Genomic DNA, 115,085 nt, shown 5'->3' on the forward strand with positions numbered 1-115,085 from the left:
CGTCTATCCAGCAAAAGATGAGAATGATAAAGTACTCGTTTTCCGCATTCAAACGATGAATCCTCTAAAAGTGATTGATGCACTCGAAGCAGAGGGCTACCGCGTATTATGGCCAAACATAATGGGGATGCAAGCATGAGCAGCGCCTTCATTTATTCGGATGACTTTCGGGGCTATTCTTTTAGCCCTGATCATCCTTTTAACCAACTACGCGTCACACTCACGTATGATTTATTACAAAAGAGTGGTTTTATCTCCCCTTCTCAAGTCATCTCGCCAAGAATGGCTACAGATGAGGAAATTGCATTCATTCATACAGAGGAGTACATAAATGCGGTAAAACTTGCTGGAGAAGGAAAGCTAGAAAAATCAATTGCGATGACATATGGGCTTGGAACAGAAGATACACCAATGTTTCCAAATATGCATGAAGCAAGTGCATTACTCGTTGGCGGAACATTAACAGCTGTCGATGCTGTTATTTCTGGGAAAGTAAAGCACGCCCTCAATTTAGGCGGCGGCTTACATCATGGCTTTCGTGGTAAAGCATCTGGCTTTTGTATTTATAACGATAGCTCTATCGCAATGAAATATATTCAGAAGAAATACGGTTTACGCGTTTTATATATTGATACAGATGCTCATCACGGCGACGGGGTACAATGGTCTTTTTACGACGATCCTAACGTATGCACCATTTCATTACACGAAACTGGGCGTTATTTATTTCCTGGAACTGGCGCAGTAAATGAACGTGGACAAGGAAATGGATATAATTATTCTTTTAACGTTCCACTCGACGCTTTTACAGAAGACGAATCGTTTTTAGATTCATATCGAACAGTTGTAAAAGAAGTGGCAGCATACTTTAAACCGGATATTATTTTAACGCAAAATGGTGCTGATGCACATTATTACGATCCACTTACACACCTTTGCGCAACGATGAACATTTACCGTGAAATACCGAAGCTCGCTCGTGAAATCGCTAATGAATATTGCGACGGTCGCTGGATTGCTGTCGGCGGTGGTGGCTATGATCACTGGCGCGTCGTACCAAGAGCTTGGGCACTCATTTGGCTCGAAATGAACAACATCCAAAACATCTCAGGTTATCTCCCTCCAGAATGGATTGACGCTTGGAAAGGACAAGCAGAAACCGACCTTCCCCTTACATGGGAAGATCCAGACAACATGTATCAACCTATCCCTAGAAAACCAGAAATCGAAGAAAAAAATGCATTAACTGTAGCGAAATCTCTTGAAATTATTCGGAATAATATGACAAAATCTTTATATTAAACAGAGAGGAGGCTCGCTTTTTGAACAGCCTCCTTTTATTTATAGCTAGCTATTATTGTCGTTTTCTGTCGGTAAGTCGATATATTTTGAGATTCGCTGATATATTTTATTTAAGAATTAGCCGGTGCAACTTTTATGAGAAAAGGTCGTGATATTATGTGGACACAACAAATAATCAACACGAAACGTGGCACATTTGAAATCTTTACAAAAGGAAATGGCGAACCGCTTTGCATTACACATCACTATTCACAATTTAATGAAACTGGCGATTACTTTGCGGATGTTTTCACTGCTACGCATCGTGTATTGCTCATTAATTTACGAAACGCTGGTAACTCAGCAAAAGCCAATTCAGAAAAAGAATTAAGTATGATTGAAACCGTTCACGACTTAGAAGCAATACGAGAAACTTTACAACTCCCAACATGGCATTTCGCTGGCCACTCAACAGGCGGTATGCTTGGACTTTAATATGCGATTACATATCCAAATTCCTTACAATCATTAGTCATGGCCGGAGCCGCAGCAAGTAACTATACCGAAACACTATTTTGCATTTATCACCCAGCACATCCTCAGTTTCATTATATGCAACAACTCATCGAAAACTTGAAAAGCCCTCATCTTACAAATGCAGAACGAAAAGAATTATCTACTAAGAGAACAAAATTATCATTGTATAAACCAGAAAACTACAACTCTTATTTTTGTAAACCAATCCAAAAAACAATGTCCGCTAGCCGGATGAACACTTTCGCCAATGAATATCCGTCATTTGATTTAAGAGAGAATTTACCTTCCATCCAAACAAAGACCCTTATTATATGCGGAAGACATGATGTACAGTGCCCGATCCAATATTCTATCGAGATGCATGAGGGTATACGTAATTCTATCTTTGTGATATTTGAGGAGAGTAACCATTATCCTTTTTTAGAAGAAGCTGCTCAGTTTACTTCTACTACTCAAACATTTTATAAATCGTTACACTAGTACCGTTATTACTAAGGAAAGCTCACAGCCTCTATAAGAATATGAACTTTTTTCAAAAGAAATATTTCACACTAGAAACAACAAGAAGAACAAAAAAATCATTAAGCCTACATCAATGAATATCGACTTTTTATCTCCTGCTTTTATACTCATCATAAAATTAGAAATTATTTTAATTCCAAAAAAGACCATCATAAATAACCCACCGAAATGATCATTCGTAGAATCTTCATCATAAAACATTTGTATTGCACCGATAATTAGTAAGATAAGTATGATATTGGTTCCAATCTTTAAAGCCTTGTTTGATTTATTATCTTTTAATGTATCTCCCAAAATGTAGCACGCCCTCTCATGCTCTCCTATGTTTTATCTCTCTTTATATTTTAACATAAATTACCTATTATTCCCTTTTTGTTCGAATAACATAAAAAACCTACCAATTACTTGGCAGGTACATTACACATTAAAGCGATAACCAGCTCCCCACACTGTTTCAATATATTGCGGGTGAGCAGGATCTCTTTCAATTTTTTCACGTAGCTTTCTAATGTGAACAACGACAGTGGCTAAATCGCCAGCTGATTCTAGTCCCCAAATACGTTCAAATAACTGTTCTTTATTTAATACTTGGTTTGGATGCGTTACAAAGAATGTTAATAAATCAAATTCTTTCGTTGTAAACGCAATTTCTTCATTGTTTATAAAAACTTTTCTCGCTCGCTGATCGATAGAAATTCCATGAATATATAACGTATCGCGTTGCTTACTCACATTTCCTGATAATCTTTCATAACGAGAAATATGTGCTTTTACTCTTGCGACTAATTCACTTGGACTAAACGGCTTCGTTATATAATCATCCGCGCCTAAACCGAGTCCGCGAATTTTATCTATATCCTCCTTCTTTGCTGAAACAAGTAAAATCGGAATGTCTTTTATAGCACGTATTTGTTTACAAATTTCAAAACCATTCATTTTCGGAAGCATAATATCTAAAATAATTAAATCATAGTCTTCCTGAAGAGCCATTTGTAGACCTATTTCACCTGAATACTCTACATCGACTTGAAAATCACTAATTTCTAAATAATCTCGCTGTAATTCTGCAATACTTATTTCATCTTCTACTAGTAAAATTCTCTTCATTCTACTCACCACATTCCTGTACTTTTTTCAATGAGAAGAAAATACTTGTACCTTCCCAAAGCTTACTTTCCGCCCAAATTTCCCCGCCATGTTCTTCAACAATTTGCTTCGCTATCGCTAAGCCAAGTCCACTTCCACCTGTGCTAGAATTTCGCGATTGCTCTGCACGATAAAACCGCTCAAATATATACGGCAGCGTATCAGCTTCTATACCTGACCCATTGTCCATCACTTTCACAATAACTTTATTGTTATCACTCAATACTGTTACAGTAATTTTCTTCTCTTCTTTATCCATGTATTTCACACTATTATGAATTAAATTTGATATCACTCTATTTATCTTTTCGCAATCGGCCGTTACATATAGTGGTGATGAATGTAATTGTAAATAAACTTCTATACCTTCCTCACTTAAATCCATCTGCATCTCTTCTAATAATTCCTGCATAAACACGTTTAACTCTATCGTTTCAAACTGAAAGGGAACTCGATTCAAATCAAGCTTTGAAAACAAAAAGAGCTCATCAATGAGTGTATCCATATGTTTTGCCTTCGTATGAATGGTCGTTAAATACTTATCCATTTTTTCTGGCGTATTTGCGACTCCATCTTTTATGCCTTCTACATATCCAATAATAGATGTAATCGGTGTTTTTAAATCATGAGATATGTTTGAAATGAGTTCTTTTCGATTTTCTTCATACTGTGCTTGCATCTCTATCGACTCTTTTAATCTCTTCCTCATTTCCTCAAACCCTTGATTTAATCGCCCAATCTCATCATAGGATGTAACTGGAATTTGAAAATCTAAATCCCCTTCTTTAATTCTCCCAGTCGCATCTTTCAATACAAAAATTGGTTTTATCACACTTCTTGAGACGAAATAACTTAATAACCCTATGAGTAAAATGGCTAACAGTAAAAGCGCTCCGAACAAAATTGGAAATAATTTTTGTGTAAGATCGACAAATGAACTCTGCCTTTTTAGTACAAATATACTCCCTTCTTCATCTCCGGGAAAATAAAAATCAAATTTTACATATCGATAAAATGTATCGCCTAGTTCCGTTGTACCACGACTATTAATATTTGCTGATTCAAATTTCGGAATGGCTTCTTTTAAAGATACACCTTCAAATATTTTTGTAGCATAAGAAATCGTTTCTCCCTTTCTTACAACTATTTTCACACCTTCTTTTTCAAGTGATGAAACGAACGATTCATCTAATAGTTGTGATTGATTTTTCTTTGCCGCTAATTTCAATTCAATATACGTATTCTCTTCTTCTGGCGTAAGCGGCTTTTGAATATAGGAACTTTTATAGAAATTTTTCACTGATTCCAAGTCTCCTGTTATGGAAAAAACAATTAAAAATCCCGCGACTAATATGAGCGTGATGGAAACGAGAATAACAGCGATATAAGAAAATAAAAATCTTGTTTTAATAGACATATGTTACATCCTCACTTTATCCCGCATTAACGGGCAGTAAGACCCCCCACCTCAAAATTCAGAGAAAGCAACGAAGTTAGGTAGGGATCAACTGCACATAAAAGCCCGATTGGTTCAACTAATAATCAGTGGGGGGTACCCCCCACTGATTAAAGTTTCACTTTAACAAACCTTGTTATTCATAAGCATAAAAATATATGTTCAAATACTCAAGCGATTTTATAGTAATTTTAGCGTCAGTTTATAAAAATTTAATGTTCTTATTTTACAGTTGAAATGAGGAGGTTGGAATTCCATGTTCAAAAAAACATTAAGCATGATCTGTTGCGTAATTTTTTTGCAAGGATGCTCGCAAGAACAAGAAGTAAAAAAGGAGATGACAAACATGGAGACAGCACTACTAACAGCTACTGAGAAACAAGAAACGAATACTGTTATATCATTACTCAAAAAAGGGGCTGACATAAATATAACGGACAATAAAGGACGTACCCCTCTTATGATTTCTACATACAAAAATGATGTAAAAACTGCAAAAGCGCTTATTGAAGCAGGGGCTGACGTAAATATCCAAGACGATATGAAAAACAATCCCTTTCTATACGCCGGTGCAGAAGGTTACTTTGATATTTTAAAACTAACGATTGATGCCGGTGCAGATCCATCGCTTACAAATCGTTACGGCGGAACAGCTCTTATCCCCGCCTCAGAACATGGCTATATTGATGTTATTAAAGAACTCCTTACGCGAACAACTATTGATGTTAACCATGTAAATAATCTCGGGTGGACCGCTTTAATGGAAGCCATCGTACTAAGTAACGGAAACGAAACACAGCAACAAGTCATTCAGCTTCTTATTGAGCACGGTGCAGATGTAAATATTCCAGACAACGATGGTGTTACCCCGCTAGAGCATGCCCGTGTTCATAACTTTGAAGAGATAGAGAAGATTTTGTTAGCGACAAATAAATAAAAGCTCATTTCCTATAAAAAACGTATCATTTTCAAATCTATTTTTTGCCATTATCCCCAGTCTATGCTACAGTTATTTCGTCACATAGCTATACAGCTAGACAACTTATATATTTATAATAGGGTGGGAAAAAAACATGAGCAAACCTCGTATTGGAATGATTGGATTAGGTAGTATTGCACAAAAGGCTTACCTTCCAACACTGACAAAGGAAACTGATTGGACTTTTGTGGGAGCGTTTACACCTAATGTTAATAAAAGAAAACAAATTTGCGAGCAATATCGTATTCAAGATTTCGCTAACCTTCAGGCACTCGCTTCAGAATGTGATGCGGCTTTCGTTCATAGTTCAACTGCTACACATTATGAAATCGTTTCTGAACTTCTGAAAAAAGGAATCGATGTTTATGTTGATAAGCCGCTAGCTGCTACTACTGAGCAAGCAGAGAAGCTAGTTGAAATGAGTGAAAAGTATAATCGAAAGTTAATGGTGGGATTTAATCGCCGTTTCGTTCCTATGTACGTTACTGCCAAAGAGCAAGCTAATGATACTTCATGGATTCGAATTGAAAAGCACCGCACAAATAAGGTGGGGCCATATACGTATGACTTTACTATGTTAGATGATTACTTACATATTGTAGATACTGCTCGCTGGTTAGCTAATGATGATCTTAACGTCGTTCATAATATGATGCAAATTAATGAAAAGAATGAACTTCTTTACGGACACCATACATATACAACTCCAAGTGGACTGTTACTTTCTACCGCGATGCATCGCCATGCAGGTACAAACTTAGAACAAATTGAACTTGTAACGACAGGGAAAATTATTCGCGTAAAAAATATGAATACATTTGAAATTGAACAAGAAAACTCCGTTTCGCAAAGCGGTTCACCATCATGGGATACGACGTTAAAACAGCGCGGTTTTGAAGATGCTGTTCATCATTTTATCGAATGTGTTCACGGAGATACAAAACCTGTTGTAGATGGATTAGAAGGATTAAAAACGCAGCAACTGTTGCAATCTCTACTGGAGAATGCAACTAAAAATTAAAACGGATACATTTTTCAGAATTTACTTTCATTCCCATTTCCTCTTTATTTCTCTCGCAAATTTCTATAGAATATGTTGATAGGAATTATAAATTTCATATTGAATCGTGGAAAGGATGGGATTAACACATGTGGAATGAATTTAAAAAGTTCGCTTTAAAGGGAAACGTCATTGATCTAGCTGTCGGGGTTGTAATCGGTGCTGCATTCGGTAAAATCGTTAGTTCTTTAGTAAAAGATATCATTACACCATTAATAGGTTTATTAATGGGGGGAATTAACTTCACAGGATTAAAATTCACAGTAGGCGAGGCCTCTATTAAATATGGTAACTTTATCCAAACGATATTTGACTTCCTAATTGTTGCATTTGCAATCTTCATTTTCGTTAAAGTCTTTAACAAAATGACTTTAAAAAGAGAAGCTGAAAAGAAAGAAGAAAAAGCAACAAAAGAAGAAGTTCTTCTTAGCGAAATTCGCGACTTACTAAAACAACAAAACTCTTCTAAAGATAGAGCATAATTGAACGGATAAAAAGGCATGCCCCCTCGGGACATGCCTTTTCTATATGCTATAAAGTTTCCGAATTCATATGAATAAATAAAATAATACCAGCAACCATAAGTACCATAATACTACCTGCAAATAGTGTAATACCCATGAACATTAAACTTGTGCTCATGTCCACTGATACACTTTCAATAAAAATAGAAATTACATACGTGATAAGGGCGATTCCTGCAAGAATACTTCCTGGAACAAATCGCTTTAAGCCATTTTGTTTTAACGTCATATATGCAAAAATAGCAGTCATGCAAAGCGTAATTATCCAAAGAACGATCATCTCTTCTCCCCCCTCACAAGCCTTTTCTTTCTATTATACATGACATTGCCCTATAATAGTTAAATTTGCACTTGTGTGACATATAACAAGGAATAATCCAAACTGTAGCGAATGTCTTATGAAGAATCCCAAATACATTATCATTATCAAAGTAACGTATTTACAATACCCGCTTCACTTATCGCGAGTATTGTTTATAAAGTAAGACATTCAGCATAAGGAGACTGATCTCATGTGTATGCTGTAAAATTATTATTTGAATCTGTCCATTCAGGTAAACCTAATCCTAGTAAAATTGATGAACATTATGAAGAGAATCACGATACACTTTTTGAAGAAAATATCATTCTCGTTAAGGCGAACAGTTTAGAGGAAGCTCATGAGCTAGGTGAAAAGATAGCTCTACAGTCTGAAGATACGTACGATAATATGTACGGTGAGCAAGTAACATGGACGTTTAGAAAAGTGTTGCATGTTTTCGAATTAGATGACACACCATTTGAGACAGGAAAAGAATTATATGCACGCCTTTTACATGTTAAGAAAACTGAAAGTGTAGATACAGTAGTTAAACACCATTATCCTGAATATGAATAAAAGCTCACAGCTATCGCTGTGAGCTCTCTTATTCTTACTTCGTTGAATCTCTAAATTGGATACGGTGAGGTAAGATAACTGAGTGATCTTCTACTTTTTCTTTGTTCATATATTTCGTTAGTAGACGCATTGCTACTGCACCGATATCATACATTGGTTGTACAACTGTCGAAAGTTGCGGACGAACCATTAATGCAAGACGTGTGTTGTCAAAACCAAGCACTTCGATATCCGTTGGTACGTTTAATCCCGCGTCTTGTGCTGCGTGGATTACACCTAGTGCCATTTCATCAGAAGATACGAAGATTGCTGTTGGTTTTTCATCCATGCCCCAAAGTCTTTCAAACGCTTCTATACCTGAATCATATGTGTAATCTCCATCAATTATAAGATTTTCATCATATGAAATACCTGCTTCTTCTAAAGCTTTTTTATAACCTTGTAACTTCTTCGCGCTTCCTGCTTTATTAATGAAAGGACCAGAGACGAAACCGATACGTTTATGTCCTTGCTCAATAAAATGCTTCATTGCATCGTAAGCTGCTTGTGTATAATCAATATTTACTGATGACGTTTCATTTTGTTCATCAAATGACGCTGCTAATACAATTGGTACTGGAGATTTTTTGAACTCTTCAACGTGAATATCTGTAATATCTTCACCCATGAAAACAATCCCGTCCACTTGTTTCCCAAGCATCGTATTTAATAAGTGGAACTCTTTCTCTTTGTTCTGGTCAGAGTTACTTAAAATGATGTTATATTTGTACATTGTTGCGATATCTTCAATTCCACGAGCAAGTTCTGCATAAAACGTATTTGAGATATCAGGAATAATAACACCCACTGTAGTTGTCTTCTTACTTGCTAGTCCACGTGCTACCGCATTCGGGCGGTATCCTAAACGATCAATTGCTTCTAATACTTTCTTTCTTGTTGTAGGCTTTACATTTGGGTTACCATTCACAACGCGTGATACGGTAGCCATTGAAACATTTGCTTCACGCGCTACATCATAGATTGTTACGTTCATCTCTTCGTACACTCCTTCTATTTATGTTATCTATTTTTATGTATCGGTTCACTTGAATGAAAAAAAGACATCAACTCTATTTGCAGATGCCAACAATCGTCCCGAGTTCTTCCTTTTACTAATGATACGCTAAAAACACAGGGTCATACAATATTTTCCCGCAAAAGTTTCGAAAAAATTCGCTTCTTTTCTCGTATTTTCGTATTTTTTATGCAAAAAAGGTCAATTTTTGTAAAAAAGCTATGTAACAAGGGCTACATAGACTAAGAAATCTTTTTATAATTTACTTCCGAATGCTTTTAATTCTTTCATAAACTCATTGAATTCTGGAATGTCCATTTGCTGCGCTGCATCTGATAATGCAACTGCTGGGTCTGGATGTACTTCAGCCATAATAGCAAAAGCACCAATTGCCATAGCCGCTTTTGCAAACGGTAAGAGAAGGTCACGTCGCCCTGTAGGGTGTGTTACATCGACAACAACAGGGAAATGTGTTTCTTTCTTTTAAATTGGCACAGCGGAAATATCAAGCGTATTACGCGTTGCTGATTCATATGTGCGAATACCACGCTCACATAAAATGATAGTACCATTCCCCTCTGCCATACTATATTCTGCTACATTAATAAATTCTTCAATTGTTGCTGATAAACCACGCTTTAATAATATTGGTTTATTTACAGCACCAGCTGCCTTTAACAGTTCAAAGTTTTGCATATTGCGAGCGCCAATTTGAATAACATCAACATAATCTGACACTTTAAAGAAGGCACTGAAAGAGTCTATTTCATAAGAAAAAAGAGGTCATTCCCTACTATGTACAGGTAATGACCTCCTTTCTTCTTTCAACATCTTTAGGAAATTCGAAATGTTTTTCTCGAAGTATTCACTTTTTCAGTAGCCTCAGCTTAAAAACTGTCTTTTTTTATTATAGGAAAGAAACAAACGGTTTATCGCTGTTCTTCTCTTTTATAATAACAGCCTCGATTTTATTCTCGGACTTTATTTGTAATTGAACTTTAGCATCTTTAGGAAATTGTTCTAACATACTTTGAGCAGCCGTTTGAGAGAGTGCCATTAATTCTGACTTACCGTTATATTTAACGACAATATCCATCTTTAATTTATCCATCTTATTTTGCTTATAAGAAATCTTAGCATTAACAGGGATATAATCTCCTGGAGAAAATGCCTTCATTGCTTCAGAAAATTTCTTTAGCTTATCATTATCTTCTCCATGTGCCCCCCCAAATTCTTGAGAAGGATACGAATACGACTTTTCATCAATAGTATCCCAATTTCCAAGATTAGTCTCGTTCTTTTGAACAGTAGCGCTTGAAATATAAGTACCATTCTTTAAAGAACTTGTACTTTCTTGCTTGAATATAGCAAACGTAATTGGAGATTTGTTATATTTATCATTTTTATTAATAGCTTCTATAAGCCCCTTAGCGACTTCAGTACCTTTAGAAATAGCTTCCTCATTAGATACACTTGAAGACATAGATAAACCAATAACAACGCCAGATAAGCTTAGTTCATTTGAATTTTGTTTGCCGAAGTAGTCCTGTTCTATAATATTAGTCAAAACTGGTACTTCTTGTTTCGTAACTAATTCATCAATTGTTTTCTCTGGAATATATTGATTTAATTGTAATACGTAATTTTCTGTATCGAATTGTTTTGAAGCAATATCCATTAAACCATTTTCATATTCTGCTAAATCTAGTTTAGAATTAGTTTTAACATTAACTGTATTAATTACCTTTTGTTCTTTTAAAGGAATAACAGTTCTATAGTAATCCTTAGAAACAGCAGTTCTTGGAATCATACTTTTTTCTTTCGTATCCTTCTGTACAACTTCATCTTTCTTCTCAATAGTATTATTGCTGCAAGCCCCCAGTAATAAACTTAAACTTGCGATGCATAATGCCATTTTCTTCATTGCTTAAAACCCACTTTCAAAAGTCAATTTACTTAGTTTTAAAGTATCTCTAGTGTACCACTAAACATATTGCAACAAAATAAAAAAGAAGCAAGCCCTTTGCAGTGACCCCTGTCAAGTAGACAGTATTTAAAAAGCGCAACTAAGCAACCTGAGTTCTATATTTATATGGACTCAGGTTATTTAATTTCTTTTGAAATCTTTGATGATTATAAAAGTGCATATATTTACGCACGGCAAGTTTGACCTCATTCGCTTTACGGAAGGAGTATAAATGAAAACACTCTGCCTTAAAGTGACTGAAGAAGTTTTCCATACAAGCATTATCCCAACAGTTGCCTCTTCGAGACATACTTGCCTTCATCTGATATTTTTTAAGTAATTGATTATATTGACGAGATGTATACTGGGATCCTTGATCACTATGTAAGAGGATTCCCTTCACATTTCGTTTTTTCTTTGCCTTTTTAAGCGTATCTAACACAAGCTTTAAGTCGTTTCTACGACTGGTTTCATAGGCAACAATTTCATTATTGTATAAATCCTTAATAGCGGATAAGTACAAGCGCTGTCCATTGAAAATCAAATAGGTAATATCGGTTACCCATTTCTCATTCGGTTTTGAAGCCTGAAACTCCCTATTTAGATGGTTCTCTGAAATCACATAAGCTTCTTTTTTTCCGTAATAAGGTCGTTTTTTCCTAATTACGGCTTTGATACCTAGTTCACTCATCAATCTTTGGATGTGCTTATGGTTCAAATGAAGGTTATATGTGGCTTTCAGCCACACTTGTATTCTTCTATATCCATAAATTCCTCTTAATTTTTTATGACACTCCAATATCTTTTTCTTAATTTCGATATCCTCTGATTGTTTTTTAGAAGGCGTCGTATGCCGTTTTAGCCATTTGTAGTATCCACTTCTGGTTACACCAGCAATATCGCATAGAATGGTCACTGTATAACCTGTTTTTGTCATTTCATGGATGACTTCGAATTTTTTTATTTTGGATACGACTTTCATTCCTCCTTTTACATCCCTAAGAGCTTTTTTAACATTTCATTTTCCGCTTCTAATCGTCTGATCTTAGCTTCAGGATCTTCGGGTCTAACCCTTGGTCTACCTAAACCTGGTCCTTTCGCTTTACCGCGTTTTTCTTCTAGTCCTTTGATTCCTTCAGCTTCAAAGTGTTTCACCCAACGACTTACAACCGAGTGATGAATACCTAATTCTTTCGCAATGGTTTTATAGCTCATGCCTTCTTTTAAGTATAAATCTATAGCTTGTTTCTTAAATTCTACATCGTAAGTGACTCTAATTTTTCCCATGAAAAAATCCCCTCCATAGTAAACAGGTTAATGTGCTTTCTTTTTCCTGTCTACTATAAGGGGATCATATCACTTCGCTTGCCTCTCCCTATTTTACATTCTCTTCTAAAGCTTCTTTTTTAATATTCCAGTGCGATGTATGCCATACTACCATTCCATCTTTTATGTATAACACTTGCGGAGATTCATGCTTAATGCTGTACTGCTCTGCAACATGGTTCGAAACATCTCTCGCCTCTTGTACGTATAAGTAATATGCTGGCACTTCTCTTTCTTCACCGCAATACGCTTGAAACTCTGTATATGCCCCGTGACTAATTGGACATGTCGTACTATGTTTAAAAAGAACGTAAGGCTCGTTCTTTTCTACTAACGCTTCAAGTTCTTCAATCGTTTCAATCTTCATCATACTCATCATTACTCACCTCTCATGCGAAGTCTAGAGCGCTTCTCTCTCTTTTCAGCCTTCTGCTCAGCTTTCTCAAGTTTACGCTCTTCTTTTTCAATCTTTTTCTCTTGTCTCGTAGTACGGTAATGATTATACACTTCAATTGCTGCGCTGCTCCACTGTACAACTTGTGCCACTTTATCTGCATTATTTTCAATTTCGTCCGTAACAGACTCTGAAACGTTGCGAAGCTTCGTATTTAAAGAGTGAATCGTCGTTCCGATTCCATCCACACCTTCTACTACTTTATTTAGCGACTGTGACTTCTGTTGAATATCATCAGCTAACGCATTTGTCTTATGTAATAATTGCTCCGTCTCTACGCTTATTCCTTGCATTTGCTTTTCTAAACCTTCTAACGTGCTCGCAACGTTTTCTAACGTCTTCTGAACCGATAACAACGTTCTGCATACATACACTACTAATACTGCGAAAGCAACCGCGATAATAGCCGCACTTACATATAGAAGAACTTGCATTTCATCACTTCCTTTATCTTTTTCATACTTTCTCCCATTATACAATCATTTTCCGTTTCATTCTAATCCCTATCTTTTCATTAGAATTTTCATACTTATTCGTTAACTTTAACATAAATGATTCAACAAATTCCACTAAGTAGGTTACAATAAGAGAGGATACATAATTAGTAGGGAGGCTTTACATATGAAAGATCCACGCATTGAAAAGTTAGCATACAATTTAATTAACTACTCTATTCGTTTACAAAAAGGCGAAAAAGTATTAATTGAAAACTTTGGCTTACAAAAAGAACTTGTAACTGCACTTGTAAAAGAAGCATATGCAGCTGGTGGTTTCCCATTCGTTTCTTTAAAAGATCATCAAGTAGATCGCTCTTTATTAATGGGTGCTACTGAAGAACATTTCGAACAAATCGCTGCATATGAAGCTAGTGTAATGAAAGATATGGATGCTTACATTGGCCTTCGCTCTGGCGATAACATTAACGAACAAGCTGACGTTCCAAGTGAACGTATGAAAGTTCACGGCCAAACAGTTGGCAAAAAAGTTCATAGAGACATCCGTGTTCCGAAAACGCGCTGGGTTGTTCTTCGCTACCCAAATGCTTCTATGGCGCAGCTTGCTAAAATGAGCACAGAAGCTTTCGAAGACTTCTACTTCGAAGTTTGTAACTTAGACTACGGTAAAATGGATAAGGCGATGGATAGCCTTGTTACATTAATGAATAAAACAGATAAGGTTCGCTTAACTGGCCCTGGAACTGACTTAACATTCTCTATTAAAGACATTCCAGCTATTAAATGCTCGGGTCATTTAAACATTCCAGATGGTGAAGTATATTCTGCACCAGTTCGCGATTCTGTTAATGGTACAGTTTCTTACAACACACCATCTCCTTACAACGGTTATACATTTGAAAATGTACAACTTAAATTTGAGAATGGCCAAATCGTTGACGCAACTGCAAACGATTCAGAGCGCATTAACAAAATCTTCGATACAGACGAAGGCGCACGCTACGTTGGTGAGTTCGCAATCGGCGTAAACCCGTACATCTTACATCCAATGGGAGACATTCTATTCGATGAAAAAATCGATGGCAGCTTCCACTTCACTCCTGGACAAGCTTACGAAGATGCATGGAACGGCAACAACTCAAACATACACTGGGATTTAGTATGCATCCAGCGCCCTGAATACGGCGGCGGCGAAATTTACTTCGACGACGTACTAATCCGTAAAGACGGACGCTTCGTTGTAACTGAACTAGAAGCTTTAAACCCAGAGAACTTAAAATAATAATAAAAACGCTCGGAATTGTATCCGAGCGTTTTGTTATTATTTCCACTCTATATCGAACTACTTTCCTCGCTTTTTGTTTGCTGGAAATGAAAATAAAATAAAAGCGTCACTGCAATAGTACCTATTAATATTGGAACATATAAGGGCAGATCCCATTTCATATATACTCTAGTGCAACCAACAAGCACAAACAAAATTTCTAAACAGAATAAAGGTTTTACATATTTCATTTCTTACCTACCATTGCTATTTTTACATTTGGGTTCTCTTTCTCGATAAGCGCGAAAAATTCATTCATATCTTGCGGCATCGCAACCATATGTACTTTGTATGCATTCGTCGTAATTTCAAGAGATTTTCCCACTTGACGAATGATTCTTATCTCTTTCAATACGATATCGTCATTTAAAATGCCGTACTTTAATACACCATTTTCTACTTTATGCTTTTTAATAAATACTTCCCAAACGAGTGGTACATTTACAAGGAAACATAAACCCATTCCAATTAACGCTGACATCCACTGCTCTTTATTTGTGAGAATCATGACAAGTGGATATACAAACATAAAAGCTAATGTGAGACAAACGAAAATTACTACCGATTTACTTCTTTGAATCGGAATGTTCATACACGCACCCCCTACCCTAAATTATACCACTTTTTCCATTTTAGTTCATAAAAAAAGGCCATTTCTACATGACCTTCTTAAACAATATATCTATAGAATTTCTTATCCACCTGTAACACTGGAAAACTTTTTGGCAACTCGTCTATACTCACACTTTGGAAATTATTCTTTTCATAAAAGCGATGCGCTGCTAGAAATTTAACTGTTGTTCCTAAATAAATGTCTTCCAAGTTCTTTTCTTTCGCCCAAGAAATTGCCGTTTGAAGTAGCATATGTGATGCACCCCATTCTTTTCCGCGGAACTCTTTCTTCACGAACATTTTTCTTAGCGCTACTTGATGCTTTCCAATATCTAATAAAGCTACCGTTCCAACTACTTTCCCATCATAAGTTGCTACCCAAAAATTTCCGTTGTCCCTTTGATAGAACGTTTCTATTTCTAGTAAGTCCGGCTGCTCTTCTTTCGTAATAGGGACATTGTACTCTTTTTGCTGAATATGAACGATAAGATCTACTACTTCATCTTGAAACTTACTTTCATACGGAATAATACAAATCTTCTCGTTCATCGAATCTTCTTCCATTCTGAAGCTAGTAAACTATACACAGCGATATCGTGAAAATGATCATATAACCATTCTTCATCTCTTAAAATACCATCTAACTTAAAACCTAAACGCTCTGGAATAGCTCGGCTTTTCACGTTTTCAACACCGCATCTAATTTCTATTTTATTTAATTTTAAATTCTCAAATGCATAGTGAAGTACAGCTTTCACGCTACGCGTCATAATACCTGTCCCACCAGCATCTTCTGCAAGGTAATATCCGAGACTTGCCGCTTTCTTCCCCCAACTTACCGGATGAATGCCTACCATCCCAACGAGCTTTCCTTTATAACGTATGCCACTTTCAAAACCGTCTCCCTCTGCAAACTTCTTTAACCACATCGGACAAATTTCATCATACGCACCAGCAGATTTCGTCCCATCTACCCAAGGAAGCCATCTTCGTAAATGATTACGGTTTTGGTCTATTAATTCATATAGTTCCTCTTTATGATGCTTCTCTAATAACTGTAATTCGATTTCGTCATCTACTCGGAGTGTGAACATGTTTTTTTAGCCCCTTTTAATTTTCCTATTATTCTAACACTTATAGGTGAAAAAAAGTTAAACATTCGCACTTTTTCGGTTTTACATAAGAACAATCACTATATATGATTGATATCTAGATATGAATCATATATAGTTAAAGTATGGAAAAAAATGATAATTTTATAATTCAATTACGTAAAGGTGTTTTTGATCTTGCTATTTTGTCTTTAATAAGCAAACAACCTATGTATGGATACGAAATTACAAGTGCCTTACAAGATATCCCTGTGTTTCATATCCCGAACGGTTCGATTTACCCTATATTAAATCGAATCACGAAAAACAATTGGGCTGTTTCCTATTGGGAAGAGTCCGGTGATGGGCCAAAAAGAAAATACTATCGCATTACAGACGAAGGGAGAGAAATTTTAAATAGTCGCTTACATGATTATGATGCAGTATACCAAGCTCTAATGTTACTAGCTAAAGGAGAGGATAAAAAATGAACAAGGAACAATTCTTTTCAAATGAACTCATTGTTTCTTTCTTACACGATCTTCATAAAGGTTTAATGAACTTACCTACGTCAGCAAGAGAACAACATGTGCTAGAAATCAAATCCGATTTATATGAAAATGCATTAAGTAAAGAAAGTGAAGGGATACCATCAGCAAGCATTCCTTCACAAGTGATTGAAGAATTTCTTCCTCCAAAAGAATTAGCAAAGGAAATTACAGTAGAATATACAGATGTTATTCAAGATGCACAGCAATCTACAAATACATTTATTAAATACTTTACAGGGTTATCAATTGCTCCACTCGGTGCTCTATCAATGCCTATCGCATTAGGTTTTATCAATATTTCAGCTAATTTACCATTTTTATTAGCCTTTATCGCAAGCAACATTTGGTTCATCTGTAGAGAAAACCATTGGAATACAAATCAATTAAAATTTTTAAAAACAGTGATTTCATTTAGTACTAGCGTTTTAATCGCTCTTCCATTTGCATTTTTCGCGATTCGAATTATAATAACAAAACAATTCGATATTTTTTCATTCTATTATTTAATTGGATATGTACTTTTTAGTTCAATTTATATCGTTTTGTTAAAACAACTATACAAAAAGAATAAACAATACCAACATATCAACGCTTTTTAAATGTATCGAACACAACAAAAAAAGACGCACAGCCAAGCTATGCGTCTTTTCTATTACTTCTCTGCAACTTGAACTTCTTTTACGTAAGCTGCTTCGAATTTTTGGATGTCACCTGCGCCCATGAAAATAAGAACGCCGTTTTTATGTTTCTTTAATACATCCGTTGTTGTATCTGTAATTAGTTCTGCGCCATCGATACGTTTTTGCAGATCTTCAATTGTTAATTCACCTTTGTTTTCACGTGCTGATCCGAAAATATCACATAAGTATACTTGGTCAGCTTTACTTAAGCTTTCCGCGAACTCATCTAAAAATTTCTCTGTACGTGAGAATGTATGTGGTTGGAATACAGCGACAACTTCACGCTCTGGATGTTTTTGACGAGCTGCTTCAATCGTTGCATTAATTTCTGTCGGATGGTGTGCATAGTCATCAATGATAACTTGTTCTCCCATTGGCTTTTCATTAAAGCGACGTTTTACGCCTTCAAAAGTTGTTAGCTGATGCTTAACTGCTTCTACATCAACGTTTTCATAATGGCAAAGCGCGATTACTGCTAATGCATTTAATACGCTGTGATCGCCGTATCCTGTAATTTTGAACGTGTCATAATACGTATTACGAACGAATACATCGAATATAGTACCATCAGTTCTCTTTTGAATGTTACGTGCTTGGAAATCATTATCTTCTCCAAATCCATAGAAAATAACAGGTACTTTCGCTTGAACTTTTTGAAGTTCTTCATCATCACCACATGCAATAATACCTTTTTTCACTTGCAATGCCATCTCTTGGAATGCATTAAATACATCATTGATGTCTGCAAAGTAATCTGGGTGATCGAAATCGATATTTGTCATGATTGCATAGTCTGGATAGTAAGACAAGAAATGACGACGATACTCACAAGCTTCAAATACAAAATACTTACTATTTTCTACCCCATGCCCCGTTCCATCTCCAATAAGGTATGATGTTGGGTGTGCACCTTGCATTACATGGGCTAACAAACCAGTTGTTGATGTTTTTCCATGTGCACCAGTTACAGCAACACTTGTGTACTGATTCATAAGATCACCTAAGAAGTGATGGTAACGATGTACTGGGATATTTAATTCTTTTGCTGCTACGATTTCTTCATGCGTATCAGGAAATGCATTTCCTGCGATAATCACTTGTCCTTCTTTAATATTATTCTTATCAAAAGGAAGGATGGAAATACCACGCTTTTCCAATGCTGTTTGTGTAAAGAAACGCTTTTCATAATCAGACCCTTGAACAGTATGCTTCATGTCATGAAGAATTTGTGCTAATGAACTCATTCCTGTTCCTTTAATTCCTACAAAATGGTAAACTGTCATCTTAAAGAACCTCCAACATTTCGAACTAATACAACGGCCTATCTATAAGACAGTATATGAATCTTTTCTTATTTTGGTAATCATCATACATTTCTGATGCAGTGAATTTCTTTTTATATTCACTTATCAGTGATAAACTCGTACGTACTTCTTTTATGTCCATAACACATTTATTATAGCAAAAAACAAGCCGCTATACTATGATAACAGAAAAACTGATAGGGTCAATCACCTATCAGTTTTTCTCGCTTTTACATATCTTCTTTTGTTTCTAATTGAACACGCTCTAGACGTGAATTTGGACGGTATTTACGACCAGCTTTTGCTTCTGGTTTTCCATTTAATTCTACGTTATCACCAGTAAAACCAATATTCATTTTTAATAAGCTACTTCCTACTCCGTATATATCGACAGGAACATTTTGAGCTTCAAATTCACGAATACGCTTCTCATCAAACCCACCAGTTACAACGATATCTACATGTTGGAACCCTTCCTCATCAAGAGCCTTACGAAGTGCAAATACAAGTGATGGATTTACACCACGTGGATCGAATGTTCCAAGTACTTCTGGGTGACGAATGAAGTATTGATCAATCATTGTGCGAGACGTATCGACACGTACACCTTTTAATGTTGATCCAAATTCACGCGCTACGCGAAGTGCATCTGTAATGACATCATTGTTATAATCAATTAGTACGACTAATTCATCTTCTGGGAATTTTTTATGATATGCCTTTGCAGCTTCAACAACATCACCATTAAACATTTGAATTAAAGCGTGAGGCATCGTCCCCATACCACTTCTGCCCCACCATTCATTCATTGCATGCGTCGCTTGCGCGCTCATACCTCCGATGTATGCCGCATAGCCGTCACCAGCTTGTTGCGTATAATGATCGTCACGATCTCCCATGAAAATAACCGGTTTTTCTTTATCTACACTACGTGCAGCTTGGACAACGTTATATACGTTTGTCGCAACTGATGTACGACGAGCTAAAATCCCATCAATTACACCTTCTAAAAAGCCGAAGTATTCATAAGGACCATGAATTGTTAAAACTGTTTCAAACGGACTAATATTATCGCCATCCTTTAAAGAATGAATTTCTAATTCCTCAGGATTTTTGGCAAATGTTTGTAGCAATGCGATTACCTCATCTGCTCCGCAAAGAACTGCATGTTCTTTTTGAAAAAACTGCATTGTTACAACACTTTTCGGGCGAAATTCTTCAATGATTTCTCTAGTTTTTAAAAAGTAAACAGCAGAGAACCAGCCTTCTCCAACACGTTCATCAAATTTAAATGTTTTATTTGTTAGTCGATTTATTTCACCTTTTAATTTTAATTCAATTTCTTTCATGTCGCTTTACTCCCTACTTTACTATCCAACATTTTCTATTAGTATACAGCAAAACCGTTTCCTATACATTTGTTTCCTGCATAGCAGCGAATTCATCCTCAGAAATAAGGACATCTCTCGGTTTCGTTCCTCTTCCTTCAGAAATAATCCCTTGCGACTCCATCTCTTCAATTAGACGTGCCGCGCGATTATAACCTATGCGGAATTTTCTCTGTACAGAAGATGTGGACGCTCCCCCTTGCTCTACAACAAATTGACATGCATCAAAAAATAGTTCATCTTCAGACTCACTCTGCTCTGATTTTGCTAATAAATCCTCTTGCTTAAATAAGTAGTTTGGCTTCATTTGCTTTTTCACATGATCAACTGTTCTTTCAATCTCATCATCTGATACGTATACACCTTGTACACGAACTGGTTTAGATGTGCCGTTTCCTAAAAATAGCATATCACCACGACCAAGTAACTTCTCCGCGCCCCCAATATCGATAATCGTACGCGAATCAACTTGAGATGATACTGTAAACGCAATACGCGTTGGAATGTTTGATTTAATTAAACCTGTAATAACGTCTACAGATGGACGCTGCGTCGCAACTAATAAGTGAATACCACAAGCACGAGCTTTTTGTGCAATACGACAAATCGCTTCCTCCACATCACCAGGTGCAACCATCATTAAGTCCGCTAACTCGTCAATGACAATTACAATATACGGTAATGTCTCACCTGGGATTTCTCTACCACTTACAATCGTATTGTAACGAGTTAAATCACGAGCACCAGCATGAGCAAACAATTCATAACGACGTTCCATCTCTTCAACCGCCCACTTTAACGCAGCTGTAGCTGCTTTTACGTCAGTAATAACAGGTGCTACAAGATGTGGAACAGAATTGTATGGTGCAAGCTCAACCATCTTCGGATCAATTAGTATCAACTTCACTTCATGCGGCTTCGCTTTATATAAAATGCTCGTTAAAATCGCGTTAATGCACACACTTTTCCCTGAACCAGTTGCACCCGCAATAAGTCCATGTGGCATTTTTCGAATATCCGTTACAATTGGATCACCGGAAATATCAAGCCCCAGCGCAACTGTAAGCGGTGATTCACTCTTTGTAAATACAGGACTTCTTAAAATTTCACGCAGGAATACTGGCTTACTTTCCTTGTTTGGAACTTCAATTCCAATTGCACTCTTCCCTGGAATTGGCGCTTCAATTCGAATATCTTTCGCAGCTAAACTTAACTTAATATCATCACTTAAATTTGTAATTTTATTTACTTTCACACCTGGGTCTGGTTGTACTTCAAAACGAGTTACCGCCGGCCCTTGTGACACATTAATAACATGTGCTCCAACATGGAAATTATTAAATGTCGTATTTAATAATTCTTCCTGTTCTTCTAGCCACTCCGTATTATCTAATGCTGCCTGCTGTGGAATTGACAACAACGTTAATGGCGGAAGTTCATACTTCGGTGGCGCTTGTAGTACGTTGCGCATATCATTCTCTTTTTGATTTACAACATATGCTTTCTCTTGTACTTCCGTACTTGAAATTGACTCTTGTACTTGTCCAGCCACCACTACTTGTTGCATCGGTTTTTCTTCCACTTGCGGTTCCACTACCACTTGCTGCATTGGTTTTTCTTCCACTTGGGCTTCTACTACCACTTGCTGCACTGGACTTTCTTCCACTTGCGGGTCTACTACCACTTGCTGCACTGGTTTTTCTTCCACTTGCGGGTCTACTACCACTTGCGGGTCTACTACCACTTGCTGCACTGGCTTTTCTTCCACTCGTTCACTGACAGTTGATTGCATTACGTTCGTTCTTGCCGCATGTCTTTCCATTAATTTCTTTCTATCCTGCTTTAACATGACAACATTAAATGGGACATGACGTTTTTTCTCACGTTTCGGTTCTTCTATTTGTAAAGCAGGCTGTTCTTCAGCAACTTGCTTCTTTTCTTCCGCTTCTTCAATTAAAACGTTCGCAAAGTTTTGAACATCTTTCTTTGTTTGCTCATCCGTTTCTGAAACTGGTACGAATACTTCACTTTCTTCCTTGAACGTAATTGTTTCTTGTTGAGAAATCACTGGTTGCTCTGCAACTGGTGTATTTTCCACTAAATCTGTATTCATCGTTTCTTCAATTACTGTTTCTTGAGAAATTGGTTCTTCTTTCTTAGTACCCTCTAACTCCGCAACTTCTTCTGTCGCTTCCTCAGATTTCTCTAATTCCACAACTTCTTCTGCTTCTTTAGATTCCTCTAATTCCACAACTTCTTCTGTCGCTTCCTTAGCTTCTTCTAATTCTGCAACTTCTTCTGCCGCTTCCTCAGCTTCCTCTAATTCTGCAACTTCTTCTGCTTCCTCAGCTTCCTCTAATTCTGCAACTTCTTCTGCTGCTTCCTTAGCTTCTTCTAACTCCACAACTTCTTCTGTCGCTTCCTCAGATTTCTCTAATTCTACAACTTCTTCTGCTGCTTCCTCAGCTTCCTCTAATTCCACAACTTCTTCTGTCGCTTCCTCAGCTTCCTCTAATTCTGCAACTTCTTCTGCTGCTTCCTCAGCTTCTTCTAATTCCACAACTTCTTCTGTCGCTTCCTCAGGTTTCTCTAATTCCACAACTTCTTCTGCTGCTTCCTCAGATTTCTCTAATTCCACAACTTCTTCTGCTGCTTCCTCAGATTTCTCTAATTCCACAACTTCTTCTGTCGCTTCCTCAGATTTCTCTAATTCCACAACTTCTTCTGTCGCTTCCTTAGCTTCTTCTAATTCCACAACTTCTTCTGTCGCTTCCTCAGATTTCTCTAATTCCACAACTTCTTCTGTCGCTTCCTCAGTTGCTTCTAATTCCACAGCTTCTTCAAAAGCATCTGGTATTTCTATAGTAATTGTTTCTTCAAGCTTTTCATCTGCTTTTACAATCACTACATCTTCTAATGTTTCTTCTTCGACTTGATTTGCTGCAACTTCAGCAACAGTTTCTTCTATTTCTGTATTACATTCATTTTCTTCTGTTAATATCGAATACACATGCTCTACTTTAGAATCTATTGACTCTTCTTGTAAAGTTTCTTCGTTATCTTCTGTAGATGATAACGCCACTACATCTTGCTCCTGCTTCAAGGCTTGTACAATTGTAGCCTCTTTTTCCACATGCTGTCCTACTGTTTTATGAAGCAAATCATCACTTAGGCTTTCTTCTAATGAAGGGGCTTGACGTTCAACTTCGTAACCGTTTTTCTCTAACCATGTATCCACAACCGATTTTTCTTCTACTTTATTACTTCGTTCGTTCACTCCGTTCTTAACAGATGAACTTCCTTGTAGAACTCCCGAAAAGTCAGATAATGTATATCCCTTTTTCTCTAACCATGCGTCAACAACAGCTTTTCCTTCAACAGATATTTCAAGATCTTCTCTTACCTTTTCTTCCTCCTGCACAACCTTCGTTTCTACTGAAGGACGGTTATATCCATAAATCGGAGAAATCATTTCTGTTGGACGAAATGGTCTACGGTTACTTTCTTGCGACGGTACGAATGCTTTTTTTACGACAGGCTCTGGTTCCGGTTCATATTGCAATTCCGGTTCCTCATATGTAGGTGCTTCTGTTTCCACATACGGTCGTCTGCTTCTTTCCACTTTTATTCCTCTTTGAGTAGGCTGTTCTTCATATACTCCTCTTTGAATAGGTTGTTCTTCAAAGTTAGGCAGTTCTCTTACATCCTCCTCATCGAATCCATTATCTGGTATTAATGGAAAACGACATTTCCCTGCATTCCGACTTGCCATTTGTGCTTCTCTTGCTTCAGTGTAGTGGTTTACACGAGGAATTTTCGGCTGACTTGCCATTTGTGCCGGTACTTCTTTATTCATCACTGTTTTTTCTTCCTCTTTGTTAAACAGCTTTTTCATCCAATCTAACATGTTTACCACTCTTTCTACTAAATAGTAACATCCTTTATTGTATCAGCATTCGGCAAAAAGTGCAGGTAAAATTAAGCATATTAGTTTTATCCATAATATTCTAATTCACGATTGTTTTTCATATAGAAAAACGAGGTCTTACATGTAAGACCTCGTTTAATCTTTACCCTTCCGATATTCATCCACACTATCCGTTACACTTTGCAATAAGGAATTTACATACTGTGGGTCAGATAATTTTTTGTCTTCTTCAGGGTTTGACATAAATCCAAGTTCTAATAGTACTCCTGGAACTTTTGACCAATTAAATCCAGAAAGATCATCCCGAAATTTAATTCCATTTACTTTCACTTGATGATTCTCTCTCATTTTATTTACTATCGTTTGAGAGATTTGAAGACTTTCAGCATAAATCTCTTTCGTATACGGACTTCCTTCTGCCGGTGTCAATACAGCAAATCCACTTTGATTTGGATTTTCAGAACCATCTGCGTGAAGGCGCAAAAATAAATTCGCTTTATGATCATTCGCGAATGTTGCTCGTTCCTTATTACTTATATCAACCTCATGTGACGTTCTCGTCATCAATACTTGTATACCTTTTGCTTCCAGTTTTTCTTTCAATATAAAAGCCATCTCTAATACAAGAACTGATTCCCTCTTTTTCGTTACAACTCCCGCTGTTCCGTCTGTTACTTTATATTTTTGCGTAGTTGCTCCTGGACCAATTGCCTCTAAATTTAAATTCGCTTTTTGTTGATGCCCTGGATCAATAACGACGAGAAACTTTTCTTGTTTTTCATTACTCTCTACTTTTTGTTCATTATTTTGCAGCGGTTGCTCAGTTGGCTGCAGCGGCGTAGTTTCCTCTTTCTTTTCCTCGGCCAGCACTTCCTCCTGCTTATGTTCCACTTGCTCATTCGTTTGAATTGCTTGCGGCTGTTCTTTCTTTTCTTGTTCTTCTTGCTGCTTTTCTACCGGTGCGTCTTCCTTATTATCTTTGTTTTTTTCTTGTATAGAAGATGTTGTTTCTTTTTTCGTCTCTTCTTGCGAACAACCTCCCATATATATTCCAATGACTGCAATAGCGCTCATTATTTTTATATACTTCATTTTTCTCTCCTATCACTTTGCACCGGTCTCAAAGTTTTTCTTATAATTGTTTTATAATTTCATCCATATTTCCAATATGAACGGGTTGCCACGTTTCTGTACCACGCTCTGCGGTATAGACTAGATAAGCATCATCAGCTACATTTACGAAAACAGGATCCCCCATATCCGTTTCATATCCGATAACAATCCATTCCTCTTTCCATTTTCCACTTTCTTCACTTATTAATGAATTTTTATGTTTATCATATCGATAACCGATTTGTCCTTTTTCTAATTCATTTTCGCTAAACACATATATTTCATAGGAACCTAGTTCGATATCTTGCTGTTTTGAAGTTTCAATTCGTTTCAGAAGTTCTGCAATTTTTGGTTGTTGTTTCATGCGTCTACCCCCTTCTTTTTCTAAATTTTACCTAATCCATTTTTGAAATACAATATAGATTTTGAGAGGAAACGTTACAATGCTAGGAATTTCGCACAAAAAAATAGCCTCACATATGCGAGACTACTTTTTCTAACATCAATTAAAATTTAAATTCTTGTCCAACTTCAAAGCTATCTTCTAATACAAGAATACCTTTTTCTTCTGGAGCATCTGGAAGCTCTAACTCACGTGCAGAGCAAATCATTCCAGAAGAAGGAACACCGCGAAGTTCAGCTGGTTTAATTAACATACCACTTGGCATTACAGCACCGATTTTTGCAACAACAACTTTTTGTCCTGCATCAACGTTTGGTGCACCACATACGATTTGTAATGTTTCTGTACCGATTTCTACTGTACAAATGTTTAATTTATCAGCATTTGGATGCTTCTCTTTTTCAGCTACATAGCCTACAACAAATTTCGGCGTGAAATCAGCTTCTACTTTTTCTTCAAAGCCATTCTTCGCTAAAATTCCGTTAATTTTTTCAACAAACTCTTTCGTTAATGTAACGTTTCCGTTGTCTGTTACTTCTACATAAGAAGACGCATTAAAGATGTTGAATCCTGCTGTTACGTTGCTTTCACGATCGTATACGCGAGCAACATCTCCTTTGCGGTCAAATGTACGGTTTTCTAAAGTAATATCTTGTAAGGTAACAATTAAAGTGTCACCAATTCCTTCAAGGTTGTAAAAAACGTTCACTTCGTTCATCCTTTCTCTTTTCCATCTGTCTTCTTCCGATTCTTCGCTAAAATAAAGATTGGTTCGAAGTCCCCATCTTCATATACGAATGAAAGTGATGTAATCGGAACATGCCCTTCGGCAAAAAATTTCATTGTCATTTGTGCAATAATATCATAACCGATTTCGTTGACGATATCAGCAATAATTAATACATCTTGGTGAGGAACTGCAACAACCATATCACCAGAGATCTTTTCACGCATCGAGTGTAGTAACGATTCGTTTAAAATACGACTCGCATCGTATCCATCATTTGTGTTTAAAAAGTAGAATGTATTACTTGCTACTGTCTCCTGCTTAAATTCATAGCCTAATGAGCGAGCATTAAATAATGCCATTTCACGTACTTGTTCCTCTGTAAGCTCTAATTTTTGCAATAAGCGCTCATCAATTAATCGATATGTTTTATTAGAATCTAGCGCATAGTAAATACGTGTTTCCGCCGTATGGTCCGTCATAATAAACGGATTTCCTTCTTCTGATTGTTTCGGGAAAGAAGTAGAGCGAATAACAGGTAAAATTTTCGCCGTGCTATTTTCTTCTTTATGCATTGCAATTAGCGCTTCTTGTACGTAATAAGCGACCTCTTCAATTGCTTTTTCTTTGTTCACTTCCCATTTTGCAACTACTCCTGGAAGTGATACGTTAATACCTTTTTTCGAGTCTGTTTGTTCAATACGAAGAACTTCTTTCTCGCTATCATAATGAAAGTCCCATTCTGCTCGAGATAATTTCTTCATTAACTCGTCTTTCATCTTTTTACTTGTCATTTTCATCTCTTTTTCCTCCCTTCCAAAAAAATAACCTCCCCCGCGAAGGTAGAGGTTGTTTTTACAATTCAATTGGCTAATTGTCTTATTTTAAACCTTCAATAAACTCTTCGATTTGCTCTTGTGTTTTACGATCTTTATTTACATAGCGTCCAGTTTCTTCACCTTTATTGTACGCTACAAAGCTTGGAATGCCAAATACGTCTACTTTCACGCATAAATCAATAAATTCATCACGATCTACATAGTAAAATGAGAAGTCACTATACTTCTCTTCCACTTCTGGCATAAATGGATCAACGAAACGGCAATCTGGGCACCATTCCGCTGAGAACATGAAGACTACATTCTCTTCATTTTTTAATTCTTGGAATTGTTCCATGCTTTCTAATGATTTCATCTATATTTCCTCCTCTAACGAGTGCACTTTTTCACACTATAATCTTTTCTTTATACTACCATACATCGCGCATGGTGCAAGGTTTATGCTTGCTTTTCATCATACTTATATTGCCCAACAAGTAACTTAACAACGTGTACAAATAATTCCGTTCGGTCGACATAATCATCTGTAAAAATACCGATAGCACCTTCGTGACTACGAATATCTTTTCGCTCTACAAACTCTTCCATCACTTCACTTAGCTCTTTTCCTTCTTCAAGCGGTGCTAAAAAATCGTCTGGTAACTTAATACGCGCCCCGCCCGCAACAAATGTTTTACCTTCAATCGTCGCTAAAGCACCCCAGTTACACATAAATAACCCATGCTCCGTTTTCATAACGCCGCCTTCTAGCCCAATGCCGATATGAGCTGCACCTTCCTGCAATGCTCTCTTCGCTCTATTTACTGCTCCTTGCATCGTCTCTTCATCTGAAAAAGGCTGATTTGCTACTCCTGATGGAACAGAAAGAGATGTAATTTCAGCATCTTCCCAAACCTTCTCCACAGCCCCAACCTTCGTCTTATTCTTCGATCCAACTACTACCTTCATTTCATTCACCTCTATATAAATTCATCATTCTATCCTAATACTAGCCTCGAACACCAAATCAGTCTTCATGACTGAGATTTATACCGTAGTGCGCCTGACCGCACACACGCATCTCTGTGTCATCTCTCCCACCTAAAAAAAGAAAAGGTTTTCCAAAAACAGCCTTCCTCTCTCTTCCTATCCAAGGTCTTAATACACCATTCGAGCACCAACTAGGCACTGACCGCTCCCATTCATCGCTGGGTCATCTATTCAACCTAAAAAAAGAAGGGTTTTTCACCCTTCCTCTTTACGCGTTATTCTTAATTGTCTCTAACGTCGTTTTGTCCGTTGCTCTCACAAGCTTCGTAATTAATTCCTTCGCTGCCGCATAATCATCAACATGTAAAATAGAAGCATGTGTATGAATGTAGCGTGCACAAACACCAATTACTGCTGATGGGATACCAGAGTTACTTGTATGCACACGGCCCGCATCTGTACCACCTTGTGAAATAAAGTATTGGTACGGAATGTTATGTGTTTCTGCTGTATCTAAAATGAATTCACGCATTCCTCTATGTGTTACCATTGTACGGTCATAAATACGAAGAAGAGCGCCTTTTCCTAATTGACCGAACTGCTTCTTATCACCAGATGCATCATTTGCTGGACTTGCATCAAGCGCATAGAAAATATCTGGTTGAATCATATTTGCAGCAGTTTGTGCTCCGCGAAGACCTACTTCTTCTTGTACAGTCGCACCAGAGTATAATGTGTTTGGCAATGTTTCATCTTTTAATTCCTTTAGCAATTCGATAGCAAGGCCACATCCATAGCGGTTGTCCCAAGCTTTCGCCATAATTTTCTTTTCATTTGCCATTGGCGTGAATGGGCAGATTGGAACGATTTGTTGCCCTGGCTTTATGCCAATTTCAATCGCATCTTCATAACTATCTGCACCTATATCAATTAACATATTTTTTATATCCATCGGTTTTGCACGTTGCGCATCACTTAATAAATGAGGAGGAATGGAACCAACAACCCCAATAACAGGACCATTCTTCGTCATAACTTGTACACGCTGAGCTAATAGTACTTGGCTCCACCAGCCACCTAACGTTTGAAAACGAAGCATCCCATTTTTCGTAATTTGCGTAACCATGAAACCTACTTCATCCATATGACCTGCTACAAGAACGCGCGGGCCAGTTTCGTCCCCTTTTTTCAGACCAAATACGCTACCTAAACCGTCTTGCACAATCTCATCAGCATATTTGCTTAATTCTTGCTTCATAAAACTGCGCACATCATGTTCAAAACCTGATGCACCTTGTAATTCTGTTAACGTACGAAATAATTGTAATGTCTCTTTATTCACGAAGTCCCCTTCTTTCAAACCTTAGTAGAATACCTCTTTTATTGTAACGAAATTTTCGAAATGTTTCTAGTTTCTTCTTTTTTAGTTGCATTTGCATTATAATTATTATTGGTACACTATTTTTATTTTACAGAATTGAGGTGAATATATGAGCTGGAAAGGTTTAGTCACAGGTCTTGGCGTTGGGTTCGCAGCTGGTTATTTCGTTGCAAACAAAGTACAAGAACAATCCCATATTTCTTCAGAAAAAGCATTGAAAATGGTGAAACAAGCATTAAGTCATAAAGGTGAAATTACTGGCTCTTGGGTACATATGGTTCCGGAGGCATTTGAAAAATATGATGTCGCATACGAAGTTTATCGCGGCGGTCTTACAACGATGTTAGATGAAATACAAGAACGATTTGAATTTTTAGTTGATGCTAAAACAGGTACTGTTTTAGAGGTTATAGCAGCATAAAAAGAGGTTTCCCATTAGGTGAACCTCTTTTTTTTAGAATTACCAACAAAAGCTGATAATAACAGCTATACATAATAAGTGGAGATTGTTCCAATAAATATTTTTGGACACCTTCCTCTTATTAATATTAAGCTTCTATATTTGTTTTTCTCTCTATCTTCTCCACTATATGTCCTTCCTCATTCCACTTTACTGCACGGTAATATGCATCATGATAAAAAGTAAACCACGCCTCTTTTTCAGCACCATACTTCATCCACTTTTGTTTATGTTCAATCGATGTCATTGGATAGTCATCGTATGCCATTACCCATAATACATTTTGATGTGCATGCGTCGGTAAAATGTCCGCTAAATGAAGCATCGTTTCACCCTGACTTTCAAGGACGACAACGGCATGTCCATCGCTATGACCACCCGTATGCACCATCTTTATTTCATCCGTAATTTCTATTTCTTTCCTGAACGTAACAATCTTATCAACGATTGGCTCCCAATTTCCCTTCCAATATGTATTACGCGATCTAACATTCGGATTTTTCATTTCATTCCATTCAGTCTCACTTACATAAATCGTTGCGTTCGGAAACGCCGGAACAAGTTGATTTCCCTCCCATTTTGTTAAACCAGATGCATGGTCAAAATGAAGATGCGTCATTAAGACGTAATGAATATCTTCAGTATGCAGTCCCAATTTTTCTAAAGATTCCTTAACTGATGATTCTTCTGTTACACCTTGATTCCGCTTCATTTTCTCATTCAATTTACCATTCCCTATCCCTGAATCAATAAGCATGTTTCCTTCTTTCGTTTGTAAGAGTAATGGATCTGTTCGTAAATAAATATGATTTGTATCATTATGTTTATATTTTCGTGACCAAAGTACTTTTGGCACAACTCCAAACATCGCGCCTCCATCTAAATGTGTATTCCCACCTTTTAGCCACGTCACTTTTATATTTCCAATTTGTAACTGTTCCATATCCCATCCCCCTTTTCCATTTAATTTTAACATAATATTCCGATTATTTTTCATATAAAAAACCTATGCATTACTGCATAGGCTCCGTACGATATTTTGCTTCAACTCGATAAATACGATGACCTTTACTAGAAAATTTCTCTTCGTATTCTGTCATAATGTTTCCTTCATAATCACTATTATGAAGATCTAGGCTAAGGTAAGTTAATAACATGCCATACTCAGCCATACTCATAATAGAATATTCAAATAAACCTTGGTTATCAGTTTTGAAATGAATTTCTCCGCCATCTACTAACACTTCTTCATAATTGCGTAAAAATGTTTTATACGTTAAACGACGCTTCGTATGACGATTCTTCGGCCACGGATCTGAGAAGTTTAAATAAACGCGGTCAATTTCACCTTTCGCAAAGAAAACTGTTAAATCTTCAGCATCTTTATTAATTAACTTTAAGTTCGGTACTTCTTCTTCAATTAATTTATCAAGTGCATCTACAACAACACTTGTGAATTTTTCAATTCCAATATAGTTAATATGCGGATTTGCTTTTGCCATATCATACATGAAGCGGCCACGTCCTGTACCTACTTCAATATGAATTGGCTGTTCATTTCCAAATATTTCTTTCCAGTTACCAGCGCTCTCCTCTGGGTTTCCAATTACGATATGTGAATACTCATTAATTCGATCCATTGCATAAGGCTTATGTCTTAAACGCATAGATGTCTCCCTCTCTTTACAAAACTATTTTAAAGGAAAAATTCCTTCTTTCTGTTTTAATCAATCTATCAAACAAAAAACCAAGTACGTACGAGCACTCGGTCCGTTTCTTTCAAGTATAAGATGTACCATTTTGATAAAAACTACATAAAGCATTAAACATTCCATGACGAAACAGCTTTTTCTCTTACATTTCTAGGGAGAGAAAAACACTCGAAAGGATGATCCGTTCATGCCAATTAATCAACAGCATCAATTAGAAGTGTTAAAAGATATTTTAATCAACCATCAAAGTGATTGCTGCGGGACAGTTTCTGAATGCGAGCAATTAGAGCGACTCATTCAATCGTTACTCGCAAACGATAGTATAAGTAGTGACACTAAAGTAATGCTAAACGATGTATATTCTTATAGTCAATCGGGTAAATCTTCCTCTAATTTGGACAACCATATTTCCAATAATCAAGAACAACTTACTCAGTGGATTGCTGGAATGGACAATTTTTCTTAAGTATTATTCTGAAGCAAGTAGTTGCTGTAAATATTGATGCCAATATTTAGCTTCTGCTTGCTGCTTTTTTGTTGTGTGCCATTGCATAGATAAAATCGTTTGTGCTATCACATACCATCTCATACGCCTAAGCAATGATTCATCTAGTTCAATCTCATAATATCCGAGCCACTCACTCCATTCATGGCGCGGAACATACCAATATAATAACATACCAAGATCTAAAGCTGGGTCAGCAATAACAGCCCCATCCCAATCAATTAAAAACAATTCATCTTCGTCCGACAATATCCAATTGTTATGGTTTACATCACAATGGCATACAACGAATTCATTGTACTCAATATCTTTTAATAACTCCGTTAAATATTGAAGACCTTGCTGAATTGTTTCATCAACTCTTATATCTCCTCTTAAAACGAGCTGTAATTGTTGTAATAACTCTTGCGCATGAAGCGGCTGCTTTCCTAGCCTTTGAATCATCTGCACAAGCGCTTTAGAGGAGTGTATTTTCTTCAAAAGTTTCGCAACACGTTCTAGTTTCATATCCTCTGGCTCTAACTTCTGTCCCGGAAGCCATTTTTGAGCAGAAATTACATCACCGTTCGTTACCCTTCTTGTCCAAAGTAATTTTGGAACAATTCCTTCTGCTGACAATACCGCTAAAAAGGGCGATGTATTCCGCTTTAAAAATAACTTTTGTTGTCCGTTTTGCGCAATATATGCATCGCCCGTTACTCCACCAGCCGGTATAAGACTCCACTCTTTTCCTAATAATTGTTCCAACCATTCCATATTCATTACCCGTTAACAAATCCTTATCTTTTATAGTTATGAAAAGAAAAACCGCAACATTTCTACGCATGTTGTGGATTCATATATTTTACTGTATTTGAATGAAAAAACTTGGCATAAGCCGAAAACAGGATAAATCACCTGTTCTTCTAGTTTATTTTACAAAATCAATCATAGAATGACAACTTATGAAAATCGTCACCTTTGTCAATTCTACATTTATTACATTCTCATCGTCAAGTAGCGATTTGTCACATTATCGTCAATATATACGTGCTAATTGGAGCCAATTGAAGTTCCTTTCCTCTAAATGAAGAAATTGGCTCTATTTTCGCTTGCTTTTCGTTTACTAACACATGCCACGTTTCTTCTTTTGGAAGCTGCACCGTTTTAGCTTCCAAACCGCTATTAAATAAAACTACAATCTCTTTCCACGGTCCAAATAATTCTACATGCTCTAGGTGGTATGCCAGTACTTCTGTAGATGTTTGCAAAAAAGTCATATGCTTTTTTATAAGGTCCGCATTTTGTAATCGGAATGCCCCGTGCCCTTTGCGAATCGCAATTAACCCTTTTATATAGTTAACGGTCTCCATCTCTTTCTCTTTTTGATCCCAATCTAATTGATTAATTTCATCATTTGCATTATAGCTATTTTCGTTCCCTTGCTTCGTACGATAAAACTCTTGCCCCGCATGTAAGAAAGGAATCCCTTGTGAAAGAATAACCATTGCGGTTGCTAAACGATGACGCCTTTTCAAAATTTCTTCTGATTCTGGATTACTTTGCACTAGTTTATCCCACATCGTCATATTATCATGACATTCTACATAGTTGATGCTTTGTACTGGCTCTAGGAACAATCCTGTTTCTTTCATACTTAAAAGGCTACCAGCTACTATATACTGCAAATGATTACAGTCTACATGCCCACCAAATGCAAAGCCACGTTTATTTATATTAAAAGTACTTCCTTTTATTCCATCACGAAATTGATCATTAAACTGTGCGATACATGGCATTTTATTCGCATTATTTAACGTCGCTTTCTCTTCAAGAGGAAGCGGTGTTTGCAAATCCCATCCTTCACCTAATAACAGCGCATCCTGCTTTATTGTTCGTACTTCTTTTTCTAATTCATTCATCGTTTCAACATCTAAAATTCCCATTAAATCAAATCGGAATCCATCAACATTGTATTCAGTAAGCCAATATAAAACAGATTCTATAATAAATTTCCTCATCATTTTCCGTTCAGATGCTATATCATTTCCAACTCCCGTCCCATTAGAAGGCATACCGTCTTCCCCATGACGAAAATAATATCCCGGGACAAGCTTCTCAAATGATGATAATTCTCTTTCATAAACATGATTATATACAACATCTATAATCACCCTGATGCCGTGATCATGAAATGTTTCAATTAGTTGTTTACACTCTACTATCCTGTTATATGGATCAGAAAGGTTTGTAACATAAAATCCTGTTGGTATATTGTAATATAACGGATTGTAGCCCCAATTATATGCGGAAGCAGGATTCACTTCATCTATACCACCAAAACAATGTAAAGGTAATAGTTCAACATGTGTAACGCCTAAATCTTTTATATGAGACAATCCTGTTAATGTCCCATTTCGCCCTACTGTCTCCTCTTCCATTAGCCCTTTATATGTTCCTTTCTTATTCACCCCACTGTTTGGGTGAATAGTAGCGTCACGAATATGCAGTTCATACAATATGGCATCTGTCATTGACTGTAATGGTGATAATTCTACTCGTTTTGTCACATTCGTTTTTTCCAAATCGATAACGACGCCGTATTTTCCATTTATCGTCGCAGACTTTGCATAAGGGTCAACCGCTTCGTTCCATATTAAATTAATACAAACAAGGAATGTATATCGTGCTCCATCATGATCACCTTGTAATGTATGAATCCACACTCCGTTTTCTTCTCTGTACATTTCATAATCAATATATTCTTTATCACTTTTATAAATCCGTACTTTCGCAAGCCTTGCAGTCGGAGCCCATACTTTAAATATTGTTTCTTCTTTTTTATACACAGCACCTAAGTCGGTACCTTCGTAATAATATTTTTCATCGAAAACTACTGTTCGAATCACAGCGCCTATTTGTAAATCTGTTTCTTCATTCCGTTCATCCCGTACTGTATAATACTTCCCCACATCTATCGGCTCTTCTATAAAACATTCATACTTCGTTGCATCTGGAAGAGCAATAGTATGAACAATCGGTAACTCTTTCACATTGCTTCCTTCTTGTAAACGAAATGTCCGGCTTGTTCCATACGCATGCGGGAGCAAAATTGTAATTTTATTCATTTCATCTAAATAGGCATCAAATGGACGTTTTACTTTCAACATAAAAAATCACCATCATTCTCAAAATTAAAATAAAGTGAAACTTTAATCAATGGGAACGCTTTACTCCCACTGATTATTAGCCTTCACCAATTGGGCCTTTATGGGCAGTAGATCTCCCACCTAACTTCTTTGCTTCATCCTAATTTGGAGATGGGAGTCTTACTGCCCGCAAATAGGGGGTGAAACGAGCTGCAAGTGATAAGGGTTTTCTTATCAGCGAAGCTCTATACAGTAACACATTATTCCCTATAGTATATTCACCTGTATAAAAAACGTTTTCATACATTCTATTTTTGTAGTTTTATTTCAGTAATCGATTTATACTTCGGCGTTTCCTTAACGTGAGATTCATACAAAGTAATCGTATCTGCTTGAAATGATGTTATAGGTAACTCTTTTACATTTGTCAGATCAAACACTTTTTCTCCTACCCATTTACGCGCAACAGTAATATGTGGATGATAAGGACGTGTATCTAGAGAGAAACCATTTTCTTCACAAATTGTATGCACTTGCTTTTGTAAACTAAACAAATCTTGATTATCACTTATCCCCGCCCAAAATATACGCGGCTGGTCCACCTGTCCGAATGTAGAAAGTCCTTGTAACGTGAACGATAATTCCGTTTTTTCTGTAAGTGTTTGTAATCCATTCTTTATTCCTTCTAACTGTTCCTCTGTCGCACTTCCTAAAAATGAAAGGGTAATATGATAGTCTTCTTCATGTACCCACGAGCGAAATGGTAATTCATCCTTCATTTCCTCTTTATAATTAGAAAGAATTTCTTTTATATGACGTGGTAAAGTTACTGCGACAAAATAATGCGGCACCATCTACATCGTCTCCTTTATGTTATTGTTGCTTTTCTTCCTTATCTCATTCAGCTAAAAAGAATCCGCCCTCTAAAGTAGAGAGCGGTCATTATTTAAATATCTTTTATTTCGCTAATTCATGAATTGCTTGAGCGTAAATCGCTGTCGCTTTTAATAAATCTTCAATTTCAATGTACTCGTCTTTTTGATGCGCAAGTTCTTCTTTTCCTGGGAATAACGGGCCAAATGCAACGCCAGCTTTCAATGAACGAGCATAAGTACCACCGCCAATTGCTAACAATTCAGCTTTTTCACCAGTTTGTTCTTCATATACACGTTGTAAAGTACGAATTAACGTATGATCTTTGTCAACGTGATGCGGGCGAGAGTTAGAATAATCCGCTACTTCAAATCCATGAGTACCAACATATTCTTTTAACTTTGCAATCGTTTCTTCAAAGTTAGTTGTAACTGGATAGCGTACATTTAATCCTAAATTACCACCGTTTTCTTGCGAGTAAGACAGGCGACCAACATTCACTGTTAACGGCCCGCTAATATCGTCTTTATAAGAAATACCAGCTTTTTCTCCAATAATATCACCTGTAAATGTTTCTGTTACAAACGAGGCAAATGAAGCCCCTTTTCCATCAAGAGAAACTTTCGTTAAGAAGTTTACCAATAATAAACCTGCATTTTCTCCCTTTTCCGGAGTAGATCCGTGAGCTGAAATCCCTTTGATTTGCAACGTCACCGTCTTTCCTTCTACAATTGCTTTACCTATTTTTTTAGCAGTTTGTAAATACTCTTCATATGCTACTGTAAGTGTATTTACATCTTCTCCTGTAATAACTGCTTCTGCAAAATCAGGAACCATATTTAAACGACGACCTGACTCAAATGAAATAAGCTTAAATGTGCCTTCTTTCTCTTCGCCACCACTTTGCACAACTTGTATGTCAGAAATTCCTTTTTCCGCATTAATAATCGGAAAATCTGCATCCGGCGCAAAACCGATTGTTGGCATTTCTTCATTTTTAAAATAATGATCTACACACTTCCAATTACTTTCCTCATCTGTTCCTAAAATCATACGAACACGTTTTGAAAGAGGTAAGCCTAATTCTTTAACGATTTTCATCGCATAATAAGCTGCCATCGTCGGCCCTTTATCATCAATTGCACCGCGTGCAAAAATCTTCCCGTCGCGAATATCCGCACTATACGCAGGCGTTGTCCAGCCATCTCCTTCTGGTACAACATCAACGTGACAAAGAATACCTACTAATTCTTCTCCTTGTCCCATTTCAAGATGACCTGCATATCCTTCTAAATTTTTAGAACAGAAACCTTCTGCTTCTCCTTTATGTAACATGAAAGATAAGGCTTTTTCTACACCTTCACCAAATGGTGCGCCCTCTTTCGCAGATTCTTCTTCCCATACACTTTTAATTTGTAAAAATTTTTGTGTATCACGAATTAAATCATCTTTTCGTTTTGTAACTTCTTCTGTCCAATTAATCGTCGACATCACGCATCCATCCTTCACTATATTGTCTCTTTCATCATAGCAAACGAAAATATCTTATGCCATACATGAAAACCTAATAACGGACAATTGTAATATTTCAGATATTTCTTATTAGTTTTTCTTTTATTTTTTCAAAAAAATTTGCAGGAATTTGGCGTTTTACGTAGAAATTTATGAGTTAGTTGACTGACCAGACATACAATGTCAACTACCAATATTTTTCTATATGAATATTTGTTAAACTTTTGTAAAATTTAAGTAAGTTAAAGCATGAATTTTATCATGTAGAGTACAATGGTAGTAACGACCTTCTTTCCTGAATGGGGTCAAAAAAACTAGTAGAGGAGCGGTTTTCTCTTGAAACCTACAACTACTCGTATGCTAACACGCATTAAATCGATTTATATGTACATCAATGAAAACGGTACGGTAACAACGAAAGACCTTGTAGATGAGTTCGGGATCACACCGCGAACAATACAACGTGATCTAAATGTGTTGCAGTTTAATGAACTCGTGTATAGCCCTTGCCGCGGCAAGTGGACAACGACAGGAAAGAAAGTGAGAATGACCTCATAATAAAAAATAATTGTATGTAAATAAATACATACCCCTTTCTAACTCATTAGAAAGGGGTCTTTTCTATGCTCTGAAATTGGCGTTACTTTTCGTTATCTACTTGATACGTCTTTAACATCTCTACTTCTTCATCTGTTAATTCACGATATTGCCCAAGTTCTAACTCTTCATCTAACATTAAAGGTCCCATCTCTGTTCTCTTTAAATAAACTACTTTTTTCCCTACCGCTTCAAACATACGCTTCACTTGATGGAATTTTCCTTCTGTAATAACGAGTTCAATCTCAGAAATATCATCACTTTTTAAAATTGTAAGTTCGCCTGGCTTCGTTTCATAGCCATCTTCTAAAATAACACCTTTAGCGAATTCTATTACATCCTCTTCCGTTACAACACCTGAAATGTGTGCATAATATTTTTTCGGCACATGCTTTTTCGGAGATAATAGTTGATGCGTTAACTTCCCATCATTTGTGATTAATAAGAAACCTTCTGTATCAATATCGAGCCTTCCAACAGGGAATGGATCGAAAATCGCATCTTCTAATTCTAATAAATCTATTACTGTTTCGTGGTTATCATCTTCTGTCGCTGAAATAACACCTTGTGGTTTATGCATCATTAAATAAACAAACTCTTTATATTCCACAACTTCACCGTGAATCATAACCTCTTGCTCTTCTACATTCACATGAAACTTCGCATCTTTCACTGGCGTTCCATCAATCTTCACAACGCCGTCTTTCAGTAATTTCTTTACTTCTTTTCTACTTCCGTGTCCCATATTCGCTAATAATTTATCTAATCTCATGTTCTTCACCTTCTTTATTTATCATAGAAAAGGGGACGTATTTACGCCCCTTTTGATTTCAACTTTATTTTGAATCTACTACCAAGTTTACGCTGGATTTTCTCTAAAGCTTCTCCGCCAAATACTCTTTCTAGTACTCCTGTGCGAATCGCTAACAATCCGTAAACAAGACCACCAATACCTGCACAAATCGCAACTGTAATAAGAGCACCAATACGGCCATCAGGCGAAATCATGAAGGATAGAAGCCATTGTGATAGTTTTACAGCAATAACCATTACAAGTGTTAAGACTGCAATTTGGAATGTTCTCTTATATACAACACCAAATGAATAGTGTGCGTGTTTTTTAATTTGTCTATTCGTATACCATACGGAAGCTAAGAAGCCGACTGCAGTAGCCAAAATCGCCCCAACTGTACCGAAATAACGAATAAAGATTACGTTACATGCAAATTTCAAAATAACACCCATCACAAGCGCAATAACCGCATGTTTCTGCTGGTTAATCCCTTGCAGAATTGCTGCTGTTACTGTGAATAAAGCGAATAACAATGCAACTGGCGCATACCACATTAATACTTGTCCACCTAGTGGGTCTGAATCGTAGAAAGCAGTGTAAATCGGATATGCAAGTGTAGAAATACCGACAACTGCTGGCAATGTTAAAAACATATTCGCCTGGAATGTTTGTGTAATTTGTAATTTCAAATAACGGTATTGCTTTTCAGTAAACGACTTTGTAATCGCTGGCACGAGCGTTAAACTAAACGCTGTTGCAAGTGATACTGGAATCATAATTAATTTATGCGTCCACATCGTGAAAATACCGAGTGCTCGCTCTGCGATATCTCCTTGACCAATCGCCTGCATAATAGAGTTAAATGTCAATGTATCAATTTGTTGATATAAAGGAATTGTTAATCCAATTACAACGTAAGGGATTGCATATGCAAACAACTCTTTAAACAATTGAGCGGTACTTACCGTCGATTCTGGTACAGTTTGCTCAATTAAATATTGATCCAAATATTTTTTACGTTTTAACCAGTACCAAATTAATACGCCAAGTGCTCCAACTGCTGAAACGAACGCAGCGAATGTCGCAACCCCAACTGCCGTTGCTACTGTACCGCCAAGTACTTTAATAACGATGAAACTACCCGCTAATAAAAAGACGATACGAATAATTTGCTCAATAATTTGTGAAACCGTAGTCGGTCCCATCGATTGGTGGCCTTGGAAATAACCACGAATCAAACTTGCTGCCGGCACAACAATAAGCGCAAAACTTACGAGGCGAATAATCGTCGTAACTTCTTCTATCTTATTTTGTAAACTTTGTTTACCAAGCATTGCTTCTGCAAATAATGGTGCGGTCATGTACAGTACTAAGAAGGAAAGAACTCCTGTTACTATCATCATAACCATTCCCGAGCGGAACATTCTCCGGCTCGTTTTATAATCTCCAAGTGCATTATATTTGGAAACAAACTTAGAAACAGCAAGCGGCACTCCTGCCGTTGCGATACTTAAAAATATCGTATATGGAATGTATCCATATGTATAGAGCGTTCCGCCTTCTGTGCCTACTAATGCATGAAACGGAAAAACGTAAATCATGCCTAAGAACTTTACTAAGAATGTCCCTAACGTCACAATAAGCGTTCCGCGCAGAAATTTTGAATCGGACATACGAAAATCCTCCTACATCTACATAAAGTGAAACTATAATTAGCGGGAGACTCCCCTCCTACTAATCATTCGAGCATTTACGGACCTTTTTAACTCCCTCTTTACTTCTCATAAATCTTAAGATAGTAGTCTTATTGCCCATAAATAGCAGGATAATGCTGAACTCTAACTTTTGTATTGTACCACAATTCTCCTCTTAAGCAGTACTTCACTCTATTTTTCTTTTAAGGGAAAACATGCTATTCTTTTAGGCAGGAAATGTAGAAAATGAGGTCGATATATTATGCATTATGATGTTATTGTCATCGGCGGCGGTCCTTCAGGGCTAATGGCTGCAATCGGTGCTGCTGAAGAAGGCGCAAGCGCCTTACTTCTTGATAAAGGAAATAAACTAGGACGTAAACTTGCGATTTCTGGTGGTGGTCGTTGTAACGTAACAAACCGTCTACCACTTGATGAAATCGTTAAACATATACCTGGAAATGGTCGCTTCTTATACAGTGCTTTTTCTATTTTCAGTAATGAAGATATTATTACATTCTTCGAAAATCTCGGTGTACAACTGAAAGAAGAGGATCATGGCCGCATGTTCCCAGTATCAAATAAAGCGCAATCTGTTGTAGATGCACTGTTAACACGATTAAAAGACTTAGGTGTGAAAATACGTACGAATACGCCTGTCGAAACGATTGAGTATGAAAACGGTCAAACGAAGGCTGTTATTCTGCAAACAGGTGAGGTGTTAGAAACGAATCACGTCGTTATCGCTGTTGGCGGAAAATCTGTTCCTCAAACTGGTTCTACTGGAGACGGATACGCTTGGGCTGAAAAAGCTGGGCATACAATTACAGAACTTTTCCCAACAGAAGTACCAATTCTTTCAAACGAACCGTTTATTCGTGACCGCACATTACAAGGTCTTGCTTTACGAGATGTAAACTTAAGTGTATTAAACCCGAAAGGAAAAGTTATCATTTCTCATAAAATGGACATGCTTTTCACTCACTTCGGCCTATCTGGCCCTGCTGCTCTTCGCTGTAGCCAATTCGTTGTGAAAGCGATGAAAAAGTTTAAAACGAACACAGTGCACATGAGTATCGATGCATTGCCAGAAGAAAATAGTGAGCAACTGTTCCAGCGCATGCTGAAACAAATGAAAGAAGATCCGAAAAAAGGAATTAAAAACGTTTTAAAAGGCTATGTTCCTGAACGTTACTTCCTATTCTTATTAGAAAAAAATGAAATTGACGGTAGCGAACAAGCTGGACAAGTTTCTCATGAGAAGATTCGCGCACTTGTGAAAGACTTTAAAGAATTTACCGTCCATGTGAATGGTACGCAGTCAATTGAAAAAGCATTCGTTACTGGCGGAGGGGTATCCGTTAAAGAAATTAACCCGAAAGAAATGGCTTCGAAATTCACGAATGGTTTATACTTCTGCGGAGAAGTTCTTGATATTCACGGTTATACTGGCGGCTATAACATTACATCTGCCCTTGTTACTGGCCGAATTGCCGGAACAACAGCAGGACAAAATTCAAAAATGCAATATTAAAAAAGAAACAGGGACTCCTGTTTCTTTTTTTAGTATGTTGAAATAGCAAAGTAATACACGAAATTATATCGGCGATACTTTAAATATGTCGACCGTTTCTTCAAAAATATCCCTTCCTCCTAACTTCCCATTGCTTTTTTGTTGCTTTATATACCTTAGTACCTTTATATTTTATATTGTTGAATATTCGAAAAAGGGTAAGGGGAAAACAAATGAGAAAAAAAGTCATGATGTCTTTAATGCTAATGACGTTTCTTTCTGCGGTAGAAGGAACGATTGTTAGTACAGCGATCCCTCGTATAACGAGTGATTTGTCAGGTGTCGAACTTGTTAGTTGGGTATATGCAATCTATATGCTTGCAACAGCTGTTTCGACTCCAATATACGGAAAGCTAGCTGATTTATTCGGCCGTAAAAAAGTTCTGCTCATCGGAGCAACAATCTTCTTAATCGGTTCTGCACTTTGCGGAGTCGTTACATCAATGGAACAATTAATCTTCTTCCGTGCTCTTCAAGGTATAGGGGCTGGTGCTGTTATGCCGATCACAATGACGATTATTGGAGATCTATATAGCGAAGCTAAAGACCGCGCGAAAGCACAAGGCTGGATGAGTGCCGTTTGGGGTGTATCTGGTGTTATTGGGCCATTAGTAGGTGGATTTTTAGTCGATTCTCTTTCTTGGCGCTATATTTTCTTCTTAAACGTTCCTTTTGGAATTATCGCTTGCTTAATGTTTGCCACTTCTTATAAGGAATCTGTTAAGTCCGCCGCTAAGCAACATATCGACTATCTTGGTGCGACAGTTTTCTCATTAAGTACAATTGCTTTACTATACGCATTATTAACAGGTAGCAGTAAGCAAAACTGGGGAGACATTTCAATTATCGGCCTATTAATCTTTGCCGCTGTTTCATTCATTATTTTCTTATACATCGAGAAAAAGTCTCCGGAGCCATTAATTCCGCTAGCACTTTTCTCTAACCGTACATTATCTACAATAAACATACTAACACTTATTGCTGGCGCAATGATTATTAGTATTACAGTGTATCTTCCAATTTGGAGCCAAGGTGTTTTAGGAAAAAATGCGACAGAGGCTGGACTCATTTTAATGCCGATTCCTGTTATGTGGACATTCGGTGCTATGTTCTCCGGTAACTTAGTTGGCAAGTTACAAACGAAACAAATTATTTTACTTGGAGCTAGCATTTTATCAGTTGCTACTTTCTTATTATTTACATTATCAACAGATTCACCATCATTCCTTATTTATGTTGCAGTCGGATTATTCGGCTTAGGAATGGGGCTTGTTACACCAATTTACATGGTAACAATTCAAGCAGCTGTACCGGCCCATACGCGCGGAACGGCAGTTGGTTTAAATACATTTATTAATACATTTAGTCAAACACTAGGAGCTGCAATCTTCGGAACGATCTTCAATACGATGATTCATGCACGTGGCATTAAAAACCTTGATCTTGTTTCTTCTGGCGGACATGGAGGGGCTACAGCAAACGTAGCAACCGAGTCACAATCCGCATTAGCATCAAGTGTACACGTCATTTATATGAGCACTTTCGTATTAGCGGTATTCACATTAATTATCGCTTGGATCCTATTAAAGCCAGCTAAGCAAACAAGTGAACAATAAAAAAAGGATGACCATTTCGGTCATCCTTTTTGCATAAAATCTACTCTTCATTCTCCACAATATGTTTAAGCACGGACAATTTATTATCCCAAAATCGTTCATAATACGAGAGCCACTGCTGTAATTCCTCTAATGGTTCTGGGTGCAAACGATATATCTTCTCTCTTCCACTCTTTCTTCCACTCACTAAATTCGCTTCTGAAAGAATATGAAGGTGCTTTACAACTGCAGTACGGCTCATCGGAAAATGATCCGTTATTTTTGAAATTGGTAACTCTTTATCACTTAATAACCGTAACACTTCTCGGCGGGTTGGATCAGCAATTGCTTGAAATACATCATATTTCGCTGCTGACGAGGACACTTAACCTTCGACAACCTTTTTCAGTTTTTCATTTACAATCGCTACCCAGCCACCATTCATTCTATCGCGAATAATAGAGCTCTTCGCATTCGCTTTCGGAAGGATTTCATCAGGATGTTTCCAGCCGCCGTGAATTAACGTAAATTCTGTTTTATTATCTCCTAGGTCTTTCAAATTAAATGAAACAACCCAGCCATCTGTGTCCCATGAGAAAGATAAATAATTCGGCTCATCAATCTCTAACACTTTACATGGTGATGGTCCGAAAGGTGATTGCACATGAAACTCATGTCCTACCGCCAATTCGAAATCATTTGGCATAAACCATGACGCAATTCCTTCTGCAGTCGATACTACATTCCATACTTTTTGAATAGGCGCGTTAAAAACGATTGTTTGTTTAATATCATTTAATGTATTTTGTTGTTCCATTTTATATCTCCTTTATTCGGCATTAAAATATAACACCTTTTAGTTTCGTATTAACAATATAACACCTTTTGGTTTCATGTCAAGAACGACTCTTTTTCACTGTTGAGAAATTCTCAACATTTTTTCAACAGGACAAACACCCTCTCACCATTCCTTCATAATATACTCACAAAGGCAATGAAAAATAGAAAATTCCCTCAATACGAAACTCTATCACTCCTATTGAGAGAAGCGCCTAACTTATCTCATCTGTACTTCGTCTCTCCTCCTTCCCTCGGGGACAATACGCGAGATATGTAAAAATCAGAAGGAGTATGCCCGCCATTTGGGTAGGTAGTTATTTCTCTTCTCCTCAACATTTCCTTAGGAGCGAAATGACTACCTACCCACTTTTTTAAACAAAAATAAAAAGGAGATGAAAGCTATGTTCTATTGCATTAACTGTTCTGAAATTCACCATGAAAAACACCCGAATGATAAAGTTTTTAAAAACGGTTTTTATATTGATCCATTTTTAGGTGATCGTTATCACCTTGGTATGTGTACAGATGCCCAAAACCATGAAACAGGGGCGCCTCTTTTAGCGACAAAGAAATTAGGCACAACTCAATCTATTATGAACGTATTACCGACACATGTTGTCCCAACATAAAACATAAAAAAGAGCTGGCTCACCCAGCTCTTTTTTATGCTTTATAAACGATCATTGCTGAAAAACAATAAATTTGGTTTTCGTCATCGTTAATAGAAACACCGACTTGGTACTTAATATCTACAAAGTTACTATCATCAATTTTTTTCAAAAATACATTTACAGCGTCTTCTAAGTCTTTTTCATGACTTTCATCAAACACTTTCACACGAATCATGTTAACACCATCCTAGATCGCAGCCCTCCGCCGCTTGTTTATTGCCACGGTGCGTATCTATGATGCGATAAAACTTTCCATCTTCATATATATATCCGTCTTCTAACACATATTGTTTATCTTCAGTATAGACATAAAACTTACCTATCATAAACTTACTCGTATATAATTCCAAATAATCTTGCCTAAATTTAGCTACAACTTTATTTGTAATATCAATTCTAATTGTGCGCCCCACCTTCTCTCCCTCCCTTGCAAAGAACGGATTTAGGTATATTGTATTAGCGATTTTATATTTTATGCTTAAAAATAAGTGGATATGCCCTCTTTCTGTGCCTGTACTATTTTTCTAAAAAAATTCCCCCTATTTATTCAACTTATAAGAGCAAAAAAACAAACAAAAAAACGACTTTTATATATTGACTACAGCATATCAGATGTGATATTATATAAAATTTGACATTTTTATCCTAGTGTGTTATCATTAAAAGTAGTTACCACATACGGAGGTGGATGATTTGTTTCAAATTGGTGATAAAATCGTTTATCCAATGCACGGTGCAGGAATCATCGAAGCAATTGAAGAGAAAGAAATATTAGGCACTACGCGTCAATATTGTGTTATACGCATCATTAGTAAAGATATGCAAGTAATGCTTCCGATGAATCAATTACAAAAATCAGGTATACGTTATATCGTCGATAAAGGTACGTTAGATGGTATACTTCTTGAATTTCATCATGGGGAATCAGACCCCTCACTCTCTTGGAAACAAAGATATACAATGAATATGGAAAAAATGAAGAACGGCAATCTTCAAGATAGTGCAGAAGTTGTTCGTGATTTACTTCGTCGCAATAAAGAAAGAGCATTAAATGCGAGCGAAAAACAAATGCTAGATAATGCGCGTAAAATGGTTATTAGTGAAGTTGCGCTCGTACAGAATGTTTCAGAACATCAAGCAACAGAATTTCTTCAAGATACAATCAATCATTAATTTTAAAAATAGCCGACCGCTATTTTTTTTTGCGTAAAAAAGGCCAAAGAGTTAAATCTCTTTGGCCTTTCATATTACCCACGCCCCGCTTGAAACGATGGGTATAGAGTCATTCCACCATCTGCAAATAACGTAATTCCAGTTACGTAACGTGCCTCTGCTGAAGCGAGCCACGTTGCTACTGCTGCGATTTCTTCAGGTTTTCCAATGTACCCCATTGGAATCATACTTTCTACGTCGTCACGTTTTTTCGGGTCAGCAAATTTTTCAGCATTAATTGGCGTATTAATTGCACCAGGACCAATATTATTTACCCGAATACCTTTTGGTGCATATTCTAACGCTAACGTTTCTGTCATAAGCTTAATCCCTCCCTTACTAGCCGCATAATGCACAAATAATGGCCACGGGATTTTCTCATGAACACTAGACATATTAATAACCGAACCTTTAATATCGTGTTCCACAAAATATTTAATCGCTTCACGACTTCCTAAAAAAGCACCTGTTAAATTTGTATGAATTACCTTATTCCAATCCTCTAACGGCATTTCATGCGACGGTACCGCGTTTTCTATCCCTGCATTATTAATCATAACGTCGAGCGTACCAAACTCTTTCACAGCAGATTGAATGAGATTCACAACATCTGCCTCGACCGTCACATCACCTTTTACAGCAATCGCTTCTCCACCTACCTTTTTTATTTCTTCTAATACATCGTTCGCTTCTGACTCTCTTGAGCGATAGTTAATAACAACTTTCGCCTTCTCTTTAGCAAATCTTACTCCCATGGCTCTTCCAAGACCAGTTGCTGATCCTGTAATAACGACGACTTTCCCTTCTAAATCGCTATACATTTTAATACCTCCTTAACCTTTCGCAATCCCCAGCATAATTCCAGCTGCAATGATAAAAACGATACCAATAACAATCCCAATTAATTGACGCTTCGTTTTCCTTTCACCTAATATAAAAATCCCGCCAAGCGTCGAAATAATAATTCCCATTTGTGAAAGGGAAAAGCTTGTTGCGACCCCAACTCTTGGCTGCGAAATGAATAAAAACATATTTCCAGCTGCCCAAATCAATCCTGGAAGAATATTTCGAATCGCATATTTATTGAATGGATGATGTTTAAATGTGAGTAAAATCCCGCCTAATACCATACCGACCGCTTGTGGTAATAAAGCCGACCAACCGTTCACGTTAAATAACCGGATAACTACTACGTAAACTAAATAACCGACTGTTGAAATTAATAAAATAATAATTCCTTTTTTAAAATTCCCTGCTTGCTCTGCATTCTTCTCTTCTTTACTTTGAAGCGATGTTAAAATAACCCCGATAATAATACAAACGAGCGCCAAAACTCCAAGAACGACCGATATCGTCGTTGACCATTCATGAAACACGATAACCCCAAATAATGTTGTTGCGACTAATTGAAGCCCTGTTGAAATCGGCATCGTTCTAGAAACACCCATTAAATCAATACTTTTTAATTGATTCGCTTGACCAAGTGCCCAAAATAAGCCAGATACAATTCCAACTCCAATAACGGTCGGAGTTAATACCGGCTTCATAAAAATATAAACGACAATTGAGAAGATAAGTGCACCGAACGTTGTACCGAGCGTTTGACTATACGGTCCCCCACCCAGTTTCACGTTAAATAGCACAATACTCCCCCAAAATATAGCTGGTAAAATCGCTAAAAGTATATCCATCGCTCATTACCTTTCTCTACAAAATGTCATAGGTTATCGCTCTAAATCATTAGAGTGAGCTTTTATTTTTTCGTTTTTTCGTGCACAAATCTTTTCTACAATAGCACCAGAAACATTCTTTTCTCGCTCCACTTTCTTTATCTTTATGTGATCTAAATTGTCTTCCAAAGTAAGTGTAACTTTATCATTCGGCGGATTATGTGCCCCTTGAAATGTAAGAAATTGTATCGTAACTTCAAACCTAGGAACAAACTCATCTTTCTTGCCTAGACGCTTTATATTTGTAACTGAGTCACATTCATATTGATCTTCTGTCACTTGCCTTATAACCGAGTAATATCGATTCAGTAACGCACTTTCTAAAAGCTGTTCCGTCGATTCTTTTGCCAAAGAATTGCTTGGAGAAAAGAAAAAAACAGAACATATCATTGCAATCATTACACATATCTTTTTCATAACTTCCTCCTTTTCCTATAAGATAGTGTTCTCCAAAATGCCATAAAAAAACGACTTTCCCTATTTAGGAAAGTCGTTTTTTATAGCATAAATCCAATATTAACCACCACTCACTGGTGGTATTAGTGCAACTACATCACCAGTGTGTATCGTGTCATCTTCATTTGCGTACTCTTCATTAATCGCAACCATAATTGGCGCTGACACTGGTACATTATATTCTTTCGCAACAATATCTTTTAACTCTGCAACAGTAATATTTTCTTTCTCTATTTGTAATTCACTCGTTCCTGCTTCTTCTTGCAAGTTCGCAAATAACAATACTCGAATCATATTTATAACTCCTTCCCAGGCTCTCCTGCTGGATATGGTGTTTTTTCTAATTGGTCACCAATCCATGAGTCACCATCTTCCCAAAACTCCTTTTTCCAAATTGGAACAATTTGCTTAATACGCTCCATAATATATTCATTCGCTTCATAAGCCTCTTTGCGATGAGGCGTTGATACAGCAACAACAACCGCTATATCAGAAATTTGCAGCGTGCCGATGCGATGCGTAATCGCAACATGTGTACCGGGCCACTTCTCCTTCACTTCTGACCCAATTTTCTGTAGCATCTTTTCTGCCATCGTCTTATAAGCTACATACTCTAAGTATAGTGTACGACGCCCTTTCGTAAACTCCCTAACTGTCCCGATAAATGTTGTAACAGCACCACATTCACGGCGAACTACTTTCTTTGTCACCTCTTCAATCGAGATTTCTGTATCAATTACTTCATAATACGTATTTATCATTTTGCACCCCTAGCCGTTTGTAAAAACCAGTCTATATACAATTTTTCTTCTGTTATATGAAATACTTTATATTCTTCTCGTACATTTGACGAAGCATCATACCACGTAATAACTGCCGCTATATTTTCTACTTTATGTAAAAGTTCAGCGTCTTCCTCAGAACGAAGTAACACTACTTTCGGATAGTTCTCAGCTTTATAGCCCTCTATTAAAATCGTATCTACTTCAAAAAATTCGTACAAGCGGATAATTTCTTGCAAGGACCATTCATCTCGCAAAGAGGACAAAGATAGTAATCCGGCACCTTCTACACTACTTACTACAGCACCAGCTTTTCGGTGTCTTTCACTATCTTTTTGCGCTACTTCAGGAAAGCCCCCGTGACCATGATGTTTAATTGTAGCAACCTTCATTTCTCTTTCAGCTAATGCATGTACCATCTTCTCTACAAGTGTTGTTTTCCCGCTATTTTGATACCCTACTATTTGTAAGATTGAAGAGGCTTTGTCCACGGCCAATCACTTCCCTCAGAGCATTCTAACAATAATACAGACACTTTCATTCCTGCTTCAAATCCTCTCGTTCCTCCAGGCAGCACGATAAAAGCATTTGCATCCGCAAGTGAAGAGACCGCACTCGATTTATCTAAACCGACTGGCATCGCTTGTAGTGCCCCATTAACAATAATCGCTTTCGCTCTTACAAAACGAGTAAATGGATTTGGTTTCGGAAAATCTTTTTGTAAAATAGCATCAGTTCTATATACGTGAGGCTCCTTCACATGCAAATACGTTTTCATAATTGGATGTACAAATAATTCGAAACCTACATAACAAGCTGACGGATTACCTGATAAACCGAAAAGTAACTTTCCATCAATTTCAGCTACTGTCGTTACACTTCCAGGTCTCATCGCTATTTTATTAAAGAGTACATTCGCCTGTAACCTTGCATAAATAGCCGGTAAGTAGTCGTAATCTCCTACTGAAACACCGCCCGTTGTAATTAAAATATCAACCTCGCCCATCGCTGATTTAGCGGCTGTAAAACATGCATCTAACTCATCAGCAAGTTGTCCATAGTAACGCACTTTTCCGCCAGCTTTCATAATTTGAGCGGCAATCATGTAAGAGTTACTATTTCTAATTTTCCCTGGCTCTAACGCCTCATGCACTTCTAGTAATTCGCTGCCCGTCGTTACAATACCGACAACAGGCTGTTTTACAACTTTCACAGTGCTATATCCAAACGTCGCTAATAATGCGGCAACACCTGGATTGATTACAACACCTTTCTTAACGAGGACTTGATTTTGTTTTATATCTTCTCCTTTAAATGACACATTGTCACCGTTTTGGAAAGGACGTTTTAACTTCATATATGTACTTTCGTTCCTCTCGAATCCTTCCGTCAGTTCTAGCATTACGACTGCATTGCAATCTTCTGGCATAGCTGCTCCTGTCATAATACGAACCGCCTGAAAAGCCCCTACTTCTTCTGCAAAAACAGATCCTGCTCCGATTTCCCCTATTACTTCAAATTCAATCGGATGCTCTTGACTCGCTTCCTTCGTGTCTTCTGCTCGAATTGCGAAACCATCGTAAGGAGAACGATCAAAGTGAGGAACGTCGTGATCTGAGACAACATCCTCTCCAAGAATCCTCCCGTAACTTTCTGTAATAGAAACTTCTTCTACTTCACCATGCTTAGCATATTTCATAACCCGCTCTACAGCCTCAGCAACTTGAATCGGGATTCGTTTTTCTACCATTGTTTCTCACCTCATATTTGCAAAATATCTAATCTCGATTACACTTTATATATTAAATCGCAATTACTTCAAGGAGGAATTCCATGTCTTCATTCACACATTTCAACGACCAAGGGCGCGCTAAAATGGTTGATATAAGTGACAAAAAAATAACCGTTCGAACAGCAATAGCATGCTCTAGCATTCTCGTTACAAAAGAAATTTTTGATAAAATCTCACGCAACGAAATTGGTAAAGGTGACGTATTAGCCGTCGCACAAATCGCAGGTATTATGGCTGCAAAACGTACTTCTGATATTATCCCAATGTGCCATCCTTTATTATTAAAAGGTGTTGATGTCTCTTTCGATTGGAAACAGTCAGAAGAACAATATCGGCTACTTATTGAAGTAAAAGTTAAAACAGAAGGTAGTACCGGCGTTGAGATGGAAGCTTTAACAGCTGCTTCCGCTACCGCTCTTACTGTATATGACATGTGTAAAGCCGTTGATAAGGGTATGATTATTGGCGAAACGTACTTACTTGAAAAAACGGGCGGAAAAAATGGAGATTATATTAGAAATTCTTAATCCTACCTTTTCCATTTGAACCTAAAGGATTCCCCTTTAGGTTCAACCTATATATCTTGCATATAGTCGTTTCGCAACATTCATATCATTCGTACCATGAATAAACGCCCTGCCATCTGTAAATAAAACAAAACGATATTCTTCCACTGGAAATGATAATAAGTACGGCGTTGCTTTTACATCCACACTTTTTTGTAAGCGCTTTTTAATTTCCTCTAAATTAAAACCCTGACGCACACCTGGACGGATTTGAACTGTATTTCGCCCACATAATACTTCTGTTTTCGTTTGTGCTTCAAATGTTAAACTCGGATATGTACGTAACTTTCCACAGGATAAACATGTATCCTTTTTCTGCCTATTCACTTTAAATGCCATCTGTTGATTATTCCAAAGATCAAATGATAGCATCGTTTCACGAAGTGCCTCAAAATCTTCTACTAATATTTTCAAGGCTTCCGTTATTTGATGTGCAACTACTAATTGCACTGCTGGCTGTATAATACCGGCCGTATCACATGTCGCTCCGCTCGCCGGATGTTCCATTAAACATCGAAAACACGGCGTTTTTCCTGGCAAGATTGTATAAGTTACTCCGTAGCTTCCAACGCATCCTCCGTATATCCACGGAACGTTATACATCTGCGATATATCATTAATAAGAAGGCGCGTTTCAAAATTATCTGTCGCATCTAATATTAAATCTACACCTTTAATTAACTCTTCCATTTCTTGCACCGTTACATCAGTCACAACCGGTACAATTTCTACTTCGGAATTAATTGCCTTTAAATGTTCTGCTGCCGCTATTGCTTTCGGTTTATAATGCTTCGCATCTTCTTCTGTATATAATTGTTGCCTTTGTAAATTACTCCATTCTACATAATCACGATCCGCAATTGTAATTTTTCCAACACCTGCTCTAACAATTGCTTCTGCATTCGCTGCTCCGAGCGCACCAGCACCGATGACGAGCACGTGCTTCCCTCTTATTTTCCGTTGCCCTGCTTCCCCAACACCAGAAAATAACATTTGTCTTGAATATCGCTCTTGCATACGACATCCCCCTTTCTTATCCTCCTATATAAGACATTTCAATTTTCGGACGATTTTTCGCACTTTCTTCTGTCCGTTCATCTGAATATCGATCTTTTCTATTCTCCCATACATATTGTATAGCTTTTAATAACTCATTATCCGAAAGGTTCTCCCTCAGAAGTTTCCTTAAATCCATTCCTTCTGTTGCAAACAAGCAAGTATAAAACTTTCCATCTGCCGAAATTCTTGCTCTCGTACAAGAAGAACAAAATGACTCAGAAACAGAGGTAATAAAACCAACCTCTACATTCGTTCCAACGTATCGATACCGCTTCGCAACCTCACCAAAATAATGAGCTTCAGCTGGCTCAATTGGATACACCCCATGAATCATATCAATTAATTCTCGTTTCGTAATAACTTGATCAAAATTCCATCCATTCGTACTGCCAACATCCATAAACTCAATAAATCTAAGCGTGATTCCTTGTTCTTTAAAATACGTAGCAACCGGAAGTACTTGATGATCATTCATTCCTTTTTTCACAACCATATTTACTTTCACTTCAAGGCCTGCTTCTTTCGCTGCCATAATTCCTTTTAACACTGGCTTCGTATTCATATTCCGGCCATTAATTGCGCGGAACACATTATCATCTATCGCATCCAAACTAACATTTACTCGGTGTAACCCAGCTTCTTTTAACGCCTTAGCTTGCTTCGTTAAATGAATCGCATTTGTCGTTAATCCTATATCTACTAAACCGTCAATTTTCACGAGACGTTCGATAAGTTTTGTTAAGTCCTTACGGAGCAAGGGTTCGCCACCAGTAAGTCTAATTTTCCGTACACCGATGCTAACAAATACTTTTGCTAATCGCTCTATTTCATCAAATGTCAGTAAAAACTCATCTTTCAAAAAAGCATAATCAGGACCAAACACTTCGGCTGGCATACAATACGTACACCGTAAATTACAACGATCAATGACAGAGATGCGTAAATCTTGAAGTGGGCGTCCGAAAAAATCTTTAACCTTCTCCTGCATCGCCACTCTCCCTTTCTGCCAAATTTATACCTCTCTTCATTCTATTATAATATATTTTTGAACCGCGATGTTTTTGCTCAAGTGAATAAAGTGAAACTTTAATCAGTGGGGGTTTTGTCCATCCCCACTGATTATTAGCCCACAAATAGAGGGATAAAAAACCTTGAAACATAAAAGTTCCAAGGTTTTTTTGCTTATTAACTTAATCTAATAATAGTTAGAGTAGCTCCTGGCGTTGTCGTAGATAATGTAGCCACTGCAAGTAATCCAAATAACTGTAAACTAATAGCAGAGCCCGCAGCTAAATTACTAATAATTGTCGCATTAAATGAACCTGTAGCCACTGCCGGTGAATTTATTGTTCCTGCTAGCGGACTTCCATTTACAGTTATACGCGAACTTACAAGTAAAGCTGCCGTTATATTAATTGTGTAGGCTATATAATAATTACCTGCATTTGTAACGGTAAACACAGTATTTCCACCACTAACTGTTATTCCCGGTCCAATATTTTGATTGTTCGGTAATGGTATATTCGTACCGCCTAACAACACGGAAATAGCACTTCCTGAAGTATTATTTGCAAAGGAATACGTTGCAGTTGTACTAACTCCAGTCCCCCCGGTCGCTCCTGTTGCTCCTGTTGCTCCTGTTGCTCCCGTTGCTCCCGTTGCTCCCGTTGCTCCCGTTGCTCCCGTTGGACCTTGGATTCCTTGTGAACCTGTCGCTCCTGTTGCCCCCGTTGGACCTTGAATTCCTTGTGAACCTGTCGCTCCTGTTGCTCCCGTTGGACCTTGAATTCCTTGTGGGCCTTGTGGGCCTGTTGGACCTGTGTCCCCGGTTGGGCCTTGTGGACCTTGTAAACCTTGCACACCTTGCGGACCTGTTGGACCTATTTCTCCTTGCACACCTTGTATTCCGGTTGGGCCTTGTGGACCAGTCGGACCTTGCACTCCTTGTATCCCTTGAATTCCCTGTGGGCCTTGTGCTCCGGTTGCACCTGTTGCCCCTTGTATCCCTTGTGGGCCTTGACCTCCTTGGATTCCTTGAGGACCTGTTGGACCTTGGATTCCTTGCGGGCCTTGAATTCCTTGCGGCCCTTGATCTCCCGTTGCTCCCGTTATACCTTGGATCCCTTGTGGACCTTGAACACCTTGCGGACCGGTTGGGCCTATGTCTCCTTGTACTCCTTGTATTCCTTGTGGACCCTGCAGCCCCGTTGCTCCTGTTGCACCAGTTACCCCAGTTGCTCCGGTCACACCCGTCGCCCCTGTTACTCCCGTATCTCCTACTCCTCCCGTTACACCTGTCGCTCCTGTCGGACCAGGTGGTCCACCGGATGGACCTGTCAATCCCGTCGGACCTGATGGACCTGTTGGGCCAGTCGGTCCAGCTGGGCCTCCTGATGGACCCGTTACACCTGATGGACCCGTTACTCCAGTTGCCCCTGTAGTCCCTTCCCCTGTCGCCCCTGTTGTACCCGTATCTCCAGTTACTCCTGTCGGACCTTGGATTCCTTGAATTCCTTGTGGGCCTTGCACTCCTTGCGCACCCGTCGGTCCTTGAATTCCTTGGATACCTTGAACTCCCTGTGGACCCATTGGACCTGTTGGACCGATCGCTCCTTGAGCACCTTGCACTCCTTGGGGACCCTCTGGACCAGTTGCGCCTATTTCCCCTTGTACCCCTTGAATTCCGGTTGCTCCTTGTACTCCTGTTGCTCCAGTTACCCCCTGAACCCCTTGAATTCCCTGTATTCCTTGTGAACCTTCTGGACCTGTCGCTCCTACTGGCCCTTGAATTCCCTGAATTCCTTGTGGGCCCTCTGGACCTGTTGCTCCAGCTGGTCCTGGCACTCCTTGTATTCCTTGCGGGCCCTGAAGTCCTTCTGGACCTTCTGGACCTGTTGGTCCTATATCCCCCATCGGACCTTGAATCCCTTGAACTCCTTGTGGTCCCGTTGCTCCTGATGGACCTGGTACCCCTTGTATTCCTTGTGGACCTTGATCTCCTGTTTCTCCTGTTACACCTTGAGGTCCTATAACTCCCTGTATACCTTGAGGACCTTGATCTCCTGTTGCTCCCGTTATCCCTTGGATCCCCTGAATACCTTGGATTCCTTGTTCACCCGTCAATCCTGTCGGACCAGGAATACCTTGAATGCCCTGTGGGCCTTCTGGACCGGTTGGACCAATTGGCCCTTGAATTCCTTGTATTCCTTGTATTCCTTGTATTCCTTGTATTCCTTGCGGGCCCTGTGCACCGGTTTCTCCTGTACTTCCAGTCGGACCGGTTAGCCCCTGACCTGTTGCTCCAGTCACCCCTGTACTTCCACTCGGTCCACCTCCAGGACCTGTTGCTCCAGTCGGCCCGGTTGGACCAGGAGGTCCTCCTGATGGACCTGTTATCCCTGTTGAACCTGTTATTCCTGTCGGGCCGGTTAGCCCCTGACCTGTTGCTCCAGTCGGACCCGTACTTCCACTCGGTCCTTGTGGTCCTTGAAACCCTTGAGCTCCTTGTATCCCTTGTGGACCAGTTGCCCCTGGTAACCCTTGCACACCTTGAATTCCTTGAGGCCCCTCAGGTCCTGTTGCCCCAATCGGTCCTTGTAATCCCTGTATGCCCTGTATGCCTTGTGCCCCAGTCGCTCCGGTTGGACCAATTGGACCTTGTAACCCTTGCACTCCTTGAGGTCCTGTCGCTCCAGTTTCTCCCTGTGGTCCCCTTAATCCTTGTGGTCCCTGCTGTCCTTCTGGTCCTGTTGCACCCATTTGTCCAGCTGGTCCTTGAATCCCTTGCACTCCTTGAGGTCCTGTCGGGCCCATCTCCCCCATCGGACCTTGAAATCCCCTTGGTCCTTGTGGGCCAGTCGGTCCTTGTGGACCGGTTGGACCAGTAATCCCAATGCCAGTAAATCCCGTTGGAACGGGAGGAAAGGTAGGTCCAATAAGATTCGGTGAAATTCTGAAATTAGAGTTTAATGAATTTTGTCTATCACGCTCTTTCACACTTTCACCACCTACACACCATCTTTTTTACTTTAAACAAACCTCTTCTTCTTAATATGTATTTACAAAAACAATCTCAAAGACTATTTTTATTTTAAATAATAAAAACTCCCTTAATTCCTTAAGGGAGTCCCGCAATTGAATCCATATTATCTGTATTCGGGACAGCTTGCGCTATACCCGATGCATTTACACTTTGCCCCATATTTGTTCCTGTTAAAGTACCAGCAGGGGTACCTCGTGTATAGGTTGTCGTCACCGAATCTCCCGGTTGTAAACACAGCTTCGTCTCCGTCCCTATTACTGTAACAACATCAATCCAAGTGCAACCCGTTGAACCACTATACGATTTCGTAGCAGTAAATGAAGTATCACTCAAATTGTCACCTGTAAATATATTCCCAGTATTATTAACGATAATAAATTCTTTAATACGTGCAGGCATACTTACACTCTACCTTTCCTTTATGCACCTAATGTACGTGTACTCGTCGCTAATGGTGGAAGAAACACTGATGTTCTAATCACAGCTTCTGGCTGTCGTTTCCCATTTAAAAACACAGCCGCACTCGATCCTCCAGCACCAGCATATATTTTTGCCACAGCTAAAGGTGAGATATCATAACAGTCGCCGACATTAACAGCTCCTGTATTATTAATAATTTTTACTTTACGCATGTTAATTCCCATTTCCCCTCCCCCTTTTGTATACTGTATGCAAAAGAAAAAAACTTGAAACAGACTCGTTTCAAGTTTTTGCAGCTACTTATTTAGTTTCGCCTTCATATTGAAGCATACCGCCAACCATATTCACTGTTTTAAATCCTTGCTCATTTAAATAATGGCATACATTTTCACTACGCATTCCCGAACGGCAAATAAAGATATATTCATTCTCTTTCTCAAAAAAATCTACTTTATTTGGAATATCGCCCATTTTAATATGTACAGCTTCCGGAATTTTCCCTGCCGCTACTTCTTCATCTTCCCTTACATCTACTAAAAATAATGTTTCTCCATTTTCTAAACGCTCTTGCACTTCTTCTGTAGTAATTGTTTTTACTTCTGTCATATGTAGTTCCTCCTTATATACAATAAAACCTTCAGTTTCTTCTTTAAACAATCATTTCTCATCAATTTTAGCATGCGAAGGAAGGAACGCAAAGAATGGAACATTTATTTCTCAAATTCCCCGCAAAACTTATTCTTTACAAACATAACTGGCCCATTGTATCCTCAATATACTTGTTTGATGAAAGGAGCCAGTTAAAATGACACTTTTTCTTTTCATTATGGGCATCATTTTCTTAGTTTTTGCAGTTATTGCTCTTAGTATGAAAAATAATAAAAAGATAAAATCCCCTCAAGAAATGTCATTCTTATTTCTATTACTTAGTATAGCTTTCTTCGGTTTATCAGTCGCTTCATATATTTTCCGTCTGCAGATCATGTAAAAAAAGGTGCCTACTATAAATCATGCACCTTTCCACATTAATTATTTCCTACACAAAACTAGATACTTTCCGATTTAAAAACTCGTAAACTTTCTTTTCAAACAAATGAACATCTAATGCCCCAGCCATATGCCCATTTATACTTTCTATCTCATACAATTCTGCATATTTCCCCTGTTTTTGCAAAATGTCTACCATTTTATAATTATAACGAGGTGGCTGAAGTAAATCTTGTTTGCATGGAATCATGAGTACATTCGCTTCTATATTAGAAAGAGCCTCTTCTAAAGAAGAAAATCCATGCGCAATATCATGTAATAAGACTGCTTTCGCAGTGTACATCCACGAATTTGCATCTACTAAATCTATACTTTTGCATGTCACTTTATTAATCTCTTTCTCAAATGATGTTAATGCAGAAAATTCCTGATAAGGTGCCATTTCTATACTGTTCCGCGGGAATGCCATTTCATAAAAATGTTCATCAAACGCATTCATAAACATCATTCGATTTGCTAAATGAAGACCCTTCGTTGGCTGCTCTTCTCCATACTTTCCACCTTTCCAGTTTGGATCAAGCTGAATTGCTTCAATCGCATTTTGCGCTACATTTCCCGACGTTATAATTGGATTTTGTGGATTCGTAATAACTCCAATCACTCGCTCTACCATATGAGGATAGTGAACAGCCCATTGCTGCGCAATCATCCCACCTGCCGACGGTCCCATTACAGCATGTAGCCTAGCAATCCCCATATCTTTTATTAACTCATATTGCATACGTGCTACATCTAAAAATGTGAAAACTGGAAAATCCATCGCATACTCAAAACCAGTCATCGGATTTATCGATTTTGGTCCCGTTGTAATTACGTAGGGATTCTTCACCTGTACATTACAAAGGTTATCAGTGCATATAACGAAATATTTATTTGTATCAATTGCTTTTCCAGGTCCAATTAATCCATCCCACCAACCAGCTTCCTCATCATGCTCTGTATATTTTCCTGCCGCATGACTTGTTGCACTAAAATAGTGACAAACCAAAATCGCATTTGATCTTTCTCTATTTAAAGTGCCATACGTCTCATACCCCATTTGAACAGGAATTTCCCTACCATTTTCAAACACAAATTCTTTTAAAACAAACTTCTCCTTTTTTACAATTTGCACAGACTCGCCTTCTTCCCTTCATATTATAAACTCCTTACTAAAGGATTTTTTCTACGGAAAGCATTCTCCTTCTTCTTTTCATAAATAAATGAATAATATACAAAAATAGCCACAAAATAGCACTATATTACAAGATCAAAGAGGGCATACATATGATTTGGAATTGGTTACGTAAGAAAAAAAATTCAAGTACAAAAGAGACAAATGATTCGAAACAACAGTCTGATGATCAAAAGGAACATAACAAAGATAAGAATGACGAGCCAAAAAGTACGGAACAAACTGATGATTCTTCTCAAGACAAACAGCAAAACTCTAAACAAGAGGATAATTCTCAAAACAAACAACAAAGTTCTAAGCAAGATGATTCTTCTCAAAACAAACAACAAGGTTCTAAACAAGAGGACTCTTCTCAAGACAAACAGCAAAGTTCTAAGCAAGATGATTTTTCTCAAAACAAACAGCAAAGTTCTAAACAAGAGGACTCTTCTCAAAACAAACAGCAAAATTCTAAGCAAGAGGATAATTATCAAAACAAACAGCAAAATTCTAAACAAGATGATTCTTCTCAAAACAAACAGCAAAATTCTAAACAAGATGATTCTTCTCAAAACAAACAGCAAAATTCTAAGCAAGATGATAATTCTCAAAACAAACAGCAAAATTCTAAACAAGATGATTCTTCTCAAAACAAACAGCAAAATTCTAAACAAGATGATTCTTCTCAAAACAAACAGCAAAGTTCTAAACAAGAGGATAATTCTCAAAACAAACAGCAAAATTCTAAACAAGATGATTCTTCTCAAAACAAGCAGCAAAACTCTAAGCAAGATGATTCTTCTCAAGACAAACAGCAAAATTCTAAACAAGAGGATAATTCTCAAAGCAAACAGCAAAATTCTAAGCAAGATGATAATTCTCAACAAGACAAACAGCAAAACTCTAAGCAAGATGATTCTTCTCAAGACAAACAGCAAAATTCTAAACAAGATGATTCTTCTCAAGACAAACAGCAAAATTCTAAGCAAGATGATAATTCTCAACAAGACAAACAGCAAAACTCTAAGCAAGATGATTCTTCTCAAGACAAACAGCAAAATTCTAAGCAAGATGATACTTCTCAAAACAAACAGCAAAATTCTAAGCAAGATGATACTTCTCAAAACAAACAGCAAAGCTCAGGAAGTAACAGCATTTATGACTTTAGCAAACCAGAAAGTGAACATATTCATTCTCTACAAGATTTAATAGAGAAGATGAAACAGTCTAGTGACTTTGTTAATTACCATACATCTGACGATGACACGATGCCTTATTGGATTTCTTACTATCGCCCTTCACTTGATGGTGAGAAATTGCAAAAGTATTTAATGCCTACTCTAATGGAACGTCCTTGCGCTCCATTAGAAGAATTAAAAGAACATATTCCGATGAGTGGTATTACAATTACGAATGACTTACAAAAAATTGAGGACATGGTTTTAAAAGGCCATGCAATTATTCAATTAAATCAGCAAGATCAAAAGTGTATGCTTGCAAATATTGCAATTGATAATTATCGTGCACCAACTCCTCCATTAAATGAATCAACCGTTATCGGACCTCAAGAAGGCTTCGTAGAAGATATTGATACGAATATTAATTTAGTACGAAAACGTCTTCCTGTTTTAGATTTACACACAAAAGAGATGATTATTGGAGAGTTTTCCAAAACAAAGGTTGTCATGATGTATTTAGACAACCTTGCCGAAAAAGATAATGTAGACTTTCTAGAAGAATCACTTCGAGCTCTTGAATATGATCAAATTAACGATAGTGCTTATATACAGGAATTAATGGGTGAAAAGTCCATTTTCCCGCTCTATATAAATACAGAGCGTACTGACAGAGTTACAAAGGCACTCATTGATGGAAAAATCGCTATTTTTGTTGATGGTTCTCCAAGTGTCCTATTAACGCCTGTATCATATTTCGATTTTTTCATTTCACCAGAAGACTATAACGTTTCTTGGCTGTACGCTACATTCTCAAGAATTTTAAGATTGATCGCTGTTCTATTCTCAATTTGTGCAACTCCATTATACGTTGCAGTTTTGAATTATCATTATGAATTGGTTCCGAGTGACTTACTTGAAACATTGATTTTATCAAGGGCTCAAGTACCATTTCCCCCTTTAATAGAAGCACTTTTCTTGGAACTTGCGATTGATTTATTAAGAGAAGCTGGCGCGCGATTACCTATGAAGGTCGGACAAACGCTCGGTATTGTAGGCGGTATCGTAATCGGGCAAGCGTCCGTTCAAGCTGGTTTAACGAGTAATATTTTATTAATTATCGTTGCCTTATCAGCGTTAGCTTCCTTTATTACGCCCATTTATAAAATGGGTAACGCCGTTCGTTTACTACGTTTCCCATTTCTCGCATTTGCAGAAATAGGTGGGCTCTTCGGTATATCTCTTGGATTTATCTTTTTATTTACCCACTTGTTTAGACTTACCTCTTTACGTAAGCCGTACGCTCTCTTTTATCCAACGAGACAACAATCCTTTAAAGATTCTTGGATTCGTTTTCCATTAACAATGATTGATACTCGAGATGTTCAAGCAAGACCGCAACACGTAAAGAAAGCAACTAATGGAATTTCTACAAAACATACGTCAGATTTTGATGATTAAGAAATGAGGTGCATCGATGAGTAAAATTAAAGCAGAACACCAAATATCACCCGTCTTCGTTTTCTTTTTAATTCACGGTGCACAATTTGGTGCTGGTGTTCTCGGATTCGCTCGAATCATTGCAAAGGCAGCTGGATACGACGGCTGGATGGGAGTTTTAATTACAGGAATCGGTATCCATATTCTTATATGGATGATGTATTTCTTATTAAAAGAAACAAACGGAAATTTAATTGATTTACATCGGCAAACATTTGGGAAATGGCTAGGAAACGGCATTAGTATCATCTTTATGGCTTATTTTTTTATTGTAAGTATTTCTGTAGTTAGAACATATGTCGAAATTATTCAAGTATGGATGTTTCCTAGTGCATCCACCTGGATGCTCACATTCTTTTTATGCTTAATAAGTTATTACATTATTTCATCAGGCTTCCGCGTCATTACAGGCATTTGTGTCATTTCTGTTGGCGGGACCTTAGGATATCTTTTTCTAAGTCTTTTTATTTTGAAATTCGCACATTGGGATAATTTACTTCCGATGTTTTCACATTCTTTTACCGATATTTTGAAAGCGGCCAAACTATCTATTTATAGTATGACAGGGTTTGAAATTTTTCTTATGGTTTATCCGTTTGTTAAAGAGCCAGAGAAGTCCCATAAATTCGCACAATATGGGGCATTATTCTCTAACTGCTTATATTTGTTTAGTACTATTCTCGCTTTTACTTTCTTTAGTGAAAAACAACTACTCAAAACAATTTGGTCTCAACTTTCAATGACACAAGTTATTAAGCTTCCTTTTATAGAGCGACTTGAGTATATTGCTATTTCCGCTTATGCTCTCGTTATTGTTACGAGCTTTATTCTACCTTTATGGGCTGCTACTAGAGGAACTCATGAAATCTTTCGTGTTAAGCAACGTAGCATTTTAATCGCCTTTATGCTTATCACCTTAGTTGTTTCACAACTTTTAACGAACAGGCATGATATTAATGATTTTATTAGCAATACATCTAAAGTTAGTTTTGGGCTTATATATGTATACATCCCAATTCTATTTATTATTGTGTGGGTGAAAAGAAAATGGAAAAAACCAAAAGAAAATTAATACTTCTTATTTGCATCAGTATCTTCAGTCTAACTGGTTGCTTACAAAAAAATATTATTGATGATGTTCAACTCATTCAAGGAACTGTCTTCGATACAGCAAAAGATAATAAAGTAAAAGTTACATTTGTTTGTCCTATACAAAAAAAGGGCAATAAAGTTCAAGTTTATGAGGGAACAGGAAACGCAGTAAAACAAGTAAAGGCAGATACATCTTTAGAATCTTCGCAACCGTTCGCAAGCGGTCAAATGCGTGTTGCCTTATTCACAACAAAGGTTGCTAAAAAAGGATTATCCACCTCCTTTGACACATTAATTCGTGATGTGAATATTGGTAATTCACTGTATGTGGGACTATTAGAAGGAAGTGGTACTGAACTATTTAAAGGAAAATACAGTACATCTTATAATGTTGCAATTTATATAAAAAAAATGTTAGAACATAATATGGAAACCGGCCCTTTACCAACTGACAATTTATATTTAGGTGCTTTTCGGTACTACCGTGAAGGACAAGATTCTTATATGCCTATCCTGAAAAAACATGGAGATAAAATAAAAATTACTGGTATCGGTCTCTTAAAAAAGGATAAGTTAGTTGGAACAATCAAGTACCAAGATATGTTTGTTTTCAAAGGACTACTAGAAAAGCACCGCTTAGACTCACATGAATTTAAAACCAATCCTGGCTATGCAATGATTAATAATATCCGTTCCGTCCCTACCTACGAAGTAAACATAAAAAACGGAAAACCTTCTTTCTATATTCATGTGAAAATGGAAGCTCGTATTCAGGAGCTCTCTAGAAAATTTAATTTAGAAAACAAAAAAAATACAACAAAAATAGCTAAGTCAGTCGAAAAGCAATTAGACGTGAAAGCTACAAAACTTATTAAACAATTTAAATCTCTAAATGTTGATCCTCTTGGACTGGGGGCAAAATATAGACAACATTATCGCTCATTCAAATTAGAAGAGTGGCGAAGAATGTATAAAGATGTTCCAATTCAAGTGAAATATACTGTCAACATTACAAATTCTGGTGTAATTGAATGATAATGATTGAACTCCTCTCTCCAGCATGATACAACGGAAAGAGGAGTTTTTATTTTTAAATAGAGAAAAGGGATATTTACGGGGGAGCTTATGTCTAAAAAATTAGTAAAACCTATTTTAAATGGTATTTTATTTCTCGGCGTCTTTTTATTTGCTCATACATACTTAAAAAATGTTTCTTTCACACGTTATTTACTTGTAGTTATACCAATGCTACTCATCGGAATGTTTGGCATCGATCTTATTTTATCCGTTTTAATTAAGAAAGAAGAATAACGAGCGAACATCTTATTTCTCATAAGATGTTCTTTTTATTTAATAACTACCTTATGTTACAATAAAATTCGGCATAACGTAAGAAAGGATGAAACAACATGACAAACGAAAAAGGTTTAGATAAAGGATACGAACTTGTTGCAAAAATGCATGAAGAATTCGGACATCCTGTGACAAGTACTCCAACAAAACTAACAGAAGAGCGTGCAAAAATTCGTGCTAGCTTTATGCAAGAAGAGCTAGAAGAATTTCTAGAAGCAACAACTGTTGAAGATCAATATGATGCACTTATTGACCTTATTTACTTTGCATTCGGAACGTTTGCAGAAATGGGCGTACGTCCAGATAAAGGATTCGAAATTGTAAACAATGCTAACATGGCAAAACTATTCCCTGATGGAAAGCCTCGATTCCGCGAGGGCGACGGCAAAATTATGAAACCAGAAGGATGGCAAGCACCTGAACCACAACTTCGTGCGGAAATCGAACGCCAACGTCAAGAGGCAGAAAAAAACTGCTAGGATCTCCTAGCAGTTTTTTATTATGTCTTTTTTCCTTTGGTCTATTAATGACCCACGTGTCCCGCGTGTCCTGCTGCTCCTGCAGTACCAGCTGCTGCTCCTGCTGCCGTTCCTGCTCCAATTCCACCTGCCCAAGGCTGTTGTTGCTGCTGATACTGTTGGTATTGTTGTTGACCTTGATGTTGTTGTTGACCTTGATGTTGGTGTTGACCTTGGTGATGATGTTGACCTTGGTGATGGTGTTGACCTTGGTGATGATGTTGACCTTGGTGATGGTGTTGACCTTGGTGATGATGTTGACCTTGGTGATGGTGTTGACCTTGGTGATGATGTTGGCCTTGGTGATGATGTTGGCCTTGATGAGTTTGATAAAGGACAGCCTGCGGGTGAATTTGATGATGACCTTGGTGATGTACTTGTTGCTGATGGTGGCCTTGGTGATCTTGATGACCGTGGTGCTGATGGTGACCGTGGTGCTGATGGTGGCCTTGGTGATGGTGTTGGCCTTGGTGTGTTTGGAAAAGAACAGCCTGCGGATGAATTTGATGATGACCATGATGATGTACTTGTTGTTGATGATGACCGTGGTGCTGATGATGGCCTTGGTGACCATGATGGCCGTGTTGTTGATGATGGCCATGATGCTGATGATGACCGTGTTGTTGATGATGGCCGTGATGCTCATGATGACCGTGAACACCTTGAGGGAATCCGCCGATTCCACCAGCTACAACACCAACGCCAGGTACAGGAAATCCTGTTTGTACACCGCCAACGAAAGATGGAAATGTAGTTGGCATACCTACAGGCACTCCTCCTTGTGTACCTCCTACTACTGCCGGAAATCCTGTTTGCACTCCAGCTACTGATGTTGGGAATCCTGTTTGTACACCCGCCACTGACGTCGGAAATCCTCCAGCTGCTCCTCCCATCCAACTTGGGATTCCGCCATATCCGTGTTGACCATCTCCTCCCATAAACATCATTTGTCCATAACTATCCGATCCACCTCCGAAGAAGCCATGTGGTGCATTATTGTCCATCCCTTTCATTCCTTTCACCTCTTCTGCTCAATTTAACCTACCTTTTTTATCATATTTCCTATAGAAGAATAGGTGTTTGTCTATATAGGAATTCCGCACCTTTTTCTTCGTTCTCCATTCATGATAGGATTAATTGACTGATTATTTTTCTTTCACTTGAAAGGGGGCATTTCCATTGGAGAACATAGCAAAAGCTTCCATCGACGATTTAGATTCAATCGTACATATAGATGTTGATGTAATCGGAGACGATAGTAGACGAGATTATATTAAACACGCTATTGATGAAGGAACCTGCATCATTGCAAAAGAGGACAATTCCATTTCTGGTTTTCTAACATACGATACAAATTTCTTTGGTTATACTTTCCTCTCATTAATCATTGTTTCGCCAACGAAAAGAAGACAAGGTCATGCAAGCTCATTAATCTCATATATATTAAGACATTCTCCTACTCAAAAAATATTTTCTTCAACGAACAAATCGAATACAAATATGCAAAAAGTTTTTAAAGCAAATGGATTTATGCGTAGTGGAATGATCGAAAACTTAGATGAAGGTGATCCTGAGCTTATTTTTCACGCAAAAAAGCTCAGAGCATAAACGCTCTGAGCTTTTATTAATAATTAATTAGTTTGCAACAACGTTAACAAGTTTTCCAGGAACAACAATTACTTTACGAACTGTTTTTCCTTCAATTTGTTCTTTGATTGCCTCAAGTGCAAGTTGTTCCATTTCTTCTTTTGATGCGTCTTTACTCATTGTTAGTTTTGTGCGAACTTTGCCCATAATTTGAACAACGATTTCAACTTCATCTTCTACAAGTTTAGACTCATCAAATGTTGGCCAGCTTGCATATGTGATTGTTTCACTGTATCCAAGTTTGCTCCATAGTTCTTCCCCGATGTGAGGTGCAACTGGTGCAATCATTTTTACGAAACCTTCTACATATTCTTTCGGAAGTGTTTCAGCTTTGTATGCATCGTTGATGAATACCATCATTTGAGAAATCGCTGTGTTGAAGCGAAGCTCTGCATAGTCTTCTGTTACTTTCTTCACTGTTTGGTGGTAAGCTTTTTCAAGATCTTTGTTTGGTGCATCAGTAATTTTCTCACTCAATTCACCGTTCTCTTGAATGAATAGGCGCCATACGCGGTCTAGGAAACGACGAGCTCCGTCAAGACCATTTTCAGACCAAGCGATTGAAGCATCTAATGGTCCCATGAACATTTCGTATAGACGAAGTGTATCTGCACCGTGGCTTGCTACGATATCATCAGGATTTACAACGTTACCTTTTGATTTACTCATTTTCTCGTTGTTTTCACCTAAGATCATACCTTGGTTGAATAATTGTTGGAACGGTTCTTTCGTTGGAACTACACCGATATCATATAATACTTTATGCCAGAAACGAGCATATAGTAAGTGAAGTACAGCGTGCTCTGCTCCACCGATATAAATATCAACTGGAAGCCATTGTTTTACTTTTTCAGGGTCTACAAGTGCTTCGCTGTTGTTTGGATCGATGTAGCGTAGGTAGTACCAGCAGCTACCAGCCCATTGTGGCATTGTATTTGTTTCACGACGACCTTTTTTACCAGTTTCAGGATCAACAACATTTACCCACTCTTCAATGTTTGCAAGTGGTGATTCACCTGTACCTGAAGGACGAATATTCTCTGTTTTCGGAAGAACTAATGGTAATTCTTCTTCTTTCACAGCTGTCATTGTACCATCTTCCCAATGGATTACTGGAATTGGCTCACCCCAGTAACGTTGGCGACTAAATAACCAGTCACGTAGACGGTACGTTACTTTTTGATTTCCTGCGCTTGTTACTTCAAGCCACTCAATCATTTTTACAATTGCTTCTTCTTTATTTAAACCATCAAGGAATGCTGAGTTTACGTGCGCACCATCACCTGTATATGCTTCTTTCGAAATGTCTCCGCCTTTTACAACTTCCTTCATTGGAAGATTGAACGTTGATGCGAATTCATAGTCACGCTCATCGTGAGCTGGAACTGCCATTACAGCACCTGTTCCGTAAGTTGCAAGAACATAATCAGCGATCCAGATTGGTAATTTCTCACCGTTTACTGGGTTAACTGCGTAAGCACCAGTAAATACACCAGTTTTTTCTTTCGCAAGTTCTGTACGCTCTAAATCGCTCTTCATTTTAACAGAGTTAATGTAAGCTTCTACAGCTTCTTTTTGTTCTGGTATTGTAATGTTAGCAACAAGTGCATGCTCTGGAGCCAGTACACAGTAGCTTGCTCCAAATAGTGTATCAGGACGCGTTGTGAAAACTGTGAACTTCTCATCTGTACCGTCGATGTTGAAGTGTACTTCTGCACCTTCAGAACGACCGATCCAGTTACGTTGCATGTCTTTTAAGCTTTCTGGCCAATTAAGCTCATCTAGATCTTCTAATAGACGATCTCCGTAAGCTGTAATTTTTAACATCCACTGTCTCATCGGACGACGCTCAACTGGATGTCCACCGCGCTCACTCTTACCGTCAATGATTTCTTCGTTTGCAAGTACTGTACCAAGTGCTGGGCACCAGTTTACAGGTACTTCATCAACGTAAGCTAAACCTTTTTCAAATAGTTTTAGGAAGATCCATTGTGTCCACTTGTAGTAGGTTGGATCTGTTGTATTTACTTCACGATCCCAATCGTAAGAGAAGCCTAATGCTTTAATTTGATTACGGAACGTATTAATATTAAGCTCTGTAAATTCAGCCGGGCTGTTCCCAGTATCAAGTGCATATTGCTCTGCTGGAAGACCGAATGCATCCCATCCCATTGGATGAAGAACGTTATATCCTTGCATACGCTTCATACGAGATAAAATATCTGTCGCTGTATAACCTTCTGGATGACCTACGTGTAAGCCTGCACCTGATGGATATGGGAACATATCTAGTGCATAAAATTTTGGTTTTTCTGTTTCATCTGGCGTACGGAATGTTTTATTCTCTTCCCAATGCCCTTGCCACTTCTTCTCAATTTCTTGATGATTAAAGCTCATGAGATACCCTCCTTGAAATTCTATTTATTTTCACCGCCCAAAATACAAAAAACCTCTCATCCCTAGAAAGGGACGAGAGGTTATAGATTCCCGCGGTACCACCCTAAATTAATGTAATAAATACATTCGCTTAGATCCGTAACGTGGATTAACGGCAATTGCTACTAATGATTTCACAACTGCAACTCAAAGGCGAGTTCATAACGAAACGTGGATTGACTTGCACCGACCGTCAACTCTCTAAACCAGCTTCTATTACTACTACTCCTTCTCACTGTTATTACAAATATGAGTTAATGTGAACTACCCACCACTTAGTATCTCTTAAGAGCTTACTTGAAGCGAGGGCTTCTCGGTTAATCGTTACTCTTGCTAACTAACGAATTTGTCTTAGGACAGCCGAGCTAACTCCCTTGTTCCAAAGGATATTTTATTACTATTTATTTAAATATATTCTAAAACATGTTGCATGTTCCGTCAAACTAAACTGCAATTTTTTCTTCAACTGTTTCTTCTACTTTTACTCGTCTATCATAAATACTCGTTGCTATAAGCGCTACTACAAGCATTACCATGATCGCAATAAACAATACTTCCATATTGTATAAGTCAACAATCGCTCCGCCAACGACCGGTCCGAACATTTTCCCTACAGTCGCTGCGCTATTTACAACACCTTGATAAAATCCTAGCTTATCTTTCGGTGCAAGTATATTTGCGATGGTCGGAACTGCCGGCCATACGAATAATTCACCAATTGTTAATGTCACCATCGCAATGAGAAACATCGTAAATTGCTGCGCTTGGCTTAAAACAATAAACGACGCCGCAAAAATGACGATTCCAATCATAATTTGTTGTTTTAAAGAACGCTTCATCCAGCGAATTAACATACTAACAAGTGGCTGCGCACAAACAATCATCGCTCCGTTTATCGTCCATAATAAACTATAATGGCGGAGGCTAATATCTAATTCTCGCATATGAGTCGCAATTGCCCCTTGCCACTGTACGTATGTAACCCAGCATAAAGCATATGCTACACATACGATTAGAAGCGCTTTGAAGCCAGGTGTAAGTGACCAACCTTTTTTCGTTTCGGCTTCTTTTTGTACCTCTTGCTCTTTTTTTTCTTCCATGCCACGAAATCCAATAAACGCAATTAAGAAGAAAATAAAATATAACATAAAGTTCGCTAAGAAAATATAATCAAAACGATAAGACGCAACTAATCCACCGCACGCTGTTCCAATCGCAATCCCAACGTTTTGTCCAACATACATTGCATTGAACGCTCGTCTCCCGCCTTCTGGCCAAACCGTACCGACCATCGCATACATCGATGGAAACACCATTCCAGAACCGAATCCGATTAATGCTAGCCACACAACATATAATGGCCAACCATGGAAAAATACAAGACCTAAAATCGATACAAGTGTAATGACAATCCCTACTAAAATTGATTTATAACCGCCCCATTTATCAAATAAAACACCGCCGAGCAAGTTTCCGATTACACCAGTAAGCGAGTTGATCATTAATACCATTCCGGCTACCGATAAAGATTTCCCTAAACTATCATGTAAGTAAATTGTATTAAAAGGCCATAAAAAAGAAGCACCCGTGACATTAATAATCATCCCAGCTACTAATAGCCATACTTTCCTTGGCATAGTCTCCCCTCCTATTCTCTTTTTTTCGTTCATATATATAACAGTAAAATTGTAGTCGTTTTTAAATAGGAAGGCAACTGATTAATAGTTGATGAAATTCAGATAATAGCACAAAGACGATTAGAATGTATTCTAATCGTCTTTGTAAAATATTAATCTATAAATAATGGAATCGTTCCCTCGCGAAAAGTTATCCAACTTCCTTTTTACGTTTTGCACTTTCTTTCGCACTCCATTTAAATATTTTGTCTAGTAGAGAGTATATTCTCCCAGACTCCTTCGTTAATAATGGCCCTAACGACGCCAATATTAAAACATATAAAGCTGAGAATGGTTTAATCGTTGCCATTAAGCCACCCGCTATTCCGAGATTCGCGACAATAATGGAGAATTCCCCACGTGATATAAGTGTTAAACCGATATTCGCAGAAGCCTTATGCGATAACCCGGCTTTACGCCCTGCAATCATTCCAGCTGTAAAATTACCGATGAGAGTAATGAAAACTGCTCCTAATGCCAACCATACTGCTCCTCCAAGCGAAAACGGATCTATACTTAAACCGAAGCTGAAGAAAAATATAGCTCCAAAGAAATCACGAAACGGGACGACGAGATGCTCGATTCGATCACTATGCTCTGTTTCTGAAAAGACGAGTCCTAACAATAAAGCCCCAATCGCTTCCGCAACATGAATTGTTTCTGAAAATCCTGCTACAAAGAATAAAATAGCGAATATTACGATAATAAAAATTTCGTTTGACGAAATATCTAATACTTTATTTAGGAACGGCGTAGCTTTTCTAGCGATTACAAAGAATAGGAGCATATACCCTACTGCGATTAACACCGATGTAAGAGCACCTACAAATGATGTTGCACCTCCGAGTACTAATCCTGAAACAACTGATAAATATACAGCTAAAAAGATATCATCAAACATAATGATTCCTAAAATTAGCTCTGTCTCTTTATTACCAGATCTTCTTAAATCAACGATTACTTTCGCTACAATTGCACTCGATGAGATTGTAATAATTCCAGCAATAATTAATGTTTCTAGTAAGGGGAAGCCCATTATATATCCATAAAGTAAACCTAATATGAAATTAAGCGATATATGAACACTACCCCCAAAAGCAATCGACTTTCCTGATTTAATTAATTTTTTTATTGAGAATTCTAAGCCCAAATAGAATAGGAGGAATATGACGCCTACACGGCCGAGGAAGGAAATAACTTCTCCGCTTTCAATAAACCTTAAATCGATAAGTCCTAAATCTGGGGCATGAGGCCCCACTAACATACCGAGTATAATGAGAAACGGAATAATCGAGAACTTTAACTTCGCAGCGAGGATAGCTGCAAAAGCTACTAATACTAACGCAGTTCCAACTTCAAAAATTAAAGTATCCATCGATTAGGAATCACCTCCTGCTGAAAGCAATTCATTAATAATTCTTTTCACTTCATGTCTTTCACCCGACAATACGAGCATATCGCCAGCTTCAATAATAGAGTCTGGACCTGGATTAAAGAATTTCTTCATATTCTTTTTCAAAATAGCAATAATCGTTACGTTATACGTTTTTCTGACATGTAAGCTACCAATTGTTTGTTGTACTACTGGTGCATTATTCTCCACCTTAAACCATTCAATTGATAATCCTTCAAAAGCCATCTCAATTGTGTCTAGCGCTTGCGGCCTATATACCATTCCGCCTAATATAGCCGCAATTTGTCTCGCTTCAGAATCACGAAGAGAAATGCTTGAAATACTCTCATCGTGATCCGCATCAAAATGATACATTTCTCTTCGGCCATCATCATGAATAACGATAACCATTTTTTCATTACCTTTTGTTATCACTTCGAATTTACATCCAATGCCCGGTAGTTCACTCTCTCTAATATTCATATTTTCCGCCTCCTAAAGTTTTTAGTTACGGCTTTTACAAATCTACATCAATCTCTGTTTTAAACTTCTCATCTTTTGAGATTCCTAAATACTTGAGCGTTTCTGATGGAGTTGCGTGATGAAAATGCTTTTGCAATAGCGCAATCGCTATTCCTCTTTTGTACGCATGAAATCCAAATGTTTTTCGCATTGAATTTGTTCCAATCTTTCCAACAATCCCAACCGCTTCAGCTGCGCTATGGATAACACGATATGCTTGTTGGCGTGAGATTGAATTTGTCGTTTTATTAGATTGAAATACGTAGTTTTCTCTTTGAGCATCAATAGATTTTACATACTCTAAAAGGGCTTCTTTTACTTTTGTATTTAAATAAATATCTTGTTTAAATTTTTCATCTTTCACAGGAAGAGAATAAAACTCTTTAACAGTCTTATCTTCATTTAATACCTCTTCAAATTTCATACTAAGTAGCTCAGTAATCTTTAATCCAGTGTTAATTCCAATAACAAATAAAAGATAATCTCGCTGCGAGTGCTCTTTTAAATACTTTTTCATAGCCTCAATTTGGTTTATATCTTTTAATGCCTCTACAACTTCCATACATGTATCTCCTCATCTTATGAACGGTAATTTTCTCATTATCCTGTCCATTTTACCTTATCATGCTATGAGATTTCCATGTATTATCCATTATTTTCACAATATACGACTTAGGTCTGACAATTTTTCATTTGGAAAGTTATGATTGTACAAATACGGTGTGGGTAGAAAAATAGGGGATACAAGTTCAGCTTCTTTCTATAGATCGAATTCCTCCTTTCTTTTCCAGTTGCTGATACTCACATATTATGTTACTTATTTACATTATATTATATATTTCAGTAACATTAAAGTGTTTTTTCTGAAAATATAAAAAACCGAGCAGTTTCGCTCGGTTTTTCATTAATCTTCTTTCGGAAGAACAATCCCTTTATACAATTGAACTGTAATGAAGTAATAAATCGCATAAATTACTACGAAAATTACGATTGGAACCCAAATGCGGAAGTACGGATCGACTAAAATAAATCCGAAAATATTCATACCAACTAATACGTGAGCAATACCCACAATTGCCGGGAATAAGAATACTAAGAATAACTCTTTATAAATTGATTTCGTTAATAATTCACGGCGCACACCGATTTTACGAAGCATTTGATAACGCGTAATATCTTTTGATGCACCAGAAAGAATTTTAAACATTAAACAACTTGCCATCATTGCTAAGAACGCAATTCCAAGGAAGAATCCCATAAATACTGTTCCACTCGCAATGCCGTAGAATCCATTGTAAGATTGATATTTACTATCTAATCTTTCAGCTTTTACATTTTTATATTTAACTAGCTGCAACTCGTCAAGTTTTTTCCATTCTTTTGTGTATGCTACAAAATCGTCTGTTTTTCCAGTAACTACGATTCCTTCTTTACCATTTACAGTATCGTACATTTTCTGATCTACAATTTTAATTGCATGATCTTCATATAGATAAAATGGCTGAATTGTTCTGAAAGCCTCGTTCCATTCTTCTGGAAGTTCTTTAGCACTCGCATCTTTTTCATTCATTTCTCTAGAAACTGCACCTACTGGCAGTTCCTCTGAAACTTTCTTTATTTTTCCTAAATCCTTCATACTTTCCATCTGTTTTGTATCTTGTACGAAAGGAGGATTTTTCTCTAAATCTTCTTTTACATAATAAACGTATTTATTATCAACTTTGTAACGATATTCATTTTTCTCTTTAAATGTAATACCATCTAAAATTTTCTTTTCTTCAGCTGTTGGGTTATGAATAACTGAATCATATATTACTAAACCATCAACCATTTTTATAACGTTATTTTTAAACGCCATACCACCTGAAATTGCACCTGCTCCAAGAGCAACTAACATCGCTACCGTTGCAAGTACTTTCGTTAAGCTATTAATACGGAAATTTAATTGTGCAAACGTAAAAGCATTCAGTCCTTTTTCACTACGCTTTTTATTACTCTTTAACTTTCTAATGATAACTGGGAGAAGTGATCCAAATAGCATGTAAGTACCAGTTGTTGTTGTAATTAATGCAATAAGGATTCCCATTTCTCTTAGTTTTTCCATGTAAATCATTGATGCATAGCCAATTCCTAATAAAATAACAGCAAGGATTGCAACGACACCTGTCATTTTTCCTTTTACCGCAACACGTTCTGTTTGTGCATCTGCATGTACAAGTTGCAGTACTGAAATACGTGATAACTTAATACTGTTCATAATTGCTGATAATACAAATAATGCAAAGAAGAAAATGCAAGTAACAGTCATAGATGGTAGATAAAATGCCTTATAGCCTTCACCAGCAAATTCTAATTGTTTCATTAATAACTGTCCGATACCTTCTGCAAGTCCTACACCAACTGTAAGTCCAATCGCAAGAGACGCAGCACCTAATACAATCGTTTCAATAAACATAAGTAATGTAACTTTATGCTTTTTTGCACCTAACATCATGTACATACCAAACTCTTTTTGACGAAGAGATAATAAGAAAGAGTTTGCATATAAAATGTAGAAGAACGTTATAATTGCTAATAAAAATGAACCTGCTTGGAATACGAAACCAATAGACTTAATAACAGAATTGGATTCGATAAACGCTTTATTCAGCGCTAACGTTTGGAACATATAAAAAATTGAAATCGACATGACAAGACCAACAAGTAAGACAATATAATCTTTCAGCTTACTCTTTAGCCCTGACATGGAAAGTTTAAATAACATGCCCTAGACCTCCCTTCCTACGCTTTTTGTGTGCCTAAGTCCGCAAGCACATCTAAAATTTCTTTGTAGAACTCTTCACGCGTACCACCGCGGTGAATTTCTTTATATAGCTCACCATCTTGAATGAATAAAATACGCTGACAGTAACTTGCACTATATGGATCATGCGTAACCATCATAATAGATACGCCTTGTTCTTCATTTAAGTTTGTCATCGCATCAAGTAAACTTGCTGCATTTTTCGAATCAAGAGCTCCTGTTGGCTCGTCTCCTAAAATAATTGCCGGTTCATGCACTAGTGCACGTGCTGCTGCTGAACGTTGTTTCTGTCCACCGGATACTTCAGTTGGATACTTTTGAAGAATTTCTGTAATTCCTAACATATCCGCTACTTTCTCTACTTTCGGTCCAATATTACGTGATGAAACACCTTGAAGTGAAAGTGGAAGTGCAATGTTCTCATAAATAGATAAGTTCTCTAATAAGTTGAAGTCTTGGAAAATGAATCCTAACTTTTGCGAACGGAAATCAGAAAGCTCACCTTGCTTCATTTTCGTAATGTCCGTACCCGCAATTTCAACAACGCCGCCCGTTGCTTTATCAAGCGTTGAAATTACATTTAACAATGTCGTTTTACCAGAACCAGATGGTCCCATAATTCCAACAAACTCACCCTCTTGAATTGAGAATGAAACACCTTTTAACGCGTGTGATTGGTTCTCACCTTTTTTACCGTACACTTTTTGAACGTTTTTCACGTCTACAACTGGTTTCGTCATATATATCCTCCTACACTTGTTTTTCCATTACCTATTTTGCGCCTTTTGGAGGTGAACTGCTATTTGTTAACATTACAATTACCTTACACTTTTGTAATAAAATAAAACCAGGTCGTATTTCGACCTGGTTTACTCTGATTGCTTCGATCTTTGAGGTTGTCCTTTTTTACTGTTACGCTGTTTCACTTGAACAACTGGATCAAGTTCATTTGAAAATTCAGCGTTATGTCCATTTTGCGTTTTTTGATCTGGATTATTTTGATCTGAACGTTTCGCCATTACATTCACTCCTTATTAGTGCGGTGTAATAATCATTTGATGTTGCAATTGGCGAATTGCGATACGTGCTCTATTTAATTGCTCACGTTGCTCATCATTCGCATGTTGCTGCATAGTTTGTAAGTCGTTATATGCTTGTTCTAATTGTAACTGAGCATCCGAATACTCCATCGTATTGTAATGCTCTTGTCTCATGCCTTGGTCTAATTGTTCTTTCGCATATTCCACCGCTTGTTCTGCCTGTGTAATATACTCTTCAAGTGATTGACGCTCTGCCATAATTGTCCCTCCTTGCTTCAATTCCCCTTTAGTGTGTCCCTTCCATATGAACCTTATGAGTATGTTATAATGGATTTTGTTTCATTTTGACTCGTCTTAGGAGGGAAAATAATGAAGGTTCAAAACCCTTTTCCATATACAAATGACAATAAACGTTATCATACATGGAATTACCACTTACGAAATGAATTTGGTGAAAAAATCTTTAAAGTTTCATTAGATGCTGGCTTCGATTGCCCGAACCGTGACGGTACAGTTGCTTACGGTGGTTGCACGTTTTGTAGTGCTGCTGGATCTGGTGACTTCGCTGGCGATCGCCGCGATGATGTTATAACGCAATATCATGAAATGAAAGAAAAAATGCACTCAAAGTGGAAAGACGGAAAATGTATCGCTTATTTTCAGGCTTACACAAATACACATGCACCACTTGAAGTGTTAAAAGAAAAATTCGAACCGCTTCTAGCAGAAAAAGACGTTGTCGGTCTTTCTATCGCAACTCGTCCAGATTGTTTACCAGACGATGTCGTTGAATATTTAGCGGACTTAAATAAACGTACGTACCTTTGGGTTGAACTCGGACTACAAACTGTTCATGAACGTACTGCAAATCTTATTAACCGTGCTCACGATTATCCATCTTATGTGGAAGGCGTAAATAAATTACGCAAACATGGCATTAGAGTTTGCTCTCATATTATTAACGGTCTTCCACTTGAAGATTACGACATGATGATGGAAACAACTCGTGAAGTAGCGAAGCTTGACGTACAAGGAATTAAAATTCATTTACTTCATTTATTAAAAGGAACGCCAATGGTGAAGCAATATGAAAAAGGACAACTCGAGTTCCTTTCTCTTGAAGATTACGTAAGTCTCGTTGTTGACCAACTTGAAATTATTCCAGAAGATGTAATTGTGCACCGCATCACGGGTGACGGTCCGCCTGATTTAATGATTGGCCCAATGTGGAGCTTAAATAAATGGGAAGTATTAAATTCCATCGATGCAGAATTTGTACGCCGCGGAAGCTGGCAAGGAAAATATGCAAATGAGGAGAAACAAAAATGAAATTAGAACGTGTATTACCGTTTGCTCGCTCGCTGCTGCAAACGGCTGTTAAAGAAGGCGATTACGCTGTAGATGCAACTTTAGGAAATGGACATGACACTTGCTTCCTAGCTGAAATCGTTGGAGATAACGGAAAAGTATTTGGATTCGATATTCAAAAAGAAGCAATTGAAAGCTCTACTATCCGCCTAAAAGAAAAAGAGCTTTTTGAACGTACTGTTTTAGTTCACGATAGTCACGATACGCTTCTATCCGTACTACCAGAAGATGCAAAAGGAAAAGTAACAGGCGCTATCTTCAACTTAGGTTACCTTCCAGGCGGTGACAAGCATATCGTCACAAAACCGAACTCAACAATCTCGGCGATCGAGCAATTATTAGAAGTAATGGCACCTGAAGGTATCATCGTCCTTGTCATTTACCACGGACATCCAGAAGGACAAGTAGAACGCGACGCTGTACTTAAATTTGCAGAAGAACTAGATCAAAAAGAAGCTCACGTTTTGCGATACGGCTTCATTAACCAGCAAAATAACCCGCCATTTATTGTGGCGATTGAGAAGCGATAAAGTGAAACTTTAATCAGTGAGGTTTACTGTCCGGCAAATAGCAGGATAATTATATCAACGATTTTTCAGATATATCGATCATTCGACAAAACATAACAAAAAAAGACGTGCATTCATTGCACGTCTTTTTCTTATTCTCCTATATAATGGATGTATACAATATTTGAAGAAAGAAGGATAGAACTTTGCTAGTAGAACTAAGGGGAATTCAAAAGAAGTATGGCAAATCACTTATACTAGACAACATCGATTTATCCATTCCAGAAGGAGAAGCACTCGCTATTATTGGTGGGAACGGGACTGGAAAAAGTACTTTACTCAAAATAATTGCAGGCTTTATTCCACCTACGGCAGGGACACTTCAAAGAAAAGAACATATACAAATCAGTTATGTCCCTGAACATTTTCCTGAAGGAATTCGTTTTACATTAGAGGATTATTTATATCATCTCGGCCACATTCACGGTTTATCAACAAAATATTTAAGAACTAAAATTCCGATGCTCCTTGAATCTTTTCATCTACATCATGCAAAGCATTACGTTGTACGAAACTTTTCAAAAGGTATGAAACAAAAAACAGGCATTATGCAAGCATTACTTACGGACGTCCATTTATTAATTCTAGATGAACCTCTTTCTGGACTCGACCCTAACTCTCAGCAAGAATTAGAGCATATTTTACTCTCATTAAAACAACAAGGCATATCTATACTCTTCACATGTCACGAAAAACAACTACTAGAAAACTTCGCCGATAGAATTGTGACATTAGCAAATCATACAATTGCGGAAGATACCTCTGTGCAAAAATCAACAGAACAGGTCTATATTGAGGCAATTGTTCACGAAACATTTTCAGCTATAGAACTACAAAAGCAATCAGGATTTATACAAGTTACACACAATTCAAATCAAAACCTCATTCAATTACAAATCGAAAAGGAATATGCAAACGAAATGCTTCAGTTTTTATTACATAAAAAAGCATCTATCACACTGCTACAGCCTAATTTTTAAATCGAAAGAAGGTTTATTATGTTTGCGCTTATTCGTTACCATTTTCTCGACTACACGAAATCGTATAAGTACATTCCTCCTATTGCGATGTACTGCATAAGCTTACTTTTTGTATATACATATAAACCAACTCCCATTGTACCAACATACTTAGAAACAGCACTCGCACTTTATTTATTATCTGCCTGGATTACAGTCACAATTTTTCATACTGAAGATCCTGTACAAGAACAAATCACTATTTCACATACAAATAATATTTCGGCATTATACGTTGGTAAATATATTACGGCTCTTCTTATTTGTACTGTTTTATCTTTTATATCCGTAATCTATCCAATTATTTTGCAAATGTTTAATGAAAAAATGACAGCTTCTTTATTTCTAGTCGGATTTCTCGCCCACATGTCTTTATCTATACTAGGAATTTCAATCGCAACATTATTTACTAGAAATATTATTCAAAAAGCAAGCACCGCTTGGCTTAGTCTTACATTTATATTACTTATGACGATTGCCTCAATCCGGTTAAAAAAAGAGTTACTATGGTTTTTACCACCTGTCGAAAGCTTTATAATGCTTGGACAATACAAATATAATATACTTACTCATACTCTATGGCTTACAGCTTGGGCTATCGTATATTCATTTTTATTACTTACTTTATTTCTTTTTCTCGTTCGCAGAAAACGTTTTTGATTACATATTAAAGGGGACTAAACAATGATTGGAATACTAGCAGGAATGGGTCCAAAATCAACCGGACCATTCGTCGATACAGTTGTAGCAGAGTGCCAAACAATTTATGGAGCAAAGCATGATATGGACTTTCCTCATATGATGATTTATTCGTGCCCAACACCGTTTTATATGGATCGCCCTATTGATCATGCGGCGATGAAAAAAGCGATTATTGAAGGAGCGCAAAAACTTGAAAGTACTGGTGTAGATTTCATCGCAATGCCATGTAATACAGCGCATCTTTATTTCGAGGAATTACAGCGTTCTATTACCATTCCTATTTTGAATATAGTCGATGAGACGTTAAAAGCAATTCCTGAAAATACAAAAAGAGTCGCTCTTCTTGCAACAGAAGCGACTGTTCAAGCAAGTATTTACCAAGATGGAATTACAAAACGTGATATAGAGTACATTCATAATGAACAATGGCAAGAAATGATTAATCAAATTATTACTTGTATTAAAGGCGGAGAAATTGAGGAAGCTCGTAAATTATGGAGTCTGCTCGTTTTACAGTTAAAAGACGAAGTAGATACCGCTATTATCGCATGTACCGATTTGAATGTGGTGGTGAGTGAGGACTTTGTTGATTCCGCTCAATGTCTTGCGAAAGCAGTTGTTAGGATCTATGCATCAAATATAAAAAAGTCTTCATAAACATAGAACACATCCTTTTTAAAATGTGTTTTATGTTTGATAAAAACAACCAAAACTTTTAACTTTTTTCACAATTATTTCAAAGTAATCACACTTAATCTCGCTATATTAAATAAGTAGTTTATTCATATAGGGAAGGTTAGGGGAACTGAAGTATGAAGGTAAATCGTTCGCTTCATTATATTTTTTGGAGGTGGCATTTTTACGCCGGGCTTTTTATTACGCCGCTTCTTATTACATTGTCACTGAGCGGAATTGGGTATTTATTTCGGGAGGAAGTTGAAGATTTCATCTATAAAGATTTATATTTTGGGAAGAGCGCCCAAACAGAGTCTATTTCGATGGCTGATTCGCTTTTCTTAACAGAGAAAAAATATCCACATTATAGTGTGGCGAAAATTAGTGAGTTTAATGGGGATTATAATACGAGACTTACTATTGCAAATGAATATACTGGGCAACAAAAATATGTGTATTTAGATAGCAATAATCAAATTGTTGGAGATCAAAATGCAAGTGAAACTTTTGCCAATATAATGCGGGAATTACATAGTTCTCTTTTAGTTGGTGGTACTGTCGTCAACTATACTGTAGAGCTTGCGGCATGCTGGACAATCTTTTTAATTGTGACTGGATTGTATATGAGTATACGCCAATTCAAAAACACACCCGCATCCACTAAGCGAGAAAAAGCAAAACGACGTCATTCTATTATCGGTATTATATTTACAATTCCACTCGTTTTGTTAGTCGCATCTGGATTACCATGGTCAGGATTTATGGGGAACCAAATTTATAAAATCGCATCGTCGAATGAATCGATTGGATATCCGACATTGTATATGGCACCGCCTGAATCGAAGGTAAAAGAATTACCGTGGGCAACTAGAAAAGAAGCTCCTCCTGAATCGAATTCAAATGAGCCAAAAGCAATTTCTGTCGATGAATTACAAAAAGGAATTGAAATAAAGAAGCCATATGTTATCTCACTACCGGCTGATCCGAAAGGTGTATTCACCGTTTCGAAATCAAGCGGTTCCGGTATTACGGGTATGCATGTCGCACCAAATGAAGAAATAACAGCTTATTTTGATCAATATAGCGGAGAACTTATTTCCAAAACGGACTATCGTGATTATGGATTATTTGCACAATGGTTTACTTACGGTATCCCACTTCACGAAGGACATTTATTCGGATGGCCAAATAAAATATTATGCTTACTAACGACGTTATCTTTATTACTTCTTATTTATTACGGAGTAAAAATGTGGTTAGCGAGAAAACCGAAAGGAAAATTAGCAGCACCGCCAAAGCAAAGAGATAAGAAAAGCATAATCGTTTTCTTTATCATGATGGTTATACTAGGCGCTGTCATGCCTTTATTCGGACTATCTGTTTTAGTTATTTTCGCAATTGAACTTCTCATATATGTATTTTCAAAAATACAATCATAATAAGAAAACCACTCTACAAGAGTGGTTTTCTTCATCACTGCGCCATTTTCTTTCGGTACATCTTCCCGTTCCAGTAGAAGAATCGTGAAGTGAGCCCTCCGTATTTTACAATGCGCCGTGCCATTTTGTGCATATTCTTTTGCGCTGATACTTTTTGATCTGATAAATAAATACCAAGTAATCCTCGGCTTATGAGACGATGAAACTTCGCATGAGGCAAATCACCAATGCTCTTCTCTGCTTCTTCTACAAAATGTTTCATACGATCTAATATAGCTTGCTCGTTTTCATAATAACTACAGAAATTCAAATCTCCGCCGATACGGTCTTCTTCTTGATCGATGAAATAATCAAGTAAAATGTGAAGTCCTTGTACGTATGGAAAATACCCTTGTCTAATTTTCACAATATCTTCTTCATGTAACTCATCATGAAATGCATATGCTACAAGACAGAAAATTCCAAGCGTAGAACCTGCACATGCTGAAAATTCAAACCAACTCATCGGTGGTAAATTTTCTTTATGCGCTTCAAACCATGTTTTTAAGCGTGGTTCTCTTTCTTCTAACTTCACGTGTTTATGAATTTGCAAATCACAATAATAACAAGCAAGTTCATGAAGAATTGGAGCAATTTTATCATAATGCTTCGTTTTCTTTAAAACATCCTGACATGTTTCAACAAGCTCATCTAAATAACCACCATCATCTTGATCATCACGATAACGATAATAGTTACCGCCCCCTTCAACTTCAGGGCTTAATGCCATTACCATCGACTCATGAAGAGCCGCAAAGTCTTTCGGGTCAAGTGATGTACTACGATCACATAAATTATCTAAATAGTCGCTAATCGTTTGATAAGCTACGATAAAACGAATACATTCCTCACGATGTTCATTTGCTAGTAGCGCTAAAATGCCACCGCCCTCGCAATGAAACGTTTTATTCTCAATACTTGCGATTGCCTGACTATGAAGCTCGTCATTCGGAATATGGTAGGCACGCTCTTTCCACATCGCTAGCTCATGGTGTACTACCGGAAACACATCACGGTATACTTTCGCCATGAGCGTTATGGGATTACTCGGTACGTTCACTTCTTCCTTCATCTCCTCTATTCAATGTACAAATAATTTACTTATTTGTTTCTATTATGTTATTGATGCGTATTTCAGTAAATGACTGAATATAATTCAAAATTTCATCACGCTCATACTCATTTAATAACTCATGATAACAATTCGGCCATTCTTTAAAAGCCTTATCACTTATTTTAACATTATCAAACCAAGTACGGACACGTGTTTTATCTACAAGTTTATCCTCACAAGCCTGCATTAGCAAGAGTGGAACGTCTGGAAAATCGCCTATTTTTTTATGCGCAATTTCGATAGACTTAATCAATTCACTATACCAACGTACTGATACTTTGCGCAAGAACAATGAATCATTCTCCATCGCATCTCTCACTTCATGATTACGAGTTGACATTTCCACTGTAAGATTCGTTGCAAATTGCAATTTTGGAGCAACAACATTTAATATTTTTGAGGCAGCTCGAAGCGGAGCAGAAGGTCCAGTTAATACACCTAAACATGGTGAACTTAAAATAATACCATCTACATCTTCTCTCTTCGTTTCTTGCATCATACGAATGACAATAAGACCACCCATACTATGACCAAATATAAAAATAGGTAATCGATACTTCCTTGCCTCTTTCACCCATAATTTAACTTCCTCTATGTATTCATCAAATGAATCAATATGTCCTCTATTTCTCGAAGTCGTTCCATGTGATGGAAGGTCTCCCATCACAACGTGGTAGCCGATATGATTCCACATTTCTGCTATAGCCTCGTAACGTCCGTGATATTCCATTGCGCCGTGCACGATAACGACTACAGCTTTCGCTTCCTCTGCTTCATAATTCCACATACGGACCTCCTCCATTTCACTCTTTCTCATAATTTGATACACTAAAACTAGTCTCTAGGAAAGGAAGGCTTTACATGATATATCCTTACAAAGAAAAAAATCCGAAAATTGCGAGTAGTGCTTTTATCGCTGACTATGTTACCATTACAGGCGATGTGACAATTGGCGAAGAATCTAGCATTTGGTTTAATACAGTCATCCGCGGTGATGTATCACCAACGATAATTGGAAATAGAGTAAATGTACAAGATCAATGTACACTTCACCAAAGCCCCCAGTATCCTCTTATTTTAGAAGATGACGTTACCGTTGGGCATCAAGTTATTTTACATAGCTGCAAAATTGAAAAAGATGCTTTAATCGGAATGGGATCTATCATATTAGATGGCGCTGAAATTGGTGAAGGAGCTTTCATCGGTGCTGGTAGTCTCGTTTCACAAGGAAAGAAAATCCCTCCTAATACGTTAGCTTTCGGTCGCCCCGCGAAGGTCATTCGCGAATTAACAGAAGAAGATCGTAAAGATATGGAACGTATCCGCACACAATACGTTGAAAAAGGACAATATTATAAATCGTTACAAAAGTGATTTTATCGCTGCCATAAGACTGGCAGCTTTTTTTATGAAAAAATCTAACTTTTTCTTTACAAAACCTTATTATCCCCTCAATAAAATCTTATTAAAATAGAAGTTAATAACTCCATATATATGTAAATGAGGGAGGAAAAATCTCATGAAGGTCAGTGGACTATATAAAATAGAATGTTACATCTTCAAAGGAATTAATCGCTACTTTGATCAAAAAACATTAAACATCTTTTTCAGCAATATTACCCATATCGGTGGTGCAAGTTTTTCCATTGCACTTACCCTATTCTTTTTAATTTTCGCAACAGGGAATTTGCATCAAGCTGCAATTGCAACTGCTATTTCTTTAACAATTAGCCATATTCCTGTGCAAATATTAAAAAGATGGTATCCACGAAAACGTCCTTATTTAACAATTCAAGATGCGAAATATCCAGTACAGCCTTTAAAAGATCATTCTTTTCCATCCGGACATACAACGGCTGTTTTCTCTGTCCTCATTCCATTTATTTGCTATAATCCAAACTTGCTTGCTTTTCTATTACCGTTAGCATTATGCGTCGGTATTTCCCGTATTTATTTAGGGCTTCATTATCCGTCAGATGTATTTGTAGGCATGTGCCTTGGCACTTGCTCTGGCATCATCTCTTTTTATCAACTCATTCCACTCATGTAAAGGAGCGATATGATGAGAGTCGCCATATTTACCGATACATTTACACCACAAGTCAACGGTGTGGCGAAAACTTTGGAACGTTTAACTAAATATTTTCAAAAAGAAAATATCGCCTATTCTGTTTTCGCCCCCCAGCATACGGCAGAAGATAATTTCGTAGCGAATGTGAACAAAATGAGAAGTATCCCGTTAACAATATTATATCCAGAATGTCGCTTTGCCTTTCCTACTCCGCGCATTAAGCGGGAACTTCTTGCCTTTAAACCTGATATCATTCACATCGCTACGCCTTTCAATATGGGACTTTGTGGGTTATATTATGCCAAAAAGTTAAATATCCCAGTTGTCGGTTCTTATCATACTGATTTTGACGCCTATTTATGCTATTACAAAATCGAATTTCTCTCCAATATGCTATGGAACTATTTAAGCTGGTTTCATAGTCATATGCAAAAAAACTTTGTTCCTTCTCCTGAAACATTACATCAATTAAAGAAAAAAGGATTTCAACAGCTCTATATTTGGGGACGTGGTGTAGATTGTACTCTCTTTCATCCAACTTACAATAAAGACCTATTCCGAAAAAAATATAATATTACAGCGAAATATATTCTTTCCTACGTCGGGCGCCTTGCTCCTGAAAAAGATATCGATACTCTTCAAACACTTATTCAAACGACAAACAAAGAACGTGACGATATTCATTGGCTCATCGCTGGAGACGGGCCTCTAGCAACAAATTTGCGTGAAGCTGTTCCGAAAACAAATGTCACTTTTACTGGATATTTACAAGGCACGGATTTAGCTGAAGCATATGCTTGTTCTCATATGATGGTATTTCCATCAGCTACTGAAACGTTCGGAAATGTCGTACTTGAATCATTTGCATGCGGTACACCTGTCATTGGTGCAAATAGTGGCGGGGTTAAAAATATTATTACAGATGGAAAAACGGGAATTCTTTGTCCGCCAAAAGATACAGATTCCTTTCTATCCTCCATCCATTCTTTATTGCAAAATGAAGAGCTGCTTATGCAAATGGGCATAGCAGCTTCGTCTTATGCTAAATCAAAAAGCTGGGATGAGATCTTTCGTGGCTTACTTGACCAATATGAAGAAGTCCTTCAGCACACTGCATCAGAATTACTCGCTTAAAAAGAAATGACAAAATTTATTAATGCTTATAAAAGTGCAAGTTCTCAACTAATCAAAAAAGACTTTCCACAAGTGAAAAAAACTTTAGAAAGAAATGTTTTGGTCAAGAAGTTTTTGCTTACTAACTACTGGTAGTTCGCCAATAGACGTAGTAAAGAAATATATTGAAAATCAAGGTAAAAAGTGAGGTGAAATGATATGACAAAGCAGAATAAAGCATATAAATTCCGGTTGTATCCAACAGAAGAACAAGCAAATCTTATACGTAAAACCTTCGGTTGTGTACGTTTCGTGTACAATAGAATGTTAGCTGAGCGAAAAGAAGCGTACGAAAAATACAAAGATGATAAGGAACAACTAAAGAAACAAAAGCCTCCAACCCCTGCGAAATATAAAGCAGAATTTGAGTGGTTAAAAGAAGTTGATTCATTAGCTTTGGCAAATGCTCAACTACACTTGCAAACTGCATATAAGAATTTCTTTAGTGGTCAAAATAACTTCCCAACATTCAAAAGTAAAAAGGACAGAAAGTCTTATACAACGAATGTAGTAAACGGTAATATTCTGTTGCTTAATGGTCATATCAAATTGCCAAAACTGAAAATGGTACGTATCAAAAAACATAGAGAGATACCACAAGATTATATGATCAAGTCTTGTACGATTTCTATGACACCTACTGGTAAATACTATGTGTCAATCTTGACTGAATACGAAAAAGAGATTGTACAAAAAGAAGTAGAAACAGTTGTTGGATTAGACTTTGCAATGGATGGATTATACGTCAGTTCTGAGGATGAGAAAGCCAATTATCCTAAGTTCTATCGTAACATGTTAGACCGATTAACAAAGGCGCAACGAGTATTATCAAGACGCAATAAAGGTTCTGAACGTTGGAATAAACAACGTATTCGTGTAGCTACGTTACATGAGAAAGTAGCTAACCAACGTAAGAATTTTCTTCATCATGAGTCTAAAAAGTTAGCTGCCAATTTTGATGTTGTAGCTATTGAAGATCTAAACATGAAAGGAATATCGCAAGCACTTCATTTTGGAAAAAGTGTCGCTGATAATGGGTGGGGTATGTTCACTTCTTTCTTAACTTATAAACTAAACGAACAAGGAAAACAACTTGTGAAAATAGACAAATGGTTTCCATCAACAAAAACATGTAGTAGCTGTGGAAATGTGAAAAGTCTGACATTGTCTGAACGAATCTATTCTTGTATATGCTGTGTAAATCTCGATAGAGATTATAACTCAGCCATCAATATCAAAAATGAAGCAATACGTCTTTTAGCGTCAGCATAAATTGTAATAAAATAACCTTTGGAACAAGGGAGTTAGCTCGGCTGTCTTAGGACGAATTCGTTAGCTATCAGAAGTAATGATTAACCGAGAAGCCCTCACTTCAAACACTCCTTTAGGACGTTAAGTGGCGGGTAGTTCACGAAATCCCCTTAAAATCAACTTACTCACATACCTTTATACAGCAATTGTTCCCCAATTTCTGTATATCAAAAAACCTTTCATTCATTTGAAAGGTCTTTTTGAGCCTGCACATATTCTTCTTTCGTATTCACATTTATAAACCAATCTACATTCGCTTGTACATCTTCACCAGCAATATATTTCACATTACATTGTGATAAAAGCTGGCCCATACTTCTTTTTTCTTCTTGAAGCAAAGCATAAATCTTTTCTTTCACGCGGTTATTATACGCTGCAAGTAACGGTTGTTTTCTTCCATTAATAATAGGGACAACAGCATCATATTCATCGCTCGTTTGCTCTAATAAAATGGTAATCCATTCATTTGAAACGTTCGGTGCATCACAAGGCATAATAGCGTACCAATCTGCTTCTATATATTCCATTCCTGATACAATTCCAGCAAGCGGCCCATTTCCTTTATAGTGCGACATATCTTCTATAACTGGAACTTGTACTAATTGCTCTACTCTCTCTTTTATATCAGAATGACTAATGACTACAATTTCTTGCACAGCGCTTTCCATTACTTTCACAATATGCTCAATAAAAGTACTCTCTTTCCAGCCTACTAACGCTTTCGGCTCACCGAATCGGCTCGACATACCTCCTGCTAATACAATTCCAGCACACTTACTCATTGACGATGCAACTCAAATGTAATATGACCTAATTCCGGTAAAATTAACTTGTTCATCGCAAGACGAACCGCTCCGCTAGACCCTGGCATCGAAAAGACAACTTTACGCCCGATTGTACCACCGATTGCTCTACTTAACATCGCACTACTTCCGATATCTTCTAAGTAACTTATCATACGGAACAACTCACCAAATCCAACAATTTCTTTATCTAATAACACTGACACTGCCTCAATCGTTACATCACGTTTCGTAATACCAGTTCCGCCATTCGTTAGCACGACATCAACATCTTCCCTATGATAACCAGCTAACACAGCCTGCTGGATACTTTCTTTATCATCTTTCACAATTTCATAAGAGGTCACTTTATGTCCTGCTTCTTTTAATAATTCATGTAATAGTTGTCCGCTCTTATCCGTCTCTTCCGTACGTGTATCGGAAATCGTCACGATTTTGCAGCGCACTTCTTTTGGAGCTTGTTTTTTATGTTCAGTTACACTCATTTTTCATCTTTCCTTTCTTAAAGACTTTTCTTCATTTTATCATACATATCTTTACACAATTATGTATGAAGCCAATGATGCACCGTGATACAATATAAGTATATACGACCACAAAAAGGAAAATATACTTTCTTATACGCCTGGACTACACACCATTAGCTACTCTTTAAATCCCCTTATATTTTCTACATAGTAGATTTCATTTTAAATTACAAAATAATTTGGAGGTTCACTCACTATGGAACTATACAAAAAATTAACAACAACATTCATCCTCTTATTTGTTGCTTCCATCACTGTCGGTTTTTCTCTAAAAGGAGCAATTCCATACGCTACATTAGTGAGTATTATATTCGCAACGCTATTTTTACTGAGCAGTGCTTTTTGTGCAGGAAAAGCACGCCAACTGAAAGGGTGACCGTCTATGTTCCGTAAGAAACCAATCCTTTGTAAATCATGTGAAAAGGAAATACAAACGTATGAAAAAGCGTGGATTCATATGCCATTTCCGGCAAGTGGTATGACAAATATGAAGAAGTATATTGAGCTAGACGGGGAAGTTTATTGTAGTTCTTGCATTCAAGTAGTAAATAAAGTGAAACTTTAATCAGTGAGGATTTGGTTCTTCCCCACTGATTATTAGTTAAACCAATCGGGCTTTTACGGGATAAAACCAAATAAAAAAAGCTTTGCGCACACAGCGCAAAGCTTTTTTTCATATATTATAGACCAGCTTGCTCTTTTAAAGTAGCTGCTTTGTCTGTACGTTCCCATGTAAGATCTACATCAGTACGTCCGAAGTGGCCGTAAGCTGCTGTTTGTTTGTAAATTGGGCGACGTAAGTCTAGCATTTTAATAATACCAGCTGGGCGAAGATCGAAGTTGTTACGAACTAGTTCTACTAATACGTCTTCAGATACTTTACCAGTGCCTAATGTATCAACTGAAATTGATACTGGTTGTGCTACGCCAATTGCGTATGCAAGTTGTACTTCTGCTTTGTCAGCAAGACCAGCTGCTACGATGTTTTTCGCAACATAACGAGCTGCATATGCTGCAGAACGGTCAACTTTCGTTGCATCTTTACCAGAGAATGCACCACCGCCATGGCGAGCGTATCCACCGTAAGTATCAACGATGATTTTACGTCCTGTTAAACCAGCATCACCTTGTGGTCCACCAATTACGAAGCGGCCAGTTGGGTTAATGAAGAATTTTGTTTCTCCATCCATTAATTCTGCTGGAACTACAGCTTTAATTACGTGCTCTTTTAAATCGCGATCGATTTCTTCCCACGTAACATCTGGATGATGTTGTGTAGAAATTACAATTGTATCCACACGTACAGGTTTACCATTTTCATCATACTCAACTGTAACTTGCGTTTTTCCATCCGGACGTAAGTATGATAATGTGTCATCTTTACGTACTTCAGTTAAACGACGAGCTAATTTGTGAGCAAGCGAGATTGGAAGTGGCATTAATTCTTGTGTTTCATTACATGCGAAGCCAAACATTAAACCTTGGTCTCCCGCACCAATTGCCTCAATCTCAGCGTCAGTCATTTGACCTTCGCGTGCTTCTAGTGCTTGGTCAACACCCATAGCGATGTCAGCAGATTGCTCATCGATAGATGTTAAAACTGCACAAGTTTCTGCATCGAATCCGTATTTTGCGCGTGTGTAACCAATGCCTTGAATTGTTTCACGAACGATTTTTGGAATATCTACGTAAGTAGAAGTCGTAATTTCCCCCGCTACCAATACTAAACCAGTTGTTACAGTTGTTTCACAAGCTACACGTGCATTTGCGTCCTTTGCTAAGATCGCATCTAAAATTGAATCAGAAATTTGGTCACAAATTTTATCTGGATGTCCTTCAGTTACAGACTCAGATGTGAACAGATGACGTTTTTTTGTCATGTGGTAAACCTCCCTACAGTAATTGTATATATTGTACGGAACTCATCCTTAATTTGCCACAAACTGCGACATACATTTATTCTCCCACACAAGCATACAGAAAAACCTTTCCTACTTAACATAGAGGAAAGGTTTAATTTGCTACTTGCATACTGCTTTTTGCCCTTTGCTCTTATCGTTCGAGACCGTTAGCCTCGCACAGGTTTTAGCACCTATTCACCTGTATTTACCACTACAAATGAGGTTGCTGGGCTTCATCGGGCCTGTCCCTCCGCCAGCTCGGGATAAGAGAGTATCCGTCCCAACCTATACTAAAGAAATGATATTCATTTGTCAATTAATATTCACATTTTCCTGAAAGTTTTTCTCAATACCCATAGAATGAAATATTAATAGGGAAATGATACATTCACACAAACAAAAATAAATAAATAGTATACATTATTTATATAATTGTGTTATACTATTGATGGGGATTACGAGAAATATTTCATTAAATGAAAAGGATGGTATATAAATATGAGTACTGTGAATGTCCAAATTGGTTTACATGAATTATTGAACGGAAGCAATGCACAGATTCAATTAAGTGTTCCGCAATTAGTGGAAAAAGTATTAATGCGAAACGAAGGGAAATTAACTTCTACTGGTGCCGTTTCTGCTTCAACAGGAAAATACACAGGACGTTCTCCTAAGGATAAATTTATTGTGAAGGAAGCATCGGTTGCTGACAAAATTGCTTGGGGAGCCGTGAACCAACCGATCTCTGAAGAACATTTTAATAAATTATATATAAAAGTTTTAGAATACTTAAAAGAAAAAGAAGAGTTATTCATCTTCAAAGGATTTGCTGGCGCTGATCGCAACTATCGCCTACCAATTCAAGTTGTTAACGAATATGCATGGCATAATTTGTTCGTACATCAATTGTTTATTCGTCCAAATGAAGAAGAATTAGCAACTCACGAATCAGAGTTCACAATTGTTTCTGCACCAAACTTCAAAGCAGATCCAGCAATTGACGGTACAAATTCTGAAGCATTCATTATGGTTTCATTCGAAAAACGTATCGTACTAATCGGTGGTACAGAATATGCTGGAGAAATGAAAAAATCAATCTTCTCTATTATGAACTTCTTACTACCTGAACAAGACATTCTTTCTATGCACTGCTCTTCAAACGTAGGCGAAGAAGGCGACGTAGCACTATTCTTCGGTTTATCTGGAACAGGCAAAACAACATTATCTGCTGATCCAAACCGTAAATTAATCGGTGACGATGAGCACGGTTGGTCTGATAACGGCGTATTCAATATTGAAGGCGGTTGCTATGCAAAATGTGTAAACCTTTCTCATGAGAAAGAACCACAAATCTTCGATGCAATCAAATTTGGTTCAGTTTTAGAAAACGTTGTCATTGATGGTCAAACACGCATCGCTGACTATAACGATACTACTTTAACAGAAAATACACGTGCTGCATACCCTATGCATGCGATTGACAATATCGTACTGCCAAGTGTTGCAGGACATCCAAATACAATTATTTTCTTAACTGCTGATGCATCTGGCGTATTGCCTCCAATCAGTAAGTTATCAAAAGAGCAAGCTATGTACCATTTCTTAAGCGGTTACACTAGTAAGCTAGCAGGAACAGAGCGCGGTGTTACATCTCCGCAAGCTACATTCTCTACTTGCTTCGGTTCACCGTTCTTACCGCTTGATGCATCTCGTTATGCTGAAATGCTTGGTGAAAAAATCGAGAAACATGATGCGAAAGTATTCTTAGTAAACACTGGCTGGACTGGTGGCGAGTACGGCGTTGGTAAACGTATGAACTTAGGTTACACTCGTGCAATGATTCAAGCAGCACTAAGCGGTGAACTTGCTAAAGCTGAAACTGCAAAACACGACATCTTTGGCCTTGAAGTACCTCGTCATGTTCCAGGTGTACCTGATGAAGTATTAATGCCTGAACAAACTTGGGCTGATAAAGATGCTTACAAAGTGAAAGCAATTGAGCTTGCAAACGAATTTAAAGAAAACTTCAAAAAATTCGATAGCGTTTCTGAAGCTATTATTAACTTAGGCGGTCCAATCGCTTAATTACAAATTTTCTGTTGGAATAACCCTTTTACTCATATGAATAAGTGTCGTGTAACCGTAAAGTTCCGCGTACTCACCGACAAAACCCAATGCGGCTTAACGGTTACACACACTTACATAAAAAAGAAGCTTACGTTTTCCGCGTAAGCTTCTTTCTATATATTCTTTAATTTACCAACATACAAATCACAGCTTCGAACACACAAACTATTCCCCACTCACTACATCCTTCTAGTTTCACACCGCATGGGACTAAAAAAGGATCTGACCGCTTCTATCCATCGCCAGATCCTCTATTCCAACTTAAAACTTCCCAAGCCCAATTTTCAATTTATATACTCGGCTTTCCATACATACAAACCACGGCTTCGAACATATAAACTATTTTCCCACTCACTACATCCTTCTGGTTTCACACCGCACGGGACTAAAAAAGGATCTGACCGCTTCTATCCATCGCCGGATCCTCTATTCCATCTAAAAAGAGGCTTTTCATCTTTTTATCTTTTTCAGCCCTTTGTTAATTCTTCTTCATCCTTCATACTATAATAGCCTAAATTAATAACGATTAAGAAATAACCACCCAGAATACCTACTGCAAATGCCCACATTACCATATGATGCTCAATTTCGTACATAATAATAGCACCCAAAATTGCAGCTGCAAAGCGATTAAACATACCGAGCGTCGGTGCTTTCGTCTTCTTTACTATACTATCTCCAAGCTTTTCGATACGCCTTCCTAAAATCCAAACACAATACATGCTTACAATAAGTCCAATTCCTGCACCTAGAAAATGTGCTGAAAACGGTGTTAACATCCAGCCCAATAACAGAATACCTAGTAGATAATATGATTGAACTTTAAACGATTTTAATGACAAACTAATCATGCTGTACTCCCCTTCAATGTTTTTTCTATTTATCCAACAAAAGCTGTATAACTCATTTCTTTCGAGTCCATACTACTTAAAATCTATTTCATTCAAATTAAAAACAACATAAACGGTATGTTTATGTTGTTAAAATGCTTTTAGGAAATAATATTATACAAGATTTCTAATATAGAATCCCTCATAAATGTGACGTTTTTCAAAACATTTTCGTCTAATTATGAAAAAATTGATATCAATCTATGAACATACGGATATGATGTAATAAGCACATAAATAAAGGGGGCGTCTAATGATTTATTTTTTAATGGCTCTCATTCATCTCATTGTTCCTGCACTTATTGGACTTTCCTTGTATTGGTACACGAAAAAACATAGTATTTTCTATGCTGTCCTCGGTGTTCTTCTTCCAGGTATTATTCTTATTACACTCTTCCGCATTCCTTTTCTTAATTTAATCCCACTTATTACTGCCATTTTATTCCTCGTATTTTTACCAAAAATAAAAAAATAGGAAAGCAGATCATAGGTGATCTGTTTTCCTATTTTGATATAGGTTCTTGCACGATAGAATTAGCTTCTACTTTCTCTGATTTCACAAACCATAGACCGAAGAAAATGATGATTCCACCAATTATTTGTTGAAACGATACATATTCATTTGCCCATACAGCTGCAAATAAAACAGCTACAAGCGGCGTAATATACATATATACCATCGTATGTGACGCACCAATTTTTTGAACACCAACATACCACATGACTAAACCGAATACTGTTACAAAGAAAACAGAATATAGTAAAGCAAATAGTGTCATTCCGTGTGTAATGTGAAATGGCATGACAAATACATGTGGACCACTTAACAATAAGAGCGGAATCGCTCCAACTAATGTCGACCATGCAGTAACACGTAATGCTGAGTATTTTTTAATAAGCGGCCCTGCTAAAACGGGATAAAGTCCCCAACATATTGATGTAATAAGTCCAATCCCATTTCCGTAGAAAGAACTAGCGAGTGAATGCCCGGCTACTAAAACTAATGTAGCACCAATAAAGGCAATCATGGAACCAACTAACTTTCGAGAAGAAAATTTTTCTTGTTTCAAGAAAATCGCAAATAAAGTTGTAAAAATAGGTGAAATAGATATGAGTAAAGAAGCATTTGTAGCGGATGTGTATTTTACAGTTTCCATAAATAACGTTTGATACAGTACAATACCTACAACGCTAACGATGATTAATCTTGGTATATCTTTTCGCTCCATATAAAGTGACTTTTCGATAAAGAACGTAAGTAATAACAGTAGTGGTGCTGCTGTCATCATTCGAACTGCAGTAAACTCAATTGCTGTAAATTCTAAAAGTCCATATTTCGCAATCGTATAGTTAATCCCCCAAATAATAACGACACTTAAAATTGATAACTCAATTCCCCATCTTTTCATGCGCAACCCCCTCCGCAAAGAGAATTATACAGAAAATTCAACTATATGTACATTTCATTATGTGAAAAAATCCATAAGAAAAAGGAGCATATTATATACTCCTTCTCTCTTCATTATACTCGAACATGTAACTTCATATTCGGATTATAAAACTGGCTTGGGCTCTTCAGCTGGAAAGTTCCTCCAACTCCATGCCAATCAACTGTTAATTTATCATCCATAAATACAAGCTTTGTGCGATCTGCAATAAAGTTTAGTACGCTTGATTCGATATCTACATCGCGCTCATCTTTCTCTGAAACGGCTACTAAATCAATAATCCCGCTCATAACACAACCGCAACCTTCATTATCATAAAATAACTTTATATATTTCGTTTCACTTGGAATCGTATCCATAATCTTTTTATATGCTGCCTCTGTTACAGTAACGTACATGTGTTAACCTACATCCTCTCTTCTCGTATCATTTATATATTGTACCACCATTTTTCTTGAATTTTATATGCGGAAAATTAAGAATACTATAAAATATATGTGATAAAGTGAAACTTTAATCAGGGAGGTATCCATCCCCTTCTGATTATTAGCCCTCGCCAATCAGGCTTTTACGGGCAGTTAATGCGTGATAAAGGAGGTTGTATCACTGATGTTCAAACTACAACGATCTCTCATTTTCTTAGGTCTATTAGGTAGCTTTTTTATTTCTAGCGGAATGGTATTACAACATATACTTCCCTATTCTCCTTCTATTGGCTGGATTCTAGGTTTTATTTGTTTCCTATCCGCTTCTTATTTTTCCATAAAAAACAAAAACAACTAACAAAGTAAGAACTATCTTAAGGAGGATTATCAAACATGCCAGCCTTAAAAGAAATAGAACAATAACTTAATCATTTATTACAGGAGAAATCCATTGCCATATCGACAATGATTATGGTAGGCATAAATACTCACTCATTATGGATTATGCGAAAGAAACAAATATGTCACTCATCGGTTTGTCACACTCTGCCTCTGAATATTTAGTGAAAGAGACATTGATGTATGATTGGTTTAAAGAGAATTTTGATGTAGTTGATTCCGCAGGAGACCTGGTGGTTATAAAACTAATAACACCTCCCCTATTTTTAAAATCTATATACACAATACGATCCACCACACAAAATATAGAATCTACAATATATATATAGTAGTTCTACTTTTAAAACTAGATTTTCAAAAATATAGAAAGGAGATAATATATGTACCAACGCAATTGCTTTAGTTGTGACGGTAGACGCAACAGCGGTTCTATCGGCAGTACTGGACCTACTGGCGCTACTGGACCCACTGGTGCTACTGGACCTACTGGCAATGCCGGGCCTACCGGGGCCGGTTTGCAAAGTACTACCGCTTTTAGTCTAGCAGCCGCTCCTAACTATAAAACGGGACAAGTTGTCACTTACACGAGTAGCGGTTATGTTGTAAAAAAAGATGCACCTCAAGGATTTCCGAATGTGTCTCAAGATTATATCGTATTGGTAGAAGGTGGTCCTACCGGATCTACTGGTTCTACTGGTTCTACCGGAACTACTGGTTCTACCGGTTCTACCGGAACTACTGGTTCTACTGGTTCTACTGGTTCTACTGGTTCTACCGGAGCTACCGGAACTACTGGAACTACTGGAGTCAATGGTTCTACCGGAGCTACCGGAACTATTGGTGCCACTGGTTCTACCGGGACTACTGGACCTGCTGGTAGTTCAACAGCGAAAAGTATTGTTTTTCAAGGGACGAATGCTGGGTTTCAACGTATAGCAGGTTCTCCAGGAATTGATTCTAACGTTATTCCATATGTAACTGCTGGAGCTGGAAATATAGTTGGTTTTGCTACATCTATAAATATTAATAACTTACCCGCTGCTGTTTATACGATTGATATTTGCAGGAATGTCCCAACAAACCTCTCTGCCCCGACCTCTAGTTACATCCTATCTACTATTACTTTAACTACTACAGATAAAATTACGGGAACTATGACATTTTCAATTAAACCTACGGATATTGGCTCTAGACAACCTCAAGTGTATAACCCTACTCCAGCACCTGGACCTGCCACTGTAACTTGGACTAGTATTACAACCGGAAACCTGTTTTCGAGGGGGGATGCGATATCTCTTTATATTACCCCCGGGATTACGGCAAGTTCTGTATATTCTATTTTTCTAATCACTGATATATAATCCACACTTACAAATCATTCATTTACAAAAAGGACCTCGATGCCGAGGCCAAAAAAATTGCAAATAAATTAAAACAAATAACAGACAAATTTATTATATACTCTCGCTTTAAAACACCCATATTTTGGATTGTGAATTTGTACAGTTTGTCAATGCTGTAAACATCCCGTTTATTAAAATTCCGTACTTCCTTCCACACTGAAAAGGGGAAATCACTCTAAAGAAAGTGATTTCCCCTTTTTAAAATATCCCACTATAATTAAATCGGCAACATAATCTCAACAGTCGTTCCAACTCCAACTTCACTTTCAAAGTTCAATTTACCGTGGTGATCTTTAATAATTTTTTCCGTAACTACTAATCCTAAGCCTGTTCCAGTTTCTTTCGTTGTGTAAAAAGCTTCATTTAGCTTCGGAATTTTATCTTTCGGAATGCCGCATCCCTCATCTATAATTTGAACAATGATCACATCTTCCACTATAACTTTTACAGTAATAGTTCCACCAACTGACATTGCTTCAATCGCATTTTTTATTAAATTAAAAAATACTTGTTTCAATCGTTTTTCCTCACATGTAATTGATGGTATATCTTTACTATAAATAGCATGCATTTTTATTCCTTGTTCTAAAGCTGGCTTTTCCATAACCCTGATAACATAAGAGATGATTTCTTTAATATTATACGTTTCGGATTCTACCGATTTAGATTTCTCAAACCCATTTAGTTCTGTAGCAATTGTATGAATCCGCTCTACTTCCTGTCTCATAATTTCACTATAAATTTTATCTTCTGGATATTTTTTCGCTTGCTTATTCACAAATTTTTTCAATTTTTCTAACGGTCTTCTAATCTTATCGCCAATTACTGTCGCCATGTTCCCAACCATTGCTAATTTCTCTACATTTCTTATTTCTTTATCCATCATTTCAAGTGTACGAACGTAAGATTGGAATCTTAAAAATATAATCCAACATATAATAACAAACACGCTATATAATGCTATTGGGATAAGAACAATAAAGGATTGAACAACGAATCCCATAAGTGCATATTTTCCAACAATAGTTCCGGCAACTAACCAAAAGTACCTCTTATTCACAAATATCGGTGCAAATAAAATAAAGAATCCTTCTACTATATTCCCGCCATCAAATTCCGCATCACTTCCGTAATAAATAATGAAGTTATTAATAAAATCCAATATATTATAGCCAATTAAAATAATATACTTCACAATATACGGCTTTTTCCATTTCATAAAATAAAGTCCTATAAAGAATAATCCAACCATCAAACTATATAGCCATAAACCTAATCCTTCTCCAAAAGCATCTGCTAGTTTTTGATTTTTATCTGATAAAAGGACAATAACTTTTTCAGCAAAATCATACGCAAAAAATATAACGAAGAATAAGCTTAAAAATATTATTAATGCCTTTATCTCTTCTTTTTCAAATATATTTCCTTTTTCCATATGATAACTCCTTTAACAACACCTCTTAATCTTGTGTCACATTGCGCTCACATTTTTTCGGGAGCAGTATTTCTACTCTCGTTCCTTTCTTTACTTCACTAGAAATGTGTAATTCTCCAAGATGCTCTGTCACAATTCGCTCTGCTACCGTAAGACCTAATCCAATTCTATCTTGCTTCGTTGTATAAAAAGCATCCTTAACTCGTCCTAAATTATCCTTTTTTATCCCAAAACCACTATCTACTATACTTACTATTACATAATCTCTTTTTTTATTTTCAACTTGTATTTTTAATGTTCCGCCATGTTCCATTGCCTCTAAAGCATTTTTAATAACATACAAAAATACTCCTTTTAATTTGCGTTTATCACATTCAATTTCACTTCTATTTTGTTCTTCATTAAAGGTGCAATTTATATTTAACTCGTTCATTTTTCCGCGCATGTTTTCTACCGTTTGTACTAAAACATCACTTACAATGTGTTTTTCATAAACAGAAGGTTTACATGTAGCAACCTCCATTAATTCACTAATCATATTATTCATATTTTCGATTTCGAGAATCATTTGTTCATATGTTGCATCTTTTTCGTGTTTCTCTTTTTGTAATTGCGTAAACCCTTTTAATGAAGCAAGTGGGTTTTTAATTTCATGTCCGACTGTCGCTGCCATTTTTCCGATAACCGCCAATTTTTGTGACTGACTTGCCTCTGCAATACGTCCCTTTACTGCTGAAAGATATTGTAAAAATCGATTTAAAATAATAAATGACACGAAAAGTAACACCATATTTATAACAAGAGACATAAACAGGTTAAGTTCTCCAAATACAAATAGGTATATCATATATTTCCCTATAAGGAATGGCGCTAAGACAAATAAATATCTTTTACTCAAAAAGATCGGTACGAAGAAAATAAGAATATATTCAATTACATTCCCCTCATCAAATGCTATTCTATTATGAAAAGCATACCATCCAATATTAAAAGTCTCTGCGATCATGTATGCAAATAAATATGTATATTTAACTAAATATGCTTTTTCTCTCTCAAATAAGTAAACACTAATACCTAATATAGCCATAATATATGCAAGCTTCCATATCCCTTTATGCCAATTTGCTAAAGGCATTGTATCTTCTAATATAATCGCGTATGCAACCTCGTATACAATTAAAATAACATGTATTACCCATAAGAAAATCTTAGCGTTTTTCTTTTCTTCTTTAGCTGATAGAAAACTCTCTTCCACTTCAACACCCCTTCAAAAGAATACCATTTATTATAATAAATGATTTTCATAGACAAACAAAGATAAATTGAACAAATGAGGAAAATCAATCCATAGATAATATACTTCCCCACACCATATGTAAGCATAAAAACCATGAACAATAATACGTATAATATGGGAGGTGCTTTATATGGACGGTCGTGAAAATAAGAAGATAGAACAGTTACAATCCTTTACGAAAAACAATGAAGGAAAAGAGATGACAACGAATACGGGTGTCAAAATTTCAAATGATGAAAACTCTTTAACCGCCGGCGATCGTGGTCCTACACTTTTAGAAGATTTCCTGATGCGAGAAAAACTCGCTCATTTTGACCGTGAACGAATTCCTGAAAGAGTCGTTCATGCCCGCGGTTACGGAGCACATGGTGTTTTTGAGCTATATGATTCTTTAGAAGACTTAACAATGGCTCATTTTTTACAAGACCCATCTAAAAAGACACCTATTTTTATTCGTTTTTCTGAAGTTGCTGGATCAAAAGGTGCAAATGAAACGAACCGAGATGTACGAGGATTCGCTGTTAAGTTTTATACAGAGGAAGGAAATTTCGATTTAGTGGGTAATAACATTCCGATTTTCTTCATTCAAGATGGTATTAAATTTCCGGATCTTATTCATGCTCTTAAACCAGAGCCACATAATGAGATTCCCCAAGGACAAACAGCACACGATACTTTCTGGGACTTTATCGCCAATAATCAAGAATCAGCTGCGATGATGATGTGGATTATGTCGGATCGCGCAATTCCGAGAAGTTTTCGAATGATGCAAGGGTTCGGCGTTCATACATTTCGTTTAGTTAATAAACATGGGAAGTCACGATTCGTAAAATTCCACTGGAAGCCAAAGCTTGGCGTTCACTCGTTAATTTGGGATGAAGCTCAAAAACTAGGCGGCGCTGATCCAGATTATCATCGCCGTGATTTATGGGAAAATATTAATGCCGGAAACTACCCTGAGTACGAACTTGGCGTTCAAATTTTAGAAGAAGAGGATGAATTTAAATACGATTTCGATATATTAGATGCAACAAAAATTTGGCCGGAAGAAGACTTCCCTGTTAAGATCATCGGAAAAATGACGTTAAACCGAAACGTTGATAACGTATTTGCGGAAACAGAACAAGTCGCACTGCACCCTGGAAGCATCGTCCGCGGTATCGATTTTACAAATGATCCTCTCTTACAAGGTAGACTATTTTCTTATACAGATACACAATTAGCACGCGTCGGTACAAACTATCAAGAGTTACCGATTAATCGTCCGGTATGTCCTTTTCATAACAATCAAAGAGATGGTGCGTCTAAATATATAATTGATAAAGGAAAAGTCGCTTACCATAATAACTCTTTAGCTAATAACTCTCCCTTTACTGTACCTGGTACGAAAGGCGGTTTCGTTACATATCCTTCTACTGTTTCTGGACATAAAACAAGAGAAACAGCCGCTAGTTTTAAAGACCATTTCTCACAAGCCCGTTTATTTTGGAATAGTATGAGCCACGTCGAAAGAATCCATATTATGCAGGCCTTTTCCTTTGAATTAGGAAAAGTAAAAAGTAAATCAGTTCGCCAACAAGTCGTAGGTATGATTGGTCATATAAGTACAGAATTAGCTACTTTAGTAGCTGAAGCAGTCGGAGCAACAGTGCCAAATGTTCAAGAATCAAATGTTACAAAATCCTCACCAGCACTAAGTATGGAACATACAACATTCAGCCCAAATACATTACGAGTAGGCGTCATTGTCGCAAACGGATATGACGGTCAAAACGCACAATATATTATAAATCAATTCAAACAAGCCGGTCTTCAGCCCGTTATTATTTCCGAACGATTAGGTTTTGTGCAAGGCTCTCAAAATGGACAGTGGGAAGTGAATGATACTTTCTTAACAGGATCACCACTTCTTTATGATGGGCTACTTCTTATTGGCGGAAATATTAATGATCATTTTCTTAACAAGGCAAGTTCATTCGTCGTAGAATCGTATAATCACTTTAAGCCAATTGGCGCTTTCCAAAATGGAACTACTATTGTTCAATCTTTAAACATCGAAGGAAAACCTGGCGTTATAACAGAACAAAATCCTACCTTACTTGCGAATGAATTTATTCAGGCAATGACAAAACAGCGATTTTGGGAGAGAGCCTACTAAAATGCATGAGGAGGATACATCATGTTCGTTACAGTTGAAAAAGATGTACACATTTTTGTTGAGGATATTAACCCAGGCCCTGGAAGTAAACCTGTCTTCTTCGTTCATGGCTGGCCTTTAAATCATCAAATGTACCAATATCAATTTAATATCTTACCACAACATGGTTTCCGCTGCATCGCCATGGATATACGAGGAAACGGACAGTCTGATAAACCATGGACTGGTTACACTTATGATCGTTTAGCTGATGATATCGCAATTGTATTAGAAGCACTTCAAATAGAAAATGCTACGTTAGTCGGCTTCTCAGTCGGTGGCGCTCTCTCTATTCGGTATATGTCACGATATAATGGGCGTCGTATTTCCAAACTTGCATTAGTGGATGCTGTCTCTCCTTCTTTCGTGAAAAACCAAGAATCCCCTTACGGCGTACCGAAAGAACAAGCAGATGCTCTGATTGCTCAAATGTATGTAAATTTACCTAAGTTTCTAAGTGATGTATCTTTATCATTTTTTAATAGAAACTTAGGAGCTGCCACGTTAGAATGGTTTTCTTATCTCGGTATGCAGTCCGCTTCTTATGCTCTCATCAAAATTTTGCAAGCTGCTGCAAACGAAGACGTAACGAAAGACTTAAGTAAAATTAACGTCCCAACAAAAATATTCCACGGTGTTCACGACCAACTCATCCCTTATAAAAGTGCTGAGCTAACAAAAGAGCGAATTAAAAACTCTGAACTATATCCTCTTACAAATAGTGGCCACGGCTCTCCAATCGATCAAGCGGATGAATTAAATAAGGAACTGATAAAATTTTTAAATTCATAGTTTCTTTACAGTAAAAAAGAATTTGCCCTTACGGCAAATTCTTTTTTTGTTAACTACCTTTTTCTATCGAGTTAGAAGACACCGGAATGGTACGTAGCTCACAGTAAGAATAACTGCGATACTAATGATAAATCCTGTTATTTTCTCGCCCCAAAAACTCTTCAATATCCCACCTCTTTTTTTAAAATTAGCATACAACTTTAATGTAACTGTTTTTTCTGAATTTTAATGTATATCTAAATAAAAAACCCTCTTAGCAATCTTAAAGAGTTTTTTTACGTATTAAACAAATTGTCCAATTATATACTAGATGAAAAATTCACACACTTCTCACAAATCAATCATTAAAACGACTCTATTTTAATTTATACTAAATGTACAAGTAATACTCCCTAAACCTAGCTTGTCTGGTTATCCCGTTAAATACTATGAAAAAAGAACTTGTATCGTATACAAGTTCTTTTTTGTCGCCTATTTAAATAATATATCCTTACTATATTGCTTTCCGACGAGTAAGTCATATTGAATAAGCTCATATTGCTTTAACATTTCTTTTTGTTTCGCTGTTAAACTTTTTATTACTTCTCCATCTTTTCCTATCTTCAATTCGTCACGAAGTACGGGAATTTCTTCATATAACTTCGATAAAAATTGATAGAACGCTACCTTATTTAATCCAGCATAATCAAAGACAAGATTTGAAAAATAAATTGGACTTACTAAACCTAAATTGTCACTTGGTATATCAAAATTTGCATACATTAATAACGGCGTTTGCGCCATCGCTAATCGTTCACTTGGCGTTTTTTCATTCGTTATATACCCATTCTCTTTATAAAGAGATTTATTTGTTCCTAGCGACGGAAGATGGTCCCCAAAGAATACTAATAATGTGGGTCTATCTAAATTATCTAGCTCCTCTATTAAATATTGAAGAGCTTCATCTGAACGTCTTAAACCTTCTGTATAAGTCTCTAATTCAGCCTTCGATTCTTCATTTTCTAATCCACTAATCTCGATTTGATTTTCGCCAAATCTTCCTTCTGTAAATGGAAAATGATTTTGCATCGTAACTGCATGAATAAAAGTAGGTTGTTTTTGCTTCTCTAATTCAGCTATTATCTCTTTACTCATAGATAAATCACTAATATAGTCTCCATCAACTTCTACATTTTTCATCGTATCTTGTGCATTAAACTTATCAAATCCTAACACTTTATATACATCATCACGTTTAAAGAATGAGCGACCGAACGAATGAATAGCGCTTGTGTAATACCCCTCTTTTTTCAGCGCTCGAGGAATAGATGGAACTTCTACCTTACTTGTAACGGCTTGCTGATATGGTATAGATCCTGGTTTTAACAAACTCATTGAATAACTCGTTAACACCTCAAATTCAACGTTCGCAGTATTTCCTCCAAATGTAGGAGAAATAGTCTGTCCACCAGGAAAATTTTCTATATAATGATGCAAATTCGGTAAAGGATCTTCACTAAAGGAAAGATTCGTTAATTTCGTTGGATCCCAAAACGACTCGCTCATTACAAAAATAATATTTGGTTTCTCTTTTTGCTTCTGCGCCCCTATATTGCTGCTATATTGTTTTTTTATATCGTTTGCTATTTGAAGCATATTTTCTTTTGAATAATCTTTCGGCTTTTCAATGACTGTCGTATCTAAATTACTTATAAAGCCTAGCACAAAACCATTTGAAGCATAATTTTCATTTTGATCCCACAAAACGAACTCTATGCCCGACTTTTGAAACCATTTATTCATAAACGTATTCGTAAAATTACCATACGCATATAAAACAAAAACGGATCCTATTATAAATAGAACTCGTACGCCTGCATGAACTTTTACATTTTGAATATATTTCCTTATATACATACCCGCCAAAATACAGACAACAACACTTACAATAACGAGAAGAATATAACCCCAACTAAAATAATCCATCACCATTGGTATAACAGATTGCATATGTCCAATCTGTGTAAAATCAGAAGGATATAGTGGGTCTCCCCTAAAAACAATTTTGAAGTGATTTACAATAACCAAAATGATTAGCAAAATGCTTGTCAAAATAGTACTCAAAAAAACTTTCCCAAGCACGTTATACACCAAAACATATATCGCATAAATTACAATTAAACTAAATATAAACTGTGCGTTATAATTGTAAACCCAATTCAGTGTATTTACGAGATTCATATTATTTTGCGTGAAAATAAAAAGCAAAGTAACCACATGCGCTACTAAAAACATTCTAATATAAATCCTAATAATCCGTTTGAATTTATTAACAATATCTTTATTCAAATACGCAACATACAATAGTACAATCCACATCAAAATTGTCATTATACTTAAAACAATTTTTTGATTTAACATATCTTTCATCGTATCTAAACTAAAATATTTTAAAATCAAGAAAATTGTGGGTACTACATATAGGGTTACTAGACCACTTAACATCGCTGAAATTAATATACTTCTTCTTGGCTGATGAAATGAAAAATTCCCCCTCAATTCATTCCCTCTTTTCTGTTTATTAATTTCACCCCGCACCGTAAAAACAGTTTCTATTAAGATAACATACTTCACGCATTTCGTCTTCACACTGGATTCTACTATAACTGTAGTTTCTTAATTCTCCCTTAATCAACAGTTAATTTTTGGAATACCAACTATTTATTCTTAAAAAACTAAATTCCTTCATTCCACTTTATGATATAATAACTATGTTTTGGAAAACCTTAATACTAATAGGGTTTTATCATGAAAATACGAAAGAAACAATAAAAAAGGAGATGCTCATTTTTGCTAAATAAGTTTAAAAATCTACCTAAAGCGGTATATGTAATTTTGGCGCTTTCTTTCCTACTGCACGTTTTTTGTCTAGTAAAACAGCCAGGATTAGATGGAGAGTTAGTCAAAGTAACATATGGTGCAAATGATGCCTTTAACTATTCGTTAACAGCTGAACAATTATTAAAACATGGTGTATTTGGCTATGTTTATTTAGAACCTAGTGAAGTGCCTGGAAAAAATGCATACATCACACCAGGTCAGCCGCTATTATTAGCTGGTGCTATGATTATTTCTGATGTTACATCACTTCCTTACTATTACGTAGCAACTGTTATTAATATGATACTAAACCTTTGCACAGTGTTATTAGTATTCTTAATAGGGAAAGAGTTATTTGAAAAGAATATTTATGGAATTGTTGCGAGTATTTTATATGCTATTTATCCAAGTAACTATACATACTTCCGTACATTACTAACAGAAGTTCCTTCAATATTCTTATTATCGTTAAGCGTGTATGTATTTGTTCTCGCATGGAAATACAATAAAACAAAATTCCATATATGGTTTGGAATTGTCGTTTCCATTTTACTTATGTTCCGCCCAAATCCAGCTCCAATGATGCTCATTCCTGTTCTTGTCGTCTTATTCACATATGGATTTAAAGACTCAATTCGAATTGGATTATTATGGTTCATTGGCCCGTTCTTTATTATCGGTGCCTGGGTTGTTCGTAACTATTTAGCGTTCAATCAATTTATCTTATTCTCAACCCAAGGTGCAGACCCATTAATTGCCGGTGCAGATCCATTTAACAAAATTGGCTATGAAAATGTAGTTAACCAAATGAAAGCCCAGGGCTTAGATGATAAAAATGCATACGCAAAAGATTTAATCAAAAATGGATTTAAAACGGACTTCACATATTGGTTCTCTTGGTTCACTGTCGGTAAAACAATTGAGTTATTCAAAACAGCTCCTGCTGTAGACCAATACCGTATTCATAACTTTATACAAATGTGTCATAGAGTCTTTATCATCGGTACATTCTTGAGCAGTTTCTGCTTCATGCTAAATTCATTTAAGCATAAGCGCGTTATGATGCTAGTAGCAAGTTCTGTTATTTACATCATCTTCTCAAACTTATTCTTAGCGATTAATCGCTACGGATTTTTCATTAACCCTCTTATGTGCTTAATTCTTGCATACGGGTTAGTTTACGCTGTGCAGAAGCTTCCATTTTTCCGCACTAGCCAAGCATAATAAAAAAAGAGGTCGTCCAAAAATGGACGACCTCTTTTTTTATTTATCCAACACTTTGAACACGGCCAATTTGTCCATCTTGTAATCGAACCTTAATTCCGTACGTATGTGTTTCCGTGTTTGTTAAAATATCTTTCACAACACCGCTCACTGTTTTACTATAATCTTTATCTAATTGAATAACTACATGTGAACCAACCGAAATTTGTGATCTTGTCGGTTTACCACCTGTTGCTTCTGTTGTTTTTTCTTGTTTTTGTGTTCTCTCTTGTTGTGCAGACTGTTGTTGCTGAATCTTCTGTTGCTCTTCTTGCTTACGTTTTTCTTGCTCTACTCTTTGCTGCTCTTCTTGCTTACGTTTTTCTTCTTCTACTCTTTGCTGCTCTTCTTGCTTACGTTTTTCTTCTTCTACTCTTTGCTGCTCTTCTTGCTTACGTTTTTCTTCTTCTACTCTTTGCTGCTCTTCTACCTTCTTATCTTCTTCAACTTTCTTCTCATCTATTTTCTGTTCTTCCGATGCTTTCAGCTTTTCCTCTTCATCTTTACAAGCTGTTAAAACCACTACACATAAGCCCGTAAGTAAAAATAATAATAATTTCTTTAACATTAAAAAATCCTCCTATATATACATTACAAATAATGACCTTTAATAGAATAACAAATATGTATAAACCCCTTTGTCGTAATTTGTCGTATACATTGGATTTTCCATGTAACACTACATGCTACAAATAGAAAAGAACCTGTCATATGACAGGTTCTTTTCGTTATTTATTAGGATACGATGATTAGCATGTTTACTATACAAGAGGAAGCATCCATATTTTCCATATGATACTTACGATTACTATAAGTACAAAATCAAACAAATCTAATCTCGGACCCTTTTTCATAGTCATGTCTAGCCACATATGAATCCATTTCATTTCCTTATATTTATGAATATTTTTCTTTGCGAATCGGTAAGTGAGCACTTGCATGATGTAAATTCCAATTACACAAATAAGCAATAAGATGAGAAATTCAAACACAAAATTCCTCCCTATTTTTGAAGCGTTCTTTCTACTATATGGTTCTTCAAAACCCATTCCTCAAACTGAGCACTTCCAAACTCCCAGCTCAAATCACGAGCATGTACAGAAAAAACGTAATAACCAGCATATTCGTCCATAAACCGACCTGTCTCTATCTCCTCTTTCTGAAGACCGTATACTCCAAAATTAAAATACACATCCCACACGTCTTCATGCTTCCTCTTATAAGCAATCGATTCCATATCACATTCAGTTCCGAAATAATCAAGATGTAAATGTACGCTATCATCGTATTCGTAATCCATTTTATCACCCCTTATATTTGTACTTCTTTATTACCCGAAAAATTCCTGCTATCTATACTCACATATGGGCACTTACCTACATATTATGCTTGTAGATTGACTTCTAGGAGGTGTCATATAGTGAAAAAATTAATAACCGTTTTTTGCATCATGTTACTAGCTGTTTTCACATTCGCTGCTTGTAGTAGTACAAAGGAAAGTACGAAAGAACAAGCTCAAAAAATTCGCGTTGGCGAAGTTACACACTCTCTTTTCTACGCACCATTATATGTTGGAATTGAAAAAGGATTTTTTAAAGATGAAGGTTTAAATATTGACTTACAAACAACAGCTGGCGGAGATAAAACGATGACCGCCCTTTTATCTGGCGGAATTGATATTGCTCTCGTTGGTTCAGAAACGTCTATTTATGTTCATCAACAAGGAGCAAAAGATCCTGTCATTAATTTTGCGCAGCTTACACAAACAGATGGCACATTTTTAGTTTCCCGTAAAAAATTAGACTCTTTTAATTGGAACGACGTAAAAGGCGTTACGTTTTTAGGACAGCGTAAAGGCGGCATGCCGCAAATGGTTGGTGAATACGTTTTAAAGAAAAATGGCATTGACCCTCGCAAAGATACGAACTTAATTCAAAATATCGAGTTTGCTAATATTGCAAATGCCTTTGCATCTGGTACGGGAGAATTTGTACAGCTCTTTGAACCGACTGCAAGTATACTTGAAAAAGAAGGAAAAGGTTATATCGTCGCGTCTTTCGGAGCTGAATCTGGTACTGTCCCTTATACAACGTTTATGGCAAAAGAAAGTTTCTTAAAGAAAGATAAAGCTGCTGCAGAAAAATTCACGCGCGCACTATATAAAGCGCAGCAATGGGTTGATACACATAGTCCAGAAGAGATTGCCGATGCCGTTTCACCACTATTTAAAGACACTTCAAAAGACATTTCAGTAAAAGTAATTGAGCGCTACAAAAAACAACATTCATATGCGACAAATCCATTATTAGATGATGCAGAATGGAAACAACTCCAAACGATTATGAAAGAATCTGGTGAATTACAAAAAGAAGTTCCACATGAAGCGCTCGTCAATACAAAAATTGCCGAAAGCGTTATTAAGAAATAGAGGCGAAGTGTATGAGCTTTTTACAAATACGTAACGTTTCTCACTGCTTTTTTGCAAAAGAAAATGCCAAACTTATTCTTGAAGATATGAGTTTGCAAGTAGACGAAGGCGAATTTATTTCAATCCTTGGTCCAAGTGGTTGCGGAAAAACAACGCTCCTCTCCATCATCGCAGGTCTACTCGATCCAATTGAAGGTATCGTATTTTTAGATGGTGAACCGATTACAAGTAAGACCCCCTCTATGGGCTATATGCTCCAGCAAGATTACTTGTTTCCGTGGAAAACAATTGAAGAAAATATTATGCTCGGACTTCATATTCGGAAGGTTTATGATGAAAATACGAAAGAACATACATTAAAGCTTTTAAAACAAGTCGGCCTATATGATATAGAACAGCAATACCCTCGTGAACTATCCGGTGGTATGCGCCAACGTGCTGCACTCGTTCGAACATTAGCGACCGACCCGAAAATTTTATTGTTAGATGAACCATTTTCCGCTCTTGATTATCAAACAAAATTAAAACTAGAAGATCTCGTCTTCACATTACTACGTAACTATAAGAAAACATCCCTACTTGTGACACATGATATTGAAGAAGCAATTGCGATGAGCGATCGTATTTATTTACTGCAGGCGAACCCTGGAAAAATCGCAAAAACATTCATCGTTCCAGAAAGTATCCGTTCCTTATCGCCGTTAGAAGCACGCCACCACCATGACTTTCCATCCCTCTTCCAAGAAATATGGAAGGAGCTGGAACGACTTGGATAATATAAAACAACTACATGAACAGTTTCGAAAAAAAGAAAGACAACATGCATGGTTAGCTCGCTCTTTACAACTTGTACTTCTTGTTCTTTTCTTTGCAATATGGGAAATAGCTAGTAAAAAAGAATGGATTGATCCTTTACTCTTTAGCTCTCCTTCAAGTATTTGGGATCTCTTTTTAACGAAATGGATTGACGGTTCACTTTGGGTCCACATATGGACGACATTACTTGAAACAGGAGTAGGCTTCATTCTCGGAACTGTACTTGGAGCTATTATTGCTACTCTCCTTTGGTGGATGCCACTTTTGGCCCGCGTACTTGATCCTTATCTCGTCGTCCTAAATGCAATGCCAAAAGTTGCACTCGGTCCAATCATCATTGTTATTTTCGGTCCAAATATTTCATCCTCTATCGCAATGGGGGTAATCATCTCTATCATCATTACCATTCTCGTTATTTACAGCGCATTTCAAGAAGTCGATTCCAACTATATTAAGGTCATGGACACATTTGGCGCAAATAAATGGCAATGCTATAAGCACGTTATTCTCCCTTCATCTTTCCCTGCAATTATTTCAACTTTAAAAGTGAATGTCGGCTTATCATGGGTCGGTGTTATTTTCGGGGAACTCCTCGTTTCTAAACAAGGACTTGGCTATTTAATTAGCTACGGATTCCAAGTCTTTAACTTCACACTCGTCTTGCTCAGTGTAATGCTCACTTGCGTCCTCGCAACTCTTATGTATGTATTTGTCGAGGCATTTGAAAAACTCCTTATTGGAAAACGAAAAAAAAGCTGACTTAGAGCGATATGCTAGAGTCAGCTTCTTTCTTCTACCTTTTATCACACATTTTCGAATCATCTGCAATATTCCCATTAGCAACCGTAACTGTATGGAAACAATCTTTCACACGCACCGTAACGACATTATCTTTTCGATCAATAATATGATAATCATTAAACTCTTTATTTAATGCACTACGAATTTGCTCCCCTTCAAAAATCGGAAAACCGTGAGACATTACCCAAATGAGACCAGCAACAGCAAGAATCGTTTTCATACGTTTCATTACCTCCTCGAGAGTAAACTTATAGCCCCTATACTATGCGCATTATAATTGTGTCTAATTTGTGACGTTTTTATACTAATTCTATTTTAATGATTCAGTTCCTTCTTCTTTTTTAAAAAAAGACAGAATTTTCAATTTTATCAACATAAAGAAACGCAAAGAACTATAATTCTTCACGTTTTCCCTTGGCTAAAATATATCGAACACATAATTCGCATTAGTGTCCACTTGGTTGTTCTATCGTTTTCGAAACATCATATAATCCCGCTAACACTTCCGCTCTCATTTTTACAAGCTCGGGGAATTGATAGAAGAAGATAATTTTTTTATATTTTAATTCTGTTCCTTCTTTCACCTTTTTTGAATCTTGTAAAATAAACGCTGTAAATGTATCCGCAATATCCTCTGCCACATTTGTCGTCCCATACAGTGAAACAAACTCACCATGCTTTTCCTTAAAAAATTCAATTTGAGCTTCTTCGCTTTCTTCCACTTTCTTTTCTGTCCACTCCTGGTCAATTGGTTTCCAGAAAGAATTATAAAATTGATTTATATAAGAGCTCTCCTTCGCACATCCTTCTTGTAAGAAAAGAGATTTACATTTATTTTGGTATGATGAAATATCTTTATCTTCTTCAAAAGCCTTTAAGTACTTTTCATTTACTGGTATTTGTTTATGTCCCAGCGTTAATACGTGAGCCGTCTCATGTATTAATGTTTTCATCACTTGATCGATATTTACTGCAGAATCAAGCGTATCTAAACTAATGGTCCACTCTTTCGGATACTCCATACTCGGCATAACATGAGCCACAATTCCATCGTATCCATCTGTTACCATATCAAACTCTTTTATGTCAGTGCGATACTTAGCAGGAATAAGCGTGCTATACATCTCCCATAACGATTCATGATAATCCCTATCTTGACGTTGCTTTAATACTTCTTCTTTCGCGTCCTTATCCTCCGCAAAAGCCTTATTCAATCGTTTGCGATCTAGTTTATCGAAATAAGGATCTACAATTTCATCACCATCGATATAATAAGAAGCTAAAAAGAAATAATTTTCATCATCCTTTTTTTTCATTTCTGCTTCTTTCATATCGTTACTTGAATGTCCTTCTAAATCATAATCCTCTAGTACTTCAAGTTCTGAAAGTCCATCTATCTTTTTATATACTTTTTGAAGTGTTTTATCACCTATTTGTGTGCATTCTTCTGTCGTTTCGCACACATCTTTTTTCTCTCTTTTCGAAGTTTGCTCCGACATATCACATCCAGCTACTAAGCCCGTTGAAATCATAAAACACATTAACTTGCCATACAGTTTCTTCATACGCACCTCCATTATTCCATTCTACAAAAATATCATAATCATTTTTTAACGAATATGCGATAATTAATTATAAAAGCTGTATGGAGGTTTCCCATGATTCGAGCAATCTTATTTGACTTAGATGGAACACTATTAGATCGTCGCCAATCTCTAGAGCAATTTATTCGCGATCAATATAATCGCTTCGCCTTTCATTTGATAAACATAGAAAAATTCGAGTATTGCTCTCGTTTTCTCGAACTCGACAATAATGGTTACACGTGGAAAGATAAGGTATATTCCACTCTCCTTTGCGAATACAACATTACCACTTTAACGCAAGAGCAACTGCTGCACGACTACATTACAAACTTCCAACATCATTGTATTCCTTTCCAAAACATGCATGAATTACTTCAGCAACTAACTCAGCGAAACATTAAAATTGGTATTATTACAAACGGCTTTACTAAATTTCAGATGAGCAACCTTCGAGCACTAAACATACATACGTATACAAACACAATTTTCATTTCAGAAGCAGAAGGAATTAAAAAACCACATCCTGAGATTTTCGAACGAGCTTTGCAAAAGCTAAACGTAAAAGCAGAAGAATGCCTTTACGTTGGAGACCATCCAGAAAATGACGTAATAGGAGCTGAACAAATAGGCATTCTTGGCGTTTGGAAGAGAGATTCATTTTGGGGTGACTTTGAACATTCACGTGTCGTGGATGATTTGTTGGAGGTTCTTTCATTTTTAGGGGCGGAGAGAAAAACAAGACGATAGTAAATGAAATTTCACTTTATCAGCGATTCGACAAGGAACATCGGCTTACCGACAAAAGCTGACAAACAAAAAAGAGGCCATTTTTCAAAAACGCCTCCTCTTCCTTTATTATTCATATACTGTAAACTGCGGTTTACTCGGATGATC

General features: G+C 37.1%; 123 protein-coding genes, 5 pseudogenes, 1 riboswitch and 1 other annotated feature (2 of these 130 running past the window's edge). Of the genes and pseudogenes, 50 read left to right on the top strand and 78 right to left on the bottom strand.

The window, feature by feature from the left end:
* From JFT95_RS20970 to JFT95_RS20980, 3 genes and pseudogenes are all read left to right on the top strand, one after another.
* Positions 1-139 carry the end of an acetoin utilization AcuB family protein gene (locus tag JFT95_RS20970; protein ID WP_000634566.1) on the top strand. 506 nt of this gene lie to the left of the window's left edge, so the window shows 139 of its 645 coding nt (coding positions 507-645); its start codon lies off the left edge, out of view; it ends in the stop codon at positions 137-139.
* Positions 136-1,302: an acetoin utilization protein AcuC gene (gene acuC / locus JFT95_RS20975; protein ID WP_078175968.1), complete on the top strand. Its 1,167-nt coding sequence runs from the start codon at positions 136-138 to the stop codon at positions 1,300-1,302. Before JFT95_RS20970 ends, acuC begins: the two co-directional genes overlap by 4 nt.
* Before the next feature lie 135 nt (positions 1,303-1,437).
* A pseudogene (locus tag JFT95_RS20980) lies at positions 1,438-2,298 on the top strand (alpha/beta fold hydrolase).
* Between the two features lie 66 nt (positions 2,299-2,364).
* On the opposite strand, the gene JFT95_RS20985 reads toward JFT95_RS20980, so the two are convergent.
* The 3 genes from JFT95_RS20985 to JFT95_RS20995 all read right to left on the bottom strand — a co-directional run bounded on the left by JFT95_RS20985 (position 2,365) and on the right by JFT95_RS20995 (position 4,903).
* Entirely contained in the window at positions 2,365-2,634 is a 270-nt protein-coding gene (locus JFT95_RS20985) for a hypothetical protein (RefSeq protein WP_002129432.1), read from the bottom strand.
* 123 nt (positions 2,635-2,757) lie between these two features.
* Positions 2,758-3,447 (bottom strand): response regulator transcription factor, encoded by a 690-nt coding sequence (locus JFT95_RS20990; protein ID WP_002015585.1) that lies wholly within the window; start codon positions 3,445-3,447, stop codon positions 2,758-2,760.
* A gap of 1 nt (position 3,448) precedes the next feature.
* Positions 3,449-4,903, bottom strand: a complete 1,455-nt coding sequence (locus JFT95_RS20995; protein WP_201053162.1) for a sensor histidine kinase — start codon at positions 4,901-4,903, stop codon at positions 3,449-3,451.
* Between the two features lie 295 nt (positions 4,904-5,198).
* Here JFT95_RS20995 and JFT95_RS21000 point away from each other — a divergent pair, with 295 nt between their 5' ends.
* From JFT95_RS21000 to mscL, 3 genes are all read left to right on the top strand, one after another.
* Entirely contained in the window at positions 5,199-5,879 is a 681-nt protein-coding gene (locus tag JFT95_RS21000) for an ankyrin repeat domain-containing protein (protein ID WP_201053163.1), read from the top strand.
* Positions 5,880-6,015: 136 nt separating this feature from the next.
* Positions 6,016-6,942 (top strand): Gfo/Idh/MocA family protein, encoded by a 927-nt coding sequence (locus JFT95_RS21005; protein WP_201053165.1) that lies wholly within the window; start codon positions 6,016-6,018, stop codon positions 6,940-6,942.
* Between the two features lie 128 nt (positions 6,943-7,070).
* The gene (mscL, locus tag JFT95_RS21010) at positions 7,071-7,463 is read left to right on the top strand and encodes a large conductance mechanosensitive channel protein MscL (RefSeq protein ID WP_002143414.1); all 393 of its coding nucleotides are present in this window, start codon (positions 7,071-7,073) and stop codon (positions 7,461-7,463) included.
* A gap of 49 nt (positions 7,464-7,512) precedes the next feature.
* On the opposite strand, the gene JFT95_RS21015 is transcribed toward mscL, so the two are convergent.
* Positions 7,513-7,785 carry a DUF3917 domain-containing protein gene (locus JFT95_RS21015; RefSeq protein WP_000636592.1) on the bottom strand — a complete coding sequence of 91 codons (273 nt, stop codon included), beginning with the start codon at positions 7,783-7,785 and terminating at the stop codon, positions 7,513-7,515.
* Between the two features lie 111 nt (positions 7,786-7,896).
* Between JFT95_RS21015 and JFT95_RS21020 the strand changes: the two are divergent.
* Both JFT95_RS21020 and JFT95_RS21025 read left to right on the top strand, forming a co-directional pair.
* Positions 7,897-8,004: pseudogene (locus JFT95_RS21020) on the top strand (DUF3949 domain-containing protein); the annotation flags it as partial.
* Positions 8,005-8,019: 15 nt separating this feature from the next.
* Positions 8,020-8,382 (top strand): DUF4288 domain-containing protein, encoded by a 363-nt coding sequence (locus JFT95_RS21025; RefSeq protein WP_201053168.1) that lies wholly within the window; start codon positions 8,020-8,022, stop codon positions 8,380-8,382.
* Between the two features lie 34 nt (positions 8,383-8,416).
* Here JFT95_RS21025 and ccpA read toward each other — a convergent pair whose 3' ends face one another.
* From ccpA to JFT95_RS21065, 7 genes and pseudogenes are all read right to left on the bottom strand, one after another.
* Positions 8,417-9,415 carry a catabolite control protein A gene (ccpA, locus tag JFT95_RS21030; RefSeq protein WP_002034370.1) on the bottom strand — a complete coding sequence of 333 codons (999 nt, stop codon included), beginning with the start codon at positions 9,413-9,415 and terminating at the stop codon, positions 8,417-8,419.
* 276 nt (positions 9,416-9,691) lie between these two features.
* A pseudogene (locus tag JFT95_RS29370) lies at positions 9,692-10,171 on the bottom strand (bifunctional 3-deoxy-7-phosphoheptulonate synthase/chorismate mutase); the annotation flags it as partial.
* A 172-nt stretch (positions 10,172-10,343) separates the two neighbouring features.
* The gene (locus tag JFT95_RS21045) at positions 10,344-11,360 is read right to left on the bottom strand and encodes a CamS family sex pheromone protein (protein WP_002015611.1); all 1,017 of its coding nucleotides are present in this window, start codon (positions 11,358-11,360) and stop codon (positions 10,344-10,346) included.
* Positions 11,361-11,502: 142 nt separating this feature from the next.
* On the bottom strand, positions 11,503-12,384 hold the full coding sequence (locus tag JFT95_RS21050; protein ID WP_002140633.1) for an IS3 family transposase: 882 nt from the start codon (positions 12,382-12,384) through the stop codon (positions 11,503-11,505).
* 8 nt (positions 12,385-12,392) lie between these two features.
* Positions 12,393-12,689 carry a transposase gene (locus tag JFT95_RS21055; protein ID WP_002135468.1) on the bottom strand — a complete coding sequence of 99 codons (297 nt, stop codon included), beginning with the start codon at positions 12,687-12,689 and terminating at the stop codon, positions 12,393-12,395.
* An 88-nt stretch (positions 12,690-12,777) separates the two neighbouring features.
* Positions 12,778-13,104: a bacillithiol system redox-active protein YtxJ gene (ytxJ, locus tag JFT95_RS21060; RefSeq protein ID WP_002067603.1), complete on the bottom strand. Its 327-nt coding sequence runs from the start codon at positions 13,102-13,104 to the stop codon at positions 12,778-12,780.
* 2 nt (positions 13,105-13,106) lie between these two features.
* The gene (locus JFT95_RS21065; RefSeq protein WP_012261840.1) at positions 13,107-13,616 is read right to left on the bottom strand and encodes a DUF948 domain-containing protein; all 510 of its coding nucleotides are present in this window, start codon (positions 13,614-13,616) and stop codon (positions 13,107-13,109) included.
* A gap of 187 nt (positions 13,617-13,803) precedes the next feature.
* On the opposite strand from JFT95_RS21065, the gene JFT95_RS21070 reads away from it, so the two are divergent.
* Positions 13,804-14,919 carry an aminopeptidase gene (locus tag JFT95_RS21070; protein WP_061689098.1) on the top strand — a complete coding sequence of 372 codons (1,116 nt, stop codon included), beginning with the start codon at positions 13,804-13,806 and terminating at the stop codon, positions 14,917-14,919.
* A 50-nt stretch (positions 14,920-14,969) separates the two neighbouring features.
* On the opposite strand, the gene JFT95_RS21075 is transcribed toward JFT95_RS21070, so the two are convergent.
* The 4 genes from JFT95_RS21075 to JFT95_RS21090 form a co-directional block, all read right to left on the bottom strand.
* On the bottom strand, positions 14,970-15,152 hold the full coding sequence (locus JFT95_RS21075; RefSeq protein WP_201053170.1) for a hypothetical protein: 183 nt from the start codon (positions 15,150-15,152) through the stop codon (positions 14,970-14,972).
* Positions 15,149-15,553, bottom strand: coding sequence for a PH domain-containing protein (locus JFT95_RS21080; protein ID WP_002143426.1), 405 nt, complete (start codon positions 15,551-15,553; stop codon positions 15,149-15,151). Before JFT95_RS21080 ends, JFT95_RS21075 begins: the two co-directional genes overlap by 4 nt.
* Before the next feature lie 77 nt (positions 15,554-15,630).
* Positions 15,631-16,122, bottom strand: coding sequence for a GNAT family N-acetyltransferase (locus JFT95_RS21085; RefSeq protein WP_201053171.1), 492 nt, complete (start codon positions 16,120-16,122; stop codon positions 15,631-15,633).
* Positions 16,119-16,667: a GNAT family N-acetyltransferase gene (locus JFT95_RS21090; RefSeq protein WP_201053172.1), complete on the bottom strand. Its 549-nt coding sequence runs from the start codon at positions 16,665-16,667 to the stop codon at positions 16,119-16,121. Before JFT95_RS21090 ends, JFT95_RS21085 begins: the two co-directional genes overlap by 4 nt.
* A gap of 143 nt (positions 16,668-16,810) precedes the next feature.
* Between JFT95_RS21090 and JFT95_RS21095 the strand changes: the two genes are divergently transcribed.
* Both JFT95_RS21095 and JFT95_RS21100 read left to right on the top strand, forming a co-directional pair.
* A complete protein-coding gene (locus JFT95_RS21095) occupies positions 16,811-17,155 on the top strand; it encodes a PadR family transcriptional regulator (RefSeq protein ID WP_012261844.1) in 345 nt (114 codons plus the stop codon).
* The gene (locus JFT95_RS21100) at positions 17,152-17,814 is read left to right on the top strand and encodes an HAAS signaling domain-containing protein (RefSeq protein ID WP_201053174.1); all 663 of its coding nucleotides are present in this window, start codon (positions 17,152-17,154) and stop codon (positions 17,812-17,814) included. The genes JFT95_RS21095 and JFT95_RS21100 overlap by 4 nt, the downstream gene beginning before the upstream one ends.
* A gap of 53 nt (positions 17,815-17,867) precedes the next feature.
* Here the strand turns inward: JFT95_RS21100 and murC are convergent, their stop codons facing one another.
* The 10 genes from murC to JFT95_RS21150 form a co-directional block, all read right to left on the bottom strand.
* Positions 17,868-19,178 carry a UDP-N-acetylmuramate--L-alanine ligase gene (gene murC / locus JFT95_RS21105; RefSeq protein ID WP_002015598.1) on the bottom strand — a complete coding sequence of 437 codons (1,311 nt, stop codon included), beginning with the start codon at positions 19,176-19,178 and terminating at the stop codon, positions 17,868-17,870.
* 251 nt (positions 19,179-19,429) lie between these two features.
* Positions 19,430-20,548, bottom strand: a complete 1,119-nt coding sequence (locus JFT95_RS21110) for a nicotinate phosphoribosyltransferase (protein ID WP_002015597.1) — start codon at positions 20,546-20,548, stop codon at positions 19,430-19,432.
* 61 nt (positions 20,549-20,609) lie between these two features.
* Positions 20,610-24,494 carry a DNA translocase FtsK gene (locus JFT95_RS21115; RefSeq protein WP_201053175.1) on the bottom strand — a complete coding sequence of 1,295 codons (3,885 nt, stop codon included), beginning with the start codon at positions 24,492-24,494 and terminating at the stop codon, positions 20,610-20,612.
* A gap of 156 nt (positions 24,495-24,650) precedes the next feature.
* A complete protein-coding gene (locus tag JFT95_RS21120) occupies positions 24,651-25,607 on the bottom strand; it encodes an N-acetylmuramoyl-L-alanine amidase (RefSeq protein ID WP_201053177.1) in 957 nt (318 codons plus the stop codon).
* Positions 25,608-25,647: 40 nt separating this feature from the next.
* Positions 25,648-25,992 (bottom strand): hypothetical protein, encoded by a 345-nt coding sequence (locus JFT95_RS21125; protein WP_002015616.1) that lies wholly within the window; start codon positions 25,990-25,992, stop codon positions 25,648-25,650.
* Between the two features lie 142 nt (positions 25,993-26,134).
* Entirely contained in the window at positions 26,135-26,749 is a 615-nt protein-coding gene (gene ytpR / locus JFT95_RS21130; RefSeq protein WP_002089041.1) for a YtpR family tRNA-binding protein, read from the bottom strand.
* Positions 26,746-27,558 carry a DUF1444 domain-containing protein gene (locus JFT95_RS21135; protein WP_201053178.1) on the bottom strand — a complete coding sequence of 271 codons (813 nt, stop codon included), beginning with the start codon at positions 27,556-27,558 and terminating at the stop codon, positions 26,746-26,748. Before JFT95_RS21135 ends, ytpR begins: the two co-directional genes overlap by 4 nt.
* Before the next feature lie 79 nt (positions 27,559-27,637).
* A complete protein-coding gene (locus JFT95_RS21140; protein ID WP_002015619.1) occupies positions 27,638-27,952 on the bottom strand; it encodes a thioredoxin family protein in 315 nt (104 codons plus the stop codon).
* Between the two features lie 83 nt (positions 27,953-28,035).
* Positions 28,036-28,545 (bottom strand): DUF84 family protein, encoded by a 510-nt coding sequence (locus tag JFT95_RS21145; protein ID WP_002089045.1) that lies wholly within the window; start codon positions 28,543-28,545, stop codon positions 28,036-28,038.
* 289 nt (positions 28,546-28,834) lie between these two features.
* Positions 28,835-29,908 (bottom strand): M42 family metallopeptidase, encoded by a 1,074-nt coding sequence (locus JFT95_RS21150; RefSeq protein ID WP_201053180.1) that lies wholly within the window; start codon positions 29,906-29,908, stop codon positions 28,835-28,837.
* A gap of 148 nt (positions 29,909-30,056) precedes the next feature.
* Here JFT95_RS21150 and JFT95_RS21155 point away from each other — a divergent pair, with 148 nt between their 5' ends.
* On the top strand, positions 30,057-30,368 hold the full coding sequence (locus JFT95_RS21155; RefSeq protein ID WP_002015622.1) for a PepSY domain-containing protein: 312 nt from the start codon (positions 30,057-30,059) through the stop codon (positions 30,366-30,368).
* A 127-nt stretch (positions 30,369-30,495) separates the two neighbouring features.
* Here the strand turns inward: JFT95_RS21155 and JFT95_RS21160 are convergent, their stop codons facing one another.
* Complete coding sequence (locus JFT95_RS21160; RefSeq protein WP_483862087.1) at positions 30,496-31,350, bottom strand: YtnP family quorum-quenching lactonase; 855 nt, start codon at positions 31,348-31,350, stop codon at positions 30,496-30,498.
* A gap of 70 nt (positions 31,351-31,420) precedes the next feature.
* Positions 31,421-32,074 (bottom strand): tRNA (guanosine(46)-N7)-methyltransferase TrmB, encoded by a 654-nt coding sequence (gene trmB, locus JFT95_RS21165; protein WP_002015624.1) that lies wholly within the window; start codon positions 32,072-32,074, stop codon positions 31,421-31,423.
* A gap of 232 nt (positions 32,075-32,306) precedes the next feature.
* Here trmB and JFT95_RS21170 point away from each other — a divergent pair, with 232 nt between their 5' ends.
* Complete coding sequence (locus JFT95_RS21170; RefSeq protein WP_002015625.1) at positions 32,307-32,585, top strand: YtzH-like family protein; 279 nt, start codon at positions 32,307-32,309, stop codon at positions 32,583-32,585.
* Positions 32,586-32,588: 3 nt separating this feature from the next.
* Here JFT95_RS21170 and JFT95_RS21175 read toward each other — a convergent pair whose 3' ends face one another.
* The 4 genes from JFT95_RS21175 to pepV form a co-directional block, all read right to left on the bottom strand.
* Complete coding sequence (locus JFT95_RS21175) at positions 32,589-33,386, bottom strand: phosphotransferase family protein (protein WP_201053182.1); 798 nt, start codon at positions 33,384-33,386, stop codon at positions 32,589-32,591.
* Positions 33,387-33,631: 245 nt separating this feature from the next.
* Complete coding sequence (gene pulA / locus JFT95_RS21180; protein ID WP_201053184.1) at positions 33,632-35,773, bottom strand: type I pullulanase; 2,142 nt, start codon at positions 35,771-35,773, stop codon at positions 33,632-33,634.
* A 287-nt stretch (positions 35,774-36,060) separates the two neighbouring features.
* A complete protein-coding gene (gene thpR / locus JFT95_RS21185; protein ID WP_201053186.1) occupies positions 36,061-36,606 on the bottom strand; it encodes an RNA 2',3'-cyclic phosphodiesterase in 546 nt (181 codons plus the stop codon).
* 103 nt (positions 36,607-36,709) lie between these two features.
* Positions 36,710-38,116 carry a dipeptidase PepV gene (gene pepV, locus JFT95_RS21190; protein ID WP_002089051.1) on the bottom strand — a complete coding sequence of 469 codons (1,407 nt, stop codon included), beginning with the start codon at positions 38,114-38,116 and terminating at the stop codon, positions 36,710-36,712.
* A 357-nt stretch (positions 38,117-38,473) separates the two neighbouring features.
* On the opposite strand from pepV, the gene JFT95_RS21195 reads away from it, so the two are divergent.
* Complete coding sequence (locus tag JFT95_RS21195) at positions 38,474-38,695, top strand: DeoR family transcriptional regulator (RefSeq protein ID WP_000805512.1); 222 nt, start codon at positions 38,474-38,476, stop codon at positions 38,693-38,695.
* 82 nt (positions 38,696-38,777) lie between these two features.
* Here JFT95_RS21195 and JFT95_RS21200 read toward each other — a convergent pair whose 3' ends face one another.
* On the bottom strand, positions 38,778-39,506 hold the full coding sequence (locus tag JFT95_RS21200) for a pseudouridine synthase (protein WP_002034388.1): 729 nt from the start codon (positions 39,504-39,506) through the stop codon (positions 38,778-38,780).
* 41 nt (positions 39,507-39,547) lie between these two features.
* Complete coding sequence (locus JFT95_RS21205) at positions 39,548-41,200, bottom strand: putative polysaccharide biosynthesis protein (protein ID WP_002089053.1); 1,653 nt, start codon at positions 41,198-41,200, stop codon at positions 39,548-39,550.
* Positions 41,201-41,483: 283 nt separating this feature from the next.
* Between JFT95_RS21205 and JFT95_RS21210 the strand changes: the two genes are divergently transcribed.
* Positions 41,484-42,755: a BaiN/RdsA family NAD(P)/FAD-dependent oxidoreductase gene (locus JFT95_RS21210; RefSeq protein WP_201053188.1), complete on the top strand. Its 1,272-nt coding sequence runs from the start codon at positions 41,484-41,486 to the stop codon at positions 42,753-42,755.
* Positions 42,756-42,967: 212 nt separating this feature from the next.
* Positions 42,968-44,410 (top strand): MDR family MFS transporter, encoded by a 1,443-nt coding sequence (locus tag JFT95_RS21215; protein WP_002112346.1) that lies wholly within the window; start codon positions 42,968-42,970, stop codon positions 44,408-44,410.
* A gap of 40 nt (positions 44,411-44,450) precedes the next feature.
* Here the strand turns inward: JFT95_RS21215 and JFT95_RS21220 are convergent, their stop codons facing one another.
* Together JFT95_RS21220 and JFT95_RS21225 are read right to left on the bottom strand one after the other, a co-directional pair.
* Positions 44,451-44,774 (bottom strand): ArsR/SmtB family transcription factor, encoded by a 324-nt coding sequence (locus JFT95_RS21220; protein ID WP_002015665.1) that lies wholly within the window; start codon positions 44,772-44,774, stop codon positions 44,451-44,453.
* On the bottom strand, positions 44,775-45,206 hold the full coding sequence (locus JFT95_RS21225; protein ID WP_002015664.1) for an SRPBCC family protein: 432 nt from the start codon (positions 45,204-45,206) through the stop codon (positions 44,775-44,777).
* Positions 45,207-45,630: 424 nt separating this feature from the next.
* On the opposite strand from JFT95_RS21225, the gene JFT95_RS21230 reads away from it, so the two are divergent.
* Positions 45,631-45,858: a DUF3973 domain-containing protein gene (locus JFT95_RS21230; RefSeq protein WP_002129470.1), complete on the top strand. Its 228-nt coding sequence runs from the start codon at positions 45,631-45,633 to the stop codon at positions 45,856-45,858.
* A 34-nt stretch (positions 45,859-45,892) separates the two neighbouring features.
* Here the strand turns inward: JFT95_RS21230 and JFT95_RS21235 are convergent, their stop codons facing one another.
* Both JFT95_RS21235 and JFT95_RS21240 read right to left on the bottom strand, forming a co-directional pair.
* Entirely contained in the window at positions 45,893-46,075 is a 183-nt protein-coding gene (locus tag JFT95_RS21235) for a sporulation protein Cse60 (protein WP_000621751.1), read from the bottom strand.
* 1 nt (position 46,076) lies between these two features.
* A complete protein-coding gene (locus JFT95_RS21240) occupies positions 46,077-46,313 on the bottom strand; it encodes a DUF2553 family protein (protein ID WP_002089059.1) in 237 nt (78 codons plus the stop codon).
* Between the two features lie 280 nt (positions 46,314-46,593).
* On the opposite strand from JFT95_RS21240, the gene JFT95_RS21245 reads away from it, so the two are divergent.
* Positions 46,594-47,073: a CarD family transcriptional regulator gene (locus JFT95_RS21245; protein WP_002089061.1), complete on the top strand. Its 480-nt coding sequence runs from the start codon at positions 46,594-46,596 to the stop codon at positions 47,071-47,073.
* A 74-nt stretch (positions 47,074-47,147) separates the two neighbouring features.
* Here the strand turns inward: JFT95_RS21245 and JFT95_RS21250 are convergent, their stop codons facing one another.
* The 7 genes from JFT95_RS21250 to JFT95_RS21280 all read right to left on the bottom strand — a co-directional run bounded on the left by JFT95_RS21250 (position 47,148) and on the right by JFT95_RS21280 (position 51,830).
* Entirely contained in the window at positions 47,148-47,933 is a 786-nt protein-coding gene (locus tag JFT95_RS21250) for a glucose 1-dehydrogenase (protein WP_201053190.1), read from the bottom strand.
* Positions 47,934-47,945: 12 nt separating this feature from the next.
* On the bottom strand, positions 47,946-48,803 hold the full coding sequence (gene glcU / locus JFT95_RS21255) for a glucose uptake protein GlcU (RefSeq protein ID WP_002129475.1): 858 nt from the start codon (positions 48,801-48,803) through the stop codon (positions 47,946-47,948).
* A 33-nt stretch (positions 48,804-48,836) separates the two neighbouring features.
* Positions 48,837-49,259, bottom strand: coding sequence for a DUF3888 domain-containing protein (locus tag JFT95_RS21260; protein ID WP_002089063.1), 423 nt, complete (start codon positions 49,257-49,259; stop codon positions 48,837-48,839).
* Positions 49,260-49,358: 99 nt separating this feature from the next.
* Positions 49,359-49,592 carry a molybdopterin converting factor subunit 1 gene (gene moaD, locus JFT95_RS21265; RefSeq protein ID WP_002089064.1) on the bottom strand — a complete coding sequence of 78 codons (234 nt, stop codon included), beginning with the start codon at positions 49,590-49,592 and terminating at the stop codon, positions 49,359-49,361.
* 2 nt (positions 49,593-49,594) lie between these two features.
* Positions 49,595-50,059, bottom strand: a complete 465-nt coding sequence (gene moaE, locus JFT95_RS21270; RefSeq protein WP_002129479.1) for a molybdopterin synthase catalytic subunit MoaE — start codon at positions 50,057-50,059, stop codon at positions 49,595-49,597.
* A complete protein-coding gene (mobB, locus tag JFT95_RS21275; protein WP_201053192.1) occupies positions 50,056-50,577 on the bottom strand; it encodes a molybdopterin-guanine dinucleotide biosynthesis protein B in 522 nt (173 codons plus the stop codon). The genes moaE and mobB overlap by 4 nt, the downstream gene beginning before the upstream one ends.
* Positions 50,541-51,830: a molybdopterin molybdotransferase MoeA gene (locus JFT95_RS21280; protein WP_201053195.1), complete on the bottom strand. Its 1,290-nt coding sequence runs from the start codon at positions 51,828-51,830 to the stop codon at positions 50,541-50,543. The genes mobB and JFT95_RS21280 overlap by 37 nt, the downstream gene beginning before the upstream one ends.
* A gap of 83 nt (positions 51,831-51,913) precedes the next feature.
* Between JFT95_RS21280 and moaC the strand changes: the two genes are divergently transcribed.
* Positions 51,914-52,399 (top strand): cyclic pyranopterin monophosphate synthase MoaC, encoded by a 486-nt coding sequence (gene moaC, locus JFT95_RS21285; RefSeq protein ID WP_002129484.1) that lies wholly within the window; start codon positions 51,914-51,916, stop codon positions 52,397-52,399.
* A gap of 42 nt (positions 52,400-52,441) precedes the next feature.
* Here moaC and JFT95_RS21290 read toward each other — a convergent pair whose 3' ends face one another.
* The 6 genes from JFT95_RS21290 to JFT95_RS21315 form a co-directional block, all read right to left on the bottom strand.
* Positions 52,442-53,455, bottom strand: a complete 1,014-nt coding sequence (locus JFT95_RS21290) for a molybdopterin-synthase adenylyltransferase MoeB (protein ID WP_002190938.1) — start codon at positions 53,453-53,455, stop codon at positions 52,442-52,444.
* 16 nt (positions 53,456-53,471) lie between these two features.
* A complete protein-coding gene (gene moaA, locus JFT95_RS21295; RefSeq protein ID WP_002138702.1) occupies positions 53,472-54,485 on the bottom strand; it encodes a GTP 3',8-cyclase MoaA in 1,014 nt (337 codons plus the stop codon).
* 197 nt (positions 54,486-54,682) lie between these two features.
* Positions 54,683-57,493 carry a BclA-related collagen-like exosporium protein gene (locus tag JFT95_RS21300; RefSeq protein ID WP_201053197.1) on the bottom strand — a complete coding sequence of 937 codons (2,811 nt, stop codon included), beginning with the start codon at positions 57,491-57,493 and terminating at the stop codon, positions 54,683-54,685.
* A 121-nt stretch (positions 57,494-57,614) separates the two neighbouring features.
* Positions 57,615-57,938 carry a hypothetical protein gene (locus JFT95_RS21305; RefSeq protein WP_002143452.1) on the bottom strand — a complete coding sequence of 108 codons (324 nt, stop codon included), beginning with the start codon at positions 57,936-57,938 and terminating at the stop codon, positions 57,615-57,617.
* Positions 57,939-57,958: 20 nt separating this feature from the next.
* Positions 57,959-58,183, bottom strand: a complete 225-nt coding sequence (locus JFT95_RS21310) for a spore germination protein (RefSeq protein WP_000512595.1) — start codon at positions 58,181-58,183, stop codon at positions 57,959-57,961.
* Between the two features lie 76 nt (positions 58,184-58,259).
* Positions 58,260-58,565 (bottom strand): rhodanese-like domain-containing protein, encoded by a 306-nt coding sequence (locus tag JFT95_RS21315; protein ID WP_000141214.1) that lies wholly within the window; start codon positions 58,563-58,565, stop codon positions 58,260-58,262.
* Positions 58,566-58,764: 199 nt separating this feature from the next.
* Here JFT95_RS21315 and JFT95_RS21320 point away from each other — a divergent pair, with 199 nt between their 5' ends.
* Positions 58,765-58,947 carry a hypothetical protein gene (locus JFT95_RS21320; protein ID WP_002015640.1) on the top strand — a complete coding sequence of 61 codons (183 nt, stop codon included), beginning with the start codon at positions 58,765-58,767 and terminating at the stop codon, positions 58,945-58,947.
* A gap of 48 nt (positions 58,948-58,995) precedes the next feature.
* On the opposite strand, the gene JFT95_RS21325 is transcribed toward JFT95_RS21320, so the two are convergent.
* Complete coding sequence (locus JFT95_RS21325) at positions 58,996-60,120, bottom strand: homoserine O-acetyltransferase family protein (RefSeq protein WP_201053199.1); 1,125 nt, start codon at positions 60,118-60,120, stop codon at positions 58,996-58,998.
* Between the two features lie 152 nt (positions 60,121-60,272).
* Between JFT95_RS21325 and JFT95_RS21330 the strand changes: the two genes are divergently transcribed.
* The 5 genes from JFT95_RS21330 to JFT95_RS21350 all read left to right on the top strand — a co-directional run bounded on the left by JFT95_RS21330 (position 60,273) and on the right by JFT95_RS21350 (position 65,758).
* Positions 60,273-62,795: a spore germination protein gene (locus JFT95_RS21330; RefSeq protein WP_242487616.1), complete on the top strand. Its 2,523-nt coding sequence runs from the start codon at positions 60,273-60,275 to the stop codon at positions 62,793-62,795.
* A gap of 16 nt (positions 62,796-62,811) precedes the next feature.
* On the top strand, positions 62,812-63,906 hold the full coding sequence (locus JFT95_RS21335) for a spore germination protein (protein WP_113709360.1): 1,095 nt from the start codon (positions 62,812-62,814) through the stop codon (positions 63,904-63,906).
* Complete coding sequence (locus JFT95_RS21340) at positions 63,882-64,961, top strand: Ger(x)C family spore germination protein (RefSeq protein WP_016095960.1); 1,080 nt, start codon at positions 63,882-63,884, stop codon at positions 64,959-64,961. Before JFT95_RS21335 ends, JFT95_RS21340 begins: the two co-directional genes overlap by 25 nt.
* Before the next feature lie 90 nt (positions 64,962-65,051).
* Complete coding sequence (locus JFT95_RS21345; RefSeq protein ID WP_002129504.1) at positions 65,052-65,237, top strand: hypothetical protein; 186 nt, start codon at positions 65,052-65,054, stop codon at positions 65,235-65,237.
* Between the two features lie 98 nt (positions 65,238-65,335).
* Entirely contained in the window at positions 65,336-65,758 is a 423-nt protein-coding gene (locus JFT95_RS21350) for a pyrophosphohydrolase domain-containing protein (protein WP_002034433.1), read from the top strand.
* 44 nt (positions 65,759-65,802) lie between these two features.
* On the opposite strand, the gene JFT95_RS21355 is transcribed toward JFT95_RS21350, so the two are convergent.
* Positions 65,803-66,810: a VrrB protein gene (locus JFT95_RS21355; RefSeq protein ID WP_201053200.1), complete on the bottom strand. Its 1,008-nt coding sequence runs from the start codon at positions 66,808-66,810 to the stop codon at positions 65,803-65,805.
* Positions 66,811-66,976: 166 nt separating this feature from the next.
* Here JFT95_RS21355 and JFT95_RS21360 point away from each other — a divergent pair, with 166 nt between their 5' ends.
* Positions 66,977-67,405: a GNAT family N-acetyltransferase gene (locus JFT95_RS21360; protein ID WP_201053202.1), complete on the top strand. Its 429-nt coding sequence runs from the start codon at positions 66,977-66,979 to the stop codon at positions 67,403-67,405.
* Positions 67,406-67,432: 27 nt separating this feature from the next.
* Here the strand turns inward: JFT95_RS21360 and leuS are convergent, their stop codons facing one another.
* The 9 genes from leuS to JFT95_RS21405 all read right to left on the bottom strand — a co-directional run bounded on the left by leuS (position 67,433) and on the right by JFT95_RS21405 (position 77,572).
* Entirely contained in the window at positions 67,433-69,841 is a 2,409-nt protein-coding gene (gene leuS / locus JFT95_RS21365; protein ID WP_016102930.1) for a leucine--tRNA ligase, read from the bottom strand.
* A gap of 65 nt (positions 69,842-69,906) precedes the next feature.
* Positions 69,907-70,125, bottom strand: a binding site (T-box leader).
* A 198-nt stretch (positions 70,126-70,323) separates the two neighbouring features.
* Positions 70,324-71,517 carry an MDR family MFS transporter gene (locus tag JFT95_RS21370; protein ID WP_201053204.1) on the bottom strand — a complete coding sequence of 398 codons (1,194 nt, stop codon included), beginning with the start codon at positions 71,515-71,517 and terminating at the stop codon, positions 70,324-70,326.
* A 190-nt stretch (positions 71,518-71,707) separates the two neighbouring features.
* Positions 71,708-72,931 (bottom strand): cation:proton antiporter, encoded by a 1,224-nt coding sequence (locus tag JFT95_RS21375; protein ID WP_201053206.1) that lies wholly within the window; start codon positions 72,929-72,931, stop codon positions 71,708-71,710.
* A 3-nt stretch (positions 72,932-72,934) separates the two neighbouring features.
* A complete protein-coding gene (locus tag JFT95_RS21380) occupies positions 72,935-73,432 on the bottom strand; it encodes a cation:proton antiporter regulatory subunit (RefSeq protein WP_001026048.1) in 498 nt (165 codons plus the stop codon).
* A gap of 34 nt (positions 73,433-73,466) precedes the next feature.
* Positions 73,467-74,033, bottom strand: coding sequence for a tyrosine-type recombinase/integrase (locus JFT95_RS21385; RefSeq protein ID WP_002034425.1), 567 nt, complete (start codon positions 74,031-74,033; stop codon positions 73,467-73,469).
* A gap of 342 nt (positions 74,034-74,375) precedes the next feature.
* Complete coding sequence (locus tag JFT95_RS21390) at positions 74,376-76,235, bottom strand: FtsX-like permease family protein (RefSeq protein WP_201053208.1); 1,860 nt, start codon at positions 76,233-76,235, stop codon at positions 74,376-74,378.
* A 17-nt stretch (positions 76,236-76,252) separates the two neighbouring features.
* Positions 76,253-77,014 carry an ABC transporter ATP-binding protein gene (locus tag JFT95_RS21395; protein ID WP_002129519.1) on the bottom strand — a complete coding sequence of 254 codons (762 nt, stop codon included), beginning with the start codon at positions 77,012-77,014 and terminating at the stop codon, positions 76,253-76,255.
* A gap of 129 nt (positions 77,015-77,143) precedes the next feature.
* Positions 77,144-77,293, bottom strand: coding sequence for a glycogen biosynthesis protein GlgD (locus tag JFT95_RS21400; protein WP_201053210.1), 150 nt, complete (start codon positions 77,291-77,293; stop codon positions 77,144-77,146).
* Between the two features lie 15 nt (positions 77,294-77,308).
* Positions 77,309-77,572, bottom strand: a complete 264-nt coding sequence (locus tag JFT95_RS21405; protein WP_201053212.1) for a YtzC family protein — start codon at positions 77,570-77,572, stop codon at positions 77,309-77,311.
* 111 nt (positions 77,573-77,683) lie between these two features.
* Between JFT95_RS21405 and mnmL the strand changes: the two genes are divergently transcribed.
* The 6 genes from mnmL (at position 77,684) to JFT95_RS21435 (ending at position 83,086) form a co-directional block, all read left to right on the top strand.
* A complete protein-coding gene (gene mnmL, locus JFT95_RS21410; RefSeq protein WP_002167527.1) occupies positions 77,684-78,643 on the top strand; it encodes a tRNA modification radical SAM protein MnmL/YtqA in 960 nt (319 codons plus the stop codon).
* The gene (gene mnmM / locus JFT95_RS21415) at positions 78,640-79,212 is read left to right on the top strand and encodes a tRNA 5-(aminomethyl)-2-thiouridylate-methyltransferase MnmM (RefSeq protein ID WP_002129524.1); all 573 of its coding nucleotides are present in this window, start codon (positions 78,640-78,642) and stop codon (positions 79,210-79,212) included. Before mnmL ends, mnmM begins: the two co-directional genes overlap by 4 nt.
* A 185-nt stretch (positions 79,213-79,397) precedes the next feature.
* Positions 79,398-80,231: an ABC transporter ATP-binding protein gene (locus JFT95_RS21420; RefSeq protein WP_201053214.1), complete on the top strand. Its 834-nt coding sequence runs from the start codon at positions 79,398-79,400 to the stop codon at positions 80,229-80,231.
* A gap of 18 nt (positions 80,232-80,249) precedes the next feature.
* On the top strand, positions 80,250-80,930 hold the full coding sequence (locus tag JFT95_RS21425) for a hypothetical protein (RefSeq protein WP_002067629.1): 681 nt from the start codon (positions 80,250-80,252) through the stop codon (positions 80,928-80,930).
* A gap of 24 nt (positions 80,931-80,954) precedes the next feature.
* Positions 80,955-81,629, top strand: a complete 675-nt coding sequence (locus tag JFT95_RS21430; protein ID WP_002184795.1) for an aspartate/glutamate racemase family protein — start codon at positions 80,955-80,957, stop codon at positions 81,627-81,629.
* A 155-nt stretch (positions 81,630-81,784) separates the two neighbouring features.
* A complete protein-coding gene (locus JFT95_RS21435) occupies positions 81,785-83,086 on the top strand; it encodes a PepSY-associated TM helix domain-containing protein (protein ID WP_201053216.1) in 1,302 nt (433 codons plus the stop codon).
* A 34-nt stretch (positions 83,087-83,120) separates the two neighbouring features.
* Here JFT95_RS21435 and JFT95_RS21440 read toward each other — a convergent pair whose 3' ends face one another.
* Positions 83,121-84,185 carry a tetraprenyl-beta-curcumene synthase family protein gene (locus JFT95_RS21440; RefSeq protein WP_002089107.1) on the bottom strand — a complete coding sequence of 355 codons (1,065 nt, stop codon included), beginning with the start codon at positions 84,183-84,185 and terminating at the stop codon, positions 83,121-83,123.
* 37 nt (positions 84,186-84,222) lie between these two features.
* Positions 84,223-85,026, bottom strand: a complete 804-nt coding sequence (locus JFT95_RS21445) for an alpha/beta hydrolase (RefSeq protein WP_002129529.1) — start codon at positions 85,024-85,026, stop codon at positions 84,223-84,225.
* A 74-nt stretch (positions 85,027-85,100) separates the two neighbouring features.
* Here JFT95_RS21445 and JFT95_RS21450 point away from each other — a divergent pair, with 74 nt between their 5' ends.
* The 5 genes and pseudogenes from JFT95_RS21450 (at position 85,101) to JFT95_RS21470 (ending at position 88,755) form a co-directional block, all read left to right on the top strand.
* Complete coding sequence (locus JFT95_RS21450; RefSeq protein ID WP_002015678.1) at positions 85,101-85,613, top strand: gamma carbonic anhydrase; 513 nt, start codon at positions 85,101-85,103, stop codon at positions 85,611-85,613.
* 145 nt (positions 85,614-85,758) lie between these two features.
* Entirely contained in the window at positions 85,759-86,289 is a 531-nt protein-coding gene (locus tag JFT95_RS21455) for a phosphatase PAP2 family protein (RefSeq protein ID WP_002167520.1), read from the top strand.
* Between the two features lie 12 nt (positions 86,290-86,301).
* The gene (locus JFT95_RS21460) at positions 86,302-87,444 is read left to right on the top strand and encodes a glycosyltransferase family 4 protein (protein ID WP_201053218.1); all 1,143 of its coding nucleotides are present in this window, start codon (positions 86,302-86,304) and stop codon (positions 87,442-87,444) included.
* 3 nt (positions 87,445-87,447) lie between these two features.
* Positions 87,448-87,631, top strand: a pseudogene (locus tag JFT95_RS21465) (IS200/IS605 family transposase); the annotation flags it as partial.
* Positions 87,632-87,642: 11 nt separating this feature from the next.
* A complete protein-coding gene (locus JFT95_RS21470) occupies positions 87,643-88,755 on the top strand; it encodes an RNA-guided endonuclease TnpB family protein (RefSeq protein ID WP_201053220.1) in 1,113 nt (370 codons plus the stop codon).
* Positions 88,756-88,973: 218 nt separating this feature from the next.
* On the opposite strand, the gene JFT95_RS21475 is transcribed toward JFT95_RS21470, so the two are convergent.
* Positions 88,974-89,576 (bottom strand): molybdenum cofactor guanylyltransferase, encoded by a 603-nt coding sequence (locus JFT95_RS21475; protein ID WP_002167518.1) that lies wholly within the window; start codon positions 89,574-89,576, stop codon positions 88,974-88,976.
* On the bottom strand, positions 89,573-90,082 hold the full coding sequence (locus JFT95_RS21480) for a MogA/MoaB family molybdenum cofactor biosynthesis protein (RefSeq protein WP_002034407.1): 510 nt from the start codon (positions 90,080-90,082) through the stop codon (positions 89,573-89,575). The genes JFT95_RS21475 and JFT95_RS21480 overlap by 4 nt, the downstream gene beginning before the upstream one ends.
* Before the next feature lie 238 nt (positions 90,083-90,320).
* Between JFT95_RS21480 and JFT95_RS21485 the strand changes: the two genes are divergently transcribed.
* Positions 90,321-90,500, top strand: coding sequence for a hypothetical protein (locus tag JFT95_RS21485; protein ID WP_002067722.1), 180 nt, complete (start codon positions 90,321-90,323; stop codon positions 90,498-90,500).
* A gap of 6 nt (positions 90,501-90,506) precedes the next feature.
* Positions 90,507-90,689, top strand: a complete 183-nt coding sequence (locus JFT95_RS21490) for a hypothetical protein (protein WP_002067721.1) — start codon at positions 90,507-90,509, stop codon at positions 90,687-90,689.
* 115 nt (positions 90,690-90,804) lie between these two features.
* On the opposite strand, the gene metK is transcribed toward JFT95_RS21490, so the two are convergent.
* The gene (gene metK, locus JFT95_RS21495) at positions 90,805-92,004 is read right to left on the bottom strand and encodes a methionine adenosyltransferase (RefSeq protein WP_002015707.1); all 1,200 of its coding nucleotides are present in this window, start codon (positions 92,002-92,004) and stop codon (positions 90,805-90,807) included.
* A 169-nt stretch (positions 92,005-92,173) separates the two neighbouring features.
* Positions 92,174-92,295, bottom strand: a riboswitch (SAM riboswitch).
* Between the two features lie 228 nt (positions 92,296-92,523).
* On the opposite strand from metK, the gene pckA reads away from it, so the two are divergent.
* Complete coding sequence (gene pckA, locus JFT95_RS21500) at positions 92,524-94,110, top strand: phosphoenolpyruvate carboxykinase (ATP) (RefSeq protein WP_002034448.1); 1,587 nt, start codon at positions 92,524-92,526, stop codon at positions 94,108-94,110.
* 509 nt (positions 94,111-94,619) lie between these two features.
* Here pckA and JFT95_RS21505 read toward each other — a convergent pair.
* Positions 94,620-95,003, bottom strand: a complete 384-nt coding sequence (locus JFT95_RS21505) for an ATP synthase subunit I (protein ID WP_002129542.1) — start codon at positions 95,001-95,003, stop codon at positions 94,620-94,622.
* A 292-nt stretch (positions 95,004-95,295) separates the two neighbouring features.
* Between JFT95_RS21505 and JFT95_RS21510 the strand changes: the two genes are divergently transcribed.
* A complete protein-coding gene (locus tag JFT95_RS21510) occupies positions 95,296-95,517 on the top strand; it encodes a hypothetical protein (RefSeq protein WP_002034446.1) in 222 nt (73 codons plus the stop codon).
* A gap of 28 nt (positions 95,518-95,545) precedes the next feature.
* Here the strand turns inward: JFT95_RS21510 and JFT95_RS21515 are convergent, their stop codons facing one another.
* Complete coding sequence (locus tag JFT95_RS21515) at positions 95,546-96,451, bottom strand: DMT family transporter (protein ID WP_201053222.1); 906 nt, start codon at positions 96,449-96,451, stop codon at positions 95,546-95,548.
* Between the two features lie 113 nt (positions 96,452-96,564).
* Complete coding sequence (locus JFT95_RS21520; RefSeq protein ID WP_201053224.1) at positions 96,565-96,888, bottom strand: iron-sulfur cluster biosynthesis family protein; 324 nt, start codon at positions 96,886-96,888, stop codon at positions 96,565-96,567.
* Positions 96,889-97,343: 455 nt separating this feature from the next.
* Between JFT95_RS21520 and JFT95_RS21525 the strand changes: the two are divergent.
* Positions 97,344-97,557: pseudogene (locus JFT95_RS21525) on the top strand (Nif3-like dinuclear metal center hexameric protein); the annotation flags it as partial.
* 137 nt (positions 97,558-97,694) lie between these two features.
* The gene (locus JFT95_RS21530; protein ID WP_201053225.1) at positions 97,695-98,675 is read left to right on the top strand and encodes a collagen-like triple helix repeat-containing protein; all 981 of its coding nucleotides are present in this window, start codon (positions 97,695-97,697) and stop codon (positions 98,673-98,675) included.
* Positions 98,676-98,934: 259 nt separating this feature from the next.
* Here JFT95_RS21530 and JFT95_RS21535 read toward each other — a convergent pair whose 3' ends face one another.
* The gene (locus tag JFT95_RS21535; protein WP_201053226.1) at positions 98,935-100,152 is read right to left on the bottom strand and encodes an ATP-binding protein; all 1,218 of its coding nucleotides are present in this window, start codon (positions 100,150-100,152) and stop codon (positions 98,935-98,937) included.
* Between the two features lie 25 nt (positions 100,153-100,177).
* Positions 100,178-101,407, bottom strand: a complete 1,230-nt coding sequence (locus JFT95_RS21540) for an ATP-binding protein (protein ID WP_002034440.1) — start codon at positions 101,405-101,407, stop codon at positions 100,178-100,180.
* Positions 101,408-101,579: 172 nt separating this feature from the next.
* Here JFT95_RS21540 and JFT95_RS21545 point away from each other — a divergent pair, with 172 nt between their 5' ends.
* Together JFT95_RS21545 and JFT95_RS21550 are read left to right on the top strand one after the other, a co-directional pair.
* On the top strand, positions 101,580-103,607 hold the full coding sequence (locus tag JFT95_RS21545; protein ID WP_012261864.1) for a catalase: 2,028 nt from the start codon (positions 101,580-101,582) through the stop codon (positions 103,605-103,607).
* A gap of 21 nt (positions 103,608-103,628) precedes the next feature.
* Positions 103,629-104,438: an alpha/beta fold hydrolase gene (locus JFT95_RS21550; protein WP_201053227.1), complete on the top strand. Its 810-nt coding sequence runs from the start codon at positions 103,629-103,631 to the stop codon at positions 104,436-104,438.
* Positions 104,439-104,909: 471 nt separating this feature from the next.
* Here JFT95_RS21550 and JFT95_RS21555 read toward each other — a convergent pair whose 3' ends face one another.
* Positions 104,910-106,976, bottom strand: coding sequence for an LTA synthase family protein (locus tag JFT95_RS21555; RefSeq protein ID WP_201053228.1), 2,067 nt, complete (start codon positions 106,974-106,976; stop codon positions 104,910-104,912).
* A gap of 291 nt (positions 106,977-107,267) precedes the next feature.
* Here JFT95_RS21555 and JFT95_RS21560 point away from each other — a divergent pair, with 291 nt between their 5' ends.
* A complete protein-coding gene (locus JFT95_RS21560; RefSeq protein ID WP_201053229.1) occupies positions 107,268-108,521 on the top strand; it encodes a glycosyltransferase family 39 protein in 1,254 nt (417 codons plus the stop codon).
* 43 nt (positions 108,522-108,564) lie between these two features.
* On the opposite strand, the gene JFT95_RS21565 is transcribed toward JFT95_RS21560, so the two are convergent.
* From JFT95_RS21565 to JFT95_RS21575, 3 genes are all read right to left on the bottom strand, one after another.
* Positions 108,565-109,128 (bottom strand): YwbE family protein, encoded by a 564-nt coding sequence (locus tag JFT95_RS21565; protein ID WP_201053230.1) that lies wholly within the window; start codon positions 109,126-109,128, stop codon positions 108,565-108,567.
* A gap of 193 nt (positions 109,129-109,321) precedes the next feature.
* The gene (locus JFT95_RS29655; protein ID WP_002034470.1) at positions 109,322-109,552 is read right to left on the bottom strand and encodes a hypothetical protein; all 231 of its coding nucleotides are present in this window, start codon (positions 109,550-109,552) and stop codon (positions 109,322-109,324) included.
* Positions 109,553-109,563: 11 nt separating this feature from the next.
* The gene (locus JFT95_RS21575; RefSeq protein ID WP_002034469.1) at positions 109,564-109,860 is read right to left on the bottom strand and encodes a DUF3986 family protein; all 297 of its coding nucleotides are present in this window, start codon (positions 109,858-109,860) and stop codon (positions 109,564-109,566) included.
* Positions 109,861-109,980: 120 nt separating this feature from the next.
* Here JFT95_RS21575 and JFT95_RS21580 point away from each other — a divergent pair, with 120 nt between their 5' ends.
* Genes JFT95_RS21580 through JFT95_RS21590 form a run of 3 tightly spaced genes read left to right on the top strand, consistent with a single transcriptional unit; the run spans position 109,981 to position 112,563 of the window.
* Complete coding sequence (locus JFT95_RS21580) at positions 109,981-110,988, top strand: ABC transporter substrate-binding protein (protein WP_016102907.1); 1,008 nt, start codon at positions 109,981-109,983, stop codon at positions 110,986-110,988.
* A gap of 11 nt (positions 110,989-110,999) precedes the next feature.
* On the top strand, positions 111,000-111,764 hold the full coding sequence (locus JFT95_RS21585; protein WP_002015726.1) for an ABC transporter ATP-binding protein: 765 nt from the start codon (positions 111,000-111,002) through the stop codon (positions 111,762-111,764).
* On the top strand, positions 111,757-112,563 hold the full coding sequence (locus JFT95_RS21590) for an ABC transporter permease (protein ID WP_033709532.1): 807 nt from the start codon (positions 111,757-111,759) through the stop codon (positions 112,561-112,563). The genes JFT95_RS21585 and JFT95_RS21590 overlap by 8 nt, the downstream gene beginning before the upstream one ends.
* Before the next feature lie 34 nt (positions 112,564-112,597).
* On the opposite strand, the gene JFT95_RS21595 is transcribed toward JFT95_RS21590, so the two are convergent.
* The gene (locus JFT95_RS21595) at positions 112,598-112,825 is read right to left on the bottom strand and encodes a hypothetical protein (RefSeq protein WP_002129567.1); all 228 of its coding nucleotides are present in this window, start codon (positions 112,823-112,825) and stop codon (positions 112,598-112,600) included.
* 226 nt (positions 112,826-113,051) lie between these two features.
* Positions 113,052-114,170: a hypothetical protein gene (locus JFT95_RS21600; protein WP_016102904.1), complete on the bottom strand. Its 1,119-nt coding sequence runs from the start codon at positions 114,168-114,170 to the stop codon at positions 113,052-113,054.
* A gap of 93 nt (positions 114,171-114,263) precedes the next feature.
* Between JFT95_RS21600 and JFT95_RS21605 the strand changes: the two genes are divergently transcribed.
* A complete protein-coding gene (locus JFT95_RS21605; RefSeq protein WP_201053233.1) occupies positions 114,264-114,938 on the top strand; it encodes an HAD family hydrolase in 675 nt (224 codons plus the stop codon).
* 108 nt (positions 114,939-115,046) lie between these two features.
* Here the strand turns inward: JFT95_RS21605 and JFT95_RS21610 are convergent, their stop codons facing one another.
* Positions 115,047-115,085 carry the 3' end of a DUF3267 domain-containing protein gene (locus JFT95_RS21610; protein WP_201053234.1) on the bottom strand. 498 nt of this gene lie beyond the right edge of the window, so only the last 39 of its 537 coding nucleotides appear in the window; its start codon lies off the right edge, out of view; its stop codon occupies positions 115,047-115,049.

The organism is Bacillus sp. TH17 (assembly GCF_016651125.1).
Lineage (GTDB): Bacteria > Bacillota > Bacilli > Bacillales > Bacillaceae_G > Bacillus_A > Bacillus_A mycoides.

What these genes read in the sequence shown, in the direction of transcription:
- JFT95_RS21430 (WP_002184795.1), top strand. Translation starts at nt 80,955, where the DNA reads ATGATTGGAATACTAGCAGGAATGGGTCCAAAATCAACCGGACCATTC.
- JFT95_RS21490 (WP_002067721.1), top strand. Translation starts at nt 90,507, where the DNA reads ATGTTCCGTAAGAAACCAATCCTTTGTAAATCATGTGAAAAGGAAATA.
- JFT95_RS21510 (WP_002034446.1), top strand. Translation starts at nt 95,296, where the DNA reads ATGATTTATTTTTTAATGGCTCTCATTCATCTCATTGTTCCTGCACTT.
- JFT95_RS21075 (WP_201053170.1), bottom strand. Translation starts at nt 15,152, where the DNA reads ATGAAATATGTAAAACCTTTATTCTGTTTAGAAATTTTGTTTGTGCTT.
- mscL (WP_002143414.1), top strand. Translation starts at nt 7,071, where the DNA reads ATGTGGAATGAATTTAAAAAGTTCGCTTTAAAGGGAAACGTCATTGAT.
- JFT95_RS21600 (WP_016102904.1), bottom strand. Translation starts at nt 114,170, where the DNA reads ATGAAGAAACTGTATGGCAAGTTAATGTGTTTTATGATTTCAACGGGC.
- acuC (WP_078175968.1), top strand. Translation starts at nt 136, where the DNA reads ATGAGCAGCGCCTTCATTTATTCGGATGACTTTCGGGGCTATTCTTTT.
- JFT95_RS21380 (WP_001026048.1), bottom strand. Translation starts at nt 73,432, where the DNA reads ATGAATATTAGAGAGAGTGAACTACCGGGCATTGGATGTAAATTCGAA.
- moaC (WP_002129484.1), top strand. Translation starts at nt 51,914, where the DNA reads ATGTCTTCATTCACACATTTCAACGACCAAGGGCGCGCTAAAATGGTT.
- JFT95_RS21005 (WP_201053165.1), top strand. Translation starts at nt 6,016, where the DNA reads ATGAGCAAACCTCGTATTGGAATGATTGGATTAGGTAGTATTGCACAA.
- JFT95_RS21250 (WP_201053190.1), bottom strand. Translation starts at nt 47,933, where the DNA reads ATGTATAGCGATTTAGAAGGGAAAGTCGTCGTTATTACAGGATCAGCA.
- JFT95_RS21340 (WP_016095960.1), top strand. Translation starts at nt 63,882, where the DNA reads ATGGAAAAAACCAAAAGAAAATTAATACTTCTTATTTGCATCAGTATC.
- JFT95_RS21080 (WP_002143426.1), bottom strand. Translation starts at nt 15,553, where the DNA reads ATGAACATTCCGATTCAAAGAAGTAAATCGGTAGTAATTTTCGTTTGT.
- pckA (WP_002034448.1), top strand. Translation starts at nt 92,524, where the DNA reads ATGAGTACTGTGAATGTCCAAATTGGTTTACATGAATTATTGAACGGA.
- JFT95_RS21315 (WP_000141214.1), bottom strand. Translation starts at nt 58,565, where the DNA reads ATGACAGAAGTAAAAACAATTACTACAGAAGAAGTGCAAGAGCGTTTA.
- JFT95_RS21200 (WP_002034388.1), bottom strand. Translation starts at nt 39,506, where the DNA reads ATGAGATTAGATAAATTATTAGCGAATATGGGACACGGAAGTAGAAAA.
- thpR (WP_201053186.1), bottom strand. Translation starts at nt 36,606, where the DNA reads ATGGTGCCGCATTATTTTGTCGCAGTAACTTTACCACGTCATATAAAA.
- JFT95_RS21070 (WP_061689098.1), top strand. Translation starts at nt 13,804, where the DNA reads ATGAAAGATCCACGCATTGAAAAGTTAGCATACAATTTAATTAACTAC.
- moaA (WP_002138702.1), bottom strand. Translation starts at nt 54,485, where the DNA reads ATGCAGGAGAAGGTTAAAGATTTTTTCGGACGCCCACTTCAAGATTTA.
- JFT95_RS21065 (WP_012261840.1), bottom strand. Translation starts at nt 13,616, where the DNA reads ATGCAAGTTCTTCTATATGTAAGTGCGGCTATTATCGCGGTTGCTTTC.
- leuS (WP_016102930.1), bottom strand. Translation starts at nt 69,841, where the DNA reads ATGAGCTTTAATCATCAAGAAATTGAGAAGAAGTGGCAAGGGCATTGG.
- JFT95_RS21405 (WP_201053212.1), bottom strand. Translation starts at nt 77,572, where the DNA reads ATGGCAGAGCGTCAATCACTTGAAGAGTATATTACACAGGCAGAACAA.
- JFT95_RS21135 (WP_201053178.1), bottom strand. Translation starts at nt 27,558, where the DNA reads ATGAAAATGACAAGTAAAAAGATGAAAGACGAGTTAATGAAGAAATTA.
- JFT95_RS21115 (WP_201053175.1), bottom strand. Translation starts at nt 24,494, where the DNA reads ATGTTAGATTGGATGAAAAAGCTGTTTAACAAAGAGGAAGAAAAAACA.
- JFT95_RS21475 (WP_002167518.1), bottom strand. Translation starts at nt 89,576, where the DNA reads ATGAGTAAGTGTGCTGGAATTGTATTAGCAGGAGGTATGTCGAGCCGA.
- JFT95_RS21205 (WP_002089053.1), bottom strand. Translation starts at nt 41,200, where the DNA reads ATGTCCGATTCAAAATTTCTGCGCGGAACGCTTATTGTGACGTTAGGG.
- moaE (WP_002129479.1), bottom strand. Translation starts at nt 50,059, where the DNA reads ATGATAAATACGTATTATGAAGTAATTGATACAGAAATCTCGATTGAA.
- JFT95_RS21435 (WP_201053216.1), top strand. Translation starts at nt 81,785, where the DNA reads ATGAAGGTAAATCGTTCGCTTCATTATATTTTTTGGAGGTGGCATTTT.
- JFT95_RS21455 (WP_002167520.1), top strand. Translation starts at nt 85,759, where the DNA reads ATGAAGGTCAGTGGACTATATAAAATAGAATGTTACATCTTCAAAGGA.
- JFT95_RS21015 (WP_000636592.1), bottom strand. Translation starts at nt 7,785, where the DNA reads ATGATCGTTCTTTGGATAATTACGCTTTGCATGACTGCTATTTTTGCA.
- JFT95_RS21385 (WP_002034425.1), bottom strand. Translation starts at nt 74,033, where the DNA reads ATGGAAGTTGTAGAGGCATTAAAAGATATAAACCAAATTGAGGCTATG.
- JFT95_RS21320 (WP_002015640.1), top strand. Translation starts at nt 58,765, where the DNA reads ATGACACTTTTTCTTTTCATTATGGGCATCATTTTCTTAGTTTTTGCA.
- JFT95_RS21470 (WP_201053220.1), top strand. Translation starts at nt 87,643, where the DNA reads ATGACAAAGCAGAATAAAGCATATAAATTCCGGTTGTATCCAACAGAA.
- JFT95_RS21530 (WP_201053225.1), top strand. Translation starts at nt 97,695, where the DNA reads ATGTACCAACGCAATTGCTTTAGTTGTGACGGTAGACGCAACAGCGGT.
- JFT95_RS21290 (WP_002190938.1), bottom strand. Translation starts at nt 53,455, where the DNA reads ATGCAAGAGCGATATTCAAGACAAATGTTATTTTCTGGTGTTGGGGAA.
- JFT95_RS21155 (WP_002015622.1), top strand. Translation starts at nt 30,057, where the DNA reads ATGAGCTGGAAAGGTTTAGTCACAGGTCTTGGCGTTGGGTTCGCAGCT.
- JFT95_RS21000 (WP_201053163.1), top strand. Translation starts at nt 5,199, where the DNA reads ATGTTCAAAAAAACATTAAGCATGATCTGTTGCGTAATTTTTTTGCAA.
- JFT95_RS21520 (WP_201053224.1), bottom strand. Translation starts at nt 96,888, where the DNA reads ATGTACGTTACTGTAACAGAGGCAGCATATAAAAAGATTATGGATACG.
- JFT95_RS21050 (WP_002140633.1), bottom strand. Translation starts at nt 12,384, where the DNA reads ATGAAAGTCGTATCCAAAATAAAAAAATTCGAAGTCATCCATGAAATG.
- JFT95_RS21515 (WP_201053222.1), bottom strand. Translation starts at nt 96,451, where the DNA reads ATGAAAAGATGGGGAATTGAGTTATCAATTTTAAGTGTCGTTATTATT.
- JFT95_RS21215 (WP_002112346.1), top strand. Translation starts at nt 42,968, where the DNA reads ATGAGAAAAAAAGTCATGATGTCTTTAATGCTAATGACGTTTCTTTCT.
- JFT95_RS21260 (WP_002089063.1), bottom strand. Translation starts at nt 49,259, where the DNA reads ATGAAAAAGATATGTGTAATGATTGCAATGATATGTTCTGTTTTTTTC.
- JFT95_RS21095 (WP_012261844.1), top strand. Translation starts at nt 16,811, where the DNA reads ATGGAAAAAAATGATAATTTTATAATTCAATTACGTAAAGGTGTTTTT.
- ccpA (WP_002034370.1), bottom strand. Translation starts at nt 9,415, where the DNA reads ATGAACGTAACAATCTATGATGTAGCGCGTGAAGCAAATGTTTCAATG.
- JFT95_RS21480 (WP_002034407.1), bottom strand. Translation starts at nt 90,082, where the DNA reads ATGAGTGTAACTGAACATAAAAAACAAGCTCCAAAAGAAGTGCGCTGC.
- ytpR (WP_002089041.1), bottom strand. Translation starts at nt 26,749, where the DNA reads ATGAACGAAGTGAACGTTTTTTACAACCTTGAAGGAATTGGTGACACT.
- JFT95_RS21425 (WP_002067629.1), top strand. Translation starts at nt 80,250, where the DNA reads ATGTTTGCGCTTATTCGTTACCATTTTCTCGACTACACGAAATCGTAT.
- JFT95_RS21605 (WP_201053233.1), top strand. Translation starts at nt 114,264, where the DNA reads ATGATTCGAGCAATCTTATTTGACTTAGATGGAACACTATTAGATCGT.
- JFT95_RS21170 (WP_002015625.1), top strand. Translation starts at nt 32,307, where the DNA reads ATGCCAATTAATCAACAGCATCAATTAGAAGTGTTAAAAGATATTTTA.
- JFT95_RS20990 (WP_002015585.1), bottom strand. Translation starts at nt 3,447, where the DNA reads ATGAAGAGAATTTTACTAGTAGAAGATGAAATAAGTATTGCAGAATTA.
- JFT95_RS21085 (WP_201053171.1), bottom strand. Translation starts at nt 16,122, where the DNA reads ATGAACGAGAAGATTTGTATTATTCCGTATGAAAGTAAGTTTCAAGAT.
- JFT95_RS21345 (WP_002129504.1), top strand. Translation starts at nt 65,052, where the DNA reads ATGTCTAAAAAATTAGTAAAACCTATTTTAAATGGTATTTTATTTCTC.
- murC (WP_002015598.1), bottom strand. Translation starts at nt 19,178, where the DNA reads ATGACAGTTTACCATTTTGTAGGAATTAAAGGAACAGGAATGAGTTCA.
- JFT95_RS21210 (WP_201053188.1), top strand. Translation starts at nt 41,484, where the DNA reads ATGCATTATGATGTTATTGTCATCGGCGGCGGTCCTTCAGGGCTAATG.
- JFT95_RS21485 (WP_002067722.1), top strand. Translation starts at nt 90,321, where the DNA reads ATGGAACTATACAAAAAATTAACAACAACATTCATCCTCTTATTTGTT.
- JFT95_RS21045 (WP_002015611.1), bottom strand. Translation starts at nt 11,360, where the DNA reads ATGAAGAAAATGGCATTATGCATCGCAAGTTTAAGTTTATTACTGGGG.
- JFT95_RS21335 (WP_113709360.1), top strand. Translation starts at nt 62,812, where the DNA reads ATGAGTAAAATTAAAGCAGAACACCAAATATCACCCGTCTTCGTTTTC.
- JFT95_RS21280 (WP_201053195.1), bottom strand. Translation starts at nt 51,830, where the DNA reads ATGGTAGAAAAACGAATCCCGATTCAAGTTGCTGAGGCTGTAGAGCGG.
- mnmM (WP_002129524.1), top strand. Translation starts at nt 78,640, where the DNA reads ATGAAATTAGAACGTGTATTACCGTTTGCTCGCTCGCTGCTGCAAACG.
- JFT95_RS21460 (WP_201053218.1), top strand. Translation starts at nt 86,302, where the DNA reads ATGAGAGTCGCCATATTTACCGATACATTTACACCACAAGTCAACGGT.
- JFT95_RS21575 (WP_002034469.1), bottom strand. Translation starts at nt 109,860, where the DNA reads ATGGATTACGAATACGATGATAGCGTACATTTACATCTTGATTATTTC.
- JFT95_RS21145 (WP_002089045.1), bottom strand. Translation starts at nt 28,545, where the DNA reads ATGAAGGTAGTAGTTGGATCGAAGAATAAGACGAAGGTTGGGGCTGTG.
- JFT95_RS21395 (WP_002129519.1), bottom strand. Translation starts at nt 77,014, where the DNA reads ATGACGAAACCAGTTGTAGACGTGAAAAACGTTCAAAAAGTGTACGGT.
- JFT95_RS21225 (WP_002015664.1), bottom strand. Translation starts at nt 45,206, where the DNA reads ATGGAACAACAAAATACATTAAATGATATTAAACAAACAATCGTTTTT.
- JFT95_RS21330 (WP_242487616.1), top strand. Translation starts at nt 60,273, where the DNA reads ATGATTTGGAATTGGTTACGTAAGAAAAAAAATTCAAGTACAAAAGAG.
- JFT95_RS21390 (WP_201053208.1), bottom strand. Translation starts at nt 76,235, where the DNA reads ATGTTATTTAAACTTTCCATGTCAGGGCTAAAGAGTAAGCTGAAAGAT.
- JFT95_RS21370 (WP_201053204.1), bottom strand. Translation starts at nt 71,517, where the DNA reads ATGCCAAGGAAAGTATGGCTATTAGTAGCTGGGATGATTATTAATGTC.
- JFT95_RS21535 (WP_201053226.1), bottom strand. Translation starts at nt 100,152, where the DNA reads ATGGAAAAAGGAAATATATTTGAAAAAGAAGAGATAAAGGCATTAATA.
- JFT95_RS21055 (WP_002135468.1), bottom strand. Translation starts at nt 12,689, where the DNA reads ATGGGAAAAATTAGAGTCACTTACGATGTAGAATTTAAGAAACAAGCT.
- JFT95_RS21140 (WP_002015619.1), bottom strand. Translation starts at nt 27,952, where the DNA reads ATGAAATCATTAGAAAGCATGGAACAATTCCAAGAATTAAAAAATGAA.
- pepV (WP_002089051.1), bottom strand. Translation starts at nt 38,116, where the DNA reads ATGTCGACGATTAATTGGACAGAAGAAGTTACAAAACGAAAAGATGAT.
- ytxJ (WP_002067603.1), bottom strand. Translation starts at nt 13,104, where the DNA reads ATGAGTATGATGAAGATTGAAACGATTGAAGAACTTGAAGCGTTAGTA.
- JFT95_RS21110 (WP_002015597.1), bottom strand. Translation starts at nt 20,548, where the DNA reads ATGAAAGAAATTGAATTAAAATTAAAAGGTGAAATAAATCGACTAACA.
- JFT95_RS21545 (WP_012261864.1), top strand. Translation starts at nt 101,580, where the DNA reads ATGGACGGTCGTGAAAATAAGAAGATAGAACAGTTACAATCCTTTACG.
- JFT95_RS21550 (WP_201053227.1), top strand. Translation starts at nt 103,629, where the DNA reads ATGTTCGTTACAGTTGAAAAAGATGTACACATTTTTGTTGAGGATATT.
- JFT95_RS21310 (WP_000512595.1), bottom strand. Translation starts at nt 58,183, where the DNA reads ATGGGAATTAACATGCGTAAAGTAAAAATTATTAATAATACAGGAGCT.
- JFT95_RS21100 (WP_201053174.1), top strand. Translation starts at nt 17,152, where the DNA reads ATGAACAAGGAACAATTCTTTTCAAATGAACTCATTGTTTCTTTCTTA.
- JFT95_RS21595 (WP_002129567.1), bottom strand. Translation starts at nt 112,825, where the DNA reads ATGAAAACGATTCTTGCTGTTGCTGGTCTCATTTGGGTAATGTCTCAC.
- JFT95_RS21160 (WP_483862087.1), bottom strand. Translation starts at nt 31,350, where the DNA reads ATGGAACAGTTACAAATTGGAAATATAAAAGTGACGTGGCTAAAAGGT.
- JFT95_RS21350 (WP_002034433.1), top strand. Translation starts at nt 65,336, where the DNA reads ATGACAAACGAAAAAGGTTTAGATAAAGGATACGAACTTGTTGCAAAA.
- JFT95_RS21305 (WP_002143452.1), bottom strand. Translation starts at nt 57,938, where the DNA reads ATGCCTGCACGTATTAAAGAATTTATTATCGTTAATAATACTGGGAAT.
- JFT95_RS21375 (WP_201053206.1), bottom strand. Translation starts at nt 72,931, where the DNA reads ATGGATACTTTAATTTTTGAAGTTGGAACTGCGTTAGTATTAGTAGCT.
- JFT95_RS21445 (WP_002129529.1), bottom strand. Translation starts at nt 85,026, where the DNA reads ATGTGGAATTATGAAGCAGAGGAAGCGAAAGCTGTAGTCGTTATCGTG.
- JFT95_RS21125 (WP_002015616.1), bottom strand. Translation starts at nt 25,992, where the DNA reads ATGAAACAACAACCAAAAATTGCAGAACTTCTGAAACGAATTGAAACT.
- glcU (WP_002129475.1), bottom strand. Translation starts at nt 48,803, where the DNA reads ATGGATATACTTTTAGCGATTTTACCAGCTATATTTTGGGGGAGTATT.
- metK (WP_002015707.1), bottom strand. Translation starts at nt 92,004, where the DNA reads ATGACAAAAAAACGTCATCTGTTCACATCTGAGTCTGTAACTGAAGGA.
- JFT95_RS21120 (WP_201053177.1), bottom strand. Translation starts at nt 25,607, where the DNA reads ATGAAGTATATAAAAATAATGAGCGCTATTGCAGTCATTGGAATATAT.
- JFT95_RS21230 (WP_002129470.1), top strand. Translation starts at nt 45,631, where the DNA reads ATGTTCTATTGCATTAACTGTTCTGAAATTCACCATGAAAAACACCCG.
- JFT95_RS21565 (WP_201053230.1), bottom strand. Translation starts at nt 109,128, where the DNA reads ATGTTAAAGAAATTATTATTATTTTTACTTACGGGCTTATGTGTAGTG.
- JFT95_RS21585 (WP_002015726.1), top strand. Translation starts at nt 111,000, where the DNA reads ATGAGCTTTTTACAAATACGTAACGTTTCTCACTGCTTTTTTGCAAAA.
- JFT95_RS21450 (WP_002015678.1), top strand. Translation starts at nt 85,101, where the DNA reads ATGATATATCCTTACAAAGAAAAAAATCCGAAAATTGCGAGTAGTGCT.
- JFT95_RS21355 (WP_201053200.1), bottom strand. Translation starts at nt 66,810, where the DNA reads ATGAAAGGGATGGACAATAATGCACCACATGGCTTCTTCGGAGGTGGA.
- JFT95_RS21175 (WP_201053182.1), bottom strand. Translation starts at nt 33,386, where the DNA reads ATGAATATGGAATGGTTGGAACAATTATTAGGAAAAGAGTGGAGTCTT.
- mnmL (WP_002167527.1), top strand. Translation starts at nt 77,684, where the DNA reads ATGAAGGTTCAAAACCCTTTTCCATATACAAATGACAATAAACGTTAT.
- pulA (WP_201053184.1), bottom strand. Translation starts at nt 35,773, where the DNA reads ATGTTGAAAGTAAAACGTCCATTTGATGCCTATTTAGATGAAATGAAT.
- JFT95_RS20995 (WP_201053162.1), bottom strand. Translation starts at nt 4,903, where the DNA reads ATGTCTATTAAAACAAGATTTTTATTTTCTTATATCGCTGTTATTCTC.
- JFT95_RS21235 (WP_000621751.1), bottom strand. Translation starts at nt 46,075, where the DNA reads ATGATTCGTGTGAAAGTGTTTGATGAAAGTCATGAAAAAGACTTAGAA.
- moaD (WP_002089064.1), bottom strand. Translation starts at nt 49,592, where the DNA reads ATGATTCGAGTATTGTTATTTGCGAACTTGCAAGAAGAAGCAGGAACG.
- trmB (WP_002015624.1), bottom strand. Translation starts at nt 32,074, where the DNA reads ATGCGTTTAAGACATAAGCCTTATGCAATGGATCGAATTAATGAGTAT.
- JFT95_RS21400 (WP_201053210.1), bottom strand. Translation starts at nt 77,293, where the DNA reads ATGGCGAAACGTTCAGATCAAAATAATCCAGATCAAAAAACGCAAAAT.
- JFT95_RS21090 (WP_201053172.1), bottom strand. Translation starts at nt 16,667, where the DNA reads ATGTTCACACTCCGAGTAGATGACGAAATCGAATTACAGTTATTAGAG.
- JFT95_RS21505 (WP_002129542.1), bottom strand. Translation starts at nt 95,003, where the DNA reads ATGATTAGTTTGTCATTAAAATCGTTTAAAGTTCAATCATATTATCTA.